Source organism: Vibrio sp. 2-2(8) (genome assembly GCF_963888495.1).
GTDB lineage: Bacteria > Pseudomonadota > Gammaproteobacteria > Enterobacterales > Vibrionaceae > Vibrio > Vibrio anguillarum.
In genome coordinates this window covers 1-114,357 of sequence record NZ_CAWPJM010000052.1, presented here as the reverse complement: position 1 = coordinate 114,357, position 114,357 = coordinate 1, and the positions used below count along the sequence as shown (strand labels likewise).

The window sequence follows — 114,357 nt, the reverse complement described above, 5'->3', positions numbered from 1 at the left end:
TGCATCAAGGAACGCTGTGGTGTTTACTGCGTTTCAATATCGAAGACGCTAACGAGGCACAGTTGATGCGTGAGGTAAAAGCCACTCTACAAACAGAGCAGTTTGGCCTGACGTTAGAGTCACACCATGGATGCTCACTGACCGCGCTACCGCAGGCTCAAGTGAGCCAATTAGTAAGGGCGTTCTCTGCTGTCTGTTTAAAAGGCTTTAGCCCGTTGCCTCAAGCTTCATTTTGGTCTTCGTGGTTTACCGGAAATCATGCTCTGCTTCCGGAAGAATATGTTCGGAGTAGTACATTAGCAGAGCCCAGTTGGTACGGGCTCAAAACACCGTCAACGAGCATAGCGCGTCGCTATTCTTATACTGACATGACTCCTGATGAATGGGCGATTTACTGTTCATCTGCTCCGCTGAAGGTTAACTTACTCGATGCCTCACTGGCTGCGTTGTGTCTTAATGGTCAAGCAAGTGGTTGGCTGAAAAATACCATTGTGCAGTACGATGATATGGCTGCTTATCCTGTGATTATGTCGGGGGATTGGGGAATGAATTTACGCTGGAGCCCATCATTGGCGAAGCATATATCGTCGTCGACTGAAATTGACAATATCAATCAAGTAGCCAATGTTTTAACTCCTATTCTTGAACGTTCACAAGTACAGCATGTGTTTGATTTACAACTTGGCGATATATTACTGGTGAATAACCACACCGTACTTCGTTATGGCGTGTTATCCGAAACAGAATTAGCGGTGCGTCAGCCTTATTCGGTAAATTCCCCTTGGCAGCCTCATAACAAACAACCAAGTAGTGAGCATTTACAAGAAAGCCCTGCTTAAATAAACGACATTTTTAGGAAATAAGCATTAAGAGCCAAGTAAGCGGGTTACTTGGCTTTATTTTTATGGAACATTAACTATGGGATAGATTTATTTTATCGTTGTTTCCGTTCTCTTATTCGACCATACGATGAGAAGTGTTACTTTCAAATGAGAGCAAGTAAAATAATGATCACAACCGAACTGGCTACATAATGAACGAATGTGCAAATCGTGTATTTAGCACAGAATCGATAACTTCTTGCCTTTCCAAACCAGTATTGCACAATAGCGCCTCTCGCTGACTTTTACCCAGAGCGTTTTAATTCACATGCTACTTATCATCGATAACTACGATTCGTTTACCTACAACTTGTACCAATACTTCTGTGAGTTGGGAGTTCAAGTGACGGTGGTGCGTAATGATGAAATCGATATCGCTGGCATTGAAGCGCTCAGCCCAACGCATCTGGTGATTTCCCCTGGGCCTTGCACGCCGAATGAGGCGGGAATTTCACTGGCCGCGATTGAACATTTTGCGGGTAAACTTCCTATCTTAGGAGTCTGCCTTGGGCATCAAGCCATTGCGCAAGTGTTTGGCGGGCAAGTGGTGCGAGCCAAAAAGGTGATGCATGGTAAAACCTCACCGATCCAACACACCAACCGTGGCCTCTTTCTAGGGCTCAATAACCCGTTAACCGTTACTCGCTACCACTCGTTGGTGGTCAAAGCCGATTCTCTTGCGGACTGTTTTGAGCTCACCGCTTGGACTCAACAGGCTGATGGTTCGATGGACGAAATCATGGGTTACCAACATAAAACACTGCCAATTGATGCCGTGCAGTTTCATCCTGAATCAATTAAAACAGAACAGGGCCATCAACTGCTCGCAAATTTTTTGCGCCGTTGAACCATTCTCAACCGGACTGCGATCACCTTTCTTAACATTTTCTTCATCATTTCTGCTGTTTTTTATCTTTGCAATATTATGCACCATACATCCTGTTGGAATGAGGGATGGCTTGTCGTCTCAAGGCCTTGTTGTGCTTATTCATATTATTTATAAAAAAGTGCTTCATAAAAGAGGTGACTTAATGCATAAATAATCATAAGTAGTGACGATTGTCGGTGGTTCTGCCGATCTAAAAGAATAAATCACTATTGAAATGGTTAATAATTTGTAAATACAATGCTGCATTAGCTAAAAAGCAAAACAATATCTTCCACTCAAGCGTTTAATAGGAAGATCGCAATCTGCTTGGCATGCGGTATCAAGAGGGAATGTGTAATGACAGTGGAAAATAGTGTAGAGCGCAGTCTGTTTGATGAGGTGATGGTCCCTTGTTATAACCCGATGGAAATGATTCCAGTTAAAGGGCAGGGCTCTCGAGTGTGGGATCAACAAGGTCATGAATACATCGACTTTGCTGGCGGTATTGCGGTGAGTTGTTTGGGCCATTGTCATCCGGCGATGGTTGATGCGATTACCAAGCAAGCCAATAAGTTGTGGCATCTCAGTAACGTGATGACTAATGAGCCTGCTTTGCGCTTGGCGAAAAAATTAACGCAAGTCAGTTTTGCTGAAAAGGTGTTTTTTGCTAACTCCGGCGCGGAAGCTAATGAAGCGGCGCTCAAACTGGCGCGTCGCTGGGCCGCTGATGTCCATGGCGAACAGAAATCAGAAATTATCGCCTTTAACCAAGGCTTCCACGGCCGTACTTTCTTTACAGTGACGGTCGGGGGACAAGCGACTTATTCCGATGGATTTGGTCCTAAACCTGCGGATGTTACCCACCTACCGTATAACGATATTGAAGCGTTGCAAGCACACATCTCTGATCGCACTTGTGCGGTAATGATGGAACCCTTGCAAGGCGAGGGTGGCATTGTGTCGCCTTCGGCTGAGTTTGTCCAAGCCGTGCGTGAATTATGCAATAAGCACAACGCCCTGTTGATCTTTGATGAAGTGCAAACCGGTAATGGCCGCACTGGTGAGTTCTATGCTTATCAAGGATTGGGCGTCACGCCGGATATTTTAAGTACCGCGAAATCACTCGGTGGCGGCTTCCCTATTGGCGCTATGCTCACCACAAACGAATTAGCCGCGCATTTTAAAGTGGGCACTCACGGTTCGACTTATGGTGGCAACCCACTGGCTTGCGCGGTAGCAGAAGCGGTAGTTAATGTGGTTAGCCAGCCAGAAACCTTGGCTGGCGTGAAAGAGCGTGAAGCGCTCTTTCGTGAAGGATTGGCTAACATTAATGAGAAGTACCACATTTTTAGTGAAATCCGTGGTAAAGGTCTACTGCTTGGCGCGGCATTAAATGAGCAGTGGCAAGGTCGCGCTCGCGATATCCTACAAGCCGCGGGCAAGCAAGGTTTACTGGTGTTGGTTGCGGGTATGAACGTGGTTCGTATGACGCCTTCATTAGTGATCACCAAACAAGAAATAGAAGAAGGCTTAGCAAGATTAGATAAAGCTATTGCATCACTCATGTAGTGAAAAAGCCTAGCAGCCCAAGGTAGGATGCCTTGGGCCACTTCAAGCATCTGGAGGGAAGTATTGATGCTAGTTGTTCGCCCTATCGCAATGTCGGACTACGATGCGCTACACACATGCGCTATTGAATCCGGTCACGGGTTTACATCACTACCCGTGAATGAAAAGCTCTTAACCAACCGTATTACTCATTCTGAATACAGCTTCGCTAAACCCGACGTCTCAGAGCCAGGAGATGAAGGTTACCTGATGGTCGGTTTTGATTCTGAAACCGGTGAGGTAGCAGGGACGACTGGCGTTGAAGCATCGATTGGCCATGACGTACCATTTTATTCTTATCACATCAGCACGATAGTGCATTCGTCGCCTAAGCTGAAGGTCAACAATACCGTCAAGTTGCTTACTTTTGGCAATAACTACACTGGATGCAGTGAAATTTGTACGCTTTTTTTACGTCCAGATTTTCGTCAAGGGTTGAATGGGCGTTTGATGTCGAAATGCCGTTTTCTGATGATGGCGGAACACCCACATCGTTTTTCTAAAACCATCTTTGCTGAAATGCGTGGTGTGTCTGATGCCGAAGGCAACTCGCCCTTTTGGCAATGGCTGCAAGAGCATTTTTTCTCGATTGATTTCACTATGGCTGATTATTTAACCGGCATTGGTAAAAAAGGGTTTATTGCTGATCTGATGCCCAAACTGCCGATTTACGTCAACTTATTGAGTAAAGAGGCACAGGCGGTGATTGGTCAAGTGCATGACAATACCCGTCCAGCGTTAACGCTACTCGAGCGCGAAGGATTCACCTGCCGTAACTATGTAGACATTTTTGATGCAGGTCCAACGGTTGAGTGCGATTTGCGCAATATCGAATCCGTACGTCACTCGGTGCGAGCTAAAGTGGAAGTGGCCGAGCATTCAAGCTCGCAAGATTATCTTATCTGCAATAGCTCGTTTGAAAACTTTCGTGCTACTGCTGCAAAAGGTGCTTATAACCGCGAAACGGAAACGGTGATCATCTCACCTAAAGTGGCGCAAGCTCTATTGGTTGATAGTGGTGATTTTGTTCGAATTTTGGTGCAGTAAAATAGGTACATTGGAAGGTAAGGATTAACAGATGACTCAGTGGATTGCAGGTGAATGGTTAGCTGGACAAGGCGAGGCAATGCTTTCGCTTAGTCCCTATAACAATGAGACGATTTGGCAGGGCGATAGCGCCACACCCGCGCAAGTAGAAGCTGCGGTAACGGCGGCAAGAGTCGCATTTATAGAATGGAAAAAACGTCCTTTTGTTGAGCGTGAGCAATATGTATTAGCCTTCGCTGAAAAAGTGAAACAGCGCAGTGAAGAGCTTGCGCAGATCATCGCCAAAGAGACAGGAAAGCCACTCTGGGAAACGCGTACTGAAGCGGCAGCGGTGGCGGGTAAAATCGCTATATCCATTCGAGCTTATCATGATCGCACTGGTGAAAACACACGCGAAGCAGCGGGTAATCAACTGGTATTGCGTCATCGTCCATTGGGCGTTCTTGCGGTTTTTGGTCCGTATAATTTCCCTGCCCACCTGCCGAATGGTCATATTGTGCCTGCACTTTTAGCGGGTAATACGGTTGTGTTTAAACCTTCAGAGCAGACTCCGTGGACGGGTGAGTTTGTGATGAAATTGTGGCAAGAAGCCGGCCTACCTGCGGGTGTACTTAACCTAGTGCAGGGCGCGAAGGAAACGGGTATTGCGCTTGCTCAGGCCAAAGGCATTGATGGCCTTCTTTTTACTGGCAGCGCCAATACAGGTCATTTACTCCATCGCCAGTTTGCTGGGCAGCCGGGGAAAATGCTGGCTTTAGAAATGGGCGGCAACAACCCAATGGTTATCTCTAAGCAGTATGGCGAGCTTGATGCGGCAGTGTATACCATTATTCAATCCGCATTTTTAAGTGCAGGCCAGCGCTGTACCTGTGCGCGGCGTCTTTATGTTCCAGAGGGAAATGAAGGCGATCGATTGCTTGAAAAGCTGGTCAGTGCCACTCAAAAATTGCGTATTGATCACCCCTTTGCTGAGCCAGCACCTTTTATGGGGCCACAAATATCACAAGCGGCGGCGCAGTTCATTCTTGCTGCTCAGGACAATTTACGCGCCTTGGGTGGCGTCAGCTTGCTGGCCGCGACACCTTTGCAGGCGGCGTTTGTCACTCCGGGCATTATTGATGTCACCGCAGTTAGCCAATTGCCTGATGAAGAGTATTTCGGACCATTGTTACAAGTCGTGCGTTACCAAAGCTTAGAGCAAGCGGTACAACTGGCTAATGAAACTCGCTTTGGTTTATCGGCAGGCTTAGTGTCGACCAATGATGCCGAATGGGACTACTTTGTCGATCATATCCGCGCTGGCATTGTAAATCGTAATCGACAATTAACCGGAGCCAGTGGTGATGCACCGTTTGGGGGGCCGGGAGCATCGGGAAATTTAAGACCAAGCGCCTATTACGCGGCCGATTACTGCGCATACCCAATGGCATCAATGGAAGGTCGTTCGACTGAACTGCCTGCCACGCTCAGCCCTGGGGTTGAGCTATAGCAGTAAACTTTATCTAAAACCCCATGCCTACTAGCATGGTTTAAACCGAGCACAGACAAGGAGGCGTTATGACGCCAACCGTTTTATTTCAATCATTATGGAATGACTACATTCAGCGCCTTTGCCCTTCTGCCGACAAAGTCCATCACTTGCTTCAAGAAGAGGAAGCGTTGATTAATGACCATATTGCGTTGCGAACCTTCAATGTTGCGCCATTAGGTATTGAAACGCTGGCTAAGCCTTTTCTTGCCTTAGGCTACGTTGCCTGTGGTGATTATGTGTTTGAAAGTAAGAAGCTGGTAGCGAAGCACTATGAACACCCTGATCCGACTCAGCCTAAAGTATTCATAAGCGAGCTGAAAGTGGAAGAGTGCTCACCTGCACTCCAAGCCATTGTGGAGAAGCTGGTACATCAAGTCGATAGCAATAAATTAAACAGCAGTGACTTTTTATATGGCGGTCGTCTATGGCAACTAAGCTACAGCGATTATTTGCAGCTTGCCAACGAAAGTGAATACGCCGCTTGGTTGGCGGCGCATGGCTATGGCGCAAACCATTTCACTGTTAGTGTTAATCAACTGCAGGCGTTTAATGAAGTGAAAGCGGTCAATGATCATCTACGCCAAGCGGGTTTTACCATCAATGAAAATGGTGGAGAAGTGAAAGGTACGCCTGATGTGCTGCTTGAGCAGTCGTCGACCATGGCCGATAAAGTACCAGTGCAATTTACGGAAGGAGTGGAGGTGATTCCCGGTGGATTCTATGAATTTGCCAAACGCTATCCAATGGCCAACGGTGAACTCTATAGCGGTTTTGTGGCGGCCTCTGCAGATAAGATATTTGAAAGCACTGACATGCAATAGCCTCTCATCTTTTTTACTTTCGTATCGAAATATCGCCAAAGAAAAAGCCACCTGAGTTCCCCAAGGTGGCTTTATGCATTCAATCTCAATCATTTTGATTGAAATTAACGAGTTCCGTACACCACGATAGTTTTACCGTGGGCAGAAATTAAATTCTGCTCTTCGAGCATCTTCAAAATACGTCCCACAGTTTCACGAGAACAGCCTACAATTTGGCCGATCTCTTGGCGGGTGATTTTGATTTGCATGCCATCTGGGTGCGTCATTGCATCAGGTTGTTTCGCTAGGTTGAGTAGCGTTTGTGCAATACGACCCGTCACGTCTAGGAAGGCTAAATCACCCACTTTTTGACTGGTGACTTGTAGACGTCGAGAAATTTGTGCAGACAGACGCATTAAGATGTCTGGGTTCACTTGGATAAGCTGACGGAATTTCTTAAAAGAGATTTCCGCAACTTCACAAGGTGATTTTGCACGGACCCAAGCAGTACGCTCTTGGTCTTCTTCAAATAGACCAAGCTCACCGATAAAGTCACCTTGGTTGAGGTAAGAGAGGATCATCTCTTTACCTTCTTCGTCTTTAATCAATACCGCTACCGAGCCTTTGACGATGTAGTACAGCGTCTCTGCTTTTTCGCCCGCATGAATCAACGTGCTTTTCGATGGGTATTTATGAATATGACAGTGTGAAAGAAACCACTCTAGTGTTGGATCGGTTTGAGGTTTACCTAGAACCATAATATCTCACTTCCTCTGCAGGGTACGCTTGCCGCTTTCCATATTGTAGCTAAGCCTAAAATAAGCTTACTAGGATAAGAGCACTTTCCAAATGCTGCAAGCTAACTTGTGTTTCGGTTAAGGATAGTATCCTTTTTCAGAAACGATTTCTTGATTTTAATCGTGTCAGTGGCATGATTTTTTACGCAAAACTGTGCACATGATCACGGTATGAAAAGTAACCGTCAACTTGTCCGATCACTTAGCCAATTTTACCTGTTTCAATCAATTGCTGCAGGATCGGTCTGACGATCAATTCCATCGCAAAACTCATCTTGCCACCCGGTACCACAATGGTGTTGTGGCGCGACATAAAAGAGCCATCAATCATGGCGAGCAGATAGGGGAAATCAACATTCTTTATGCCGCGCAGGCGTATCACGACGAAGCTTTCATCCAAACTAGGGATGCCCTTGGCGTTAAGTGGGTTTGAAGTATCAACCGTCGGTACCCGTTGGAAGTTGATGTGAGTTCGTGAGAATTGGGGGGTGATGTAATTGAGGTAATCATCCATCGAACGGACGATGGAATCCATCACCGCTTCACGTGAATGGCCTCGATCACGAGTATCACGCACGTACTTTTGTATCCACTCAAGGTTAACGATTGGCACCATGCCTATCAAAAAATCGACATGCTGCGCGACGTTTACATCGCCATCGACTACACCGCCATGCAGACCTTCGTAAAACATCACATCCGAGTTGTCTGGTAAATCTTGCCAAGGTGTAAAGGTGCCGGGCATTTGATTGTAGGGCACAGCTTCGTCAAAAGAGTGTAGATAGCGGCGAACTTGGCCTGTGCCTAATTTCCCATATTGGCGGAAAAATTCTTCCAATGCAGGAAAATCATTGGCTTGTGGACCAAAGTAACTGATGTGCTTCCCTTGTTCGCGCGCTTTACGAATTTCCACATCCATTTCTGGCCGTGTAAAACGATGGAAGCTATCCCCTTCAACCCATGCTGGTTTAATGTTCATCATATTGAACATTTTGCGAAAGGCTTCTGAGGTCGTAGTTGTACCGGCACCGGACGAGCCGGTGACAGCGATAATTGGATGTTTTGCTGACATGACAAACCCTGTCTGTATGTAACGTACTTGTTATCGATGGCTGCAATATAGCACGAAAAGAGTAGATTGTTTTGAGCTGAAATTATTTACGCAATTGAATATCCACACTTTCATGCAACTCAGAATAGACGATGATCGCCTCCCCTGTTGCGAGCTGTTTCTTTATTTGCTCGATTTTTTGCTGCAATGGTACTTCCTGCTCTCCGTAATCAGTACCTTCGCGTAATACAAACGTTTCAATCAAATTATCCAGTGTTTCAGGCGCAATGTGCTGCCAAGGAATAAGCATGACGACCTCTTAAACTGTCATGGAGAAAAGGGTATCGATTTAAAGCGATATGTGATTAATCATGCGTTGCATTGATGGTCAATAGGGTTGCCGTGACGCAGGTTTTCGTAATAGGTTGGAAGTGCTTCTTCGAGCCAAAATTTAGGCTTAAGCGCGCTACCGCTGAGAAAACCGACATGGCCACCTTGGGTAAATAAGCGGTAATTGATGTTCTCTGGTAAGGAAAATTTGGGGATCACGGCATCCGTCATAAAGGGATCATCTTGCGCTTGAATGATTTGTAGCGGCACGCGAATTTGTGTCAACTTTGAAAGGCCTGAGCACTGCTGGTAGTAATCCTGCGCATCTTGAAAACCATGCAAAGGCGCGGTGATGAGATCGTCAAATTCGTAAAGTTTTTTGATGTGTTTAATTTGATGGTTAGAAATACCTAACTCATTATGTAAAAGATGCTGTTTCTTTAGTGCATTTTTTTTCAATGATGTCAGTAAGTAAGCGCGATAAACCTTTGAAAATCCCTGTTCAATGCGTGTGGAACACGCTGCCAGATCGAGCGGAGCGGAGACAACGGTTGCTGCGCTAACGATCGGGTCGTGATTATATTGTGCTAAGTAATTAACCAACATATTGCCGCCAAGAGAAATGCCCACTGCCACGATAGGTCGATTCGGGCATTGCTTGCGTATGTATTCGAGCACAAAGCGTGCATCTTCAACTTCACCAGAATGGTAAGCACGTGCCAGATGGTTCGGTTTGCCGCTACAGCCGCGAAAATGCATCATGACCGATAACCACCCCTGCTGTGCGAAGGCGTACATTAAGCCATTGGCATACGGGCTATGAAAACTGCCTTCTAAGCCATGAAACAAGATAAATAGGGGTTTATTTTGTACTCGCTCTGAGCGCCAATCATCACTCCAAGCAAGGTCTAAAAAATCACCATCAGGTGTAAACAGCGTTTGCCACAGCGGCTCAAAACGTGCGCGTTTGCGCAACAAACGAGGAAGCAGAGTCTGAAGGTGTGGATTTGTTAGTCCAGTAGCAGCGATAAATGAAGTCATAACCATAGCGTATTATTTTTATGAATTGCGACCAGTATACACCGAGCGAGCAATTGATGTAGTTACGGTTTTTGAGAATGAGGCGCCGGGGTTTTAAAAGCGAGATGCAAATGCTCACAGCCAAGCTGGCGACAGTAACGCAGCGTTAATTGTTCATCATGGTTATTCTGCAATGCCAATGCGTTGATACATTCCACGAGGTCAGCTTGCTGCTGCTTTTCAAGCTGCAGCTCAAATTGCAGCGCCTCGCGGTACAGCGTATCTGGCACCATGCTTTTCAAACGTCGTCTTAACTCTCGGTAACTGTGCAGCAGCGCTTCTGAACGGCCGATACATTGAGTGACATTTTGCCAGTCAGCATCGGCAACCGTCACTTGTTGCTCATCAAGCCATTTGAGTAGCAGCAATAAGTTGACGTTGCCGTGGAAGTTATTTTGTAAACTTAAGCACGCCTCTTTCACTTCTCGCACGCTGTAGTATTGCAAACTGAATTGCCATAAGCGTTCTAAGGTCAGTGATAATCGTACGTGCTCTTGGCTCATCTTAGCGACTGAATTCCTGCTCTAGTTGTTCGAGTGTCTCTTGTTCCGACATCCATTCCATTTCGATCGCTTCAAGTGCCGATTTACTGCGAGCTTGAAGCGCAATCACTTCGGTAAGTTTAGCTTTGTTTTCGGCTTCATACAGCGAAGTATCAGACAATTGCGCTTCAGTTTGCGCCAGTGCCGCGTTCAATGTGTCCATTTTCGCTTCGAGTTGTGTCAGTTTTTTGCGAATTGGTGCGGTTTGGATACGAAATTCCGCTTCTCGGCGCTTTTGATCTTTTTTGGCAGCGGCACTGTTGCTGCTGTCTTTGGCGGGTTGCTGAGATTGAACTTCTCTACGTTCCGCTTTCTGTTGTTCTGTCAGCCACTTGTAGTAGTCGGTCAAATCCCCATCGAAAGGCGCGACTTGACGATCGTGCACCAAGTACAAGTCATCGGTGGTTGCGCGCAGTAGATAGCGATCATGGCTGACGATGACCATCGCGCCTTCAAAGGTTTGCAGGGCAAACGTTAGGGCTTGACGCATATCCAAGTCTAAGTGGTTGGTGGGTTCATCAAGCAGCAGCAAGTTCGGTTTTTGCCACACAATTAGCGCAAGCACTAAGCGAGCCTTTTCACCCCCGGAAAACGGAGCGATTTTCTCTAGCGCTTTGTCGCCTTGGAAACCAAAACTACCCAGATAATTACGCAGCTCAAGTTCGTTTTTATCTGGGGCGATTTGCATCATGTGCTGCAGAGGGGTCTCTTCTGGATGCAGTGTTTCTAACTGATGCTGGGCAAAGTAACCAATCTTTACACCTTGCGAATAAGTGAGATCGCCACCTTGCGGTTTTAACTCACCGGAGAGCAATTTAATTAATGTTGATTTACCTGCACCGTTACGCCCGAGTAATCCAATACGGCTTCCTGGTACAAGGTTGAGGCGAATTTTTTCTAAAATTAAACGTTCACCATACCCGGCGTAGACTTCGTCCATCATCATGATTGGGTTAGGCAGTGCTGAAGGCTCTCGAAATTCGAAATTAAATGGGTTATCAAATTGAGCTGGCAGCACTTTTTCCATTCGTTCCAACGCTTTGATACGACTTTGTGCTTGGCGAGCTTTGGAGGCCTTGTAGCGGAAACGGTCGATGTAGCTTTGCATGTGCACCATCTGCTTTTGCTGCTTCTGGTACATGGCTTGCTGCAAGATCAGTTTTTGCGCTCGTTGATTTTCAAACGATGAGTAGTTTCCGGTGTATTCATTCATGGTTTGATTTTCGATATGGATGATGCGTCCGACGATCGGATCAAGAAAATCGCGGTCATGGGAAATCAAGATCAAGGTGCCGGGATAGTTTTGTAACCAACGTTCAAGCCACATGACGGCGTCCAAATCCAAGTGGTTGGTCGGTTCATCAAGCAGCAGTAAATCCGAGCGGCACAACAGCGCTTGCGCTAAGTTTAAGCGCATCCGCCAACCACCCGAAAATTGCGTTAAACTCCATCCCATCTGTTCTTGGCTAAACCCCAAACCATCAAGCAGTTCAGAAGCACGGGCGCGAATACTGTATCCGCCGATGGTTTCAATTTTTCCATGCAGCTCTGCAACCAAGGTTCCTTGGTCTGCCTCTTCAGCAACGCTGAGGCGTCGTTCTAATTCACGATATTCACGATCGCCATCGATGACATATTCAATCGCATCGCGATCAAGAGCCGGAGTTTCTTGGGCAACCCAAGCCAGTTCCCAGTGAGCTGGTTTACTGAAGGAGCCAGCGTCAATAGATAGCTCATCTTTGAGTAGGGCAAAGAGCGTTGATTTGCCACAGCCATTTTTGCCTACTAGGCCAACTTTATCGCCCGGCTGGATAGTTGCAGAGGCCTTTTCAAGGAGCGGTTTACCGCCGCGCAGTAATTGAATATCAGAGAAGGTAATCATAAAAATCTATTTTTCATATCGAGACGTTATCGCGTGGAATAGTAGGGGCAATAAGGATAAATGTCGATCATTATGCAAATTGCGTTATTATGCTTAATAACATATTGATAACTATTGGGAGCGCAGACAAAAATGTCCACCACCGTCATGCCTGACCAAATTACACCTAAAATATTGGTGATTTATGCGCATCCTGAGCCATTAAACTCCATCGCCAATCAAACCATGCTGCTCAATATTGCGTCACTTTCCCACGTCACAGTGCATGACTTGTATGCAACCTATCCCGATTTTTTTATCGATGTGCACGCAGAGCAGCAAAAACTACTTGAGCATGATGTGATTGTGTTTCAACACCCTCTTTATATGTATTCCTGCCCTGCGCTGCTCAAAGAGTGGTTTGATCGCGTGCTTGCCAAAGGGTTTGCCTTCGGCGGACAGACGGCGTTGCATGGTAAATACTGGCGTAGCGTCATCACCACGGGCGGAAAAAAAGAAGCGTTTGATGAGCGGGGCTACAACAAATACCCACTGGATCAAATTCTCCAACCATTTGAATTAACCGCGGCTCTGTGTTGTATGAACTGGATGGAACCGTTAGTTCTCTACTGGTCACGTAATGTGAGTGATATGGAGCGCTATCAACACGCTGAGCATTATCGACACTGGTTGCAACACCCACTGGCCACACAAGGAGAGCTTGATGGCGTTAAGCGGTGATTTTTTACAAAGCAGCGTGGTGTTTTTAACCGCGGCTGTGGTGGCCGTACCGATTGCTCAGCGTGCAGGGCTGGGTTCGGTGCTCGGCTATTTGTTAGCTGGTGTAGCCATAGGCCCTTGGGGGCTGGGTTTAATCAGTGATGTGCAAGCCATATTACACTTTGCTGAATTTGGCGTGGTGCTGCTGCTGTTTCTGATTGGGCTGGAATTAAATCCCAAAAAATTGTGGCAGATGCGTGGGCCGATCCTTGGTTTGGGTGGCGCGCAGGTAGTGGTAAGTACCTTAGTCATCGCTAGTATTGCTTATCTATTAGGCGTTAACTGGCAAAGTAGTTTAGTGATTGGTATGGGCCTTGCGCTCTCTTCGACAGCAATCGCATTACGCGTAATTGAAGAACAAGGGCTAACACGCAGTGAAGCTGGCCAGTCTGGTTTTGCGGTACTGCTTTTTCAAGATATCGCTGTCATCCCGATGTTGGCCTTTTTGCCTTTACTGGCAGGCAACGCCGGTGGAAGCTGGTTAGATGTGACTTGGATGTTGGGTGGCATTACCGCTTTGCTGGTGGGGGGGCATTTTCTATTGAGCCCGCTGTTTCGTTATATTGTGACCAGTGGTGTGCGTGAACTTTTTACCGTTGCTGCCTTATTGTTGGTTATTGGGATTGCACTGTTAATGCAGCAGCTTGGCTTGTCAATGGCGCTCGGTACTTTCCTTGCTGGCGTGTTGCTGGCAGAAAGTGAATTTCGCCATGAACTTGAGATCGCGATTGAACCGTTTAAAGGGTTATTGCTCGGGCTATTTTTTATTGCCGTTGGAATGGCGGTTAATTTGGGCTTATTGGCGCAAGCGCCGCTGCAAGTGTTGGCGGCTGTATTAGGTCTAGTGGTGCTGAAAGGAGGAATCCTTTATCTCCTCGCACGTTTATCGGGTACGCGTTCTAAAGCACGCAGCAAAATGGCGGCGATCCTCAGCCAAGGCGGCGAGTTCGCGTTCGTGATTTTCACAGCGGCAAGCGCACAGGGTGTGCTATCACAGGATCAAGTGGCCTTTTTGCTCGTTGTGGTCAGTCTGTCGATGGTCACCACACCTTTATTACTGACGATTCAGGACAAATGGTTTGCGCGAAAATTGAACCTCAGCAGTGACGATGAGATGCATTCCGATGTCGTCAATAAACAGCCGCAAATCATCATTGCGGGTTTTGGCCGTTTTGGGCAAATTGTAGGGCGTTTGATGTACGCTAATAAGATTAAAATTACCGTATTAGAAAGCGATGCCAGTCAAATTAAATTATTGAGAGAGTACGGTTATAACGTTTTTTATGGTGATGCAACTCAACTTGAACTGTTGCGCGCCGCGGGTGCAGAAGAAGCTGAGGCGATTGTCATCTGTACTGATGCGCCCGATGAAGTGATGAAAATTGTCGAGCTTTGTCAGCACCATTTCCCGCAGTTAAAGATCTTAGCTCGCGCTCGTAGCCGGGTAGAGGCGTATCAGTTACTCAGCCATGGGGTCGATAAATACTCGCGGGAAACTTTCTTAGGCGCTTTGGACCTCGGCCGACAAGTACTGGTCGAATTGGGCATGCACCCTTACCAAGCCAAGCGCGCCGAAGCACATTTTAGAAAACTCGATAATGCGATGCTCAAAGAGCTGCTACCGCAACATAACCAAGACAAACAACTCGCACTGCGCGCCAAAGAGGCACGTAAAGAGCTGGAAGAAATATTTGGGCGTGAAATGGATAATGATCGCCAATCTCGTCATTATTGGGAAAAATAACGCCAATCAATATTCAGTTGTAGGATGTAACGTGAAACAGAAAAAACGCTTTATTGCCGGTGCAAAGTGCCCAAGTTGTCAGTCACAAGATACTCTGCGCTGGTGGGTTGAAAACAACATAGAGCTCGTTGAGTGTGTCGAGTGCGACTACCATGAGCAGCGAAAGCCCAAATCTGTAGAAAAAAGTGAACATGCTCGGCAAGAGATGATCGGGATTTTTAAACCAGAATAATTGAGTTTCTGGAATAGATCTTCATAATACGCCTCATACCGATCGATTTCTTAGGTTTGAAGATGACAACCTAGGAACAAACCTCCTTGGAGTTGTTATGAAAATTGAAAAGAACGTGGTTGTAAGCCTAGCCTACCAATTAGTATTGGAAGATGGTGCAGTCGTAGACCAATCAACAGTTGATGCACCACTAGATTACCTTCACGGTCACAACAATCTAATTACTGGCCTTGAAAATGAGTTGGAAGGAAAAGTTGTGGGCGATAAGTTCACAGCAACTATCGCTCCTGAAGAAGCGTACGGTGAATACAACGATGAGCTTGTACAACGTGTACCTGCTGAAGTTTTCCAAGGCGTTGATGAAATTGAAGTGGGGATGCGTTTTCTAGCGGATACTGACCAAGGCCAAATTCCAGTTGAAATCACGGAAGTGGATGGTGACGAAGTGGTAGTTGATGGTAACCACATGTTGGCTGGCCAAACATTAACGTTTGATGTAGAAGTCGTTGCGATTCGCGCTGCAACTGAAGAAGAGATCCAACATGGTCACATTCACCAAGCTGGTGGCTGTGGACATGGCCACGACCATGACCACGATCATGATCATGAAGGTGGTTGCTGTGGTGGTGAAGGCCATGACCATGGTGAGAAAAAAGAAGGTTGTTGCGGTGGCGGCAGCTGCGGTTCACATTAATCATTTTTTGGTTGGTAGTGCCAAAGTAGGCAGTAATAACCGACTGATACAATGAAATGGAAAGCGTTAATCGTCATGCGATTAGCGCTTTTTTGTTGCTTGTTAATTATTACAGTACTCACTTGCCGCCTACCTGCAACTTCAAGTTATTTGGGTATAGTTAATGTGTAGAACAGAAGTGTATTGCCTCTCAATTTATTAAGTTAAGGAATTCTCATGTCACAACCTTTTGCTATAGCAATTCATGGCGGCGCTGGAACCATCATTCGTCAACAAATGAGCGAATCATTAAAGCGCGATATTTTGAACACGCTAGAAAGTGCTGTCCGAGCGGGGCATAAAGTACTGGCACAAGGTGGTGATGCACTGGATGCGGTGGTTGAGGCTGTGAAAATACTTGAGGACTCTCCGTTGTTTAACGCAGGAAAAGGTTCGGTGTTAACGCATCAAGAGATGGTGGAGATGGACGCCTCTGTCATGCATGGCAAAATGATGGACGCAGGCGCGGTCGCTGGGGTTCGGCACATTAAAAACCCAGTGCAGCTCGCGCGTGATGTAATGAAGCACAGTGATCATGTGTTGTTGATTGGTGAGGGCGCAGAAGCGTTTGCTTTTACTCAAGGGCATCAATATACAGAACAAGATTACTTTTTTACTGAGCGTCGTTATGAACAGTTGCTAGCGATGAAAAGCAGCAATCAATTTGCTTTGTCGGAAGCAAAATTCCCAGATGACAAGAAATTTGGCACTGTTGGCGCAGTTGCATTGGATAAACAAGGCAACCTTGCGTCTGCTACTAGTACCGGTGGCATCACGAATAAAAAATTTGGTCGCGTCGGCGATTCTCCCATCATAGGTGCAGGAACGGTGGCTGAAAATGGCAATGTGGCGGTATCGACAACGGGCATGGGGGAATATTTCATTCGTAAAATGGTTGCCAGTGACGTTGCCGCTCGCATGCGTTATTTAAAAGAAGATGTTCATACCGCATGTGAAACCATTATTCAGGGTGAACTTAAAACGCTCGGTGGTGAGGGTGGATTGATCGCCATTGATGCGCAAGGCGACATTCATTTTGCAATGAACAGTTCCGGTATGTACCGTGCATGTGTTGATCGTCAAGGAGAGCTAATCGTAAAAATATATTCGGATGAGTAACTTACGTGCCTAATAACTGAATCATTTATTAAGTTATATTTTTATGACATTTTCGTGTTTAAAAAAGGACTGCAAGGAAAAGGATTCGGTGCTAGAATCCTTTTTTAACTAGCAATCAGACTTGGAAAGATGGGAAATAACGTAGTCGTTCTAGGCACCCAATGGGGTGACGAAGGCAAAGGTAAAATCGTAGACCTTTTAACTGAAGATGCAAAATACGTGGTTCGCTACCAAGGCGGCCATAATGCAGGCCACACTTTGGTCATTGACGGTGAAAAAACCGTTCTTCATTTAATTCCATCCGGCATTCTTCGCAATAAAGTGAAATGCATCATCGGTAACGGTGTTGTGCTTTCACCTGACGCACTAATCAATGAAATGAAGCCTCTAGAAGAGCGTGGTATTCCAGTCCGCGAACGTCTTTTCATTTCTGAAGCTTGCCCACTTATTCTTCCTTACCACATTGCGCTTGACCAAGCTCGTGAAACGGCTCGTGGTAAAAAAGCAATTGGTACGACAGGTCGTGGTATCGGTCCTGCTTATGAAGACAAAGTGGCTCGTCGTGGTTTACGCGTTGGTGACTTGTTCGATATGGCTTCATTTGCAGAAAAGCTAAAAGAAGTGATGGAGTTCCATAACTTCCAACTTGAGCATTTCTACAAAGCTGAACCAGTAAGCTACGAATCTGTACTTGAGCAAGCACAAGGCTATGCTGATTTGTTGACTTCGATGGTGATCGACGTGACCGATGAACTTGATGCAGCGCGTAAGCGTGGCGACAAAATCATGTTCGAAGGTGCACAAGGTACTATGCTTGATATCGACCACGGTACATACCCATACGTAACGTCTTCTAACACGACTGCTGGTGGTGTTGCTGCAGGTTCTGGTTTCGGCCCTCGTCATCTAGGTTATATTCTAGGTATCGCGAAAGCTTACTGTACTCGCGTTGGTGCAGGTCCATTCCCAACCGAATTGGATGATGAAATCGGTAATCACCTAGGCACGAAAGGCCATGAGTTTGGTGCAACAACAGGCCGTAAGCGCCGTTGTGGTTGGTTTGATGCGGTAGCGATGCGTCGCGCCATTCAAATTAACTCAGTCACAGGCTTCTGCTTGACTAAACTTGACGTACTTGATGGTCTAGAAGAGCTAAAAATCTGTACGGGTTACCAAATGCCAGATGGCTCAGTTGCTCAAGTATCACCAATGGCAGCTGACGCTTTTGAAGCGGTAACACCTATTTACGAAACTATGCCTGGTTGGTCTGAAAATACTTTCGGTGCTAAATCAATTGATGCCCTGCCACAAGCGGCGCTTGATTACATCAAACGTATTGAAGAGTTGACAGGTGTACCTGTTGACATCGTTTCTACAGGTCCAGATCGTAACGAAACCATTATCAAGGTTCACCCATTTTCAGTTTAATGGTTGATTGATAAACGTTTTTAAAACCGGCTTTCAGAGCCGGTTTTTTTATACCTGTATTGATGATATTTTGTCCTTGGTGTGGCAATAAATGGCCGAATAACGGCAAATTTTGTCTAAAGAGTTTGCCGCACTGGTCGATAAAGTTATCAAGCCCAGCCCTAGATGAAACTGAGGCTATAATTTTAAGGCTATCGATAGACATAAAGAGTGCAGGTATGAAGCTACGAACGGTAGCAGCTTCATTGTTTTTAGCGCTGACCTCATCCTTGAGTCATGCCAACGTGGCGGAAGTGGGTGAGCCAGTCCCTATTTACACCGAAGCTGAACTAATCAAGTTAATTGAGCAAAATAAACATTTAGAGCAAGTCAAGGCCGACAACTGCCAATTGGTAGAAGATATTGTTGCGCGTGCTACTCGCATCAGCCTGCCTTCCTACGAGTTTTTGTATGGAGATATGCTAGCGTGGGGGGTCTGTGTAGATCAAGATGTCGAACTTGGCTTGTACTATATGGAGAATGCAGCTCATCAAGGTTTACCCGCTGCGTTAGAGCAGCTTGGGCGTTATTATTCGCGTGGTACTTTAGTACAGCAGGATAAAGAGCGAGCTATTCCCTATCTGCGTGAAGCCGCTGCGATGGGCAATATTAATGCTCGTATCCATCTAGCTGAGCTTTTGCTGCGTGATTATGGCAGCCCGCTTGATTATGAAGATGCTTATCGCTGGCTCTATAATTCGGTGACTATCGATCAAAGAATACATTCTCGGATCTCTATGCTCCGGCAGGGGTTAGAGCAGCGAATGCCACAAAATGTGGTTGCGCGAGCCAAGCGCAGAGACACGTTTTGGTAGCCTTCATTATTGCTTTTTTATTTCGCCCACACGGTTGGGCGAAGTAATTTCTACGCTTTTCCTCTAACGCATTAGCCTATAATAATCAATACGCTGCTGTAGCTTCTGCCGTGAGTCAGTTATACTCTGGCTATCTCTCCTTGCTTTAGCAGGTCTGCCTATGTCTGAAATTATCAATAACGATCCTTTTGCGGATCGAGAATCTAGCAATTACGAAAATCCAATTCCAAGCCGAGAATTCATCCTCGAATTTCTAACCGAAGCCAATGTACCGATGAATCGTAATGATCTTTTTGAGGCATTGGGTTTGTCTGGTGAAGAGCAATACGAAGGGCTACGCCGTCGTTTGCGTGCGATGGAGCGAGATGGCCAATTGGTATTTACTCGTCGCCAATGCTATGCATTGCCAGAAAAACTGGAAATGATCAAAGGTCACGTAATCGGACATAAAGATGGTCATGGGTGGGTTCGTCCAGATGGCAGCGTTGGCAAAGATAACGATGTTTTGCTACCTCATCACCAAATGCGTACCATTATTCATGGCGACTACGTGCTGGTACAACCGACAGGCACGGATAAAAGAGGCCGTAAAGAAGGGCGTTTGGTCCGAGTTTTGGAAGAACGTAAAACCCAACTTGTTGGGCGTTTCTTCCTCGAAAATGGCTACTCTTATGTCGTGCCCGATGATTCACGCATCACTCAAGACATCTTGATCCCTAATGAGCACAAAGGCGGAGCTCGCATGGGGAACGTGGTGGTGATTGAAATTACCGATCGCGGTGCAAGAGCAAGAGGAATGACAGGCAGGGTTGTTGAAGTTCTTGGGGAAAATATGGCTCCCGGTATGGAGACTCAAATAGCGATTCGCACTCACCAGATCCCTCATGAGTGGCCGCAAGAAGTATTAAAGCAAGTCGAAAACCTGAGAGAAGAAGTTCCAGAAGAGGCGAAACAAGGGCGCGTGGATTTGCGTCAATTACCTTTAGTGACTATTGATGGTGAAGACGCGCGTGACTTTGATGACGCGGTGTATTGCGAAGCCAAAAAAGGTGGTGGCTGGCGTCTCTGGGTTGCGATTGCTGACGTAAGTTATTATGTGCGCCCCGATACGGCTCTTGATAAAGAAGCGATCAACCGTGGTAACTCAGTTTACTTCCCATCGCAAGTCGTTCCTATGCTACCGGAAGTGCTGTCGAACGGTCTTTGTTCACTCAATCCACAAGTCGACCGTCTATGCATGGTGTGCGAGATGACAGTCTCTGCAACGGGCAAAATTTCGGGTTACAAACATTACGAAGCCGTGATGAACTCTCATGCCCGTTTAACTTACAACAAAGTACACGCCATTCTTGAAGGGGATGAAGAGCTACGCGAACGTTATCAAGCCGTGGTTCCTCATCTTGAAGAACTCTATTCGATGTATAAGGTGCTAAAAGCAGCGCGTGATGAGCGTGGCGGTATCGAATTTGAAACGATTGAAACTAAGTTTATTTTTAATGCTGAGCGTAAAATCGACAGCATTGAACCTGTTGTACGTAATGATGCGCATAAAATAATCGAAGAGTGCATGATCCTCGCTAATATTGCTTCAGCCTCGCTGGTGGAAAAAGCGAAAGAGCCCGCTCTGTACCGTATCCATGAATCACCGGGAGAAGAGCGTTTGACCGGTTTTAGGGATTTCTTAGGCGAGCTTGGTTTGAACTTAGCGGGTGGGCTAGAGCCTTCGCCAACCGATTACGCTAACTTAATGAAACAGATTGGTGAGCGCCAAGACAAAGAGTTGATCCAAACCATGTTACTGCGTTCCATGAAGCAGGCTGTGTATAACGCGGATAACTGTGGTCACTTTGGTTTAGCGCTCAAACGCTATGCGCACTTTACTTCACCTATTCGTCGCTACCCTGATCTCCTATTGCACCGCGCAATTAAATATTTGATTGCCAAAGAATCGGGCAATCACACCGACCGTTGGACAACCACAGGTGGTTATCACTACTCTTTTGATGACATGGACTTCTATGGTCAGCAATGTTCAATGACAGAACGCCGTGCTGATGATGCGACGCGTGAAGTATCTGATTGGCTCAAGTGTGAATACATGCAAGATCATGTAGGCGAAGAGCTTGATGGAGTCATAGCCAACGTGACAGGTTTCGGTTTCTTCGTTCGTTTAACTGAGTTGCACATTGATGGATTGGTCCATATTTCAACGCTAGCGAACGACTACTATCAATTTGATCCCGTGGGACAACGATTGATCGGCGAAAGTTTTGGCAACATCTATCGCTTAGGTGACGCCGTTAAAGTCAAAGTGTTATCCGTCAACTTGGATGATCGTCAAATTGACTTTGAAATCGTGGGCACTAGCCGTAAGCTGCGCGGAGAAGGCAAGACAGCGAAGAAACGTGCAACGGATGCACGAGAGAAAGCACGTGGCAAGAAGGTGACGTCAAGTAAAGGAAAGGCAACTCCTTTAGTTGAAGCGACTAAACGCCCAGATGAAAAAAGTAGTGAAGGCTCAAAACCTGAACGAAAAAAAAGCAAAACAACAAAAGCACGCAAAAAGAAACCCGCGGCCAAAGCAAATAAAGCGCGTGCTAGTAAATAACGATCAATGGGTAAATCATGAGTAACGAATGTATTTATGGTATTCACGCGGTCAGCGCTGTACTTGAAAAAGATCCAGCGCGATTGATAGAAGCGTTTGTACTGAAAGGGCGACAAGATGATCGCCTGCTTCCACTGTTAAATGAACTGCAACATTGCGGTGTCTCTATTCAACAGATGGGACGTAAAACATTGGATGACAAGGCTCAAGGGGCGAATCATCAGGGCATCATTGCTCGTGTAAAACCAGCAAAACAGCTTAATGAGCATGATTTAGAAGCAATCATCGCACAGCATGAACAACCGCTATTACTTGTTTTGGATGGTGTTACCGATCCGCATAATCTCGGCGCATGCTTACGTAACGCCGATGCTGCCGGGGTCGCTGCAGTGATCGTACCGAAAGATAAGTCAGCACCAATGACGGCAACGGTCAGCAAAGTCGCTTGTGGCGCTGCTGAAACTGTGCCTTTAGTACGAGTGACGAATCTTGCACGTACCATGCGCGCCCTTCAAGAACAAGGCGTATGGTTTGTTGGCACTGCCGGTGAGGCGACGCATGACATTTACCAAGCCAAACTGACAGGGCCCCTTGCGATTGTTATGGGCGCTGAAGGGGATGGTATGCGCCGCTTAACGCGCGAAACCTGCGATGATCTGATTAAAATACCGATGGCGGGCACCGTTTCTAGCCTAAACGTATCAGTAGCGGCTGGGATCTGTCTGTTTGAAGCAGTGAGACAGCGCAAAGCTGTATAATTGTGCAACAGGGATAAAAGGATAGGGTAGTGAGTGCTCACCTCATCTTTCTATCCCTTCTATTACTTCCTCAGTGAAAGAAGAAATAGATAGTTTATAAGTTTAATTTCTACACAGCGCTTGCATGTGTAATGGTGATCTGTATAATGCACCGCACTGGTTAAATCCAGTTGTGAACCAATGAGCAGTGAGGAGTAAACTGACCTAGCTGTTAGTTTAGTAACGTATACTCAGCTTATGTTCGCAGTTAATACAATTAGCTCTGTTGCGTTTAGTAATAGATTAAAGTTAATCGAAAATTAACTGACAATGTGCCTAATTTTGGCACTACGGTTTCACATAAATCAATCGGCATTCTCTCGTTTTAACGAGTTTGAGTGGCGATATTGTTTGTGTAATTTTTAATTATTGGAGCTCTGTCTCATGCAGAACCAACGTATCCGTATCCGCCTAAAAGCGTTCGATTACAAACTAATCGATGCTTCTACAGCGGAAATCGTTGAAACAGCTAAGCGTACCGGCGCACAGGTTCGTGGTCCTATTCCACTTCCTACTCGTAAAGAGCGTTTCACTGTTCTTATCTCTCCACACGTCAACAAAGATGCTCGTGATCAGTACGAAATTCGTACTCACAAACGTCTAATCGACATCGTTGAGCCAACAGATAAAACTGTTGATGCACTGATGCGCCTAGATCTAGCTGCTGGCGTTGACGTACAAATCAGCCTAGGTTAAGGGAGATTAGAAGAATGATTGGTCTAGTCGGACGTAAAGTGGGTATGACCCGCGTATTTACTGAAGAAGGCGTTTCTATCCCAGTAACTGTTGTTGAGGTTGAAGCAAACCGTATTTCCCAAGTGAAAACTCTTGAGACTGACGGCTATGCAGCAATCCAGGTAACTACTGGTACTAAGAAAGCCAACCGTGTAACTAAACCAGAAGCTGGTCACTTTGCGAAAGCAGGTGTAGAAGCTGGTCGCGGTCTTTGGGAATTCCGTTTAGAAAACGGCGAAGAGTTTGAAGTTGGCACTGAGCTAAATGTAGAACTTTTCAACGAAGTTAAAAAAGTAGACGTTACTGGTACATCTAAAGGTAAAGGTTTCCAAGGTGCTGTTAAGCGCTGGAATTTCCGTACCCAAGATATGACTCACGGTAACTCTTTGTCTCACCGTGCACCGGGTTCAATTGGCCAATGTCAAACTCCAGGTCGCGTGTTCAAAGGCAAAAAAATGGCAGGTCACATGGGTGCTGAGCGTGTAACGACTCAAAACCTAGAGATCGTACGTGTTGACGCTGAGCGCAATCTGCTTCTTATTAAAGGTGCAGTACCAGGTGCAACTGGCGCTAACGTGATCGTCAAACCAGCTATTAAAGCATAACGTCTAGGAGTAAGTAATGGAATTGATGGTTAAAGGTGCTAACGCACTAACTGTTTCCGAAACTACTTTCGGACGTGAGTTCAACGAAGCCCTTGTACATCAAGTAGTTGTTGCGTATGCAGCAGGTGCTCGTCAAGGTACTCGTGCTCAAAAGACACGTTCAGAAGTTTCTGGCGGTGGCGCTAAGCCATGGCGTCAAAAAGGTACTGGCCGTGCACGTGCTGGTACAATTCGTAGCCCAATCTGGCGTACAGGTGGTGTTACTTTTGCTGCGAAACCACAAGATCACAGCCAAAAAGTAAACAAAAAAATGTACCGCGGTGCTATGAAGAGCATTCTTTCTGAACTAGTTCGTCAAGAGCGTTTAATCGTTGTTGATAACTTCTCAGTAGAAGCACCAAAAACTAAAGAGCTATTAGCTAAGCTTAAAGAACTTGAGCTTAACGATGTACTCATCGTTACTGGCGAAGTAGACGAGAATCTATTCTTAGCTGCTCGCAACCTATATAAAGTTGACGCACGTGATGTAGCGGGTCTTGACCCAGTTAGCCTAATTGCGTTTGACAAGGTTCTAATGACTGCAGAAGCAGTTAAGCAAGTTGAGGAGATGCTGGCATGATCAGTGAAGAGCGTCTACTAAAAGTTCTACGTGCACCGCACATCTCTGAAAAAGCAACTATGACTGCTGAGAAAGCGAACACTATCGTTTTCAAAGTAGCAAAAGATGCAACTAAGAAAGAGATCAAAGCAGCTGTAGAAAAGCTATTTGAAGTTGAAGTTAAGTCTGTAAATACTCTTATCACTAAGGGTAAGACCAAACGTCAAGGTCTACGCCAAGGTCGCCGCAGCGACGTTAAAAAAGCGTATGTGACTTTGAAAGAAGGTCAAGATCTTGACTTTGTTGGCGGCGCGGAATAACAGGAGTAGTTGAATAATGGCTATTGTTAAATGTAAGCCGACTTCCCCTGGTCGTCGTCACGTCGTTAAAGTTGTTAACGCTGACCTACACAAGGGTAAGCCATACGCACCTCTTCTAGAGAAAAACTCTAAGAATGGTGGTCGTAACAACAACGGTCGTATCACAGTACGTCATATCGGTGGTGGTCATAAGCAACACTATCGTTTGGTTGACTTCAAACGTACTAAAGATGGCATCCCAGCGAAAGTTGAGCGTCTAGAATACGATCCAAACCGTAGCGCAAATATCGCTCTAGTTCTGTACGCAGACGGCGAGCGTCGTTACATTATCGCACCTAAAGGTGTTCAAGCTGGTGATACAATCCAGTCTGGTGTTGATGCGCCAATTAAAGCAGGTAACACTCTGCCAATGCGCAACATCCCAGTGGGTTCTACTATTCACTGTGTTGAACTTAAGCCTGGTAAAGGTGCACAGCTAGCTCGTTCGGCTGGTGCATATGCTCAACTTGTCGCTCGCGACGGTACTTATGCAACTATCCGCCTACGTTCTGGTGAAATGCGCAAAGTACTTTCTGAAGGCCGTGCAACAATCGGTGAAGTTGGTAACTCTGAGCACATGCTACGTGAACTAGGTAAAGCTGGTGCTTCACGCTGGCGCGGCGTACGTCCAACTGTACGTGGTGTAGTAATGAACCCGGTTGACCACCCACACGGTGGTGGTGAAGGCCGCACATCTGGTGGTCGTCACCCAGTATCTCCTTGGGGTATGCCTACTAAGGGCTTCAAGACTCGTAGCAACAAACGCACCGACAAGTACATCGTACGTCGTCGTAATAAGTAATCTATATAAGAGGATAAGCCATGCCACGTTCTCTCAAGAAAGGTCCATTTATTGACCTACACTTGCTGAAGAAGGTAGAGAAAGCGGTGGAAAGCGGAGACAAAAAGCCTATTAAGACTTGGTCCCGTCGTTCAATGATCATTCCATCAATGATTGGTTTGACCATCGCTGTCCATAATGGTCGTCAGCACGTTCCAGTATTTGTCACTGATGAAATGATCGGTCACAAACTGGGCGAATTCGCACCAACTCGTACTTACCGTGGTCACGCTGCGGATAAGAAAGCTAAGAAGCGCTAAGGAGTAAATGATGGAAGCTATTGCTAAACATAACTTTGCTCGCATTTCTCCTCAGAAAGCTCGCTTAGTTGCAGATCTAATCCGTGGTAAATCTGTGGATCAGGCTCTTGAAATCCTAACTTTCAGCAACAAAAAAGCGGCTGTATTAGTTAAGAAAGTTCTAGAGTCAGCTATCGCTAACGCAGAACACAACGAAGGTGCAGATATCGACGATCTTAATGTCGCTAAAATCTTCGTAGATGAGGGCCCGGTCATGAAGCGTATTATGCCTCGTGCAAAAGGCCGTGCGGATCGTATCTTGAAGCGTTCAAGCCACATCACTGTTGTTGTAGCAGACCGCTAAGAGACTAGGAGAGTAAGCAATGGGTCAGAAAGTACATCCTAATGGTATTCGTCTTGGCATCGTTAAGCCTTGGAATGCTACATGGTTTGCTAACACCAAAGATTTCGCTGACAACCTAGACGGCGACTTCAAGGTACGTCAGTTCCTTACTAAGGAACTTTCAAAAGCGTCTCTATCACGCATCGTTATCGAGCGTCCTGCTAAGAGCATTCGTGTGACTATCCACACTGCTCGCCCAGGCGTTGTTATCGGTAAGAAAGGTGAAGACGTTGAGAAGCTACGCGCAGCTGTAGCTAAAATTGCAGGTGTACCAGCGCAAATTAACATCGCTGAAGTACGTAAGCCTGAGCTAGACGGCCAATTAGTGGCTGATAGCATCGCGTCTCAACTAGAGCGTCGCGTTATGTTCCGTCGTGCTATGAAGCGTGCGGTACAAAATGCTATGCGTCTAGGCGCTAAAGGTATCAAAGTGGAAGTAAGCGGTCGTCTTGGCGGCGCTGAAATTGCACGTTCTGAGTGGTACCGTGAAGGCCGTGTGCCTCTACACACTCTACGTGCTGACATTGATTATGCAACTTCTTCGGCTCACACTCAATACGGTGTGATCGGCGTTAAAGTTTGGATCTTCAAGGGTGAAATCCTTGGTGGTATGCCAGCTGCAAACGCTGTTGAGCCAAAGGCTGACAAGCCTAAGAAGCAGCGTAAAGGCCGTAAGTAAGGAGTCGACTGATGCTACAACCTAAACGCACTAAGTTCCGTAAGGTTCATACTGGTCGCAACCGCGGTCTAGCTAAAGGTACTGACGTAAGCTTCGGTACATTTGGTCTTAAAGCCGTTGGACGTGGTCGTCTAACTGCTCGTCAGATCGAAGCGGCACGTCGTGCAATGACACGTCACGTTAAGCGTCAAGGTAAAATCTGGATCCGTGTGTTCCCAGATAAGCCAATCACTGAAAAACCACTAGAAGTTCGTCAAGGTAAGGGTAAAGGTAACGTTGAGTACTGGGTAGCCCAAATCCAACCTGGTAAGGTTATGTACGAAATGGACGGTGTACCTGAAGAATTGGCACGTGAAGCGTTCCGCCTAGCGGCTCGTAAACTGCCATTCAAAACTACATTCGTAATTAAACAGGTGATGTGATGAAAGCACTAGATCTACGCGCAAAAAGCGCTGAAGAGCTTAACGCTGAGCTACTGAATTTGCTACGTGAACAGTTCAACTTGCGCATGCAAGCTGCAACTGGTCAACTACAGCAAACTCATACTTTGAAAGCTGTACGCCGTGATATCGCACGCGTTAAAACTGTTTTGACTGAGAAGGCAGGCGAATAATGAGCGACAAAATTCGTACTCAACTAGGTCGTGTTATTAGTGACAAGATGGATAAATCTATCACTGTTGCTATCGAGCGCATGGTGAAACACCCAATTTACGGTAAATTCGTAAAGCGTACGACTAAAGTACACGCACATGACGAAAACAACGAGTGTGGCCTAGGCGATACCGTTGAGATTCGTGAGTGTCGTCCTCTGTCTAAGACTAAGTCTTGGACATTGGTTAAAGTTATAGAAAAAGCGAAGATGTAATCATCGTTATTCTATGATTTTAAACGGCTCCAAAGTTTTTTTGGAGCCGTTTATTTTTTGTCTACCCAATCTTAGGAAAGGGTGGTACAATTCGCGTCCCTTTTAAAGAGGCAGCCCGACCCGAGAGGGTCTAGTTTTAATATTTAGCGGAGCACTAACAATGATCCAAATGCAAAGTACACTTGATGCAGCTGATAACTCAGGCGCGCGCAAGGTAATGTGTATTAAGGTTCTGGGTGGCTCTCACCGCCGTTATGCACATATCGGTGACATCATCAAAGTTACAGTGAAGGAAGCAATTCCTCGCGGTAAAGTTAAAAAAGGTGATGTACTGAAGGCGGTGGTAGTTCGCACCCGTAAAGGCGTACGTCGTCCAGACGGTTCTGTCATTCGCTTCGACCGTAATGCTTGCGTATTGTTGAACAATAATACAGAGCAACCTATCGGTACACGTATCTTTGGTCCAGTGACTCGTGAACTTCGCAATGCGAAATTTATGAAAATCGTGTCACTAGCACCTGAAGTTCTGTAAGGAGCGGCACACATGGCAGCTAAAATCCGTCGTAATGACGAAGTAATCGTTCTTGCTGGTAAAGATAAAGGCAAGAAAGGTAAAGTAACTAAGGTTCTCGTAACTGGTAAAGTTATCGTTGAAGGTATCAACCTTGTTAAGAAACACCAAAAGCCGGTTCCGGCTCTAGGTCAACAAGGTGGCATCGTTGAACAAGAAGCAGCTATTGATGCTTCTAACGTTGCAATCTTTAACGCAGCAACTGGTAAAGCGGACCGTATCGGTTTCCGTTTTGAAGACGGCAAAAAAGTTCGTTTCTTCAAATCTAACGGTGAAATCGTTTCTAACTAATTAGAAGTAATTTGGAGTTCTACTATGGCGAAACTGCATGATTACTACAAGTCGTCTGTAGTGACTGAACTGACCAAACAGTTCGGTTACACAAGCGTCATGCAAGTCCCTAGGATTGATAAAATCACCCTAAACATGGGCGTTGGTGAAGCTATCAACGATAAGAAACTATTAGAAAATGCAGCAGCTGATATGGCTACGATCTCTGGTCAAAAACCACTGATCACTAAAGCTCGTAAATCTGTTGCAGGTTTCAAAATTCGTGAAGGCTACCCAATTGGTTGTAAAGTAACCTTGCGTGGCGAACGTATGTGGGATTTTTTAGAGCGTTTAATCTCTATTGCACTTCCACGTGTACGTGACTTCCGTGGTGTTAGCGCTAAGTCTTTTGACGGACGCGGTAACTACAGCATGGGCGTTCGCGAGCAAATCATCTTCCCAGAAATCGACTACGATAAAGTCGATCGTGTACGCGGTCTTGATATCACTATCACGACTTCTGCTGGTACCGATGAGGAAGGCCGTGCTCTGCTGGCTGCCTTTAACTTCCCATTCCGTAAGTAAGGTGAAGGGTTACTGTTATGGCTAAACAATCAATGAAAGCACGTGAAGTAAAACGTGCAAAGCTAGTAGCTAAGTTCGCAGAAAAGCGTGCAATGCTAAAAGCTACCATCAGCGATGTAAACGCATCTGAAGAAGATCGTTGGAACGCAGTTCTTAAACTGCAAGCTCTTCCACGTGATTCAAGTGCTTCACGTCAGCGCAACCGTTGCAACCAAACTGGTCGTCCACACGGTTTCCTACGTAAGTTCGGTCTAAGCCGCATCAAAGTTCGCGAAGCTTGCATGAAAGGCGAGATTCCTGGACTTCGTAAGGCTAGCTGGTAATTGCCACTTAATCATTTGGAGTAAATCTTATGAGCATGCAAGATCCGATTTCGGATATGCTGACCCGCATTCGTAACGGTCAGGCAGCAAATAAAGTTGCTGTAAAAATGCCTTCTTCAAAGCTTAAAGTTGCAATTGCTGCACTGCTAAAAGCTGAAGGTTATATCGCAGATTTCGCTGTTGAAGGCGAAGTAAAACCTGAGCTAGAAGTTACTCTTAAGTACTTCCAAGCTAAACCAGTAATCGAGCAAATCCAACGTGTTTCACGTCCTGGTCTACGCGTTTATAAGAAAAAAGACGCGTTACCAACAGTGATGGGCGGTATGGGTGTTGCTGTGGTGTCCACTTCCAAGGGTCTGATGTCTGACCGTGCTGCTCGCAAAGCAGGTCTTGGCGGTGAAATCATTTGCTACGTAGCGTAAGGAGTAGGATATGTCTCGTGTTGCTAAAGCACCTGTCGCTATTCCAGCTGGCGTAGAGGTGAAACTAAACGGCCAAGAAATCACTGTAAAAGGTGGTAAAGGTGAGCTGACTCGCGTCCTGAATAAAGGCGTAGTTATTGCACAGGAAGAAAACAACCTTACTTTCGGTCCTCGTGAAGGTGTTGCTAACGCTTGGGCACAAGCAGGTACTGCTCGTGCACTAGTAAACAACATGGTTGTTGGTGTTACTGCAGGCTTTACTAAGAAGCTTGTTCTTAAAGGTGTTGGTTACCGTGCTGCTATTAAAGGCAACTCAGTAAGTCTTACTTTAGGCTTCTCACACCCTGTAGAGCATGAACTACCAGCGGGTATCAATGCTGAATGTCCTAGCCAAACTGAAATTGTCCTAACTGGTTGCGATAAGCAAGTAGTGGGTCAAGTTGCGGCTGACATCCGTTCTTACCGTGAGCCAGAACCTTATAAAGGTAAAGGCGTCCGTTACGCAGATGAAAATGTGCGTAGTAAAGAAGCTAAGAAGAAGTAAGGTAACACTATGGATAAGAAAGCATCTCGCATCCGTCGTGCTACACGCGCACGTCGTAAGATTGCTGAACTGGGTGCAACTCGCCTAGTAGTACACCGTACTCCTCGTCACGTGTACGCTCAGGTTATCGCATCAAACGGCTCTGAGGTTATCGCAGCAGCTTCTACTGTAGAAAAAGCGATCCGTGAGCTAGTTAAGAACACCGGTAACGTAGACGCAGCTAAAGCGGTAGGTAAAGCTATTGCAGAACGCGCTCTTGAAAAAGGCGTATCAGCTGTTGCGTTTGATCGTTCTGGTTTCCAATACCACGGTCGAGTAGCGGCGCTAGCAGAATCTGCTCGCGAAGCTGGTCTGAAATTCTAAGGTAGGGTTGGAAGATGGCTAAAGAACAACAACAAGCTAGTGATTTGCAAGAAAAATTAATCGCAGTTAACCGTGTTTCTAAAACGGTTAAAGGTGGTCGAATCATGAGCTTTACTGCACTAACTGTAGTTGGTGACGGTAATGGTCGCGTAGGTTTCGGATACGGCAAAGCTCGTGAAGTACCTGCAGCGATTCAAAAAGCAATGGAAAAAGCGCGTCGTAACATGGTTACTATCGCTCTTAACGAAGGCACTCTTCACCACGCGGTGAAAGGTCGTCACTCGGGCTCTAAAGTTTACATGCAGCCAGCTGCAGAAGGTACAGGTGTTATCGCCGGTGGTGCGATGCGTGCTGTACTAGAAGTTGCCGGTGTACATAACGTACTTGCGAAAGCGTACGGTTCTACTAACCCAATCAACGTTGTTCGTGCAACAGTTGCTGGTCTAGTAGATGTGAAGTCACCAGAAATGGTTGCAGCTAAACGTGGTCTCACTGTTGAAGCGATTTCGGAGTAAGCACCATGGCAACTATTAAAGTAACTCAAACTAAAAGCTCAATTGGTCGTCTACCAAAGCACAAAGCTACTTTGCGTGGTCTAGGCCTTCGTCGTATCAACCATACAGTAGAACTTGAAGATACACCGTGTGTACGCGGTATGATCAACAAGGTTTACTACATGGTTAAAGTTGAGGAGTAATCAGAATGCGTTTGAATACTCTATCACCGGCTGCTGGTTCTAAGCACGCTCCTAAGCGTCTAGGCCGTGGTATCGGTTCTGGCCTTGGTAAAACAGGTGGCCGCGGTCACAAAGGTCAAAAGTCACGTTCTGGCGGTACAGTTCGTCCAGGTTTTGAAGGCGGTCAAATGCCTCTAAAACAACGTCTACCTAAATTCGGTTTCACTTCTCGTAAGAGCCTAGTGTCTGCTGAAATTCGTCTAGCTGAGCTAGCGAAAGTTACGGGTGACGTGGTCGATCTAAACAGCTTGAAAGCAGCTAACCTAATCACTAAGAACATCGAAAATGTTAAAGTTGTTCTTTCTGGTGAGATTAGCAAAGCAGTGACTGTGAAAGGTCTTCGCGTGACTAAAGGCGCTAAAGCTGCAATCGAAGCTGCAGGCGGTAAAATCGAGGAATAATCTCGAGGAACGAGGTACAGATGGCTAAGAAACCAGGACAAGATTTTCGTAGTGCTCAGAGCGGCTTAAGTGAGCTAAAGTCGCGCTTATTATTCGTAATTGGTGCACTTTTAGTATTCCGAGCCGGTTCTTTTGTGCCGATTCCTGGTATTGACGCAGCTGTACTTGCCGATTTGTTCGAACAGCAAAAAGGTACCATCGTTGAAATGTTTAACATGTTCTCCGGTGGTGCTCTTTCGCGTGCATCTATCTTAGCATTGGGCATCATGCCGTATATTTCGGCGTCAATTGTTGTCCAATTGCTAACTGTAGTTCATCCAGCGTTAGCCGAACTCAAGAAAGAGGGTGAGGCAGGGCGTCGTAAGATTAGCCAATATACGCGTTATGGCACGCTTGTACTTGCAATATTCCAAGCTATTGGTATCGCAACAGGCTTACCAAACATGGTCAACAATCTGGTTGTTATCGACCAAACCATGTTTACCCTGATTGCTACCGTGAGTTTAGTAACTGGCACCATGTTCTTAATGTGGTTAGGTGAACAAATTACTGAGCGTGGAATAGGAAATGGTATTTCCATTTTGATTTTTGCAGGTATTGTTGCTGGATTGCCTTCGGCAATCGGACAAACGATTGAGCAAGCGCGTCAAGGTGAATTGCATGTGCTTCTTCTGTTGTTAATTGCGGTACTTTCTTTTGCTGTGATTTATTTCGTTGTTTTCATGGAACGTGGTCAGCGTCGTATTGTCGTTAACTATGCAAAGCGTCAACAAGGTCGTAAAGTGTTTGCAGCGCAAAGTACTCACTTGCCATTGAAAATTAATATGGCGGGTGTAATACCTGCAATTTTTGCATCGAGTATTATTTTGTTCCCAGGAACATTAGCTCAGTGGTTTGGTCAAAATGGTGAGAGCAGCACATTCGGTTGGTTAACTGATGTGTCTTTGGCTCTTAGCCCTGGTCAACCTCTGTACGTTATGCTTTATGCAGCAGCGATTATTTTCTTCTGTTTCTTTTACACAGCGTTGGTGTTTAACCCTCGTGAAACAGCGGATAACTTGAAGAAGTCCGGTGCGTTCGTACCCGGCATCCGCCCAGGTGAGCAGACAGCGAGATACATTGATAAAGTAATGACCAGACTAACCTTAGCGGGTGCTCTCTACATTACCTTTATCTGTCTGATTCCCGAGTTCATGATGGTCGCGTGGAACGTACGTTTCTACTTCGGCGGCACATCACTACTTATCGTAGTGGTTGTGATTATGGACTTTATGGCACAGGTACAGACTCATATGATGTCCCAACAGTATGATTCTGTGTTGAAAAAAGCAAATCTGAAGGGCTACGGCCGTTAATTCAGATTTCACTTACGGAGTTTAGCAATGAAAGTTCGTGCTTCCGTTAAAAAAATCTGTCGTAACTGTAAAGTAATCAAGCGTAACGGCGTCGTTCGCGTGATTTGCAGTGAGCCAAAGCACAAGCAGCGCCAAGGCTAATTAGCAGAAATTTTTACTTGAAATATAAAGGTCGGTCGAGTATATTCCTCGGCCTACCTTTTGTGTGCAAAAGAAGTAGTATGCCGCAGCGTATCCTCGACGGGCTTTGCTGCGGATAATTTCTTATATAAGTACTAGGAGTGAATAGTGGCCCGTATAGCAGGCATTAACATTCCTGATCAGAAGCATGCTGTAATTGCATTAACTGCAATCTACGGCATCGGTAAGACCCGTTCGAAAGCTATCTTAGCTGATTTGGGTATTGCTGAAAGTGTTAAGATCAGTGAACTAACTGAAGAGCAGATCGATCTACTGCGTGATGGTGTAGCTAAATACACTGTAGAGGGTGATCTTCGTCGTGAAGTTTCCATGAACATCAAGCGTCTTATGGACCTTGGCTGTTACCGTGGTCTTCGTCATCGTCGCAGTCTACCACTACGTGGACAGCGTACTAAAACCAACGCTCGTACCCGTAAGGGTCCGCGTAAACCGATCAAGAAATAGTCGGAAGGGTATAGAGTACAATGGCAAAACAACCAACTCGCGCACGTAAGCGTGTACGCAAGCAAGTTGCTGATGGCGTAGCGCACATCCATGCATCTTTCAATAACACAATCGTAACTATCACAGACCGTCAAGGTAATGCTCTAGCTTGGGCAACTGCTGGTGGTTCTGGTTTCCGCGGTTCTCGTAAGTCTACTCCGTTCGCTGCACAGGTTGCTGCTGAGCGTTGTGCTGAAATGGCTAAAGAATACGGCCTTAAGAACCTAGAGGTTATGGTTAAGGGTCCAGGTCCAGGTCGTGAATCAACTGTTCGCGCACTGAACGCTGCTGGTTTCCGTATCACTAACATTGTTGATGCGACACCAATCCCTCATAACGGTTGTCGTCCACCTAAGAAACGCCGCGTATAACGTTTCTAGGAAGATTGGAGAAAGATCATGGCAAGATATTTGGGTCCTAAGCTGAAGCTTAGCCGCCGCGAAGGTACTGACTTGTTCCTTAAGTCAGGCATTCGTGCGATTGATACCAAGTGTAAAATTGACAACGCACCAGGTGTACACGGCGCTCGTCGCGGTCGTCTATCTGAGTACGGTGTTCAGCTTCGTGAGAAGCAAAAAGTTCGTCGTATTTATGGCGTTCTAGAAAAACAATTCCGTAACTACTATAAAGAAGCTGCACGTCTTAAAGGCAATACTGGTGAAAACCTACTTCAGCTTCTTGAAGGTCGTCTTGATAACGTAGTTTACCGCATGGGCTTTGGCGCTACTCGCGCAGAAGCACGTCAGCTAGTAAGCCACAAAGCTATCCTAGTTAACGGTAAAGTTGTAAACGTTCCTTCTTTCAATGTTGCGGTTAACGACGTTGTTGCAATCCGTGAGAAAGCTAAAAAGCAATCTCGCATTAAAGCAGCTCTAGAAGTTGCTGAACAACGCGAAAAACCAACTTGGATTGAAGTAGATGGCGGCCAAATGGAAGGTACATTCAAGCGTATGCCTGAGCGTTCTGACCTGTCAGCTGACATCAACGAACAATTGATCGTCGAGCTTTACTCTAAGTAAGGTTAAACTAAAGAGAGGACACAATGCAGGGTTCTGTAACAGAATTTCTTAAGCCACGTCTTGTTGATATCGAACAGATTAGCACGACACACGCAAAAGTAACTCTTGAGCCGTTAGAGCGTGGTTTCGGCCATACTCTGGGTAATGCACTTCGCCGTATTCTTCTATCTTCAATGCCAGGTTGTGCTGTAACTGAAGTGGAGATTGAAGGCGTACTACACGAGTACAGCACCAAAGAAGGCATTCAAGAAGATATCCTTGAGATCCTTCTGAACCTAAAAGGTTTGGCTGTTCGCGTTGCCGAAGGCAAAGATGAAGTGTTCATTACGCTGAACAAATCAGGCTCGGGCCCTGTTGTTGCAGGTGACATCACCCATGATGGTGATGTAGAGATCACTAACCCTGAGCACGTGATTTGTCATCTAACGGATGACAACGCTGAGATCGCTATGCGTATCAAAGTAGAACGTGGTCGTGGTTATGTTCCAGCTTCAGCTCGTATCCATACTGAAGAAGATGAGCGTCCAATCGGTCGTCTACTTGTAGATGCTACTTACAGCCCAGTAGACAAAATTGCCTACTCTGTGGAAGCCGCTCGCGTAGAACAACGTACTGATTTAGATAAGCTCGTTATCGATATGGAAACGAACGGTACTCTAGAACCTGAGGAAGCAATCCGTCGTGCAGCAACTATTCTTGCTGAACAATTGGATGCGTTCGTAGATCTTCGTGATGTACGTGTACCTGAGGAGAAGGAAGAGAAGCCAGAATTCGATCCAATCCTACTGCGTCCTGTAGACGATCTTGAACTAACAGTTCGCTCTGCTAACTGTTTGAAAGCAGAAGCGATTCACTACATCGGTGATCTAGTACAGCGCACTGAGGTTGAGCTACTTAAAACGCCAAACCTTGGTAAGAAATCTCTTACAGAGATTAAAGACGTGCTTGCATCACGTGGTCTATCTTTGGGCATGCGCCTAGAGAACTGGCCGCCAGCGTCTATCGCTGAAGATTAATCGATACTAGTTAGAAGGATTAGGTCATGCGCCATCGTAAGAGTGGTCGTCAACTCAACCGCAACAGCAGTCATCGCAAAGCGATGTTCAGCAACATGGCTAGCTCTCTAGTACGTCATGAAGTTATCAAGACTACTTTGCCAAAAGCAAAAGAGCTACGTCGCGTCGTTGAGCCTTTGATTACACTAGCTAAGACTGACAGTGTTGCAAACCGTCGTCTAGCATTTGCTCGCACTCGTGATAACGAAGTTGTGGCAAAACTATTTAACGAACTAGGTCCACGTTTTGCAGCTCGCCAAGGCGGCTACACACGTATCCTAAAGTGCGGTTTCCGTACTGGTGATAAAGCTCCAATGGCATACATTGAGCTTGTCGATCGCCCAGAAGTAGCTGTAGAAGCTGCTGCTGAGTAATCAGTTCGTATAATTAAAAAAGCCGAGTAGTAATACTCGGCTTTTTTGTATGCGTAGATTTTATCTTTGAACACGGGCTAACCAGATAAGTATGCGTAGTGTCGTTTTTAATAGATGCTAAGTAAGAAATACTAATAAAAAAAGGTCAGCGAATGCCAACCTTCTCATTATCAATTCTATATCAATTCTATTTATAGAATGTCGAGTAGCTCTACTTCAAATACTAGAGCTGCAAAAGGAGGAATTGCAGCGCCAGCGCCACGCTCACCGTAGGCAAGATCTTGTGGAATATAGAGTTTCCATTTTGAACCCACAGGCATCAGTTGTAGTGCTTCTACCCAACCTTTGATTACACCTGTTACTGGGAATTCAGCTGGTTGACCGCGAGATACAGAGCTATCAAATACTGTACCGTCAGTCAATTCACCGTGGTAATGAACACGTACTTGCTTGTCAGATGTCGGGATATCCCCCGTACCTTCTGTAAGAATTTCGTACTGTAGACCAGATTCAAGAACGGTCACTTCAGGGCGTAGTGCGTTATCTGTTAAGAATACTTCACCGTCGGCTGCGGCTGCTTTGGCAGCTTCTTGGCGTAGAGATTCTGCACGCATGTGCAACTCTTGCAGTGCATTATTGATTTCATCAATTTCAATTGATGGCATGTCGCCTACTAATGCGGTTGCGATACCTGCGGCGATGGCGTCAACGTTAAGTCCTTCTAGACCACTACCCGCAAGTTGTTGGCCCATTTGTAGACCGATACCGTAGCTTGCTTTTTGCTCTACAGTGTCAAATTTTACTTCAGACATAAACAGTCACTCTTTTTATGTAAATAAACAAGTGCCAAAGGATATCAGTTTCAAGCATGGGATGAAATGCTAATGGGAAATATCCAATATTGAACCTTCAGGTTGTGACAAATCGCAGATCCCAAAGAAAAATGTTCAAGATTGTGTCAACGTTTACGTTATCGCCACCTTGGCTCTATACTGATCCCTCTTGAGTTTTTATACTGTAGCTCGACAGAAAAGGAGACGGGTTAAGATGAATCGTCGTCACAAGAAGAAACCGCAAACTGATTATTTAGCGTTTATCCAACAGAAGTGGCATGCATTCGATTGGCGTGGCCTTATTTTACGTGTTCGCACAGTTTGGCTGGCGCTGCCTAAGCTTCACCAGCGCGCTTTATTAGCGATCGTTCCAGTAGTGTGTTTGCTCATTATTATTCCTTTTCCTGAGCGAACAGAGCAGGCCGCTCTACCGAAAAGTAGTGAGCGTGTGGAAATCAGCATTAATACGGTTGGGTTGAGTGAACAAAAAACGCCTCAACAAACCGATCGTAAATCTGAGTTCTGGCGAGAGTACACGGTTAAAAACGGGGACACTTTGTCGCAGGTTTTTCGGGCAAATGATTTACCGATGTCTGATCTTAATGCCTTAGTCAAAATTGAAGGCAGTGACAAACCGCTCAGCCAAATTACCCAAGGCCAATTAGTTCGCTTCAAACTCGCGGCTGATGGGCAACTCGATATCCTGCAACTTGAGAAAAACGATCAATCAGTGATGTTTTTCAGGCGCTCAGATGGCGGATTTGGCCGTAGTAAATAACACGCTTTGATCAAGAGGGTTATTTACTTGCTGAGCTGCATGTCGATATGCGGGATATCATCTTCTAGATACATCGCCGACGTTTGTTGAAAACCATAACTTTGATAGAAGCTAGCAAGATAGTGCTGTGCACCAATTTCAATATCTTGATTGGGCCACAGCTTCTGGCATTCGGCTAATGCTTGCTGCATTAATTGGTGTCCAAGGCCATTTCCTCTCGCTTCTTTTTGGGTTGCAATGCGACCAATACTGACACTTGGGTAGCTAATCCCCGCAGGGAGTAAGCGCGCGCAGGCAACAATCTGCTGATCCTGTTCACCAATTAAATGAAAAACACCCGGCTGAATATCCTTATTATCCAATTCAGGGTAAGGACAGGTTTGTTCGACCACAAAGACATCGACGCGCAGTTTAAGTAGCGCATAAAGTTGATGAGTGGTTAATTGTGAGAATGAAAGACAGTGCCAAGTAATCATCGTAGTGCCCCTTTAAAAATGGATGTCGTTACTCTATCAAGCTTAAGTGCATGATTCATTAACAAAGGTTAAGAGTGAGCTACAAACTTGATGAATGATAAATAAAGATTCACTAGCCACACGAGGTTAAATAACGATAATATGCGTTTAATTTTCGTCTAACGAAAGGACGGTCTCTTGAGTAATCTCTCTTTTTCAACGGTAAATCTACAACCAGAACTTCTTTCTAACCTCGATACTTTGGGATACACCAAGATGACGCCGATTCAGGCGTTAAGCTTGCCAACCATTTTGGCGGGTAAGGATGTGATTGGCCAAGGAAAAACAGGCTCAGGAAAAACAGCAGCGTTTGGTTTAGGCGTATTATCTAACCTCAACGTTAAGCGTTTTCGCGTTCAAGCTTTGGTGCTATGCCCAACGCGGGAGTTAGCCGATCAAGTCGCAACGGATATTCGTACACTCGGCCGCGCCATTCATAATATTAAAGTGCTCACCTTGTGTGGCGGCATGCCAATGGGTCCACAAATTGGTTCGTTAGAGCACGGTGCACATATTTTGGTTGGTACTCCGGGGCGTATTCTTGACCATTTAGACAAAGGTCGTATCGATCTCTCTGAACTCAATACGTTAGTGCTTGATGAAGCGGACCGAATGCTCGAAATGGGTTTCCAAGAAGCGCTGGATGCGATCATCAATGAAACGCCAACCAGCCGTCAAACATTGCTGTTTAGTGCTACGTTCCCAAATCAAATCAAACAAATTGCGCAGCGGATTATGCGTGAGCCTGAAATGGTCAAAGTTGAATCCACCCATGATACGTCCAGCATTCAGCAATATTTTTATAAAGTAGAGGGTACAGAGGCGCGTGATCGCGCGTTAGAACTGCTGCTTTTACACCATCAGCCTGAATCTGCCGTGGTGTTCTGTAATACAAAGAAAGAAGTACAAAGTGTTGCTGAAGATCTACATCACAAGGGCTTTAGTGTGGTGGAACTGCATGGTGATTTAGAGCAGCGTGACCGTGACCAAGCTTTGGTGCAGTTTGCTAATAAAAGTGTCTCCATTTTAGTTGCAACCGATGTGGCGGCACGTGGCCTTGATGTGGATAACTTAGATGCGGTATTTAACTTTGAGTTATCACGTGATCCTGAAGTGCACGTGCACCGCATTGGGCGTACTGGCCGAGCGGGCAGTAAAGGTTTAGCTTTTAGCTTCTTCAGTGACAGTGAAATGCACCGAGTGGCGATGATTGATGAATATATGGATATGCCCATCGAACCTGCTAAATTGCCTGATGCCAGTGCGCTAAACAACGCGCCTTATCAAGCCAATATGGTCACTATCCAGATTGATGGCGGTAAAAAGCAGAAAGTGCGCCCGGGAGATATTCTAGGGGCGTTGACCAGTAACGACGGTATTGACGGTCAATATGTCGGTAAAATTAACATGTTACCGATGCGCAGCTACGTTGCAGTCCATAAATCGGTGGCGAAAAAAGCACTGAAGAAAATGGAAAGCGGTAAGATGAAAGGACGCCAATTTAGAGCACGCCTTCTAAAATAAGCCCCTTCATTTAGAATTAAAGCCAGCGAACAACTCGCTGGCTTTTGCGTTTATGAGGGCTTTGAACTGAAAGGTGTCGAATTCAAATAAGCGCTGGCCTGCTCCTTACCCATGTATTTTGCCAGTGTATGCAGCGGAACTTGTTTCAAGTTCACTACAATTAAGCCATCTAACGCATTGTTAAACGCGGGGTCGACATTAAAACAGACGAGCTTGCCATTCATCCCTAAATATTGGCGCAGCAATACAGGAAGGCCCTTGCCATTTTCCATTTTTGCTAACACTTTCGACAGCAGAGAAATGCTTGCCAAAGAGGAGAGCAAGTTGGTTTGCCAAAATGTGTTCCCATTGCACCGTAGTGGAGTGGAAGGTGAAACCAAGGTTGCCTTTTCATGATCATAATGATGAATAGAGAGTGTGGCGGCCATTAATTGTCGCGCGGTGTGGCTGTAATCGTTGCTAATGCTTACTGGGCCAAACAAGTGCGTATATTGTGGATGACGCGCGACAAACGCAGCAATACCTTTCCACAGCATTAACAGTGAGTTGAGGTTGCGCTGGTATTTCGAGGAAACCACCGAGCGGCCTAGCTCAATACTGGTATCTAGTGTGTTGATGAAGGCTTCATCATACTGAAATAAGCTACGGGAATATAGCCCTGCTAACCCTTGCTTCGCTATCAGTTTATCCACTAACCCCAATCGATAAGCTCCAACAATTTGACGGTCTTTCTTGTGCCAAACAAAGAGTTGGTAGTAATGGCGATCATACTCATCAAGATCACAAGCTAAGCCGCTTCCTTCACCTACGGCGCGAAAACTCTCTTCACGAATTCGACCAATCTCTTGCAGTATGTGGGGTAACTGCTCGCTTGCGGCGCAATAGACAATCCAATCACCTTGCTCTAAGAGCTTGCTTTCGCTTGGCAGCGCGGCGAGATCTTGCTCAAGCTTCTCTACAATAAGCGCATCAATAATAGGAAGGGGCGATGTCACTAATTCTGGTGAGGATGGCGTTGCGGAAGGTGTTGCACTCATTAAATAGGTATTGAGACGCAGATAATGAACAATGTCTCGTTCTTGTTCAAATGCTTTTACTTCGGAATAGGGGATGGGATTGCCGATGGAAATTTCAATGTTGTGCGCCTGCTTATTCAGTAGCTCGCGGCCGAGCAATGCCGTTCGCAGTAGTGGATGAATTCGCCCCGCTTGATAAAACAGAGTGCTATTTTTACCATTAATAAAGATCGGGACGGTGGTGGCTTGGGCGCGTTTAACAAATTTGGCGACGGATTGACTCCATTCGATATCCGACAGTGTTTGCGATCCTTTGGGGTAAGTAGATACCTCACCAGCAGGGAAGATAATCAATAAGCCACCTTGAGCCAAATGAAGATTCGCATCTCGAATGGCTTGCGCATTGGTGCTGCGAGCACTTTTGCTATTGAACACATCGACACCGATAAAGAGTTCACTAATTTCAGGCAGGCGCTTTAGCAACTGATTCGCCAGCACTTTAATATCGGTGCGTACTGAACCAATTAAATCGGCTAATATCACCCCTTCAATTGCGCCCAGCGGGTGGTTAGCGACGATCACCACCGGCCCTGTTTGTGGAATGTTATCGATGCTGCCTAAAGCAAGGCGATATTCGATATTGAGTGCCGCTAGCGTGTAGCGCATAAACTCAAAGCAAGAGGGTTTGGCAGGACGCTGCTGATACAGTTTATCCAGTGTTGCAAGCCCAGAGGCCCATTCAACAATCGATTCTGCGACGCCAAATGGAGTGTGTCGTGGTAAACGAAAAGGACTGGCTAGCATAATTACACTCCTTTATTCAGCCACTGGTGCAATAAACCATCACCGTTTTTGAGATCTCGTCGCACCAAAAAAGCCGCACACAACCAAACAAGACAAGCCATCGCAAATAGCAGGCCGCTATCATTGCCGACCACTTCTCCTACTTGGTTAAACTCTGGCATCACAATGCCAAGAGGCGTAAATAAATGAAAGAAAATCGCACCACTCATAATGCCGACGCTCATCAGTGCACCAAGGCCATGCCAGCGGCTAAACAGCAAAATAGAGGCTATCAGTTCAGCCGTTCCGATTAAATACCCGCCATACACAGCAAACCAACCGAGGCCAGACCACGCACCTAAGGTGCCAAAAATATAGTTGGTTTCGTAAGAGCCGGAAAACTTAAAGACAAGCGATTGAATAAAAACAAACGCAATCAAGATTGAGGGGAGATGCTGGCTAGCTTTAAACGTCATGGTGTAGCTCCTACTTAATTAAATTGGGCCAATTTTTATCGGCTTGTTGGATGTGCACCGCTTGGTTGGCATCCCATAATGTTTTGATCTTTTTGTCGTAATTGAGATAGAGCTTGCCGTCGACAATCGCCCATTGATTGGGATCTCCCGGAGCAAAATCATTCTTTTCAGAGACGGCCCAAGCGCAGTAGCCGCCATATTGCGGCGCATATTGGTTAGGGTTATTCAGAAACAGTTCAAGGTTCTCTTTTGAAGAAAAATACCACTGCGCATTTTTATAAAGGGTCGAAAAATCGGAGGAGCCTTTTATCGGCTCTCCTCTGGTGAAGTAGGCGACGGTGTCATAGCCACTCAGCGCTTTATTGCTCAGAAAGCTGGTGTAAATTTCATCCTCAGCGAGGCTCACGTTGCTGACAAACAGCAGTAATAGTCCTAGTAAACGTTTCATTGTTGATTCCTAATAAATTGGCGACCCAAGGAGTGGTTTTGTCGATCTCATCGCGCTGCTGGTGGAGTGATGTCTCACTGAGCTGTAAGCAAGGTGAACCTGAGATATAGGTCATATACTGCTGCTGTTGTGTGACGCGTAAATAGGTAAAGCTAACGGTGTGCGCATCTTGACGATGCATACAGGGTGCCCAATGTGGATGGGCGACATGGTGGTGGGCGTGAAACTTTAGTCGCTGTTGCACGCTATCTTCCTCGGCGATTAAAGCTTGATAGAGTTGCGAGCGGTAGTGCTGCACCTGTTCTAAATCGACACTGGATGAAAATAGAGGCGATTGCGTCACCGCAATTTGGCTCTGTTCACCATCCCACGCCAGGGCCATCACATTGCCTTGTGCATCGGTTAAATTAGGGTCAAAAGCGAGCAAAGTGAATGGCGCAAATTGCTGAAGATTAAGCTGTGTAAACGCTTGGATAACCTTCTCGACACTGACTTGACTGGATAAATGCTTCAGCAATTGACCGCGGCTGACTAAGCGTTCGGCATCGGCTCCTTGGGGGATTTTACCTTGGTAATTATTGAGCAAGCACAAAGCCAAACCGCATTCATTAAGACTGATCCAACTGCCTCCACCAGCAGGATCAATCGGCATCAACACTTCAACACCAGCTTGCGTGTATTGTTTAGGTGGCAACGCTAATGGGCGGTTTTTTTGTTCATCACGGTTAAAAAATAGATGATAGCCGTGTTTGTCGAGTAACCAAGAAACAGAGCACATGTTATTGCCCCCGAATGAAGGAGGCCGTGGCTGGCGCTAAGCCGAAAGCGGCATCAGTTTCTACATGCAGCAAATGAGCAACCACTTTAGCCATCGCAAAATGGTGCTGTGCATGCAAAGTGGCGAAGCTTAACTCTCGCTCCCATGTTGATGATAAAGAGCACACTTGCGTTTCCTGCAATGAGGTTTCAACAAGTACCGTAACGGATTTTTGGAGTGAGGCCGAGCACTGCGTTAACCATTGAATTAAATACTCAATTTCGGCCAAGGCCGCAGCGCGGGACGTCTCAACGAGGTGGCCCCGACGGCGTTGGTTGTAATCAATAGTGCTAGTTGAGTTAGCCAGCGCATGAAACAGATCCAACCAATGACGAAAATGTTGCCCCACTGAACTGGCGACAATTGGCGTGGCTAAGTGGGTGTAGTGCCTATCTTCTAACTGTTCGAGAAACTGGTGCGCTTGTTCCAGTGTTTCAATGCCGCCTTGGATCACGGGGGCATGATTAGGCTGCGATGCGCTTTGTTGTGAACTTGTGGTGATTGCAAACATATTTCTATCCCTATGATTGTTCTTATGGATAAGGTTAATCCGTGCTTGGGTAATGTTCGGTTAAGGCCTTTTCTTTGCGCCAAGCGTTCAGCAGTTCAGCCATTTTGGGTGTTTGATGGCCTAACTTTCGCTGCTGCGCGCCAATGTCGAATAAGATTCGGTACTGTCTGAGTAAGGTTGAGAAGATCTCACGCAGCGGTGTTTCTCTATCCCAAATATGAGCGGCTTCACTGCTTGCGCCATTGATTTCCAAAATCGTGAACTGTTCTCCAGCCATCAATTGGTGAATATTGGCAAACTTGATATCGAGCCGCCCATAGTGAAACCCGTCAACGTTGTTAAAAATCTCATCCAGCTTGTTGGTGAGAGCGCGAGTAATGTAACGGTTACCATTGCGGAAAATCGATCCGCGACTATGGCTGCCCGCAAAGGCGAGTTGAAACTCCTGCCCTGCTGCAAGAACCCAATCGAGCTTCTCAAGGTGGCGAGGAAAATAGAGGTGAGGGAGTTGCCCTGCGCGTGGGCAGCGTTCAATTAACTGCTTTAAAGTGTGAATGCCATCCCCAGTGACAAACGGGGCATACTTAAGTGTGATGGAAATAATGTTGCCTTGAGCCTCACCGGGATAGCGCACATAAAATACGCCAGCTTCAGCTTGATACGGCGCTTTTTGTTGCAGTAAAAAACGGGCATTAATCGGGAATGATTGGATGTAGTCACTCAGTTGTTGTTCATTTTGCAGCAGTTTGACGCCAACGCCGCGGCAGCCTAAATCTGGTTTAGCGACAAGAGGGAAATCCAACGATGCTTGTTGCATTGCAGACAGAGCCTGTGCTGTTTGCTGCTGAGCGGTTTGATGGCTTTTCGTTCGGGTGATAAAGGGCGATATCCACTGCTGAGCGTATTCACCGGCTAGATTAAGAATGTCGTGTTTTGACTCTCCAACCATGCCGCTGAGCTTGATGCCGGGGTTTGCAATTAAAGGTAAGCCCCAGTTGCCATAACGCAGCCCTTGCAGCAGGCTTTGAATCACCACCGGAGTGTAGAAAAACCAACTGGGCAGAAATTCATAAGGAGAAATGCTGCGTTTGGTGTCTTGCTCTAAAAGCGGCATACCCGCGTTGATTTTGCCATGTGCAATGCAAGGTATTTCTAATTTGGCGTTCATGACAATCCTTTAGAAAATGATTTGTTGAGAAGACGATTAGTGAGCATTAATAGCCCAACCGCGATAGGAATAATGATCCATTGATAATGAGAGGACTGTTGCCAAACCTGACTCCCTAGGTAATAAAGCGTTGAAAAAACGATCAGTGTCCACAGTGCTGTGGCCGTCAGTACGGAGCACAGAAATAGCGCCAACGGAATAGAAAAAAAGCCGCTCAAAGTAAAGCCCACCGTTCTTAGGCCGGGGACAAAGCGAATAATAAACAGATTTAAAAAAGTATGATGGTGCAGTTTGCGACGGACGGTTCGAAAATGTTTATTGGTCAGCGCTTGATAACGAAGCGGACGAACGCGTTGTGCCACTTGGCCTAAGTAATACAAACCGAGATCGCCACTAACAATGCCGACAAAAATAGCCAACAACGCCAAGCCGGGGGGCATGAGATTTTGCAAAGCCAGTGTGGCGGCGGTGACAATAGCGACATCCTCTAACAAATAGGAAAGCAAAATTACGCCGATGAATAGTAAAGTCAGTGAATGACTTTCGGTTGTTAGAAAGGTTTGAATGTCGATAGCAAGCCCCACACTTCCTCCTTAGCAAATTATGATCAAGTATAGAATAAGGCGCTGATTGCGCTTTTATTCTCATTACGAGGACAAAGACCTGCCAAAGAATAGAAAAATTGCATATTTGATGATTTTTTATAATTAAATTTAATCAAACTAATGTTTGAAAATTAAACAGAGGTTGTAACGAGCCTTAAATGAAGCGTGGATAGTCAAGAACCATCAAGATCAGAGTTAGGGTTGTCGAGAGGGAAATAAAAAACGCAGCGAAAGGCTGCGTTTGTGAGGTGAAAGCGCCTTAATTCATTGGCCTCTTTCAATCGATTTGAGTGGGGGTTTATTGGGTAAGGTCAATCTTGTAAACCGCAAAACCAACTTCATCGTTTTCCACCAAAGCCATTGGGTATTGGCCTTTCTCTTTGATGAACTGTGCTGCTTTCTCACTTGGAGAGGTTTCAAAACGAATATCTAATGCAGTATTGGTTTTAATCGGAGCAAACGACCAGTTGTTATCAGCACTTGGCGTAACTTGACCTTTTTCTTTACTCACGCGCGAAATGTAGTTGGCAACGGCCGTGCGGTTTTCGTCGGGTGAGTCAAAGGCAACAAATTGTGCGCCCGTGCCTGCAAATTTATTGCTGTAAGCGCGGTAGTTATTGGTGGCGACAATAAAGGTCTGTTTTACATCGATAGGTTTACCTTGATAAGTTAAGCCTACAATGCGCTCTGCATCTTTATTCGCCACTTTGCAATCACCATCGTATTTGGCGGGTTGAGTCACATCGATTTGGTAATTCACCCCATCCATCACATCAAAGTTATACGTGCGGAAATCAGCCCAATTGATCAAGGATTGTGGTTGAGTGCTGTGCGGATCAATCTGATTAAACTGCCCCGCGCTGCATTCCAACCATTCCTTCACTTCTTTACCCGTCATTTTCAGCGCGACTAATGTATTAGGGTAAAGATAGAGATCTGCTGCGTTACGAAATGTCAGTTGGCCAGCTTCGACTTCAGTGAAACCAGCAGGATCATCTTTACGGCCACCAACTTTGAAAGGGGCTGCGGCCGATAACACCGGCAAACCATCAAGATCAGGGTCGCCTTGAATAAAGCGTTCCACATAATCTTTTTGTGCAAGGTTAACGATTTGCACGGTTGGGTCATCTTGTACCAAGGCTAAAAAGCTGTACATCACATCATTTGCTTGGCCAATCGGTTGATTCACGAAATCTCGCGTGCCTTTGTGGTCTGACTCTAAGGCTTTCACTATGCCTGTATCGGCTGCTGCCAATGATTTCTTATTGGCTTTATCGAAGATTGGGCGAGCTTGGGATTGACCATTCACGACTGACCATTGGCCATCTTTGCTTTGCAAAGTCAGATCCATCACACCAACATGGCTACCCCAGCGCCCCGGCATGACAGCGGTTACGCCATTAATGGTGCCTTTAGTCACATCTGCTCCTGGCAGTTTGGCAAAATCTTGGCTAGGGAATACCGCGTGAGAGTGACCAAAAGCAATCGCGTCAATGCCTTCTACTTGGGTGAGGTAGTAAACCGAGTTTTCTGCACCAACGGAATATGGGTTAGCTGAGACACCAGAGTGCGGGATTGCGACGATCACATCGGCACCCTCTTTTTTCATCTGCGGGATCAGCTCCTCGGCTGTTTGCTTGATGTCTTTGGCAAACACTTTGCCATCCAGATTTTTCTTATCCCACACCATGATTTGTGGTGGGACAAAACCAATGTAACCCACTTTAATTTGGTGCTCTTTGCCATCGGTATCTTTGAACGTGTGCGTTTTAATGAGATAGGGATTGAAGAGGTGTTTGCCCGTTTGTTGGTCATAGACGTTGGCATTGACATACGGGAATGCGGCGTCGTTAATACTCTCCTTTAAAAAGGACAAACCGTAGTTAAATTCATGGTTACCAATGTTACCCACATCGTAGCCGAGCTGATTCATCGCTTTGTAAACTGGGTGAACCTCACCAACCTTGATGCCTTTGGCGGCCATATAGTCGCCCATTGGGCTACCTTGGAGTAAATCACCGTTATCGACCAAAATGCTGTTTTCGACTTCGCTGCGCGCTTGCTTCACTAACGTCGCCGCACGGGATAAACCAATCTGGTTCGATGGCTTGTCTTTGTAGTAATCGTAATCCATCACATTGGTGTGAATATCGGTCGTTTCGACGATACGCAGTTTAATGGTGTCCGCCATTGCTGGGCCAGCCATTGCTAACATACCGCTCAAAATCGCGATGGAGAGAGGTTTCACTGCCACTTTCATTGTGTACTCCAGTTAGGGGTAGGGAACAAATAACTCGTCTAATGTAACAAAATCTTATGAAACGATGATTTCAATGAATATCAATTTGTGATGTTACGCGTTAACTCACCGGCATTCTGTCGACAAGATCTCATCATTGATTGGCTTTTAATCAGAGAGATAGTCACTTCTTATTCGGAATTATCCATTCCCTTATCAGCTTTTGATATAAAAAATGAAATTTTAGAATTTCAGGTAATATGAAGAGCCCGCCATAATGCATCCATGAATTAAGTTATGGATAACAACAATGAGTACGACGGAAACCATTTCTCAGTTGCCAATCAAAGGGCCGCGCTTAGTTGCGGTCAACAATAATGCTTTGGCAAGTAGCGCTCCATCGTACGTCAAAAGCCAATTGACCTGCGGTGAAGTGGCTTTGATTGGTGCAGGGCCGGGCGACCCAGAACTGCTGACGCTCAAAGCGTTGAGCTTTCTACAACAAGCCGACGTGGTGTTGTACGACTACCTAGTGTCTGATGAAATTATGGCGCTGGTGCCGAGCGATACCATCTTAGTCTGCGTGGGTAAGCGCGCTGGACACCACAGTGTTCCTCAAGAAAAAACCAATCAATTGCTGATCGATTTTGCGCAGCAAGGTTACAAAGTCGTGCGTATTAAAGGCGGCGATCCGTTTATGTTTGGCCGCGGTGGTGAAGAGTTGGAAGTGCTGTTTGATGCGGGGGTGAAATTTCAGGTGATCCCCGGTATTACAGCGGCGGCAGGCGCAACGGCCTATGCGGGCATTCCACTGACTCATCGCGATTATGCGCAATCCGCTCTGTTTGTCACCGGTCACCTTAAAGCGGAAAACGATGACATGGATTGGTCAACACTGGCACGTGGTAATCAAACCTTAGTCATTTACATGGGCTTGATGAAGTCGAGTTATATCCAGCAGCAGTTGATTGAACATGGACGCCAAGCCAACACACCAATCGCGATTATTGAACGCGGTACTCAGCGTTCGCAAAAAGTCTTCAAAGGGCAGCTCAGTGACTTATCACAACTGGCGGCGCAGGCACAGGCTCCGGCCTTGATTGTGGTGGGCGAAGTGGTGGCGCTGTCGGAAAAACTGCATTGGTTTGGTGAACAACCCGCGCAGCAAAACCAAGTGAATTACGCCTGATTGCAAGGCAAGTCAGTTAGTTCCAACTCAATACTCAAACCAATTTCTCATTGCACAAGGCTCGCAATGCGAGCGAAAAGGAAGCATGCAGATGGATCAACAACGCTTAACCCATTTACAACAGCTCGAAGCCGAAAGTATTCATATTTTACGTGAAGTGGCCGCTGAATTTGATAACCCAGTAATGATGTATTCGATTGGTAAAGACTCTTCGGTGATGCTGCATTTAGCGCGCAAGGCTTTTTATCCGGGGAAAATTCCCTTCCCACTGCTGCATGTGGACACCGATTGGAAATTTCGTGAAATGATCGAATTTCGTGATCGTATGGCGCACAAGTATGGTTTTGAGCTTTTGGTACATAAAAACCCAGAAGGGATCGCGATGGGGATCAGCCCTTTTGAGCATGGATCTTCAAAGCATACTGACATCATGAAAACCCAAGGTTTAAAACAAGCGTTGAACCAATATGGTTTTGATGCTGCTTTTGGTGGTGCGCGTCGTGATGAAGAGAAATCACGCGCGAAAGAGCGTGTTTATTCTTTTCGTGACAAGAACCACACGTGGGATCCGAAGAACCAGCGTCCGGAGCTATGGAAAACCTACAACGGCCAAATCAATAAAGGTGAGAGCATTCGTGTTTTCCCATTGTCGAACTGGACTGAATTGGATATTTGGCAATACATCTATTTGGAAAACATCGAGATCGTACCGCTGTATTTATCGGACATTCGCCCAGTTGTCGAACGCGATGGGATGCTGATCATGGTTGATGATGAGCGGATGAAGCTGCAACCTGGAGAAGAAGTTCAGCACAAGAGTGTGCGTTTTCGCACGTTAGGTTGTTATCCACTTACTGGCGCAATTGAATCAGAGGCCAATACGCTAACGGGCATCATTGAAGAGATGCTGGTGGCCACTTCCAGTGAACGACAAGGCCGCGCGATCGACCACGATCAATCAGGATCGATGGAATTGAAAAAACGCCAAGGTTATTTCTAAGCCTCTAAGGAAAGATTATGAATAGTGCAGTTCAGGCTCAGCTTTCTGAGATCGGTATTGAAGCTTATCTCACGCAACACCAGCACAAATCGTTACTGAGATTTCTGACTTGTGGCTCAGTTGATGATGGAAAAAGTACCTTGATTGGTCGTTTGCTTCATGACACAAAACAGATTTATGAAGATCAACTGGCCGCCGTCCATTCCGATAGCCAGCGTGTTGGCACGACGGGCGAGCGCCCCGATTTAGCTCTGTTAGTTGATGGCCTGCAAGCGGAACGTGAGCAAGGGATCACCATTGACGTGGCGTATCGCTATTTCTCTACTCAAAAGCGCAAATTCATCATTGCCGATACTCCGGGGCATGAGCAGTACACGCGCAATATGGCGACGGGCGCATCCACTTGCGATCTCGCGGTGATTTTGATCGATGCCCGTAAAGGCATTTTGGATCAAACGCGTCGCCACTCATTCATTGCCAATCTGTTAGGTTTGAAGCATTTTGTGGTGGCGGTGAATAAGATGGATCTGGTCGATTACTCACAAGATCGTTTTGAGCAGATCCGTCAAGACTACGTGGAATTTTCAAAGCATCTGCAAGGTGATACTGATATTCAGATCATCCCGCTTTCTGCTCTGGAAGGGGACAACGTGGTCGAAGCAAGCCAACATATGCGTTGGTATCAAGGCCCATCACTGCTGGAGCTGCTTGAAACGGTGGACGTTGATCAGCAAAAAGGAGCCAGTGAGTTTCGTTTTCCTGTGCAGTATGTGAACCGACCGAATCTCGATTTTCGCGGTTTTGCAGGCACGATTGCAGCAGGCAGTATCAGCGTTGGAGATGCAATCACTGCACTTCCGTCTGGAAAAACATCCACCGTGGCACGTATTGTTACTTTCGATGGAGATTTGCCGCAAGCGCAAGCAGGCCAAGCGGTGACGTTAACGCTCAGCGATGAAATTGACATCAGCCGTGGTGATCTTATTGTGCTGCAAGGAGCGCAGGTTGAATCAACTAACCATCTATTAGCCGATGTGGTCTGGATGACAGAACAACCACTCAAAGCCGGGCGTGAATACAACATCAAAATTGCAGGTAAGAAAACCGTCGGCCAGTTGCAAGCAGTACGTCACCAGTACGATATTAATAATTTATCGACTTATCACAGTGAAGAGTTGCCGCTCAATGGCATTGGCTTGTGTGAATGGTCGCTAACAGAGTCGATCGCGCTGGATAAATACTTAGACAGTGCCAATACTGGTGGATTTATCATCATCGATCGCCTGACGAATGTGACGGTGGGGGCGGGCTTAGTTCGAGATAGTTTGCAAAACATCGCTCATGCTCAAAGCACCCACTCTGCATTTGAAGTGGAATTGAATGCCTTGATCCGCAAGCACTTTCCACACTGGGAAGCCAAAGATCTTCGTCAGTTACTCAAGGCTTAACTGTGGTGATTCGGTGGGAGGGATTGCCGCTTACAGCGTCCCTCTATTGGCTAGTTTGAGACAAAAAAGGATTGAGTAATGAGTACGAATTTGGCCAATAAAGATGAAAATGTTGTCTGGCATCAGCATACGGTGGATAAGTCGTTCCGCGCCAATTTAAAACAACAACAGCCAGCAGTATTGTGGTTTACGGGGTTGTCAGGGGCGGGAAAATCAACCATTGCTGGTGCGTTGGAACAGCGTTTAGCTCAACTCGGGTATCACACCTATTTACTCGATGGGGATAATGTACGCCACGGCTTGTGCAGCGACCTTGGGTTCTCAGAGCAAGATCGGCGAGAAAATATTCGCCGTATTGGTGAACTCGCGAAGCTGATGGCCGATGCTGGGTTAATCGTGTTATCAGCATTCATTTCACCGCATCGCGCTGAGCGTCAATTAGTGCGCGATATGCTGCCACAAGGTGAATTCATCGAAGTGTTTGTCAATACCAAGTTGGACGTGTGCGAGCAGCGTGACCCGAAGGGGCTGTATAAAAAAGCGCGCGCTGGTGAAATCAGTAATTTTACGGGCATTGACTCTGAGTATGAGTCGCCGCAAAGCCCTGAGATCGATCTTGCGGCTGGCGAAAAAAGCATTGATGAGCTGGTGGAAATTTGCCTAACAGCGCTGCAAGTGCGAGCGATTATCGCCTAATGTAGAAGAGGGCTCATCAGCTTGAGCCCTTTATTTTTTGAGGCTAGACGGCGTGATGAAAAGAGCTGCTGGCAACTTCGGTGTGGACAGTGAATTTCTGGCTAAGCACCGCCAACATCTGATCGTAGTACTGCATATTCGGTTTATTACCCAGTAGCTTACACAGCTCATTGCCAGTGGGACTGAAACGGTAATAGAGCAGCCTTACCCCTTTACTCATCGATTGCAGTGACAGATTCTTGCCTTGATAGGTCAACAGCAGTGCCGGTTCAAGTTCAATTTCTCCAGATTCCAGTTCAGTGGCATGCAGTAAGCCAAGCTCGATCAGTACCAACAGGCTCGAATAGGGTAATTGGAAACTACCCATATTGATGACAAATGTGCTGATGCGCTTTCCTAAACTAAAAATACCGTTAGTAGCACGAATGCCGACCAACAGCTTGCGGCTGTTATCGCTACCAAAACAGCAGGCTAACGCTGAGGCTTTTTGGAGTATCTGCGCTTCTTTTGGTGTCATGTCTTGTAATACTTGCAGTGCTTTCATTGAGGTTGAACCGGGGTTGGTCACCTCGCGTTTGAGTACTTGCGCCCAAAGTCGCTGCATCGAAGAGTTGTGGATGTCTTGCGCCATATCGAAAAAACGGTGTAACCAATCTTGATCAGGCTCTCCCGCGGTCTCATTTTTACAAGAGATATGCGCCAGTTTGACGATCTGCTCTAGGTTTTTTTGTCGCTGCTCTTTACGTTGCTGTTCTCTAAATAAGGCGCGATCAAGCGAGGTTTTTTCTGGCGGATCCGTTTGTAGCAGCGCATCTAAGCCGTGATATTGAGCAATATTCAAAATGCGACTACCACTGTCTTTGATGTAGCTCGATTTTTTTTCGTGGCTTTGACCTGAGTTGGCTTGATGTTCAATCACTACAGGGTTGTTGGTATCTGCCATTTTATGTCCGCTTCAATCACCCATTTCATTCATGGATTAAAATGTAACGTGTAACGCATTTTCCATCTAGGAAAAACATTCGTTCTAGATCATAAATTTGCGCTATCCCTAATGATAATAACTTGTTAAAATTGTTATAGGAATTTGTGGGGCGCTTATGAAGTGTTGGAAAGAAAATAGACTGAAAAAGCACCTATCGATTACTTTACTATTGTTGATATATGTCGCTTTGCTAGCGTATTTATCTAAATATATCGTTTAGTTTAGATGAATCAATAGGTTGCTATTTTGTTAACTACATGTCGTCGTATTCTTCGATCGCAGTGCCTTCGATCACATACGCTGTTTCGGCCAGATCGTGGCTAACACTTTCGGTTTTCAGTGTCCCAATCAGATAAATTACATCCCAGAGCTGCTGGATTGGAGCACCTTGCGGATATTTCACATAAATAATTTGGTTTGGTGGCGGTGGCGGCACGTGAATGCATGCGCCAAAGTAGGGCACTAGTAGAAACTCAGTAACGTTATTGGCGTCGCCTTCCAGTGGGATCACAAAGCCGGGTATTTTGACCACGCTGCCATTGAGCTCTTTTCTAACTCCGCCGATTTTTGATTGTGCAGCCGTCATTTCGCCATCATGGTTCAATGCAGGCATACCATCGGCGTTGAATTGGTTACGTTCGTTCTCGGGGATCAGATCGATCCAATCGAGCGTCAGTACTTGTTCATTACTCTGTGCGTACATCGGTAACAAGCCTGATAGCAGCAGCGTGCTGATAAGCAGTAGTTTTTTCATCGTTAAGTCCTAAATTCGAATGGTCATTCCATCGCTAAGTGATTGTCTATAGGCGCGTAGAGCCGGGATAACACCAATAATAATGCCAGCCAGCTGTACATAAGCTAATAATTGCCACTCATAGCCGCTTAAGGTGCTGAGTGTGATTTGAATTCCATAATGCTGCGCAATAAAAGGTTGCGCCAGTGCGAGCAGTGAATATAACCCCGCTAATCCAACGCAGATGCCAATAAAGGTCAGCGTCGTCGCTTCGCTGATAAGCAGAGCAAAAATATGTTTAGGTTGTGCACCCATGGCGCGCAGAATCGCCATTTCACGGCGTCTTTCCTGCAAGCTTGTCAGTAAGCTGCTGAGCATACCAAGTAACCCTGCCGCCACCACAAAGACCGACACCGCCATTAAAGCTTGTTCTGCTATTGACATCATACCCCACAGTTCTTGCAGAGCGACGCCGGGCATAATGGCGCTCAAGGGTTCTTGGCGATAGTTATTGATTTCACGTTGCAGTGCAAAGGTTTGAATTCTCGATTTTAAACCGATCAACATGGCGGTGATCTGCTTGGGTTGAAAGTTGTGTTGTTCAAGTTGCTCTTTGGATGGTGAATTGCCTAAATGCGCACCCGATTCCCAACCCACGTGAATGGCTTCAATCGCTTCTAATGAGACATGCACCGTTTTGTCTACGGGCGTTCCCGTTGGCGCTAAAATGCCCACCACTTTAAAGGGGAGGTTGTCGTGGCGGCTAAAACCCACATCGCTGATCCCATGCGCAATAATGATGTCACTGCCAATATGGTAACCTAAGGTTTCGGCGACATCTGAACCCAATACCGTTTCAAATAAACCATGAAACTCAGTGCCTTGAGAGAAGGTGAGTGGTTGCTTACTTCCATATTTGAAATGCTCGAAATAATGGTGATTAGTGCCCATAACGCGAAACCCTTGGTGTGAATCACCCAATGAAATGGGGATCGCCCACTTGACGCTGCGATGCTCACTGAAGGCTTGGTAGCTTTTCCAGTCGATATTATTGGTGGCATTGCCAATTCTAAATACCGAATAGAGCAGCAAGTTGACTTGTCCAGAGCGGCCGCCGACGATTAGATCCGTCCCTGAAATGGTGTTGGCGAAGCTCTCTTTGGCTTGAGTTCGAATGCGTTCAACCCCCATTAACAGAATGACTGAAATGGCAACCGTCAGAATGGAGAGTAGTGCTGTGGTTTTGCGGTTAAGTACGCTTTTCCACGCCAGATTGGTAATTACATTCATGCTGTCACTCCTGCCTGATTCAATTGAGGGAGGTAAACTGCGCGGTCAAATAAAGCTTCTAAGGTGGGATCGTGGCTCACAAACACCAGCGTTGAACCTGCCCGATTCGCCTCTTCCAATAACAGTTCGATAAACGCGAGTCGATTGTCGTGATCCAGCGCAGAGGTTGGCTCATCGGCGATGATCAGCTTGGGTTCTCCAATCAGTGCTCTCGCCGCCGCGACACGCTGCTGCTGGCCAATACTCAGTTCGATAACCGGTTTAGTCAGTAGTTCAGGTGCAAGATGTAAGCGAGTGAGTAACTGTTTTGCTTTCTCAATCAGATCGCCTGCAACATTCTGCTTGCGAGTGCTGGAAAAATGGCAAGGTAGCGTAACGTTTTCAATCACTGAGAGATAAGGCAATAAATTAAATTGTTGGAAAATGTAGCCAATGTGATCGGCTCGAAAACGATCCCGTTGACGGGAAGTTAACGTCGACAGGTTGGTGCCTAAAATAGAGACCTCCCCTCGTTGTGCTTGGTTGATCCCAGTCAGTAAGCTCAGTAAGGTCGATTTGCCACAACCACTTGGCCCTTTAATAAAAAGGTGCTCTCCACGTTTTACACAAAGATCCTGGATAGATAAGGCTGGTTGTGAGCTATTCGGCCAACGAAATTCGACCTCTTTCAATTCAATGACAGACGTCAGCGATAGAATATGCAAATCACTCATTGTGAATTCCTTTAACGACAATGAACCTAGAGTAAGTGTGTGCTTACTCTAGGTTGTTGCTTATACGCCTTAAAACGTAATGCGAGTGCTGTTTGTTTTCAACTCAGAGGCAGATTGTGCTTTGTCTGTCAGTACATTGGCAGAGATTGTTTGGGTATTTGGGAACAAGTTAAACCATTGCGTGTCGAGGTACTGCAATTGCGGCATGTTATCGCAGTGATATTGGTACTGAATCGTGAATTCACCGTGACCACTATGCTCGCCTTCATCATGCACATCTTTTTTATGGTCATGGTGTGCGTGTTGAGCATCTTTATCTTGATGTTTATCATCATGTTTTTCATGATGGTCGTGGTCGTGGTCGTGGTCGTGGTCGTGGTCGTGGTCGTGGTCGTGGTCGTGGTGCTCACCATTTAACGTATGCGCGATACGACTTTCTTCTAAATGACACTTGGCCGGAGCGGGCAGTTGGAAAATGCCATCGGCGTGGCTGAACTGCTCAAGGACTTTATTTAAGCGCTGTTGTTGTTCATCATTTTGTGGTGCATGTTCAAAGCCGACTACATCAGCGCCGGGGGCGGTGATTTCAATCAGTAAATCTTGCCCATCTTGAGCAATATTGAACTCGACGTGGCCATGTACATGAGCCTCATGTTGGCGAAACTCTTCATTTGCCAGTGCTGGCATGCTTAAAATTAGGCCGATAGAGAGAGCGAGTTTACGTTGGATAAACATTGGGTGATTCCTTTTAAACATCAAAATAGCCCTTAGCGCTTTGGCTTTGGGTAACAAATCATAAATAACTAGATAAGACGTCTAAAAGTGAGGAGGTGAGCGAGCAAGATAAGCGTAATGAACTGAGGGGCGACGCTGAGTTTTCTCTACTGATGATCGAATTTCGCAGCCACTAACGGCAGGAAGGATAGGCAGCGCACTGCTTAGACCATTTTGAAAGCCAGAAAAAAGTTGGCAATGATGCTGCGCGTGATGCGCAGGATTAGTATCGAGGTGATGATCTACATAAGCGACATTCAACCATAGCATCAGCAGCATGGCACATAATGCAATGCTTTGAGCTCGGTAATGGGGGCAACGTAGACGGGTAAACATCAAACCAATACAGTAGTAAAATGATAATTGTTATAATATAACAATATTGTGAGAATAAAGCGTACTCTTATTTTTATAAAAGCACCTTTCACCACGATATGTTTAGCAAAGGCAGCCGTGTTATCGGCCACCTAAGGTTATTATAAATTCTGTTTGATCAAGCCTAAAACCGTTTGAATTTCCTCATCACTCAATGCACCTTCCTTAACAAACAGTACCTTACCTTGCTTATCTTGAACGATGATCGCTGATGATTCCTCTTTTAAATCCCACGCTTTGGCTACATTTCCCGCTTCATCTAGCACCATGGAAGACCACGGAAACTCTTTCTTGCTGTCTTGAGCGGAAGATTTGACAAACGATCCTGTGCCCCAAATCGCATCATCTTGGTTGATGATCGAGGTGGTTTGATAACTTTCTGCGGGAAATTGTGCGGCCGTAATGGCGGCCATCAATGGTGCATTTAACGCTTTAGCACTGCTACGACCAGCAATGGCTTGAATGACGCGCACTTTGCCTAGCAGTTGGCTGGTATCCCAAGTTTGAAAGGCCGTTTTATCATCTTGTAGGATGATTTCACCATATTTTTCCACTGAAACATCAGCAACTTGCTGACCTTGGGTAATGTTGTGTGCCATGGCAAGCGCTGGACAGCAGGCCATTAGAATGGCGATCACTCGTTTACTTTTCATTGTAGGGGTCCCTTTTAGTTGAGCAACAAAGGTATAGCATAGAATCAATAAAACCACGAAAAGAGGCCATTAAGCGGTTAACAAAATGCTAACAAAGCCTCAATTCTACACGCTTTATTCGCTGAGCTGGGGTGGGAAGCAGATGCCTGTTCCTCCTAACCCACAATAACCATTCGGATTTTTAGCTAAATATTGTTGATGATAGCTTTCGGCGTAGTAGTAAGGACCAGCGGGTGCAATTTCGGTGGTAATTAAGGCTCGTTGACTGGCTGACAACGCCTGCTGGTATCGCTGCTTTGAGGCTTGTGCTATTTGCTGTTGCTGCTCTGAATAGGTATAGATGGCGGAGCGATACTGAGTGCCTTTATCGTTACCTTGACGCATGCCTTGGGTCGGATCGTGCTTTTCCCAAAAATGACTTAATAGATTTTCTAATGGCAAGCGCTGTGGATCAAAGATTACGCGTACCACTTCAGTATGGCCAGTTTCACCACTGCATACTTCTTCGTAAGTTGGGTTTGGGGTAAAGCCGCCAGCATAGCCTACTGAAGTCGACACCACACCATCGAGTTGCCAAAATAAGCGTTCAGCGCCCCAAAAACAGCCCATACCAATCACTATTTGTTGCTGATGCTCATTAGGCTGCTCAGTGATGTTGCTGTGGTTAACGTAATGAATTTCCTCCACTGACATAGGGGTTTCTCGTCCTTTCAGTGCTGTTTGTGCGCTGACCATTGTTTGTTTATTGAGCATGAGCTTTCCTTTTGTGTACCGATTTTTGGCTTTATTTATTGTTGTTGAGCCACTGTTTCACATTCAGCCCGAATAATTGACTGATTTCATACAGACGGAGCTTGCTATTGGCGGTATGATTTCCATCCATTAACGATCTGTTTACTCAACTGTTCCTTTAATTAAGCATGAGACGAAAATCATTACCAGTTCTATTCACGATGCTACTTATTTCCACTTCGGCGTATGCCAAGGTGGCGTTAACCATTAATGGTTTAGAGGGTGAATTAGAAAACAACGTTGAAGCCTATTTATCGTCGATTCCAGAGAGCGACTATTCAACGCATCTTCGTTTTCAATCTCGTTTAGAGAAAAGCATGACGGAAGCGCTTGTCGCGCTGGGTTACTACCATCCTCAATTTGAGTTTGTGGTGGTGAGCGATGAGCAAGAGCTGATGGTCAATATCAATCCTGGACCGCTAACAACCATTAAAGAGATGGATGTGGTGATCAGCGGGGAAGCTGAATCTGATGCTGATTTTGCCAATCTCATTAACCGCAATGCCCTTAAAGTGGGCGCGGCGGTTAACCATGGCCAGTACGATGCTTTGAAATCGGGTATCCGTAACTTAGCGTTGCAAAAAGGTTATTTTAACGGGAATTTTGAATTAAGCCGTTTGGAAGTTGCGCCAGAGTTGAATGAAGCTTTCGTACGCCTTCATTTTAACAGTGGTATTCGTTACCATTTTGGTCCCTCGCTCATTACTGGCAGCCAAATTGAAGATCAGCGAGTTCGCTCACTTCAGCCCTATAAAACCAATGATCCTTACCTTGTTTCCAAGGTAGGGGAATATAACCAAAACTTATCCAATACCGATTGGTTTTCCTCTGTTTTTGTCGAACCCGATCTTAGCCAACTGGAGAACGGTCGCGAACTGCCAATGAAGGTTTCCCTTGCACCACAAGCTCGAAATCAGCTTGAAACCGGTTTAGGTTACTCAACGGATGTGGGAGTGCGTGGTTCATTCAAGTGGAAGAAACCTTGGGTTAACAGCCTCGGCCACAGTTTTGATAGCAGCTTCTCCCTTTCTGCCCCAGAGCAGACCATTACCGCTGGCTACAAAATACCGCTAGAAGATGTGCGGCGTGAATATTATCGAATTCAGTATGGAATGAAGAATGTCGATAACCGTGATACGAAGAGTTTGGAGTCTAACTTATCGTTTGAACGCCACTGGCTGCGTGATGGTGGTTGGCATCGAACCCTATTCGTTCGTTATTTGATAGAAAACTACGAACAAGGTTTGCAAAGCGATGTCGGCCAGTTTGTATTACCGGGAGCGACCTATTCTCGTACGCGTGTTCGTGGTGGTTCAATGCCGATGTGGGGCGATAAACAGAGCATCACACTTGAGTATGGCGATCCAAATTTCGTCTCTGAAACGCGTGTGGTGCGGTTGTTGGCGGGCACGGCTTGGATACGCAGCGCTGGGCAAAACCACCGTGGTTTATTGCGTTTAGACGGCGGCGCAAACTTCAGTGAAGAGTTTGACAAACTCTCGCCTTCTCTGCGCTTCTTTGCTGGTGGCGATAACAATTTACGAGGGTATAGCTATCAATCTATCTCACCTAAAGATGCCAGTGGCGCACTGACTGGGGCCAAATACATCGCCACCAGTTCGTTGGAGTATCAATATCGTTTGGTTGGAAATTGGTGGGGTGCACTGTTTGTCGATTACGGCGATGCCTTTAATGACTCGCCGGATTGGAAAACTGGTGTGGGAGCCGGGATTCGCTGGGCTTCTCCGGTTGGACCGATCCGCTTAGATTTTGCATGGGGGCTTGACGCCAATCCCGGCGATGAATTTCAGCTGCATTTCACCTTGGGGCCTGAACTATGACCAAAGTGATGTTGAAGATAACCAAATGGGCATCGGCGATTTTATTCACCTTGTTGGGCGCGGTATTTATTGCACTCGCAGCCTTGTTGTTTACCAATACAGGGCTTAACGGTCTGTTGTGGGGAGCACAAAAAGCGCTGCCACAACTGCAGGTTGCCAGCGCTCAAGGTGCAATTTTTCCACGTTTCACGCTCAACCAAGTCACCTTTTCCGATGAAGCATTAAAGCTCGATCTCGATGTGCAGCGCGTGACATTAGCCATAAGTGCTAGCTGCTTATTGGAGCCTTCAATTTGCTTAAATGAACTTGCGCTCAGTGGATTAAGGCTGGCACTGCCAGAGCTTCCCCCTTCGACGCAAGGTGAGCCTTCGTCTGCCTCTGATCCCATTACGTCAATCTCTACACCGGTGCCAATTAAGGTTGGCCGTGTGGAGCTCAATGATATTCAGCTGGATATTTTGGGTAATACGCTGGCATGGAAGCAATTTTCTACTCATGCCTCATTTCAAGGTAATCGCTTACGGATTGGCAAAACCAGTTGGAGCGATATTCAACTGAAGCTTGCGACCAATGACGAGGCAGATTCAGCCTCAAGCGCACAATCCAAATCCACTCCATCCACAACCGTATTATCGACGGCGGCACCTGCGGTGAAAACGCCCATCACCTTGCCAGAAGTGATCATTCCGCTGCAATTGGAAGTGGAGCGTTTTGATATCAATCAGTTTACTCTTGAGCAAGCTGAGCCTTTGGTTGTCAAGCATCTTGGTTTGGTCGCCAATGCTTATCAGAGCAGTGTTTCATTAAAATCACTTGAGCTTGAGCTGCCACAATTGATTGCCAACCTAAAAGCTGATGCGCAGTTGAAGGGAGACTATCCGCTCAATCTCTCTTTAAAAAGCACGCTCAAAATGGCCGAAGCTCAGGGGCAAACACTGGCACTAGAGGCTTCGGGTAGCTTGGGTGATTTAACGCTCAACGCGAAACTGGGCGGGCTTGCGCAAGCAAACTTAAATGCGCAATTGGCGCTACTGCAACCTGAGATCCCGTTTGATATTTCGTTAGATGATGTTCAAGCACAGTGGCCATTGATTGGGCAAGGAGACTATTTTGTTCGCGTACCGAGTTTAAAAACTCAAGGTTCACTCGACGGATATAGCGTGGCGCTCAATGGCCAACTGCAAGGTAAAGATCTGCCCGATGTGACGCTGGATGTTGCTGGTAAAGGTACTTTACAGCAAATCAACTTAGATTCTTTGCTCATCGATACCTTAGGGGGGCAAATTGCTGGCCAAGTGATGGCCAACTGGCAAGCCCCAATTCACTGGCAAGCGGCGCTGAATTTAGAACAGATTCAGCCGGGATTACAGTGGCCGCAAGCCGAAGGCGTGATCAGCGGTAAGCTCGAAACTACGGGTGAGCTGACCGAGCAGGGCGGTTGGAACGTTGCGCTGCCTATTTTGGATATTGAGGGTGTGTTGCGTGGCTACCCACTGAATATTGAAGGTCAATTAAACGCATCAGATATGACAGGGAAAGGCGCTTTTACTGTGTCGACCAGCGGCTTAACGTTAGCCCATGGACCCAACCAGATTACGGCCAAAGGTGAGCTGGATAAAGAGTGGCGTATGGGCTTATCGGTTGATTTTGCGGATCTGGTGAAAAGTGTTCCTGATTTGCACGGCAAAGTGATTGGCGATATTTATCTGCGTGGTGATTTACAGCAGCCACAAATCAAGCTGCGCCTCAATGCAAATGATCTTGCTTGGCAGCAACAAGCGACCTTAAAGCAGGTGACTTTAACTGGTGATGTTACGCCACTTCCTGTGCCACAAGCCGAAGTGAAATTGCAGGCGAGCCAGTTGAGCTACCAGCAGCAGTTAGTTGATAGTGTGGACTTGCGTTTTTCAGGCACGCAGGCGCAGCATCAACTGAGCTTAGACGTCATTTCAAATCTGATTTCAACCAGCTTGGCGATCAGCGGATCTTTTGAAGATAAGCCGACGATGCAGTGGCAAGGTGCGCTGGAACGAGTGCAACTGTCCACAGAACAAGGGCCGTGGCTATTAAACCAAGCGACACCTGTTGCGGTTAATATCGAGAAACAACAAGCTACGATTGCCGCACATTGTTGGCAGCAAGAGGGAGCATCGCTCTGCTTAGATAAAGACGCGACTGTGGGGCAAAGTGGCGCGGCCGAGCTCTCTCTCAACCATTTTGATTTTCAGCAAATCGCAATGTTTTTACCGCAAGAGACTCAACTTAAAGGCCAAGCCGATGTCAGTCTCACAGCTCAATGGGCGCCCAATACTGCGCCTCAAGCGAAAGTGTCACTCAGCTTAAGCCAAGGTGCAGTCACGCAGCACATCGACCAAGCCATTACTTTAGGTTGGGATAGCGTCACTATTGAAAGTACGCTTGAACAGAACAAGCTGTTTGCTCGTTGGCTAGTGGATGTGACCGATAATGGCGATCTGTCGGGGAAAATAACCATTGCGGATCTAATGGCAAAAGAAAAAATGATGGATGGCGCATTAACGCTTTCCACCTTTAATATTGATTTTTTACAGCCGCTGCTTGGGGATTATAGCCAAGCGAAATCGAAGATTAGCAGTCAACTTGCCTTCAGTGGGCCGATGTTGCACCCGAAAGTGATGGGCAGCGTGGTGGTGGATGACATTGTCGTCAAAGGCGATATTTCGCCGCTGGATGTTACCTCGGGCCGAGTGGCGATGGACTTTAATGGTTACCAAGCCTTGCTCAATGCAGCGATTCAAACTGCGGATGGCGAGTTGAGTATCAAGGGGGATGCCGACTGGCAGAAAATGGAGCAGTGGCGTGCCAACCTGCGCGTGTTGGCCGATGAGCTATTGGTGGATCTGCCGCCTATCGTCAAGATTAAAGTTATCCCAGACATGAGCATCACACTAGAACCTCAACTGGCCACTGTGACAGGGAATATTAACCTGCCTTGGGGACGTATCGTGGTAGAAGAGTTGCCTCCGAGCGCGATTGGTGTCTCCAAAGATCAAGTGATATTGGACGCTGCTTTACAGCCTGTGAGCGAGCAAAGCGCCATGCCATTTAACGTTGAAACGAATGTAAACATCTCGATTGGTGATGATTTCCGGCTCAGTGCCTTTGGTTTGCAAGGCGGCTTAATTGGCCGCCTCAATGTGGCGCAAAAGGATAAAGGCCCTTTTATTACTGGAGAAGTAAATATCCAAAATGGTTCGTATCGATCCTTTGGACAAGATTTGCTGATCCAAGAAGGCAAAATTTTAATGAATGGACCGGTTGATCAACCTTATGTTTCGATTAAAGCGGTGCGCAACCCGGATAACACACAAGATGGCGTGATTGCAGGGGTAAAAGTGACCGGCTCTGCCGATGAACCCGCAGTCTCCATTTTTTCAGAACCCGCAATGCCACAAGCCAATGCACTTTCTTACCTACTTCGTGGTCAGAATATTGATGGCGAGGCGGGTGGCAATGCGATGACCACTGCACTGATTGGTTTGAGCTTGGCACAAAGCGGTAAGGTGGTGGGCGAAATTGGTCAAGCCTTCGGCGTGCAAGATCTGCAATTGGATACGGCTGGTTCCGGTGATGATTCACAAGTGACGGTAAGCGGCTATATTTTACCGGGGCTACAAGTGAAATATGGTGTTGGTATTTTCAGCTCGGTGGGCGAATTTACCGTGCGTTACCGCTTGATGAGGGATTTGTACGTTGAAGCGGTATCCGGCTTAGATAGCGCGGTGGATCTTTTGTATCAGTTTGAATTTAACTAGGGACAGTCATATGCAACATCTGGTTTTTGTCTACGGCACATTACGCCGTGGTGAAAGTAATGCGCATCTGCTTGAGACAAGCGAAATGTTAGGATCGTTCTACACGCCGGCTGACTATGCGCTGTATGATCTAGGTCCATATCCTGGCTTGGCTCAGGGACAGCAATCGATAGTCGGTGAGGTATATCGAGTGGATGAGCAGACACTAGCAAAACTCGATCTTTTAGAAGATATTCCCATCGAATATCGCCGTGAAACGATCGAAACCCCATTTGGCCGTGCGTGGATTTATCTCTATCAAGATCACAGCCGTCTTACTGCTGTGATTAATTCTGGAGACTGGTGCCAACGGGTGTAACGAACGGCGTTGAAAATGGAAATAAAAAAGCCACACCGCATATTAGCAGGATGTGGCTTTTTATTTATAACGACACTTATCCCCTTCCTACTTGAAGCTGCAGCGGTGTTGGCTACGTTCGTTCACCCCAATCACATAGTTTGCCTATGCTCATGGGGACTCACTCACTTGCCGCCTACCTGCAACTCCAAGTTGTTTGGGTATATAACTATCGTGACTGTTTAATTATGGTGGCTATTTTTGGGCGCGTTCAAATGAAGTCAGGATTTCAGCTCGCGCGGCAGCGGCATCTTCCCATCCATCGACTTTGACCCATTTGCCCGCTTCAAGCTCTTTATAGCGTTCAAAGAACTGTGTAATTTGCGCTTTCAGTAGTGCTGGCAGGTCATTTACGTCTTGAATGTGGTCGTACTCTTTGGTGAGCTTGGAGTGAGGAACCGCCACCACTTTGGCATCTTCACCAGACTCATCGGTCATCTTCAATACGCCAACTGGGCGGCAACGAATCACCGAGCCTGGCATGAGCGGATAAGGCGTGGGCACCAACACATCGACAGGATCGCCATCGAGCGATAAGGTGTGATTCACATAACCGTAGTTGCATGGGTAGAACATAGGTGAAGACATGAAACGGTCCACAAATACCGCGCCAGATTCTTTGTCGACTTCGTATTTGATTGGGTCGGCGTTGGCTGGAATTTCAATCACCACGTAAATATCATCAGGCAGTGATTTTCCTGCCGGAACGTTGTTTAAGCTCATTTAGTATTTCCTTTTTCGTCGCTGGACTTGAATTGTTTTGGGTTGATTAACAGAACGTAAACGCTTGTGTTGCAACTTTAGCGGTAAATAGGAAACGGTGTAAACCGTAAAAAGAGAGTCTTGCCTCATATTTATCGATAAAAAAAGCGCCTAGAGTTAGGCGCTCATTGAGCTGATTTAATCGCGATTGAGTTCCAAGAACTCTTCCAATTTATGGACCATATTTTTTGAACCGCAGAAGAATGGCACACGTTGATGCAGTTCTGTCGGCTTAATATCCAACACGCGATTGACACCGTCAGAAGCAATACCGCCTGCTTGTTCAATCAAAAACGCCATTGGATTGCATTCATACAATAGACGCAGCTTGCCGTTTGGATGGCTTTGCGTGCTTGGGTATAGATAGATCCCACCTTTGAGCAGGTTACGGTGAAAATCCGCCACTAGCGAACCAATGTAACGTGAGGTGTAAGGGCGATTATCTTCAGGCACATTCTCTTGGCAGTATTTAATGTATTTTTTGACGCCGGTTGGGAAGCGGATGTAGTTACCTTCATTGATGGAGTAAATTTTACCATCATCGAAGGTCATCATATTGGGGTGTGAAAGATAGAAGGTGCCGAGTGACGGATCATAAGTAAAGCCATTTACGCCGTTGCCGGTGGTATACACCAACATGGTTGAAGAGCCGTAAATAACATAACCAGCCGCAACCTGTTTATTACCGGGTTGTAAGAAGTCTTCTTGTGTTGGTGGCGTGCCGACTGGCGATACGCGGCGATAAATAGAAAAAATCGTGCCGACAGAGACATTGACATCGATGTTGGATGAGCCGTCCAGCGGGTCCATCAACACCACGTATTTTGCGTTTTTGTTGAGCTCTTTGCTAAATGCAACCGCTTCATCTTCTTCTTCACTGGCGACACCACACACTTGATCGCGCGCTTCAAGCGCCGCTTTAAATTTTTCGTTGGCGTACACATCGAGTTTTTGTTGTTCTTCGCCTTGAATATTATCCGTACCAACTGCACCGGTAATATCAGCAAGGCCTGCTTTGTTGATTTCTCTATTAACAATTTTTGCCGCAAGACGAATAGAGGACAACAGAGATGAAAGATCACCGCTTGCGTGGGGGAAGTCATGTTGTTTCTCAACAATAAACTCGCCAAGAGTGCGAATCTCAGACATGTTATTTCCTTAACATAGCTATATAGGGGGGAGTGATTGTTTCACAACGCATCCTCTTGTTGGGATGTCGGCCGAAACGAGTGACCCATTTGATAACGTTTGGGTAACACTGCGATTCTAGGGCTTAGATCTTTTTAATGGTAATGAAGTAACAGATTGAGATCTCAATTTGTTTGTCGACTTTTTAGAAGTTGCAAACATGCTCGCTTTTCTTAAATGGATGGTGATAATGGAGGCAATCACTCACAACGCCATGTGCGAGGCTAGGATTTATGCATATTCACATTCTTGGGATTTGCGGTACGTTTATGGGCGGTGTTGCCGTTTTAGCGCGACAATTAGGTCATAAAGTTACCGGCAGCGACGCCAACGTTTACCCACCGATGAGTACGTTATTGGAGTCTCAAGGGATCGAGATTATCGAAGGCTTTGACCCTGCTCAATTAGAGCCCAAGCCTGATTTGGTGGTGATTGGCAACGCCATGAGTCGCGGCAATCCGTGTGTTGAATATGTGCTGAACCACAACTTGCGTTACACCTCTGGCCCGCAATGGTTGCAAGAGTTCCTGTTGCATGACCGCTGGGTTCTTGCGGTGGCTGGTACACACGGTAAAACCACCACGTCGAGCATGTTGGCGTGGATCTTGGAAGATTGTGGTTACCAACCAGGCTTTTTGGTGGGAGGCGTACTTGGCAACTTTGGTATTTCTGCGCGTTTGGGCGAAAGCATGTTTTTTGTGGTTGAAGCCGATGAATATGACAGCGCTTTTTTCGATAAGCGTTCTAAGTTTGTCCATTATCACCCACGCACTTTAGTGTTGAACAACTTAGAGTTTGATCATGCGGACATTTTTGACGATCTTGAAGCGATTAAGCGCCAATTTCATCATCTAGTGCGTACTGTTCCGGGCAATGGTCGTATTTTTGCTCCGCAAAAAGAGCGCGCATTAGCGGATGTTCTCGCACGTGGCTGCTGGAGCGAAACCGAGTTTACCGGCGAGCAAGTGCAGTGGAAAGCTGAAAAAATCACGCGTGATGGTTCGCAATTTGATGTGTTCTTTGACAATGAACGCGTGGGGCGCGTGACTTGGGATTTGGTTGGCGATCATAATGTCGATAACGCCTTAATGGCGATTGGCGCGGCGCGTCACGTGGGGGTCACTCCGGATTTAGCCTGTCAAGCTTTGGGTAAATTTATCAATACCAAACGTCGTTTAGAGCTCAAAGGCGAAGTGAACGGTATTACGTTGTATGACGATTTTGCTCATCATCCAACGGCCATTGAACTTACTTTGGGTGGTTTACGTAACAAGGTAGGCGATCAGAAAATTATCGCGGTTTTAGAGCCTCGTTCGGCTACGATGAAGTTGGGCGTACATAAGCAAACTTTAGCGGCGTCATTACAGCAAGCCGATTCAGTTTATCTCTATCAGCCGAACAATCTTGCTTGGTCGGTGCAGGATGTGGCTGACCAATGCTCACAACCAGCGCAAGTGAATGATGATATTGATGCTTTCGTCGTGCAAATTGCGCAGGAAGCCCAGCCGGGCGATCACATTTTGGTGATGAGCAATGGTGGCTTTGAAGGTATTCATAACAAGCTCCTACTTGCATTAAATCAAGCCATGTAATGCCAGCGACACAAACGAAATAGAGAGTTATGACAACAAAACAGAAAGCCATCACTTTAGCCTTTACTGGCGCTTCAGGTGCTCCTTACGGACTTCGTCTGTTGGAGTGTTTATTGGCTGCAGATTACCGAGTGTATCTTTTGATCTCTTCGGCCGCGCGCGTTGTGCTTGCAACCGAGCACGGTTTGAAGTTGCCCAGTGGGACTGAGGCAGCCAAAGCAGCGTTGGTGGAACATTTACACTGCGATGCCTCACAGCTTGTCGTGTGCGGCAAAGAAGAGTGGTTTTCACCAGTGGCTTCGGGCTCTGCCGCGCCAAAACAGATGGTGGTGTGCCCATGTTCGGCAGGCAGCGTTGCGGCGATTGCCCATGGCATGTCCGATAATTTGATCGAACGTGCTGCCGATGTAGTGATGAAAGAGCGTGGCCAATTGGTGTTAGTGGTGCGCGAAACTCCGTTTTCCACCTTACATTTAGAAAACATGCTCAAGTTGTCGCAAATGGGCGTCACCATTATGCCCGCTGCCCCCGGTTTTTATCATCAGCCGCAGTCAATTGAAGACTTGGTCGATTTTATGGTGGCGCGTATTTTGGACCATTTAGGCGTTGAACAAGGGCTTGTGCCGCGTTGGGGATATGACTCACGCCCAACGGTATAGCTTATTGCGTTAATTCCAATTACAATCCACCTCACTCAACGGGGAGCAAATCATTCATCTCAATGAATGCTGCTGAGATCAAGCGTGAGCTTGGGACCCGTAAACCTGAACCAGATAATGCTGGCGTAGGAATTGGGTTAGGATCTCAGAATAGGAATAATGGAATATTCTCATCCTCCTCAAGCCTGTGCCGCTCAACCAAGGAGAGCGACCAGTTGAACACCACTCTTAATACCATTGCACTTGCCACCATCACCTCTTTTTCAGCGCATGCCGCTGACAATATCCTTACCGTTTATACCTATGACTCGTTCGCATCAGAATGGGGCCCGGGACCGGCGATTGAAAAAGCATTCGAAGCACAATGCGCTTGCGATCTTCAGTTTGTGGCACTCGATGATGGGGTATCGATCCTAAACCGTTTGCGTCTTGAAGGTAATAACAGTAAAGCAGACATCGTACTCGGTTTAGATAACAACTTAATGGCCGAGGCCAAACAGACTGGCTTATTGGCAGATCATAATGTCGAGACGAGCCAAGTCACGCTACCTGGTGGTTGGAGTGATGAAACGTTTGTTCCTTATGATTACGGCTATTTTGCCTTTGTTTACAATAAAGAGAAATTAGCAAACCCACCGAAAAGCTTAAAAGAGTTGGTAGAAAAGCGCGATGATCTTAAAGTGATTTATCAAGATCCGCGCACTTCAACACCCGGTCAAGGCTTACTGCTGTGGATGAAATCTGTCTATGGTGAGAAAGCCAATTTAGCATGGCAACAGCTCGCCAATAAGACGGTGACAGTCACCAAAGGTTGGTCAGAAGCCTATGCGATGTTTTTAAAAGGTGAGTCCGATCTGGTGCTCTCTTACACTACCTCTCCAGCCTATCATTTGATTGCGGAAAATGACGCTAAGTACGCGGCTGCCGATTTTGCCGAAGGACACTACATGCAAGTGGAAGTGGCTGCGAAAGTAAAACACAGTGATAACGGCAAATTGGCCGATGAGTTCATGCACTTTATTTTAAGTGATCAATTTCAGTCGGTGATGCCAACCGGAAACTGGATGTATCCTGTGACGTCTGTGGCGCTACCGAAAGGTTTTGAAACGCTGGCTGTGCCACCAAAGGCGCTTACCTTTAGCGCACAAGAGGTGTCTGAGATGCGTAAAGCGTGGATCCGTGAGTGGCAAACCGCCTTAACGTTTTAAGGTTCGATAAAGTTTGAATGCTATTCCTAAAATAGGCATTGGGGTCGCGATGCTTGTCGCGACCTTTGTCATCAGTGCGTTAGCGGCGTTGCTGTTACAAGCACCCAGCTTAAATGTGATGCACGTATGGCAAGACCCGTATTATCGCCATGTTACTCAATTTAGTTTTTACCAAGCCAGCTTGTCGATGCTGCTCAGTGTTGGTTTCGCGGTTCCTGTTGCTCACGCACTTTACCGTCGTCGATTTTGGGGACGTGCGCTGCTGATCAAATTGTTTGCAACTACCTTAGTGCTTCCAGTGCTGGTGGGCGTATTTGGTTTGTTGGCCATTTATGGTAATAGCGGCCTGCTCGCCTCGCTGCTTGCGTGGTTTGATAGCAAACTGCCGTTTTCCATTTACGGATTAAACGGTATTTTACTGGCGCATCTGTTTTTTAATCTCCCGTATGCCAGCCGTTTATTGCTGCAAGCGTTAGAGTCGATCCCGGCTGAACAACATAAGTTATGCGCGCATCTTGGCATGAGTCATTGGCACAAATTTCGTTGGGTTGAATGGCCACGTTTGCGTCAGCAGCTTCCTCATGTCTGTGGTTTGGTGTCCATGCTCTGTTTTACCAGTTTTGCCACTGTGATGGCACTTGGCGGCGGGCCTAAATCAACCACGATTGAGCTGGCGATTTATCAGGCGATCAAATTTGATTTTGATTTACAAGCCGGTGCGCTGCTTGCGCTGTGGCAGATGCTGTTATGTGGGCTGTTGTCTCTATCCATTTCACGTCTAGCGAAGCCGTTAGCCATCACCACAGGGCGTCAAGCGAGTGATTATGTGGTTAGTCGAGACAATCGAAAAGCACAATACTGGGACGGCGCATGGATCTTCCTTGCGTTGCTGTTAGTACTTCCGCCGCTGGTGATGGTCATCTTGAGCGGTTTAAATTCGCAGCTTTTTCACGTATTGAGCGATGAGCAATTCTGGCGTGCGCTTTGGGCTTCACTGCAAGTGGCGTTATTGGCAAGCGTGGTTGCTGTTTCGGCTGGGGTTGCCATACTCATCACGACTCGCGCTTTGCGCCTGCAGCAGCACAACCGTAAGGCGGACCAACTAGAGTTGATTGGCGCGATTATTTTGGTCACGCCAGGGCTTGTTATCAGCACCGGGCTTTTTCTGTTGCTACGTATCTGGACCGATGCATTTAGCTTAGCGTATTGGGTGGTTTTTTTCGTCAATGGCTTAATGGCATTGCCGTATGTGTTGAAAACATTGGCGCAACCTATGCTGCATATCGCGCAGCAATATCAATGGTTATGTGCCAGCCTTGGTATTAAAGGGTGGCAGCGTTTGCAAGTGATTGAGCTGCGTGCGTTGCGCAAACCCTTAGCGCATGCCTTTGCGATCAGCTTTTTGCTCTCAATGGGGGATTTAAGTGCGATTGCTCTATTTGGTAGCCAAGAGTTTAGAACCTTACCGCTTTACCTGTTCCAACTGCTGGGCAGTTACCAAATGCAAGCGGCGGCGGTGGTTTCCCTTACGCTGTTGCTACTCAGTGTGGGTTGTTTTGCCCTCATTGAGTGGTTATTTCACTCACATTCAAAGGTAAAGCAATGTTAGAACTCAAGGCCGTACATTATGAGTATCAACAGGAGTGGTTTGAATTTTCGCTCTCTGTACCGCGAGGGGCGATTCTCTCTTTGATGGGGCCAAGTGGGGCGGGCAAGTCGACTTTACTGAGCTTAGTTGCGGGCTTTATTGCACCGAAAAGCGGCGATATCCAAGTGCAAGGGCAATCCTTACTTGGGCAAGAGCCACACTTGCGTCCTTTTTCGATGCTGTTTCAAGAGCACAATCTTTTTGCCCATCTCACTGTGCGTGAAAATATTAGCCTTGGGTTACATCCGGGGCTGAAATTAACCACTTCGCAAAAGGCGTTAGTTGAGTGCGCCGCGCAGCAAGTGGGTTTGGTAGCGCTACTTGATCGCTTGCCTGAGCAGCTCTCAGGGGGGCAGCGTCAACGAGTTGCTCTGGCGCGCTGTTTTGTACAACCACATCCTATCTGGCTGCTGGATGAGCCCTTTTCCGCCTTGGATCCGCTACTCAGAGAAGAGATGCTGCTTTTGGTTAAGCAGTTAGCCGCAGAAAGAGCGATCACTGTTGTGATGGTGACGCACCATATTAGTGATGCCAAAGCGATTGCGAGCCATTTTGCGTTTATGGCTCAAGGACATGTGTTAGTAAATGATCGCATTGAGGCACTTTCCGCGCAACACGCAGACGCGCAGCTCAGTGATTTTGTGCGTGCAGGGGAATAAAAAAAACCTCACACGTTTAGGTGAGGTTTTTGCGTCTAATCAGCACTATGACAGGTTACACTGACTTATCGTTATGCTCTCTGAGCACTTGGAAAATCTCTCGTGATGCTCTTGGTGGTTTGCTGTTGGCTTTCTCTTTATTTGCTTGACGCGCTAATTGGCGCAGACGTTGACGATCCATCTCTGGATAGAGTGCCATCGCATCTTCAATCGCGCTGTCACCTTTCTCCACAATACGATCACGCATCTGTTCGAGCTTATGCAGCATGGCGGTATTTTGTGAGTGCTTGTTACGCAGTTTATCCAATGCCGCTTGAATCGGTTCAGCATCGATGGTACGCATCATTTTACCAATGTATTGCAGTTGGCGGCGTCTGGCTTCCATGCTAAAACGCTGAGCATCTTTGATGGCATCCATCAAATCTTCAGACATCGGAATTTTTGCTAACTGAGATGGCTTCAGAGCAACCAGCTCTTCACCCAGTTTTTGTAGCTCAGTCATGTCGTTTTTCATTTCGGTTTTGCTAACCCAAATGATCTCCTCTTCTTCTTCCCAAGGAGCTTTTTGATTCTTACGCGCCATTTTCTTCATCTATTGAGTTATGTATGTCAGCTATTTTAGCAAGAATCGTGGGGAGAAAGCGAAATTCTTGTTATCCTAATGACATTGTTTGCTAATAATTGATGAGATATGGACGTAAAACAACAAGTTGCTCAGCAGCGCATCGAACTTGAAGCGGCGGTTGCTAAGGCATTAGAGATGGCTGCGCTCAGTTCTGATGCTGCCGAAGTGGCGATCACCAAAAGTACCGGCCTGAGTGTTTCGACGCGAATGTGTGAAGTTGAAAACGTAGAATTTAACAGTGATGGGGCATTAGGCATCACTGTGTATCGTGGGCAACGTAAAGGCAGTGCGTCGACGTCAGATCTCAGTGAAAAAGCAATTGCGCAGACGGTCGCTGCAGCGCTTGATATTGCGCTTTACACTTCTGAAGATCCTTATGCAGGCCCTGCACCTAAAGAGTTAATGGTGCGAAATATTCCTGATTTAGATCTCTTCCATCCCGATGAACCTAACCCGGACATGGCCGCTAAAATTGCCATTGCTGCAGAAGAGAAAGCGTTAGCTTACAGCAACAAGATCAAACAAAGTGATGGCGCAAGTTATGACAGCCATTACGGTGTGAAAGTGTATGGTAATAGCCATGGTTTGCTCGCGAGTTATGCCTCTAGCCGTCATAGCATTAGCTGCTGCGTGATTGGTGAGGGTAAAAATGGTGAGATGGAGCGTGATTATAGCTATACCGTTGCACGTCACCGCGACGATTTATGGTCGCCAGAGCTGGTCGGGCAACAAGCTGCAGAAAAAACCATCAGCCGTTTAGATGCAAAAAAACTGAAGACGGGCAAAGTTCCGGTGATGTTTGCCGCAGATGTAGCGACAGGTTTGATTGGCCATTTGGTGATGGCGATCAGTGGTGGCAGCTTGTATCGTAAATCTTCCTTTTTACTTGATAAGTTAGGCGAGAAAATCTTACCCGATTGGTTCAATATTGCCGAAAAACCCCATGTATTACGTGCGTTGGCATCAAGCCCATTTGATAGTGAAGGGGTATTTACTCAAGACCGCCAAATCATTACTGATGGCGTGCTCTCGACTTATCTTCTGAGCAGCTATGCCGCTCGTAAAATGAATATGACTCCAACTGGTCATGCGGGTGGCATCCATAACTGGTATGTTCAATCCACAGGGCAAAATTTTGAGCAGATGCTCAAAGCGTTGGGTACAGGCTTGTTAGTCACTGAAGTGATGGGCCAAGGTGTTAATGCAGTGACAGGTGATTATTCGCGTGGCGCCGCTGGTTTCTGGGTTGAAAACGGTGTGATTCAATACCCTGTATCTGAGATTACTATCGCGGGTAATTTGAAAGATATGTTCCAGCAAATGGTGGCGGTAGGGAGTGATGTCGAAACACGCTCGCAAATCCAAACTGGGTCTATTTTACTTGAATCGATGAAAATTGCGGGCGAATAATCGCTTAAGCTGAATATGAAAAAGCTTGGTATAACAACCAAGCTTTTTTTATGGGTGGTTTGGATATGTATCACTATAGGGTTACATCAAAATAGGGCTACATCAAAATGGTCGCCAAGCCGAGAAAGACCGAAAGCCCAACCACATCGGTGACGGTTGTTAACGCCATTCCGCCAGCAAGAGCCGGGTCGATTTTCATTTTTTTCAGTAAAATTGGGATGGTGACGCCGGCGATCCCGGCAATGAGTAGGTTGGCCATCATTGCTGCGGAAATGATGCCGCCAAGCATCCAATTGCCTTTCCATACCACCACAATGCCGCCAATAATGGTAGCCCACATGATGCCATTTAAAAAACCGATTGCCGCTTCTTTGAATAGCAATTCGCGTTGGTTACTGTCACCGATATGTCCCAATGCTAAACCACGAATGACCAAGGCCACGGTTTGGTTACCTGCGACACCACCCATTGAGGGCACTATGGTCATTAGCACGGCAATGGCGGCCATTTGATCCAGTGTTGCTTCAAACATGTTAGAAACAGAGGCTGCGGCGAGGGCGGCCAAAACATTTGCCCCAAGCCAGATGGTCCGTTTACGTGCGGATTTGACTACTGGAGCAAAGGTATCTTCGTCATCGTTCATACCAGCCATACTCATCATTGAGTGTTCGGCATCTTCACGAATGATGTCAACGACGTCATCAATGGTGATCCGACCGACCAAGTGCTGGTTTTCATCTACCACAGGCGCGGACACCCAGTTGCGACGTTCAAACAGGCTGGCAACATCTGAGTCGCTGGTGGTGACCAAAATCGCCTCATCGGCATCATCCATGACTTCACTTACTGGAATATCCGGTTGCGTGGTCAGCAAGGTGGTGAGTGAGAGATGCCCAATCAGCTTACTTTCATCGTCAATCACGTAAAGTGCATCGGTTGCTTCGGGCAGATCGCCGCGCATGCGTAAATAGCGTAAAACCACGTCAATATCAACGTCACCACGAATGGTGATCACGTCGGTATTCATGATCCCGCCGGCTGTTTCCTCTGAATAGGAGAGCGCGGTTTCAACGCGCTGGCGATCAGCGCTGTCCATCTGCGAAAGCACTTCGCGTGACACGTCATCTGGCAAGCTACGCAGTACATAGGCCACGTCATCGGTGTCCATGCCTTCGGTCGCTTCCGCCAGTTTTTCGGGTGCCATTTTGGAAACTAGGGCATCTTTGACGTCTTCGTTGAGCTCATCAAGGATTTCACCGTAGTCTTCTGGGTCGGTGAGTTGCCATAACACCTCCCGGCTTTTACGTGGAGAGGCTTCTAAGAGGTGAGCAATATCTTCTGGCTCCATGTCCTGCAATTGGCGACGGACATGGACAAAACGACCATTTTCTAAAGCTTCGCTGACTTCTTGGAGGGTTAGGTGAGCTTGATCAAATTCAATTTGCTCGGCCATGGTTTCCCCCTACTTAGGATTCTTACAATGTGTTGAATAGTAACTTAATTCTAGGCCTTATTTAATAAGTTCTTATTAAGCACTGAATTTATTTTGACTATCAGGGGCGCGCATGCGCTGTCTGTGGGAGAGTGGAGTGTAAGCCTTGTGCTTACTCGTCTTCATCGAATTTATGTTCAATCAGCGAACTAACCGCTTGCAAAGCAGGCTCTGCTTGTGAGCCTTCAGCATTGATGGTGATGTATTGACCTTGTGCGGATTCGAGCATCAATAAACCCATTACACTGTCTGCAGTGGCTTCTTTTCCTTCTTCACTTTGAATGGTGACCACCGCATCAAAAGATTGCGACAGTTCAACCAGCTTAACGGCTGCACGAGCATGAAGGCCCAAGCGATTTTGGATTAAAACCGTTTTACTTAATAGTGGCATACCATCGCTCCTATTGCTGTTTTTCTAATGATGTATGGCGTATCTGTACTTGGTGACCCAATTGAGCAAAGTACTCGCCAAGCTGTTGAGTCAGGTAAACGGAGCGGTGCTTACCACCGGTGCAACCAATCGCAATTGTGAGATAACTGCGGTTGTTTTTTTCGAGCATCGGCAGCCAGTATTCAACAAACTTTTGAATTTGTTGTTTAAGTTCAATTACTTCACTATGGCGTTCAAGAAACGACTTAATTGGCGCATCCAGGCCAGTTAATGGGCGAAGATCGGGTTCCCAATGTGGGTTGGGTAAAAAACGCACATCAAACACGTAGTCTGCATCGCTGGGTAGTCCATATTTGAAGCCAAAAGACTGAAACACCATCACCAGATCTTTGCGCTCACGTCCTTCAATTCGCATGCGTACGGTTTCGCTCAACTCATGCAACGATTGATTACTGCTATCGAGCACTAAATCGGCTTGCTCTTTGAGCGGCGCAAGCAGCGACTTTTCCAATTCAATCGCTTGCGCAAGTGAAGGTTTATCGGCGTTTAATGAGAGAGGATGGATACGACGCGTTTCGCTGTAGCGCTTGAGTAGTGTCTCTTTACTGGCATCGAGAAACAGCACACTAACATCGTTATTCTGTTTTAGTTGCTCTAAAACATCCGCAACCAAACTAGGCTCTTGGGGCAAGTTACGGATATCAATACTCACCGCGACATTTTGTTTACTGCCTTGGACAGATTGAATAAACGCATCCAACAAGTTGACGGGAAGGTTATCGACACAATAGTAGCCGAGATCCTCCAGTACTCGTAAAGCAACGCTTTTCCCTGCGCCTGATTGACCACTCACAACGATTAAACGCATAGTTTCGGCTCGGTGGTTATTGGTTAGTCATGATGTCGTACAGCTCTTGATCGCTTTGTGCACTTCGAAGCTGTTTTAAAACTTGTTTGTCATTGAGGCGCTCGGCCATACAAGCGAGCGTTTTTAAATGCTCTTTGCACTGCTCTTCAGGAACGAGCAACGCAAACAGTAGATCGACAGGTCGATTATCAATGGCATCAAACTCAATCGGTTCTTCACACTGCAGCAAAACGGCAATGGCACGATCACTGTTGGTCATTCTTGCATGAGGAATGGCGATGCCATTACCAATACCAGTACTGCCCATTTTTTCTCGGCTGAGCATGCATTCAAACAGCTCGGTGGAATTTTGACCTGAATACTCAGCAGCGATTTCGCTAATGATTTCTAGGGCTCTTTTTTTACTGGTGCATTGGACCGCACTTTTCGTGCAGTCCAATGAGAGTACTTCGCTTAATTGCATGATTAATGACTACTTAGCTTTTCTTTATGCTTGTTGAGTTGTCTTACGAGTTTATCCACTAAACTATCAATGGCAGCATACATATTTTCATTGTCGGCCACGGCGTGGATATCACCTTGATTTATGTGGAGCGTAGCTTCAGCGATCTGTTGTACTTTTTCAACACGTAAAACAACCTGTACGTTATTGATATGGTCAAAAAATCGCTCAAGTTTTTGAAACTTCGAGTTTACATAGTCTTGCATTGAATCGGTCAGATCAATGTGATGGGCATTAATGTTGATTTGCATAGACTTTCCTTCTCTGTTTTGTGCCTTACAGTAGGCGTTTGCGCTGACTCGATGGAGCAATGCCCAACGATTCACGGTATTTAGCTATCGTCCGTCTAGCTACCTGAATCCCTTGGTCAGCCAGTAGATCTGCAATTTTACTGTCACTTAATGGTTTGGCTGTATTTTCAGCGGCCACCAGTTTTTTAATCAGTGCTCGTATTGCAGTCGATGAACACTCTCCCCCGCTGTCGGTACTGACATGGCTGGAGAAGAAGTATTTCAATTCGAAAATACCACGCGGAGTATGCATGTACTTCTGCGTTGTCACCCTTGATATGGTGGATTCATGCATTTCTACCGCTAAAGCAACGTCATTGAGTACCATTGGCTTCATCGCCTCTTCACCATACTCAAAGAAATCACGTTGATGTTCAACAATACACTTGGCAACTTTGAGCAGTGTCTCGTTTCTACTTTCTAAACTCTTAATTAGCCATTTTGCTTCTTGCAAATTGCTGCGAATGTAGTTGCTATCGGCACTGTTACCTTTGCCTAATGCTGCATATTGTTGATTTATCTTAAGTTTTGGTACGCTATCTGGGTTTATTGTGACCACCCATTTGCCGTGATCTTTGTAAACAGACACGTCAGGCACAACGTATTCGGCGTGCTCGGTTGAAATATTATTTCCCGGTCTTGGGTCAAGTTGTTGAATGAGCTGCAATACCTCTCGCAGATCTTCTTCTTTTAACTTGGTTTCTTTGATGATCAACTTGTAGTCACGGTTGCCGAGCAGATCAATATGTTGGATCAGCAGCTGTTTAGCTTCTTCTAACCAAGGGGTACTGGCAGGGTAGGTCGCTAATTGTAAAAGCAGGCAGTCTTGAAGGTTGACTGAAGCCACACCGAGGGGATCAAACTGCTGAACACGTTTACGAACGGCTTCAATTTCATCAAGCTCAATATTTTCATCGGCAAAGCTTTCTAAAATATCATCCAAAGAAACGGTGAGATAACCGTAGTCATCGATGGCGTCAATCAAGGCAAGAGCAATGCTGCGGTCGGTGTCGCTAAACGGTGTGAGATCTAATTGCCACAGTAGATAATCTTGCAGGGTTTGCGTTGTTTCACCTTGGTACACGGGCATGTCATCATCAAGGGCGATCCCTGTGCTGCCTGTGTTCGCGCTGTAGACATCATCCCATGTGGTGTCGATCTCAAGCTCGCTGCTGATTTCGGATTTTTCAATTAAGTCAGAGCTGTCTTGTGGCTCAATATCTAACACCTCAGCACTGGCTTCTTTCTCCTCATTGATGCTATGAACATCAGCGGTGGCATTCTCTTCATAGGCCTCTTCAACATCCAATAATGGATTAGACTCTAGAGCCTCTTGGATCTCTTGCTGGAGTTCCAATGTGGAGAGTTGCAACAAACGAATGGCTTGTTGTAACTGCGGTGTCATCGCTAATTGTTGGCCGAGCTTCAGTTGTAATGAGGGTTTCATTCAGTGCCAGTTACCTTATTATTTTTAGAATTGATGTCACTCTCTACTTAATCATAGACGGAATTGTTCACCGAGATAAACTTGTTTTACCTCTTCATTATTGAGCACGTCATGTGGTGTACCTTCTGCGATCAAACGACCCTGGCTTACAATATAGGCTTTTTCACAGACGTCCAATGTTTCTCGAACGTTGTGGTCTGTGATTAAAACGCCTAAGCCACGATCTCGCAGGTGTTGGATGATCTTTTTAATGTCGATAACGGAAATGGGGTCGACCCCTGCAAAGGGTTCATCAAGCAAAATAAATTGTGGGTTTGCGGCAAGAGCGCGGGCAATTTCAACTCGGCGACGTTCACCACCCGATAGCGCCATTCCCGCACTATGGCGGATATGTTGAATGTGAAATTCTTCTAGTAGATCTTCGAGTTTATCTTGGCGCTCTTCACGGGTCATCGATTCACGGGTTTCAAGTACCGCCATGATGTTATCTTCGACCGACAATTTTCGAAAAATAGACGCTTCTTGAGGTAAGTAGCCGATCCCTAAGCGTGAGCGACTGTGCATAGGTAAAATGCTGATGTCGTGATCATCAATACTGATCTTACCTTCATCACGAGCGACAAGGCCGACGATCATGTAAAACGATGTGGTTTTTCCTGCGCCGTTAGGGCCGAGTAAGCCAACAATCTGCCCCGATTCTACTTGCAAGCTGACGTCAGAGACGACTTTGCGTTTTTTATAGCTTTTCGCTAAATGTTCTGCTTTAAGTATGGCCATAATTATTCTTGTGTCGTAGTGGCTTGCGGTTGAAGCACGGTCGATACTCGCTCGTTAGAGTTACCATCAGCCATCAGCTTCTGTGACGAAATTTTGTAGCGAATTTTCGTACCACGGATGATGCTATCATCTTGTGACAACATGGCTTGATCGATCATCGTCAACTGATCATCGGCCAATTTGTAATAGAGCTCTTTCGCCTCACCATACAAGGTTTTGCCATCGTCGGTTAATTGCGAAAAAGTGGCGAGGTTGCCATATCCTTCAATTTCTTGAATGGAGCCATCTTTTGCATCACGGGTTACAATCACTTTGTCGGCGTTGATACTGATACTGCCTTGTTTGAGTTTGACATCACCAAGGAAAGTCACTTTGTTGCTTTTCATGTCGAGCTGTTGGCTGTCAGAATCGATGTAAACCGGTTGAGCATTATCGGTGGACAATGCCAATGCGTGACCAGAAATCGCTAAACAAGCAATAAGACTAAGGTGTGAGAGTTTCATATCTACCTTGTACATGGTTATAAAGAATAGCGGTATTGTCGGCAAAATTGCCTTTCATCGCTTGTCCTTGTGTTTCGAATTGTGGCCCAACCAAATCGACCTGATTATCGGCCCAAAAATCGCGATTATTGAGTTGAATGCTCATCTTAATGGTTGAAAGCGTATCAAAACCAGAATCTGCTAATAGGTTTTTTGCCAGTACGTCGTCATACAGTGTGAGTACTTGCTCTTCATCGAGTACGCCGCGTTTGGCGGTAATCTCCCACTCTTGCAAAATACCATCACGGAAGACTTTGAGTATCGGGTACTCGAAAATGGTGTCGCCACTTTTTGCGTAATGATCCAGATGCGTCGATTGAATGATGTAGCTGCGGATACCTTGCTCGTTATAGGTGGTGTTGTCGAGATTTTTTCCACTAAACGACGGTAACTCCAAGTTTGGAGCAACTTGTATATCGGTATTTTGTTCTTTATCGAACAAGTAATAGGCTGACCACGATGCGATAAAAATCAGTATCACATAGAGGACACGAGATAAACTCATACACTTAAGCCTTTGTGCACATCTAACTCACCGCGAGCTTGCAAAATCAAATCACACACTTCGCGTACAGCGCCATGCCCACCTTTTATATGGGTCACGTAGTTTGCGCGTTTAACTAATAGCGGGTGACCATCCGCGACACAGACTCTCAGCGCGACTTTTTCCATTACCGGCCAATCAATCAAGTCATCACCGATATACCCCGTGTGTTCTGGGGCAATATTGAGCTGGCGACAAATGTCGTTATAGGCTTTGACCTTGTCATCCTGACCTTGATAAACCAGTGTAATGCCTAATACGGCCATACGGTTTTCGACAATTTTTGACTGCCTACCTGTAATGATCGCCACTTCAATGCCAGCATTCATCAATGATTTTATGCCGTAGCCATCTCGAGTGTGGAAGGTTTTTAGCTCTTCGCCTTGATTGCCCATATAAACTAAGCCATCAGAGAAGACGCCATCCACATCGCAGATCAGCAGTTTTATCTGCTTGGCTATATCGAGAATAGGCGGTGAGACCGGGCCGTAGAGTGTATCAATCATGGTCATCACATCACTCCTGCTTTGAGCAAATCGTGCATGTTTAATGCACCGACCAATGTGCCATTTTCGCACAGCATCAAGCCATTGATTCGTTTATCTTGCATTAGGTTTAACCCTTCGACCGCGAGCATGTTAGGGTTTGCTACCGTTGGGTTTTGCGTCATCACTTCGCTGATTGCCGCGCTGTGAATATCGATTCGTTTGTCTAAGATGCGGCGTAAATCGCCATCAGTAAAGATGCCAATAAGCTGCATGTTACTGTCTACTACCGCGGTCATCCCCAAGCCTTTTTGGCTGATCTCAAGTAAGGCATCGCGGATCAATGCGTTTGGTTGCACTGTTGGTAGTGCATCGCCAATGTGCATGATATCAGAGAGCTTGAGCAACAATTTTCGACCTAAAGCCCCACCGGGATGAGACAGCGCAAAATCTTCAGCGGTAAAGCCGCGTGCTTGCAAGAGTGCGACGGCTAACGCATCGCCCATCACTAGCGTTGCGGTGGTGCTGGAGGTTGGCGCAAGGCCAAGCGGGCATGCCTCTTGTGGGACTGTGATTTGCAAATGAAGATCGGCCAACTTTGCCATATTCGATGACGGGTTGCCTGTCATGCTAATGATGCGAATATTGAGCCGTTTTAGCACAGTAAACAGTGATAAAATTTCCGAGGATTCGCCAGAATTTGAAATAGCAATTACGATGTCGCCACGCTCGATCATACCAAGATCACCGTGCGCCGCTTCTCCTGGATGTACGAAAAATGCCGAAGTGCCAGTACTGGCTAAGGTCGCGGCAATTTTTTTACCGATATGGCCTGATTTACCCATACCCATCACCACCACTTTGCCGTGATCATTGGCAATGATCATTTCACACGCTTGGCAAAATGAGTCGTCAAAGTATTGCTCTAGCTGCTGTAAAGCCGCCATTTCGGTGGCGAGAACTTGCTGTGCAACACTGCGATAATCAAACTGATTCGACATTCGATACTCCGAGTTTGGGTTAAGCGGTCATATTCATAAGTAGATAAGCTTGGTATCCGATAAAAGCGAGGAAGAGCACGCCTCCCTCAATGCGGTTAATACTACGCGATTTCCCTAAAGCCATTGCAACCAGTAGCAGAGATACGCCAAGCATTACCCAAAAATCGCGTCCCATCGCATGCTCACTGAGTATCGATGGATTAAGAATGCCGGGTAAGCCCATCACGGCAAGAATATTGAATACGTTCGAGCCAATAATGTTGCCCACAGCCATATCATCTTCGCCTTTCAACACACTTGTGAGTGAGGCGGCCAACTCTGGCAAGCTGGTCCCAACAGCGATGATCGTCAGGCCAATTACCAAGTCGCTCATGCCAAAAAACTTAGCGATAATGACGGCGTTATCGACTAACACGCTGGCAGCAATCGGCAGAATGATAAGCCCAATCACTACCCAAATAGCCGCTTTTGCGTTGCTCACGCCCTGCGGTATTTCAGATTCCTGCTCGGTAAGCAGCGCGTCACCATGTTTTTGCTCGTTACGGCTAATGCGGAGCATCGCGATGATAAACACGGCGAAAAGTGCAAACAGCAACACACCTTCATAGAATCCTAAGTGGTTATCCCACAATAACGCACCAGCAAGTAGTGTGACCGCAATCATCAGCGGCAGTTCACGGCGGAGTACCGCAGAACTGACGGAAAGCGGTTTGATGAGTGCTGTAATACCCAAGATCAAAGCAATGTTAGCGATGTTAGAACCGAGCACGTTACCGACGGCAGTATCGGTTTTCCCATCCAAAGCGGCCGTTGCCGATACCATCATCTCTGGTGCTGATGATCCCATTGCTAAAATAGTCATGCCGATCACTAATGGCGAGATGCCAAAGTTGCGAGCAAGCGCGGCAGAACCAAAGACTAACTTGTCAGCGCTCCAGACTAAAAACACCAAACCTACAATGAGAAACGCTACCGCTTCGATCATGATGATACCTAATTAATGAAATGAGTGAAAAAATGATGCAATTAACCGCTAATTTTGACGTGTTGGTTGCGAAAAGGGAAGCTGAAGATCCAATTAATTACGTTCAATTCATGGTTTAGTTAGCTATCCATCAATAAATGACCGGAAGATTGTTTTGGCGAAAGATGATGCTTTACTTTAGGATGTAATTGAACAGTGCTTTTAATTTTAGAACGTTATGCTTATGATTGCCCATCATTTTGGGGCGGACAACAATAGTGAAACACTCATGATGCCAATCAACGATCTTGTCACAATCAAGAATTTAACCTTCTCCCGTTCAGGACGGAAGATTTTCGATGACGTGAGTCTCAGCGTTCCGCAAGGAAAAATTACCGCCATTATGGGGCCATCGGGTATTGGTAAAACCACTTTGCTACGTCTTATTGGCGGACAACTGTTTCCTGAACAAGGTGAGATTTGGTTCGACAAACAAAACATCCCGATGCTCAGTCGCAAAAAGCTGTATCAAGCTCGTAAAAAAATGAGCATGTTGTTTCAGTCGGGCGCGTTATTCACCGATTTAAATGTGTTCGATAATGTGGCTTTCCCTTTACGTGAACACACTCAATTAGATGAATCGCTGATTAAGACATTAGTTTTATTAAAATTAGAAGCGGTTGGTCTGCGCGGTGCCGCCTTGCTCATGCCGAGCGAATTATCCGGTGGTATGGCAAGAAGGGCTGCATTAGCGCGCGCGATTGCGCTGGATCCGGAACTGATCATGTATGATGAGCCGTTTGTGGGGCAAGACCCGATCACCATGGGCGTGCTGGTGGAATTGATCCGCAATTTGAATCAAGCTTTGGGGGTGACCTCGATAGTGGTCTCTCATGATGTTCCTGAAGTGATGAGCATTGCCGATTGGGTTTATTTGCTGGCTGACGGCAAAGTGATTGCCAAAGGAACGCCAAACGATCTTTATCAAAATAGCGATCCTCGCGTACAACAATTTTTACAAGGCGAGGCTGATGGCCCAGTACCATTTCGCTTTCCAGCGCAAAGCCTAGAAAAGGATTTATTCTCATGATGTCTACATTGACTGACTGGATTGAAGGGCTCGGTCGCCGTACGCTCGAATTTTGCCAAGCCTTTGGCAAAGCTAGCTTGATGCTGTTTGGCGCATTAGTGAGCCGCCCACGGCCTATTCAGAATTTTCCATTGTTAGTGAAGCAGCTCTACAGTGTTGGTGTTCAGTCGCTGGCGATTATTGTCGTTTCTGGCTTGTTCATTGGCATGGTGTTGAGCCTGCAAGGCTATGTGATTTTGGTCGATTACGGCGCGGAAGGTAGCCTTGGGCAGATGGTTGCGCTCTCTTTATTGCGTGAACTTGGGCCCGTGGTGACTGCGCTGCTGTTTGCTGGGCGTGCTGGTTCTGCACTTACCGCTGAGATCGGCCTGATGAAAGCCACCGAGCAGCTTTCCAGTTTAGAGATGATGGCGGTTGATCCGCTCAAACGTATTATCGCTCCTCGCTTTTGGGCTGGGCTAATATCAATGCCGTTGCTAGCGATGATTTTTATGGCGGTCGGCATTTGGGGAGGCCAGCTTGTTGGCGTGGATTGGAAAGGGATTGATCACGGCAGTTTTTGGTCTGCGATGCAGTCATCGGTAGAGCTAGGACAAGATATTGGCAACAGTATGATCAAGTGCGTGATGTTTGCCATCACAGTGACTTGGATTGCACTGTTTAACGGTTACGATGCTATTCCAACCTCGGAAGGTATTAGCCGTGCCACCACAAGAACCGTAGTGCATTCGTCTTTAGCTGTATTAGGGCTAGACTTTGTACTCACCGCATTGATGTTTGGGAATTAATCATGCAGCAAACACGAAAAATAGAACTTTGGGTCGGTAGCTTTGTCCTTGCTGGAATTTGCGCAATTCTGGTGATGATTTTTCAGGTCGCTGACGTAAAAGGGTTGGGTTCCAACCATACTTACCAATTGAAAGCTGAATTTGACAATATCGGTAGTTTAAAAGTGCGCTCGCCAGTCAAAGTGGGTGGTGTAGTCGTTGGGCGAGTGGCCGAGATTAAACTCGATAGAGAGAGCTTGCTGCCTGTGGTTACTATGGCTATTAACAGTCAATATGATCAATTTCCAGAAACGTCGAGTGTGCAAATTCTAACTTCTGGATTGATTGGCGAGCAGTACATTGGGCTTGTGCCCGGTTTTGTCTTTGAAGATGAACGGATGTTAAAAGAGGGCGACTTAATTGAAGACACAAAATCCGCCCTCGTATTAGAAGATTTGATTGGTCAAGTGCTGTATAGCGTCGGTGGTGGCTCACAAGAAAAAGGTAAGGAGTAACAACAGTGTTTATAAAAACAGTGTTTAAACGGACGTTGATTTTTGTATTTACCCTCTTTGCCGCTATGTTTGTGCAAGCGGCCAATGTGGATAAAACCCAGCCCTATACCATGATGAAGCAGGTGTCTGAAACGGCATTTACTCGTTTGAAAGCCGAACAAGAAGCGATTCACCACCATCCTGAATATTTGAAAGAAATCGTGGAACAAGAGCTGATGCCTTACGTCAATGAGCAGTATGCGGCACTGAAGTTATTGGGCCCAAACTTAAAAGGGGCCAAGCGTGAAGATGTCGCCACTTTCATCACCGCATTTCGTGCCTATCTTGTCAGTGCATACGCGCAAGTATTGACTCAATACAGTAACCAAATTATTGAGTTCGAGCCTGAACAGGCGGTGTCGGATGATAAACGCATTACCAGCGTGAAGGTGGATATTATTGATACGCCACGACCGAACATCAAACTTGAGTTTAAATTGCGCAAAGAGAAAAATGGCGAATGGCAAGTCTTTGATATGATTGCAGAAGGAGTGAGTTTGCTCTCCAGTAAGCAATCTGAATGGAGCGGTAAAATTCGCCAAGATGGCATCTTAGCGGTTGCCAATGAACTGCAACAATTGGCGGATCAGCCGATCCGTTTTGAAGGTAAAGCGCAATGATTCATCCGCAGTGGCATCAAACTGATATGCCGATTGCGGCTTTGTCGGGCGCATTAGACAGAGAGCATGTGCCTGATTTATGGGCGTTTATCCAAAAATGGAACCCGGTGAGTACACAGTTTGAGATTGAACTGAAAAACGTTGAACGCATAGACTCTGCCGGAATGGTGATGTTAATCCACCTAATAGAGCATGCAAAAAAACGAAACTGTCATATAATGCTCAGTTTCGTGCCAGAGCAACTGCGCACACTATTCCAACTGAGCAACATTGATCGTTTAATGGCTCAACATATAAAGAATTAAGCAGGGGAACATTGTGGATAGCGCAAAAGTACAACAGTTATTAGAACAAGCACTAAACCTTGAAGAGATCCACGTCAAAGGTGAAGGTAGCCACTATGAAGTTATCGCTGTTGATGCTTGTTTTGCAGGGATGAGTCGCGTTAAAAAACAACAACTTATTTATGCTCCACTGATGGAGTACATTCAAAGAAACGACATTCATGCCCTTTCTATTAAAGCGTTCACACCAACAGAGTGGGCTCGTGATAAAAAGTTGATGTCGCTGTAAGGTTTATTGATGGAAAAGTTTCGAGTTATTGGGTCAACACAACCTCTTCAAGGTGAAGTGACCATTTCAGGTGCCAAAAACGCTGCACTGCCTATTTTATTTGCGTCTATTTTGGCCTCTGAGCCAGTAGAAGTGGCCAATGTGCCACACCTTCGCGATATTGATACCACAATGGAACTGCTCAAACGTTTAGGCGCTAAAGTCGAACGTAATGGCTCAGTTCATGTCGATCCTAGTCAAATTGATGAATATTGCGCGCCGTATGATTTAGTCAAAACCATGCGTGCTTCTATTTGGGCTCTCGGTCCATTAGTGGCTCGTTTTGGTTATGGCCAAGTTTCGCTACCTGGAGGCTGTGCCATTGGCGCTCGTCCTGTCGATCTGCATATTCACGGTTTAGAGCAGCTTGGTGCCACCATCACCTTAGAAGATGGCTACGTGAAAGCCAGTGTCGAAGGTCGTCTACAAGGTGCACACATCGTCATGGATAAAGTGAGCGTGGGTGCCACCATTACCATTATGTGCGCCGCAACCCTTGCCGAAGGCACAACCGTGCTCGACAACGCTGCGCGTGAGCCTGAAATTGTCGATACCGCACTGTTTTTGAATAAGCTGGGTGCAAAAGTGTCCGGTGCAGGCACCGATACCATTACCATTGAAGGTGTTGAACGTTTGGGTGGTGGTAAACACGCTGTTGTGGCTGATCGCATTGAAACGGGCACGTTTTTAGTCGCGGCGGCTGTTTCTCGCGGAAAAATTGTTTGCCACAACACTCACTCGCATTTGTTAGAGGCCGTGTTAGCAAAACTGGAAGAAGCGGGCGCTGAGATTGAAACAGGTGAGGGCTGGATAAGCCTTGATATGACCGGAAAAGAGCTTAAGGCGGTTTCGATTCGCACTGCGCCTCATCCTGGCTTTCCAACCGATATGCAAGCACAATTTACCCTACTCAATATGATGGCAAAAGGTGGTGGCAAGATCACTGAAACCATCTTTGAAAACCGTTTTATGCACGTTCCTGAACTGATGCGTATGGGAGCAAAAGCGGAGATTGAAGGGAATACAGTGATTTGTGGTGATGTGGAATCGTTGAGTGGCGCGCAGGTGATGGCGACCGATCTACGTGCCTCAGCCAGCCTAGTGATTGCCGGTTGTATCGCAAAAGGTGAAACCATCGTCGATCGCATCTACCATATCGATCGCGGTTACGAAAGAATTGAAGATAAACTGTCGGCTCTTGGCGCTAATATTGAGCGCATTCAAGTCAGCAGTTAAACTCTCGCTCATGCAATGGAGCCGAAATCTCTGGGTTTCGGCTTTTTTATCCTTGCTCATTTTTTATCTTTGTTCCATGGAGAACTGAAATGATTGCTCTTTTGCGTCTATTGGCAGTCGCACTGTTTGCCATTGTGATGTTTGTTTTTGGATGTGGCTACTGTTTACTTAGCCCACGTAATCCCAAACATGTATTTACGTTTGGGCGTTTATTTGCCCGCATGTCAAAATTGATGGGTATTAAATTAGAACTGCGTATCCCAGAAGATGCTTATCAACGCGGCCAGCACATCTACATTGCGAATCATCAAAATAACTGGGATCTGTGTACTGTTGCTGCGGCGGTAACGCCGAAAGTCGTGACAGTAGGGAAAAAAAGTTTAGTTTGGACACCTGTGTTTGGTCAGTTGTATTGGTTAGCAGGGAATATTTTAATTGATAGATCCAATCGCAACAAAGCCAAAGGCACCATTGATCAAGTTGTCGATAGCATAAAAACCAGTGATGTGTCTGTGTGGATGTTTCCAGAAGGTACTCGCTCGCGTGGCCGTGGCATGCTGCCCTTTAAAATGGGTGCATTTCATGCGGCAATTGGCGCAGGTGTACCGATTATCCCCATCGTTTGCAGCTCAACTAATGATATTAAGCTTAACCGTTGGGACAATGGTCATGTGATTGTTGAGATGCTGCCACCGATCGGTATTGAAGGATATGGAAAAGAAAATTTACGGGAATTAGCGACATTATGCCGTGAGCAGATGATGGCCAAATTAGCGCAGCTGGATGAAGAGGTCGCGATGCTTGATGGTAAGAAAGTCACATCACGCAGTCAGTAACCGCTTTACTAAATGGTGGGAAAAAGAAGTATGAAGGTGGTGCCTTGTCCCACTTCAGATTCGACCTGCATTTTCCCACCATGCTTTTCAACAATACTGTATGAAATCGATAAACCCAAACCCGTCCCTACGCCGACAGGTTTGGTGGTGAAGAAAGGATCAAACACCTTGTTGATGATGTCTTGATTCATGCCATGCCCATTATCTGCCACTGTCACCCTCACCCAGCGTTTCCCTTTTTCGACCACAGAATCTGTGCTAATCGTTAACTTTCCTTGTGCTTCGCAAGCGTGAGAGGCGTTAATAAATAGGTTCATAAAAACTTGTTGTAGCTCTGCTGATATCCCATTGATTTTCGGCAAAGCCTCATCCAATCGCTGCTCGACCTCCATCGTATATTTAAATTGGTTCCAGACCATGTGTAGTGTTGATTCAATACACGAATTTAACTCACACTCGACAAATCGGCCATCACTGGAGTGAGAAACGCTTTGTAGGCTAGTGACAATGTCTTTTACGCGGAGCAATCCACCCGAAGTCTCTTGAAGCATGTCAGTTAAATCACTTTCGACAAAACCAATATCATGGCGTTGATAATAATCTTGATAATTGCGGTAGAAATCCGTGTTAGCAATTTCGGCTTTGTGCTGTGCTACCAAAGCGACAATTCCTATATAGGCGTGAGAGTAATCACGCAGCGTATTTAAATTACTCAGACAAAAACCGATTGGGTTATTGATCTCGTGAGCAACGCCAGCCGCCAGTAGACCGACGGAGGCCATTTTTTCTGATTGTACAAGCTGTGCTTGCGCGCTATGAAGTTGATCTAGAGTCTCTTGCAACTCTAAAATTTTATCGTAGAGCTCGCGGCTTTTTTCTTGCAGTAACCGCTCTGCCAGCAAACGAGCCTGACGCTCACGCTCATAAATGCGTTGGTATTGCTCTATTTCACTCATGTTTGCCCTTAAAGGTGACAACAATTTCACAAAATGAAGCACCATGATGCATGCATTGGGGCTGCTCGATTTCGACTTCTTCACCAAATTGTTCTGAAGCGCCGATGATGAGTCCTTCCGCCGCAGCGCACAATTTTCTTTTCGAGGTGTAATACATGGTTAATCGATCGCCCTCGCTTTTACATTGAAATTGCGGCAAATAGGCATCGGGGTAGAGCCGCTTCACTTCTTTATGGATCACTTGATCGACCGAAATCAAAAACTCTAATAAATTGTTTTTATTTGGATAATTTTCAGGAAGGCTGTTGTACAGGCGAGAAAATAGGTATTGCCCATAAAGCCGGACTAAATCATCGGTGGGGATGTTTTTCTGCTCGCTCAAATAAGCCACCATTGCAAGCAGTTCGTCATCGGAGTATTGCTCTCCAGCGGTGTAGATGCCTTGAGAGCTAGGTTTTAAATCCTCGAGCATTTGATCCCAAAACAGTGCGCCAAATTTTTCGATGACTAAATCAGAAAGAACGGTATAGATAATCCCTTGCATCTCACTACCTCGAACGGTTCAAAAGTACGATAAGTGTTGGTGACTAACCCTAAAGTAGCAAGTATGAGGTGTAAAAATTGATTTTTTTGGATTAAACAAAAACCTCGAACGGGGTTCGAGGTTTGAAAAAGCACATTCACGTCAGAGTGGCATGCTGGTGGTGCTTACACTGTGCTGATTATGAGCAATGCTTACTTACGTACCGCAATCGCTTCAATTTCAATACCCACATCTTTAGGTAAGCGAGCGACTTCTACGCATGAACGCGCAGGGTAGTTTGCCACGTTATGTTCATCAAAAAACTTACCGTAGACTTCATTCACCGTGCCAAAATCATTCAGATCTTTAACAAATACAGTCATTTTTACGATGTCAGAAACCGTTAAGCCAGAAGACTCCACCACGGCTTTTACGTTGTCGAGAGATTGACGAGCCTGCACTGCGATATCTGCTGACACTTCGCCGGTGACTGGGTTGACTGGAATTTGCCCTGAAGTTAGCACCATATTGCCAAGATCGACACCTTGTACATAAGGGCCAATTGCGGCAGGAGCGGATTCGGTATGAAGTACTTTAGTCATGATTGTGTTCCATCTGTTTTTATGGGAAGGGTAGGCGTCAGTTTGCCTTTAAAGAAACGGCAGGTAAAGTGCAAAATGCCCCACTAAAGTGAGGCATCGATAGACTTAAACGGGGTTAATTATGACTCGCGTTCGGTCACAATCTCACGTGAGTAAACTTTCTCACAATACTTACATTTCAAACGAATATCGTTTTTCTTTTCGAAAACCTTAAAGCTGCTTTCGACCGGTTCATTGTGGGAAATACAGTTGCTGTTTGGGCAGGCAAAAACATCATTGATCTGCTCAGGCAGTGTCAACGCTAGCTTTTTCACCACTTGGTAGTTTTCGATTTGGTTGACAGTCGCATGCGGTGCATAAAGTGCTAATTTATTGGCTTGGGCTTCATTAATGAACACATTTTCAATCTTCAGCAGATCTTTTGCGCCCAGCGCGGAAGAGGGTAAATTTAAGCCAATCGTGACACGTTGATGAGAATTGTGCATATCGAATAACTTTAATACTTTAATACCGATTTGCGCAGGAATGTGGTCGATAACCGTGCCATTTTTAATGGCTTCAACCTGCAATTGAGTCTCTTTAGTCATGGTTGGGGCTCCTTTATTACAGGGTTTCGTTTAACACAAGCGCCAGCAAAGCTTCACGGGCGTAGACCCCGTTTTCTGCTTGTTGGAAGAAGTAAGCGTGCTTCGTTTTGTCCACATCAACGGTGATTTCATCCACACGCGGAAGCGGATGTAGCACTTTTAAGTTATCGCGCGCACCTTCAAGCATGGCGGCTGTCAAAATGTACGCCGATTTAATGTGCGCGTACTCTGATTCATCAAAGCGCTCTTTTTGGACGCGCGTCATATACAGAATATCTAACTGTGGAATAACGCTTTCCATATCGGTGTGCAGGCTGTACTCAATGCTTGCATCATCTAACTCTTCGCAAATATAGTCAGGCATAGCCAGCGCATCCGGCGCAACAAAGAAGAAGCGAATGTGGTTAAATTTAGCCAAAGCTTGAGTTAAAGAATGGACGGTACGGCCATATTTCAAGTCGCCAACAAAGGCAATATTAATGTTATCTAAACGGCCTTGTGTTTCGGCAATGGTGAACAAATCAAGCAGTGTTTGGGTTGGGTGCTGGTTAGCGCCGTCGCCAGCGTTAATCACAGGAACGCCGTTTGAAAATTCAGAGGCTAAACGCGCTGCGCCTTCTTGGGGGTGGCGCATCACAAACGCATCCACATAAGAGGAGATCACTTGTACAGAATCGGCCAGTGTTTCGCCTTTTTTCGCCAGTGACGTATTGCCACCATTATCAAAGCCAATCACGCTGCCGCCGATGCGTTGAATAGCGGTTTCAAAAGACAAACGAGTACGAGTCGACGGCTCAAAAAAGCAGCTTGCCACCACTTTGTGCTTAATCAGCTCTGGTTTTGGTTCCGCTTTGAGTTGGCCTGCGGTTTTCACAATCAATTCCAGCTCGTCACGAGAGAGCTCCGGAATCGAAATAATGTGCTTTTGATAAAGCGAATTCACCATGGTCGTCTTCCCTATAATTTTCTAGTAGCCATAAAAAAGCCCCCCAATAGGGAGGCTTTAAAAATCAAGAGAGGGGAAAAATAACGCGCCCAGTAAGTCAGCACGCTGACCTACATTGAATCGAATTGCGTTGTAGATGTGAATAACAACGTCCGTTTTCATGGCTACCCCTCAGACAAATTGCTGGGAATTATACGCTTTCATTGTGTGAGCGCAAGCGATTACCTCACAATCCTCTTCATCATTGGCACTGTCGCGGCGTTAGCTGCTTTCACTCACCCGAATCACTTACTCATGTAAGTGATTCGGGCTTCGATCCATTGTTGCCTTGTTTTTTAAGCGCCGAGAGTCGCGACCATCACAGCTTTGATGGTGTGCATGCGGTTTTCAGCTTCATCAAACACAATCGAATATTCAGACTCAAACACCTCTTCGGTGACTTCCAAACCTTTCATACCATATTTTTCCGCCACCTCTTTGCCTACGGTGGTTTCGTCGTTATGAAACGCAGGCAAGCAGTGCATAAATTTTACCTGTGGATTACCAGTTTGCTTAATCACATTCATATTGATTTGGTAAGGCGTCATTAAGGCCACGCGTTCATCCCATGCATCGGCTGATTCGCCCATAGAAACCCAAACGTCGGTATAGAGAAAATCGCATCCTTGCACGCCTTCTTGTACATTTTCAGTGAGCGTGATTTTGGCTCCCGTCTGCTTGGCAATTTCTTGGCAAGTGGTGACAAGTGACGCTTCTGGCCAAAACTGTTTGGGTGCGACGAGGCGAATATCCATGCCCATTTTTGCTGCGCCCACCATCAGTGAATTGCCCATGTTATTGCGTGCATCGCCTAGATAAGCTAGTGACACTTGGTGCAACTGTTTACCACGGCCATGCTCAATCATGGTTAAAAAGTCAGCTAAAATCTGTGTTGGGTGGAACTCGTTGGTGAGCCCGTTCCATACAGGAACGCCAGCATGTGCGCCAAGCTCTTCGACAATTTCTTGTCCAAAACCGCGATATTGGATGCCATCGTACATTCTTCCGAGTACGCGCGCGGTGTCTTTCATCGACTCTTTATGACCAATTTGCGACCCTGATGGCCCGATGTAAGAGACTTGAGCGCCTTGATCAAACGCGGCCACTTCAAATGCACATCGCGTCCGTGTTGAGGCTTTCTCAAAAATCAGCGCAATATTTTTACCCGCTAATCTTTTCTGTTCTGATCCGGCGTATTTCGCTTTTTTGAGATCAGCAGAGAGATCGAGCAGAAATTGGATCTCTTTCGGCGTGAAATCGAGCAGTTTGAGAAAGTTGCGGTTGCGTAAATTGAAAGCCATATCCCAGTCCTAAACGGTGAATGATGAATGGCCTTAGTAAAACATATAAATGCTAAATTTGTGAATAATTATTTTAAAATAAAGGCGAGATATTAATAATATCTCGCCTAATGTGACTATAAATTCTCTTCAGCGAATTCGGCCAAGCGGCTGCGAACGACGCCGTTTAAGTGAATGTTGGCGCTGCCTTCAAAGTTTTTAAAGCGCTCAACCATGTAGGTCAAACCTGAGGTCACCGGGGTTAAGTAGTGGGAGTCAATCTGCGCTAAGTTACCAGAACAGACAATTTTAGTGCCCTCACCACAGCGCGTGATGATAGTTTTGATTTGAGAAGCGGTTAAATTTTGACACTCATCGAGTAGCACAAAGGCATTTTGGATTGAGCGCCCACGCATAAAGTTGATCGATTTAAACTGGATATTGGCTTTATCGCAGATGTATTTGAGTGAACCTTCGGTGCAGTGATCGTTTTTGTGCAAGGCTTCCAATGTATCCGTAACCGCCGCCAGCCACGGCATCATTTTCTCTTCCTCTGTTCCGGGTAAGAAGCCGATCGATTCTCCGATATCTGGCGTGTTACGGGTGACGATAATCTTATCGAACATCTTCTTCTCAATGGTTTGTTCAAGAGCGGCGGCCATCGCGAGCAGCGTTTTCCCGCTACCAGCGGCTCCGGTTAAAATCACCAAATCAATGCTTGGATCAAGCAAGGCATCAAGTGCCATCGCTTGGTAGATATTTTTCGGGGTGATGTCCCACGCTTTGCGGTGCATCATTCTCTCGCGGCCAATATCAAGCAGCGTAATTTTTTCTGCGTTGATTTCATGCACGCGCGCCGCAAAATCGCTCTCTTCATCAATGACATATTGATTAATAAAGGTCGGATCAAACGGCGCTTTATCTAACGTATGGAAGGCTTTTCCGCCGACGGTTCTACTCTCAACTTCATCGACGTTGTTCCAAAAATTTCCTTCACGAACTTGGAAGCCTTTGGTCAGGTACTGCACATCATCAATCAATTGGTCAGTGCGGTAATCCTCAACATAGCGCACGCCTGCACCTTTAGCGCGCAATCGCATGTTGATGTCTTTGGTGATGAGAACCACAGCGCGTGGCGCTCGTTTCGCTTGCAGGTAAAGTACAGCGTTGAGGATACGGTTGTCGCCGGCTTTGTCAGCAAAGGCTTTGACGGTTTCTTGCAACTCAAAGTCGGCAAGGATCGAGATAGTTCCCGTCTTGCTGGCCTCTTTAGAAAATGGAATACCTTCGGTAATTTCGTCTGGGGTGGCATCGTGGAATAAGTGCTCTAAAGCACGAATCGCGACCCGCGCATCTCGTGCAACATCGCGTTTGCTGTCTTTGATCCGGTCAAGTTCTTCAAGAACGGTCATCGGAATGACCACGTCATGCTCTTGGAAGGAGTAAATGGCTAAAGGTTCATGAAGCAGGATGTTGGTATCAAGTACAAACAGTTTCCGATCGGTATCGCCCATAAGCGTCTCCTTGCTGCTGTGCAGCGTGCTTAACAAAAGGTGCTAGCAAGTAGAGGTTATCGATCAATGGATGCCGGTAGTGACTCGATTGCTCGATGACTTACTGCAAGCCTGTGTTGATACTCATTGTCTGTTTGGTCCGCATGCTTCGTGCCAGAGTCATCCTTTTGACTGGCAAAGCAAGCATCGTTACAACAAGTATAGCAACCTTGTTTACTACAAATGCCACCGATTTCTTACAGTTTGATGTCAACCAAAAGTTGAAGAAAAAAATCTTGGTTATCCTTCGCTTTACACGTGACCTGTATCACGCCATCAAGTAAGATTAGCGACCTTTTTCTGCACCACACTCCAACAACAATCATAATTAGGAGTTGCCTTCACGTGGTAGCAGATCGATACAATCCATTCCAAATAAATAAGGTAGTCGATTCATGAGTTTTGCTTTGGGGCAACGCTGGATAAGCGATACAGAAAGTGATCTTGGTTTAGGTACTGTGGTAGCGCTTGATGCGCGTACTGTGACCTTGATGTTTGCTGCATCAGAAGAAAACCGCGTTTATGCACGCAGTGACGCCCCGGTAACACGAGTGACGTTCAATAGCGGTGATGTGGTTGAAAGCCAAGAAGGCTGGTCGCTACGCGTTGAGCAAGTTGTTGAAGAACAAGGACTACTCACTTATCTCGGTACGCGCGAAGACAACGATGAAAGCGGCGTGGCGCTACGTGAAATTTTCTTAAGCCACCAAATCCGTTTCAACAAACCGCAAGATAAATTGTTCGCAGGTCAAATTGATCGCATGGATAATTTTGTGTTGCGTTATCGCGCCCTCACTAATCAATATCAACAACACAAAAGCCCAATGCGTGGTTTATGTGGCATGCGCGCGGGCCTGATTCCTCATCAGCTTTATATCGCACATGAGGTTGGTCGTCGCCATGCGCCCCGCGTGTTATTAGCCGATGAAGTGGGGTTAGGTAAAACCATTGAAGCGGGGATGATCATTCATCAACAAGTGCTTTCTGGTCGCGCGGAACGTATTTTGATTGTGGTGCCGGAAACCTTGCAGCACCAATGGTTGGTGGAGATGATGCGTCGCTTTAATCTTCATTTCTCCATTTTTGATGAAGAGCGCTGTGTTGAAGCGTTCGCTGAAGCACACAACCCTTTTGATACTCAGCAATATGTGCTTTGTTCGCTCGATTTTCTGCGTAAAAGTCGTCAACGTTTTGAACAAGCACTTGAGGCGGAGTGGGATCTATTGGTGGTGGATGAAGCGCACCATCTAGAATGGAGCCAAGATAAACCAAGCCGCGAATACCAAGTGGTCGAAGGGCTAGCGCAAAACACCCCAGCGGTACTGCTGCTAACGGCAACGCCGGAGCAATTGGGCCGTGAAAGCCACTTTGCGCGTTTGCGTTTGCTCGATCCCGATCGTTTTTACGATTACGAGGCGTTCGTTGAAGAAGAAGAGCAATATGCGCCCGTAGCCGATTCCGTCAGTGCCCTGTTTTCGGGTGAGAAGTTGCAAAACGAAGCCAAAAACCAAATAACTGAGCTACTTTCAGAACAAGATGTTGAGCCGCTGTTTCGCATTATTGAAAGCGATGCCGATGAAGAGAGCAAAGCCTCTGCTCGCCAAGAGCTGATTGATAATCTGATGGATCGCCATGGCACAGGTCGCGTGCTGTTTAGAAACACCCGCGCTGCGATTAAAGGATTCCCTGTGCGTAATGTGCACTTGATGCCGATGGAAATCCCCGCGCAATACACTACCTCGATGCGAGTGGCTGGCATGATCGGCGGTAAGCTCAGTGCTCAGGCTCGCGCGATGAAAATGCTCTACCCCGAAGAGATTTTCCAAGAGTTTGAAGGCGATGATGCAAGTTGGTGGCAGTTCGATTCTCGCGTGAATTGGCTGCTTGAAAAAGTGAAAGAAAAACGCAGCGAAAAGATTTTAGTGATCGCTTCTCGCGCTAGCACCGCGTTACAACTGGAGCAAGCACTGCGTGAGCGTGAAGGCATTCGCGCCACCGTTTTTCATGAAGGTATGTCGATTTTAGAACGTGATAAAGCCGCCGCTTATTTCGCACAAGAAGAGGGTGGCGCGCAAGTGCTTATCTGTAGTGAAATCGGCTCTGAAGGGCGTAACTTCCAATTTGCTAACCAGTTGGTGATGTTTGATCTGCCGTTTAACCCAGATCTTTTAGAGCAACGCATTGGCCGTTTGGATCGTATTGGTCAACACCGTGATATCGATATCCATGTGCCGTACCTTAAAGGCACATCGCAAGCGATTTTGGCGCGTTGGTTTGATGAAGGCTTGAATGCATTTGCTGAAACCTGCCCAACAGGCCGCGCTGTGTATGATAAATATGCCGATGATCTGATTGACATGCTGGCTTCGGGAAATATCGATACGTTGGATGAGATCATTGAACAGTCGGCAACGCTCAACAAAACGTTGAAGGCTCAGCTTGAACAAGGGCGTGACCGATTGCTTGAAATGCATTCAAACGGTGGCGAAAAAGCATTGAAAATCGTCGAAAGTATAGCATCAACGGATGGCGATACTAACTTGGTTACTTTCGCTTTGAGCTTATTTGATGCGATCGGTTTAAACCAAGATGATCGGGGTGAAAACGCGTTGGTGGTCACACCATCAGAGCACATGATGGTGCCAAGCTACCCCGGTTTGCCGTATGAAGGAGCGACCATCACGTTTGATCGTGATACGGCATTATCGCGTGAAGATATGAATTTCATCAGTTGGGAACACCCGATGATTCAAGGCGGGATCGACCTACTGATGAGCGAAGGCGTGGGAACATCGGCGGTTTCTTTGTTGAAGAATAAAGCTTTGCCTGTTGGGACTTTGCTGCTTGAGTTGATCTATGTGGTGGATGCACAAGCGCCAAAACGCAGTGGTATCAGCCGCTTCCTTCCTCAAACACCAATCCGTTTGATGATGGATGCGCGTGGTAATGATCTCTCCGCGCAAGTTGAGTTTGAAAGCTTCAACCGCCAATTAAGCCCAGTGAATCGTCATTTGGCCAGCAAGCTCGTTACGTCGGTACAAAATGATGTGCATAGCTTAATTGCTGCCAGTGAAAGCCAAGTTGTGAGCCGTGTTGAAGCGATTCGTGAACAAGCGCAGAAAGAGATGCAGTCGAGCTTAAACGGTGAACTGGAGCGCTTATTGGCGCTTAAAGCAGTCAACCCGAACATTCGTGATGAAGAGATCAGCGCGATTGAAGAGCAGATCAACGAGTTAAGCGGTTACATCGGTAAAGCGCAATTCCAACTGGATTCGTTGCGTTTAATCGTTGTGACGCATAACTGATCCCTTTACTTGGCCCTTGTGGCGGACATTAAAAACAACAAAGGCCTTTTTCATAAGGCCTTTGTTTTATCTGCTGTTACATAAGCCACTTCCACCAAATAAACAGCGCTAAAAAGCCAAACAGATAAACAAGCCCTACGATAGACAGCGCTTTGAGTTTTTTTCCTACTGCGAGTTCAGCCGGTAAAGGTGTTTTAGTCACCAGAATATAGTTGAGCAGCGCAAAAATTGGCGTGGTCATAAATGCCATGATCATCGCAAAATTCAGCATTGGCATCAGTGCTGAAGCCCAAAAGGCAATGATGGCTAGCGCTAAAGCCGATACCACTAGGACCCAAGCTTGGTAGCAACGTGGGCTTTGGCTCTCTTTGTTTTGCAAAAGACGTTGTGATTCTGCAATCACCCGTGAATAGCCATCAATGACGGTGATGGTGCTGCCAAAAATACAGAAAAAGGCGATCACTGCAATTAAATAACGTGACCACTCACCTATGGTTGAAGCGTACAATCCGACCAATTGATGCGAAAAGCCGACGCCGGATTTCGAGAGCTCAACGCCTGTTCCGTGTAGTACTAAGGCACCAAGCGCCAAAAATACAATCGCCAAGATTGCAGTACCGATATAGCCCACATTGAAATCAAATAGTGCGGATTGCGGCGTCACTTGCTGTTCTTGGCATTGACGCTTGAGCCACACCGAAGTGATGCTCGAAATCTCAATGGGTGCGGGCATCCAGCCCATTGTCACCACCAAAAAACCGATCGCGGCGAGTGTCCAAGGTGAAGGCGAAATGGTTTCTACCACTATCTGCGCTGGTGTTGCGACGGCAATCACCACGGCGAGTAAGGTGGCGATTGTCAGTACTGCCATAATCATTTTAGAAAGTGAGTCGAGCGCGCGAAAGTGGCCTGCAAAAAGGATCAGCAAACAAGTGGTCAGCACAATCACGGAAAGAACAATATTGCCCAGCTCAAAAGGGACAAAATAGGCCAGTAAACTGGCGCTAAACAGCAGTAACGCGGCGGTGTTTATAATGGCCGATACCACGCTTAAGAGGGCAAAAACCCATAAGTAAGCGCGCCCGAGATGAGCATAGCCTTGTACTAAACTTTTGCCTGTCCCCATGGTGTATTGAATGCCAGCCTTAAAAAAGGGGTATTTTAATAAGTTGACTAGCAAAATGAGGCCTGCGAGTTGCCAGCCATAAATTGCACCTGCTTGAGTTGATGCGACGAGATGAGAGCCGCCGACGGCTGCTGCTGCCATCATAATGCCCGGCCCGAGTGAACGAAGCAGTTGTGGCAGGGTTAAACGTTTGGCCGATTGATAAGGGACGCTGTGTTCCATTCTTGTTCCTTAGACTTGATGTTGTGTTATTTATAATTCTTGCTTTTGAAGCTGACTTTAATGTCAAGCTCATCAATCAATATCACACCCAGTTAATCTGTCAATTTTAAGTTACATTTCAAGTGATATTTCTAAGCAAGGCTAACTTACTGACGATTTCGTGATTTAACGAAACTAAGATGACTCTTCTCTATTGGCTTGGCGGAGAGGTTGTTATAATGCGCCGATTTTTTTAGGAGAAACCTTCGATGGCTATGCTTGAATACACGCCGCCCACAGATCCTTGGATTGATATTGTCTATGAAGATGATCAGATTCTCGCGGTGAATAAACCTTCAGGTCTGCTGTCGGTTCCAGGACGCTTGCCTGAGCATCACGACAGTATGTGGAGTCGTTTGGCTGAGCAATATCCAGAGATCCAAGTTGTGCATCGTTTGGATATGTCGACTTCTGGCTTGATGGTGCTGGCAAAAAATAAATACGCGGAAGGGGCATTGAAAAAGCAGTTTCAATACCGTTTAACGCATAAAATTTATTACGCTCGCGTGTGGGGCGTAATGGAACTTGACGAGGGGGCGGTTGAATTACCCCTGATTTGCGATTGGCCAAATCGGCCTAAACAGAAAGTCTGCTTTGAAGATGGAAAACCATCAAAAACTTTATATCAAGTAGCGAAAAGAGAAGAAAAAACGACAATTGTACGTCTTCTTCCTGTAACTGGCCGTTCGCATCAATTACGTGTGCACATGCAAGCTTTGGGGTATCCGATTGTGGGTGATGAGTTTTATGCCCCGCAAGAAGCGCAAGATTTTTCCGATCGCTTAGCGCTGCATGCCGCAGAGCTCAGTTTTTATCATCCAAAGAGTCATTGGCTGCGCAATATTTTTGTCGGCTGTGATTTTTATCCCGAAGCACAAGAGCAAATTTTGCAACACTTTGATCCTGAGCGAAAATTACCAGATTACAAAACGTTGCCCCGACCTTAGTGTGATGTGGGTGGCGACAAGGAGCTGATATGTCACTACCCACGGTTGTCTTTCTCGATAGGGCTACAATCCCTGCTTATATTCGATTGCCAAGCTTACCTTTTGCTCATCATTGGCTTGAGTTTGACTTTACTTCTGCCGAACAAGCGCTCGATCGCCTATCTCAAGCCGATATCGTAATCACCAATAAAGTGGTGCTGGATAGGGCGCTACTCTCACAATGTCCGAAACTGCGCTTGATTGCTGTGTCGGCCACAGGCGTCAATAATGTCGATATCGATTACTGTCGTGAAGCAGGCATCGCACTGGTGAATGTTCAAGGCTACGCCACCCGTTCTGTTCCGGAACATGTCGTTGGGATGATTTATGCCTTAAGGCGTCACCTGTTTGCTTATCATCAAGATATTGCCAATGGTGAGTGGCAGCGCAATCAACAATTTTGCTTTTTTACTCATCCGATAGGGGATGTTGCAGGTTCAACGCTTGGTATTGTGGGGAGTGGCGCGCTCGGACAGGCAACTGCAACGTTAGCACGAGCGATAGGCATGCAGGTGATATTTTCTGAACGAAAGGGGGCCAAGTTATGCCGACAAGGTTTTATGCCCTTTGAACAAATGTTAGCGGAGGCGGATGTTGTGAGTTTACATTGCCCATTGAGCGAGCAAACCCGAAACCTGATAGGTGAGAACGAATTAAAGATGATGAAGCCTAATGCATTGTTGATTAACGCAGGCCGTGGTGGTTTGGTTGATGAGCAAGCACTTGTGACAGCATTGAAATCTGGGCAAATTGCTGGCGCTGGAGTGGATGTATTCAGTCGTGAACCAGCGGACAAAACAAATCCCTTACTAGCCAATATGGATTTGCCAAATTTGTTGCTCACACCACACGTGGCATGGGGTAGTGACTCAGCTATTTCACAATTGGCAACGATTTTGATGGATAACATTGCCGCGTTTGAGCGTGGAGAGCACAAAAATCGCGTCTGCTGATGGCGTGAATAAATAAAAAAGGTCGGTATTTTCACACCGACCTTTTTAATGGTAACGCAATCGCGATTATAGCGCGGCTATTGTCGCTTTCTGTTCTTCCAGTTTAACCAAGGTATCTTGATAGCCATTCAGCTTTTGACGCTCGATAGCGACAACGGCTTCGGGTGCTTTAGCGACGAACCCTTGGTTATTGAGTTTGCCTTCAATGCGTTTGATTTCACCTTGAGTTTTAGCAATCTCTTTTGCTAAGCGCTCTAGCTCCGCATCTTTATCAATCAAACCAGCCATTGGGATCATCAACTCAGATTGACCAACCAGCGCCGTTGCACAAGCGGGAGTCTCTTCACCCTCTTCAAGAACGCGTAGTGCCTCCAGTTTAGCCAGTGACAACAGTACCGCTTTGTTCGCTTCTAAACGTGCCACTTCTTGCTTGTTGGCGGCTTTTAGCATCACGTTAAGAGGTTTGCCTGGGTTGATATCGTACTCGGCACGTAGGTTGCGAATGCTAGTAATAAAGGCTTTCACCCATTCGATATCATCTAGCGCCGCTTGGTTGAAGTTCGCTTCATCGTACTGAGGCAGAGCTTGCAGCATGATGGTGTCGCCTTCAACGCCGTCCACTAATGGCTTAATGCTTTGCCAAATGGTTTCAGTGATATACGGGATCACTGGGTGCGCGAGGCGTAATGTTTTCTCTAATACCGTAATTAATGTACGGCGCGTTGCACGTTGCTGCGCTTCACTGCCTTTCCATAATACGGGTTTAGTCAGCTCTAAGTACCAGTCGCAGAATTGGTTCCAGATGAATTCGTAAAGGGTATTTGCCGCCATATCTAAACGGAAGTTGTTGATATGGTTGTTGAACTCTTTAGCCGTCAATTCAAATTGAGACTCGATCCATTTATCGGCTAACGAATACTCAAGCTCGCTACCTGCGTTAAAGCCACAATCGAGATCTTCGGTATTCATCAACACGTAACGGCTCGCGTTCCAGAGTTTGTTACAGAAGTTGCGGTAACCTTCTAGGCGTTTCATGTCCCAGTTGATATCACGACCGGTTGAAGCCATCGCTGCTAGCGTGAAACGCAGTGCGTCGGTTCCATAAGGTTCGATACCATTTTCAAAGGTTTTACGTGTATTTTTCTCGATCTTGGCTGCAAGCTGTGGCTGCATCATGTTGCCACAACGTTTTTCAACCAGAGACTCAAGATCAATACCATCGATCATGTCGATAGGATCAAGCACGTTGCCTTTAGATTTTGACATTTTGTCGCCGTTTTCATCACGGATAAGGCCTGTGACATAAACAGTTTTAAATGGCACTTGTGGTTTACCATTCTCATCTTTACAGAAGTGCATGGTCATCATGATCATGCGTGCAACCCAGAAGAAGATGATGTCGAAACCAGTAACAAGAACGTCAGACGGGTGGAATGTTTTTAGTGCCTCAGTGTTTTCTGGCCAGCCTTGTGTACCAAAAGTCCAAAGAGCGGATGAGAACCAAGTGTCCAATACATCATCATCTTGGCGCAGTACCACCACTGGGGCTAGGTTGTTTTGTTCGCGCACTTCTTCTTCGCTACGGCCGACATAAACGTTGCCGTCGTTGTCATACCAAGCAGGAATACGATGACCCCACCAAAGTTGGCGTGAGATACACCAATCTTGCACGTCACGCATCCATGAGAAGTACATGTTTTCGTACTGCTTAGGCACAAATTGAATCTCGCCATCTTCAACGGCTTTGGTTGCGACTTCCGCTAGTGGCGCTGTGCGTACGTACCATTGGTCGGTCAGCATTGGTTCGATAACCACACCACCACGGTCACCGTAAGGAATGGTGAGGTCGTGATCTTTGATTTCTTCAAGCAGACCGAGAGCTTCAAATTCAGCTACGATGGCTTTACGTGCCGCAAAGCGCTCCATGCCTTGATATTTAGCAGGTAGATCGCTGCTGTAAGCGTCACTTGGTTCACCATTGGTGTTGAACACTTCGGCGGCGTCACGAATATTGGCATCAAAGGTGAAAATGTTGATCATCGGCAGTTGGTGGCGCTTACCGACTTCATAGTCATTGAAATCGTGAGCAGGGGTGATCTTCACACAGCCTGTGCCTTTTTCCATGTCTGCGTGCTCATCGCCCACGATAGAAATGCGGCGATTGACGATTGGCAGCATGATCTCTTTACCGATCAGAGCTTGGTAGCGTGGATCTTCAGGGTTAACCGCTACACCTGTGTCACCCAGCATGGTTTCAGGACGAGTGGTCGCAACAACAATGTAGTCTTTACCGTCTGCTGTTTTTACGCCGTCAGCCAGTGGGTAACGGAAGTGCCACATGTGACCTTTGACGTCTTTGTTTTCTACTTCTAGATCAGAAATTGCAGTGTGCAGTTTTGGATCCCAGTTCACAAGACGTTTACCACGGTAGAGTAAATCTTCTTGGTAAAGGCGAACAAACACTTCTTGAACGGCATTGGATAAGCCCGCATCCATAGTGAATCGTTCACGATCCCAGTCTACCGATGCGCCAAGGCGGCGAAGCTGTTTAGTGATGGTACCACCTGATTCGCCTTTCCATTCCCAAATTTTGTCGATGAAGGCATCACGACCGTAATCGTGTTTGGTTTTGCCTTCTTCTGCGGCAATTTTACGTTCAACCACCATTTGGGTAGCAATACCGGCGTGGTCTGTACCCACTTGCCATAAGGTATTTTTGCCTTTCATGCGTTCGCAGCGGATCAAAGTATCCATAATGGTGTCTTGGAATGCGTGACCCATATGAAGGCTACCAGTGACGTTCGGCGGTGGGATCATGATGCTGTACGCTTCTTTTGATGTATCACCGTGAGGCTTAAAGTAGCCGTTCTCTTCCCAAGTCTGATACAGAGCTTGTTCGATTGCTGTTGGGTTATATGTCTTTTCCATAGTGCTCTTAAATGGATACTGTGAATGGTTAATCTTAGTCAAACTTCATAAGTGAAGGATCTTGTTAAAGATCGCCTTAACTATAAGGTTTGACCTATGGATGTTGGATCTCGATTGTTTGCAATTGGTAGCCAGCTTGACGGTAGATTTTATACCTTTCGCGTGCTCGTTGCTTTGCTTTTTCTTCGCAGGGGACGAAGTCTACCACCTCAGCAAAGGCGTTCGCAAAGGTTGTATGATTATCCGCCACATTTATTACCAGTTGACGATTCCAATTGGGTTTGACGTTGGGGTAGCCAATCTCGATATGAGTAGAGTATTTCGGGCCTTCACCCACCAGATTGTGCGCGACAAACTGTTCTGCAGGCACTTGCCATAAATGTTCGGCAAACTGTTCAGCGTGAGTTTTATCATCACAATGCAGATAAATTTTTGCCCCTTGTTTGGCGAAGTGATGAGCCAGAAATAGGATATATTGCTCAAAGCCTGCCTGCGTTGCTTGAGGGCTTTCTTCGTTCACAATGTAAAAGGTGGCTCGCTGCATGTTGTCACCTACTATCTAATCGCTCATCAACAAAAAAGGGCCTTGCGGCCCTTTTCACATTTTGAGGTTATTCCTCAGACTCTTGGCCGCTGCGGTTCAATAAGAACTGGACGAGCAATGAGACGGGACGACCTGTTGATCCTTTTGCTGCTCCTGACTTCCATGCCGTGCCAGCAATATCCAAATGCGCCCAGTTATATTTCTTAGCAAATTTAGATAAGAAGCAGCCAGCGGTAATCGTACCACCAGGGCGACCACCGATGTTTGCCATATCAGCAAATGGGCTCTTTAGCTGCTCATGGTACTCGTCGGCCATTGGTAGACGCCATGCGCGATCGCTTGCTTGTTCTGAAGCATTAACCAATTCATGCGCCAATGGGTTGTGGTTTGAAACCACGCCACTGATGTGGTGACCTAATGCAATCACACAAGCGCCAGTTAGTGTCGCCACATCTACCACGCAATCGGGTTCAAAACGCTCAACGTAAGTGAGTGCATCACATAGAACTAAGCGACCTTCGGCATCGGTATTGAGTACTTCAACCGTTTGGCCAGACATAGTCGTGAGAATGTCACCAGGGCGATAGGCATTGCTGCCTGGCATGTTTTCACAGCCGGCTAATATACCCACGACATTTAATGGCAATTTCAATTTAGCCAATGCTTTCATTGCGCCAAAGACTGACGCCGCACCGCACATGTCATACTTCATTTCATCCATGCCTTCGCCTGGTTTTAATGAAATACCGCCGGAATCAAACGTTAGGCCTTTACCCACCAACACAATTGGTTTTGCATCTGGATCTGGGTTGCCTTTGTACTCAATGACCGACATCATCGACTCATTTTTTGAGCCACGACCGACAGCGAGGTAAGAGGTCATGCCCAACTTTTCCATCTCTTCTTCACCAATGATTTTGGTGGTGACGCTCTCGTAGTCGTCCGCTAAGCGGCGCGCTTGAGATGCAAGATAAGCTGGGTTGGCAATGTTTGGTGGCATATTGCCAAGATCTTTCGACGCTTTCACACCGGATGCAATCGCAAGGCCGTGTGTAATCGCGCGCTCACCTAAGTTAAGCTCACGGCGAGTCGGTACGTTAAAGACAAGTTTGCGCAGTGGGCGGCGAGTCTCAGGTTTCACGCTCTTGAATTGATCAAAGGTGTATAAGCCATCTTTCGTTGCTTCAACCGCTTGGCGTACTTTCCAATAAGTATCGCGGCCTTTAACGTGTAGTTCAGTCAGAAAACATACGGCTTCCATTGAACCCGTTTCGTTCAGTGTGCTGATGGTTTTTTGAATGATTTCTTTGTACTGACGTTCGCCTAATTCGCGCTCTTTACCACAACCTACCAGTAAAACGCGTTCAGACAGAACACCAGGGACTTGATGCAGCAGTAGCATCTGGCCGGGTTTACCCTCGAGATCACCACGGCGAAGTAGTGAACTAATATAGCCGTCGCTGATTTTATCAAGCTGCTCTGCTACTGGAGAAAGGCGGCGTGGTTCGAACACTCCAACAACGATACATGCGCTACGTTGTTTCTCTGGACTGCCACTTTTTACACTGAACTCCATGCGTACTCCTACATCCTGAAGACAAATAGAACTAAATGTTAGATAATGCGCTCTTAGTGGTTGAATCCGAGTTTGGATCTACTTTTAATTGAACGCCCAACAGTTAGTGAAAATTTTAAAAATAAAAGGTTCAACGGGAAATTATAGTGATTCAATCAAAAAAACAAGTTTTGTATAGGTAATTTCAGCGTGATTATTGTTAGATATTTGATCCGCGAGACACTCAAGAGCCAATTTGCGATCTTTTTCGTACTGTTTCTCGTGTTTCTTAGCCAACGATTTATTCGCGTTTTGGCTGAAGCTTCCGATGGTGACATTCCGGCACGAATGATCTTATCTATTGTGAGTTTAAATATGCCCGCAATGGGGTTATTAATGCTGCCTTTGAGTTTGTATATCGGCATCTTACTGACTTTTGGGCGTTTGTACGCAGAAAGCGAAATTACGGTGATGAATGCTACTGGTATCGGCAATAAATTTTTGATCCGTGCTGCGCTCTATTTGGCTTTGATCACTTCAGGTGCTGCAGCATTTAACGCATTCTGGTTGGCACCTTGGAGCCAAGACAAAGAAGCACAATTAATGGAGCAGCTCGCAGCAGAAAATAGTGTTGATTTGCTACAGAAAGGACAATTTCAACGCACACCAGATGGTTCCTCAGTAGTTTTCATCGAAAATATTGAAAACAAAAAACTGCATAATGTGTTTGTTGCGCAGCTTGCACCAAAGGATTCGATACTCCCAAGTGTGATGTTCTCTAATTCTGGTGATGTTAAAGAGCTCAGTGATGGCCGTCAGATGATCACCATGTATGACGGGATTCGCTATGAAGGCGTGCCAACACGCGTTGATTATATGATCACAAAATTTGACGAATACGAAGGTTTAATTGGGCAGCGTGAAGTTAAACCCAAAGGACGCGATTGGGAGGCGTTACCGACATCCAATCTGCTTTCCAACCCGGATCGAAGAGCGAAAGCTGAGTTGCAATGGCGAATTTCTCTGGTGATTTGTATTCCGTTACTCACCATGCTGGTGGTCCCTTTGTCGGCGGTTAACCCTCGGCAAGGACGCTTTGCGAAAATGGGACCTGCAATCTTAATTTATTTGGCCTATTTTATGGCCATCAGCGCAACCAAGTCCGCCATTGAAGATGGCTCACTTGCTACGGTGATCGGTATGTGGCCAATCAATGCTGCGTTACTTTTGGCGGCGATTTCAGTGAATATCATGGACAGTGTGCCAGTGCGGCGCTTCAAAGATAAACTAAGACTAAAGAAGGCAGCATAACGCGTGTTTAAGATTTTAGATTTATACGTCGGCCGTACTATTGTTGCGACAACCTCGTTAGTGCTGGCGACCTTTGTTGGTTTGTCCGGCATTATCAAATATGTTGAGCAATTGAGAAAAGTCGGGGAAGGAAGCTACGATTTACTGCAAGCTTTACTGTTTGTGGTGTTGAGCATTCCTCGTGATATCGAGATGTTTTTTCCTATGGCCGCCTTACTCGGTGCGTTGATTGGGTTAGGTATGTTGGCATCAAGTTCTGAGCTCGTTGTCATGCAAGCTGCGGGGTTTTCTAAGCTTAATATCGGTATGTCGGTATTAAAAACCGCAGTGCCATTAATGATCATTGTCACCTTACTTGGCCAATGGGGAGCACCCCAAGCGCAGAAGATGGCGCGAGATCTGCGAGCTTTTTCTCTCTCTGGCGGTAGTATTGTTTCAGTGCGCAGCGGTGTGTGGGCGCGCGATGTGAATGATTTTATCTTTATTGGTAAAATTGATGACAACAAACTCTATGGCTTAAATATGTGGCGCTTTGATAACAATAAGAGTTTGCAAAACATCCTTTTTGCCGAAGAGGTGGATTACGATAAAGACAATCAATGGGTAATGAAAAATGTTCAAATCACCGACATGCGCGATGATGTATTGATAACAAAGCAAACATTACCTGAATACCTTTGGACGACCTCATTAGCTCCAGACAAACTGGCGGTTGTCACGGTCAAGCCTGAAGAGTTGTCACTGAGTGGCTTGTATGATTATGTCAGCTATTTAAAAACGTCGGAGCAAGATGCTTCACGGTACGATCTGGCGTTGTGGCGTAAAATTACTCAACCTTTTTCTATTGCTGTGATGATGCTAATGGCACTGTCGTTTATTTTTGGGCCATTGCGCAGCGTTACTATGGGCGCAAGGATTTTGTCAGGCGTGATTGCAGGCTTTACATTTTATATTTCCAGTGAGTTTTTCGGCCCACTGAGTCTTGTTTATGGTATCCCACCAGTGTTTGGTGCCGTCGCACCAAGTTTGGTGTTTCTCAGCGTTGCCGTAATGTTGTTAAGACGAAAACTCTAAAAATGACAGGTAAGAACTATCAACAAAAAGGAAGGTTTGTCCTTCCTTTTTGTTATTCCGACTCAATTAACTTTAGGAAGTACCACTACTTTCGTTTTGGCCCAAATATCTTGGAACCCTCTTTTTTGTTGATCAAAGGGTACGGTGAGGTTTGCCAAGCCAAAGCCTGAGGTGAACAAACGTATTAAAGCTTGCGTGGCGCTGATTGAATTTCCATCTTGTTCGTTAATTATCAAAAGTCGCCAAGCACGCATCCCTAATGTCTGGCCTGCTCTTGTCCAGAAAAAGACGAAGAAGTAGACCCAGACAGCGGCAAGGTAAAATGTGTAAACATAGCTCCAAATGGGATGACGAGTGAGAAGGTCGCTGACATCTGCATACGAGCCATAGCCCATCACATTCAACGCAACGAGAGCTTCTAATATAGCAACGACAACACCAGCAGCCATCATCTCAAGAGCAATGATGATTAATGCATCGTAAATGAGCGCACCAAATCGGCGTAGTAATCCGGCAGGCGGTAGAGAAATAGAGTTACTCATCATATCTAAACATCTTTTGTATTCGCGAAATTGCAGCAGCATATAGCCTCGGAGAGGATCTGAAAAGAGAAGAGACGCACAGCTTGAAGGTTTGTGGCGAAAATATCGGCAAACGATTTGTATTTCAATATTTTGTTATTGCGCCAATAACTTTCTTACGTATAATGCCAACCATCAAAGGGCAATGCCCAAGATGCCGGTGTGGTGAAATTGGTAGACACGACGGATTCAAAATCCGTTTCCTTCGGGAGTGGCGGTTCAAGTCCGCCCACCGGTACCATAATTTAAACAACAAAGCCTCGACGAAAGTCGGGGCTTTGTTGTTTTTGTCCTCGAAATAATAGTCCACTATCTTAGATGAATGGGACTCTTTTGATAGCCTTCACATACTTCTATATTGAACAGCGCACATTTCTTGCTTCTAGCCATACACATTTATATCAACACTACTAATATGTAGTTGATGAACTTTTGAGTGACTTCTTTTAAACTCATTAACTACTTAGTACTTAAGGTGTTATATAAATTGTGGCAAGCATAAAAATCACAGTAGATAGATTGCAGCCTGGCCTGCACATTAAGTTGCCCGTAAAGTGGAACGAACACCCCTTTCTTTTTAATAGCTTTAAGATTAAATCCCAAGAACAGATTCAATTGATAAAACACTTGGGGATTCAACATGTTTATATCAATCCTGCGCAAAGCGATACTCAACCCTTACCTGTCAATACGCAGCCGGAAGCCATAGAAGAATCTTCAGAGATGGAGAGTGAGGCTGAAAAATTGTGGGAAGAGAAGCAGAAACGGATTGAAAAGTTGAACGCATATCGTCGGCGAGTTCTAAACTGTGAAAAAGAGTTTGAGCGTTCTCTATCCCGTATGCGTGCGGTAATGAACAAGATACGCAATCGGCCAGAGGATGCGATAGATGAAGCTTCAATTTTGGTTGAAGATATCGTCGATAAGCTACTGAGTGAAGATAGCGTTACGCTGCATTTAATGAATGGCAAAAGTGAGTTTGAAGACATCTACTTTCATTCACTCAACGTTTCGGTCATTGCAATGATGATAGGAAAAGCGAAAGGGTATGATGCTCAAAAAATCAAAGAACTTGCTTTTGCTGCGCTGTTTCATGATATAGGCAAAATTAAGGTTCCCACCGCGATTGTTAGAAAGAAAACAACACTGACAGAGCCCGAACAAAATTATCTCAAATTACATACTAAGTATGGTTTGGATATTGCGAGTCATATCGATAGCTTTCCAGAAAGTGCAAAGAGAGTAATAGAACAGCATCATGAACTCAATGACGGCAGTGGGTATCCGCTTGGTTTAAAGGAAGCGGCTATTGATGAGCTTTCACAGGTCATTACGGTCGCGAATGTATTTGATAATTTGTGTCATCCCAATATCGTTGCAGAGCAGAAGATTCCTTATATTGCACTTTCCTATATGTATAAGCATTGTAATCATTTATATAGTAACGAAAACTTAAACGTATTAGTTAAATTTATGGGCGTTTTCCCTCCGGGAACCGTTGTTCAGCTTTCTAACAATATGGTTGGGTTAGTCATCTCCGTAAACGCCAGTCACTTACTATATCCTAATGTATTGATTTACGACCCTTCGGTTCCGCGAACCCAAGCGCCCATTATTGATTTAGCTGATCGAGATTTGAAAATTGTTAATGCCATTCTTCCGCATAAACTTCCGGATAAAATCCGAGACTATCTTAACCCACGCTCTAGAATCTCTTATTTCTTCGATAGTGATGAGTAATATGCTTCTTTGTACTGCCTCAGTGCGAGCTTTCATTGACGAAGAAAAGCACGCAATATGAAGTGTGTCACCTCAATGCTCTGGTGATAGCAAGGAGATTTAGAGAGGGAAATAGGTCGCTAATTAATCGATATTTAACGCTTTGGTGTCTTTTTGTTCACTTGAGCTATCAGAAGGTACTTTTTTCTAAAAACTGCTTGCACTCATCTTCGTTCTCCCTATAATGCCGCCTCACTGACACGGCACAGCCAGTAAGGCTTCAAGCCCAACCAGCCAGCCAATCAGTAGGTCAAATCAGTAAGACGAAATAATTTAATAAAGTGTTTGACACTTTTCATTATCTCGCTAGAATGGCCGCCTCTTCAAAGGAAGCCTCGGCAAGCCAGAGAAGAACGCTCTTTAACAATATAAACCTATCAATCTGTGTGGGCACTCGTTGATGATAATCAAAAAAGATTTATCAATGAACTGAGTGACCAATCAGAATCAAGTTTACTTGATTTTGGCACAGTCAATTCATTGTTGTTCTGTTGGAACAACAATAGCTTTAAAATTACTTTTTTACTTTCGAGTAAGAGCAGTTTTGAAGTCAGTATTCATTGAGCCGGTCTTAGGACCAACAAAACTTTAATTGAAGAGTTTGATCATGGCTCAGATTGAACGCTGGCGGCAGGCCTAACACATGCAAGTCGAGCGGCAGCACAGAGGAACTTGTTCCTTGGGTGGCGAGCGGCGGACGGGTGAGTAATGCCTAGGAAATTGCCCTGATGTGGGGGATAACCATTGGAAACGATGGCTAATACCGCATGATGCCTACGGGCCAAAGAGGGGGACCTTCGGGCCTCTCGCGTCAGGATATGCCTAGGTGGGATTAGCTAGTTGGTGAGGTAATGGCTCACCAAGGCGACGATCCCTAGCTGGTCTGAGAGGATGATCAGCCACACTGGAACTGAGACACGGTCCAGACTCCTACGGGAGGCAGCAGTGGGGAATATTGCACAATGGGCGCAAGCCTGATGCAGCCATGCCGCGTGTATGAAGAAGGCCTTCGGGTTGTAAAGTACTTTCAGTCGTGAGGAAGGTGGTGTTGTTAATAGCAGCATCATTTGACGTTAGCGACAGAAGAAGCACCGGCTAACTCCGTGCCAGCAGCCGCGGTAATACGGAGGGTGCGAGCGTTAATCGGAATTACTGGGCGTAAAGCGCATGCAGGTGGTGGATTAAGTCAGATGTGAAAGCCCGGGGCTCAACCTCGGAACCGCATTTGAAACTGGTTCACTAGAGTACTGTAGAGGGGGGTAGAATTTCAGGTGTAGCGGTGAAATGCGTAGAGATCTGAAGGAATACCGGTGGCGAAGGCGGCCCCCTGGACAGATACTGACACTCAGATGCGAAAGCGTGGGGAGCAAACAGGATTAGATACCCTGGTAGTCCACGCCGTAAACGATGTCTACTTGGAGGTTGTGGCCTTGAGCCGTGGCTTTCGGAGCTAACGCGTTAAGTAGACCGCCTGGGGAGTACGGTCGCAAGATTAAAACTCAAATGAATTGACGGGGGCCCGCACAAGCGGTGGAGCATGTGGTTTAATTCGATGCAACGCGAAGAACCTTACCTACTCTTGACATC

General features: G+C 46.2%; 122 protein-coding genes, 1 tRNA gene, 1 rRNA gene, 1 pseudogene and 1 riboswitch (1 of these 126 only partly in view). Of the genes and pseudogenes, 74 read left to right on the top strand and 51 right to left on the bottom strand.

Translation table 11 applies throughout. The features are described 5' to 3' along the window. From AACV12_RS14705 to AACV12_RS14680, 6 genes are all read left to right on the top strand, one after another. Positions 1–839 carry the final stretch of an L-tyrosine/L-tryptophan isonitrile synthase family protein gene (locus tag AACV12_RS14705; RefSeq protein ID WP_170900617.1) on the top strand. Its footprint begins 904 nt before the window's first position, so the window shows 839 of its 1,743 coding nt (coding positions 905–1,743); its start codon lies beyond the left edge, outside the window; the stop codon is at positions 837–839. 310 nt (positions 840–1,149) lie between these two features. After that, positions 1,150–1,728, top strand: a complete 579-nt coding sequence (locus tag AACV12_RS14700; RefSeq protein ID WP_010318736.1) for an aminodeoxychorismate/anthranilate synthase component II — start codon at positions 1,150–1,152, stop codon at positions 1,726–1,728. A 378-nt stretch (positions 1,729–2,106) separates the two neighbouring features. Further along, complete coding sequence (locus AACV12_RS14695; protein ID WP_026029182.1) at positions 2,107–3,318, top strand: aspartate aminotransferase family protein; 1,212 nt, start codon at positions 2,107–2,109, stop codon at positions 3,316–3,318. 66 nt (positions 3,319–3,384) lie between these two features. Beyond that, positions 3,385–4,404: an arginine N-succinyltransferase gene (gene astA / locus AACV12_RS14690; protein WP_170900615.1), complete on the top strand. Its 1,020-nt coding sequence runs from the start codon at positions 3,385–3,387 to the stop codon at positions 4,402–4,404. Between the two features lie 31 nt (positions 4,405–4,435). Further along, the gene (astD, locus tag AACV12_RS14685) at positions 4,436–5,893 is read left to right on the top strand and encodes a succinylglutamate-semialdehyde dehydrogenase (protein ID WP_017046749.1); all 1,458 of its coding nucleotides are present in this window, start codon (positions 4,436–4,438) and stop codon (positions 5,891–5,893) included. A gap of 68 nt (positions 5,894–5,961) precedes the next feature. After that, positions 5,962–6,756 (top strand): DUF1338 domain-containing protein, encoded by a 795-nt coding sequence (locus AACV12_RS14680; protein ID WP_013855906.1) that lies wholly within the window; start codon positions 5,962–5,964, stop codon positions 6,754–6,756. Positions 6,757–6,860: 104 nt separating this feature from the next. Here the strand turns inward: AACV12_RS14680 and crp are convergent, their stop codons facing one another. The 6 genes from crp to AACV12_RS14650 form a co-directional block, all read right to left on the bottom strand. After that, the gene (gene crp, locus AACV12_RS14675; RefSeq protein WP_010318741.1) at positions 6,861–7,493 is read right to left on the bottom strand and encodes a cAMP-activated global transcriptional regulator CRP; all 633 of its coding nucleotides are present in this window, start codon (positions 7,491–7,493) and stop codon (positions 6,861–6,863) included. A 241-nt stretch (positions 7,494–7,734) separates the two neighbouring features. Further along, positions 7,735–8,604, bottom strand: a complete 870-nt coding sequence (locus AACV12_RS14670; RefSeq protein WP_017046747.1) for a phosphoribulokinase — start codon at positions 8,602–8,604, stop codon at positions 7,735–7,737. 82 nt (positions 8,605–8,686) lie between these two features. Beyond that, entirely contained in the window at positions 8,687–8,893 is a 207-nt protein-coding gene (locus AACV12_RS14665) for a YheU family protein (protein WP_010318743.1), read from the bottom strand. Between the two features lie 59 nt (positions 8,894–8,952). Continuing rightward, a complete protein-coding gene (locus AACV12_RS14660; protein WP_017046746.1) occupies positions 8,953–9,960 on the bottom strand; it encodes a hydrolase in 1,008 nt (335 codons plus the stop codon). Positions 9,961–10,016: 56 nt separating this feature from the next. Further along, on the bottom strand, positions 10,017–10,496 hold the full coding sequence (locus tag AACV12_RS14655) for a TIGR02444 family protein (protein WP_013855908.1): 480 nt from the start codon (positions 10,494–10,496) through the stop codon (positions 10,017–10,019). Between the two features lies 1 nt (position 10,497). Continuing rightward, the gene (locus tag AACV12_RS14650) at positions 10,498–12,417 is read right to left on the bottom strand and encodes an ABC transporter ATP-binding protein (RefSeq protein ID WP_170900613.1); all 1,920 of its coding nucleotides are present in this window, start codon (positions 12,415–12,417) and stop codon (positions 10,498–10,500) included. A gap of 132 nt (positions 12,418–12,549) precedes the next feature. On the opposite strand from AACV12_RS14650, the gene kefG reads away from it, so the two are divergent. From kefG to rplQ, 37 genes are all read left to right on the top strand, one after another. Continuing rightward, positions 12,550–13,137: a glutathione-regulated potassium-efflux system ancillary protein KefG gene (kefG, locus tag AACV12_RS14645; RefSeq protein WP_026029181.1), complete on the top strand. Its 588-nt coding sequence runs from the start codon at positions 12,550–12,552 to the stop codon at positions 13,135–13,137. Continuing rightward, entirely contained in the window at positions 13,121–14,920 is a 1,800-nt protein-coding gene (gene kefB / locus AACV12_RS14640) for a glutathione-regulated potassium-efflux system protein KefB (RefSeq protein WP_088732893.1), read from the top strand. The genes kefG and kefB overlap by 17 nt, the downstream gene beginning before the upstream one ends. 31 nt (positions 14,921–14,951) lie before the next feature. Then, positions 14,952–15,152: a YheV family putative zinc ribbon protein gene (locus AACV12_RS14635; protein ID WP_010318749.1), complete on the top strand. Its 201-nt coding sequence runs from the start codon at positions 14,952–14,954 to the stop codon at positions 15,150–15,152. A 97-nt stretch (positions 15,153–15,249) separates the two neighbouring features. Further along, positions 15,250–15,846: a peptidylprolyl isomerase gene (gene slyD, locus AACV12_RS14630; protein ID WP_013855912.1), complete on the top strand. Its 597-nt coding sequence runs from the start codon at positions 15,250–15,252 to the stop codon at positions 15,844–15,846. A 216-nt stretch (positions 15,847–16,062) separates the two neighbouring features. Beyond that, positions 16,063–17,004, top strand: a complete 942-nt coding sequence (locus AACV12_RS14625; protein ID WP_170900611.1) for an isoaspartyl peptidase/L-asparaginase family protein — start codon at positions 16,063–16,065, stop codon at positions 17,002–17,004. Positions 17,005–17,133: 129 nt separating this feature from the next. Next, a complete protein-coding gene (locus AACV12_RS14620; protein WP_094145368.1) occupies positions 17,134–18,432 on the top strand; it encodes an adenylosuccinate synthase in 1,299 nt (432 codons plus the stop codon). A 218-nt stretch (positions 18,433–18,650) separates the two neighbouring features. Then, the gene (motX, locus tag AACV12_RS14615) at positions 18,651–19,286 is read left to right on the top strand and encodes a flagellar protein MotX (RefSeq protein WP_013855917.1); all 636 of its coding nucleotides are present in this window, start codon (positions 18,651–18,653) and stop codon (positions 19,284–19,286) included. A gap of 160 nt (positions 19,287–19,446) precedes the next feature. Next, positions 19,447–21,894: a ribonuclease R gene (gene rnr / locus AACV12_RS14610; RefSeq protein ID WP_017046740.1), complete on the top strand. Its 2,448-nt coding sequence runs from the start codon at positions 19,447–19,449 to the stop codon at positions 21,892–21,894. Positions 21,895–21,911: 17 nt separating this feature from the next. Continuing rightward, on the top strand, positions 21,912–22,652 hold the full coding sequence (rlmB, locus tag AACV12_RS14605) for a 23S rRNA (guanosine(2251)-2'-O)-methyltransferase RlmB (protein ID WP_064625937.1): 741 nt from the start codon (positions 21,912–21,914) through the stop codon (positions 22,650–22,652). A 423-nt stretch (positions 22,653–23,075) separates the two neighbouring features. Beyond that, complete coding sequence (gene rpsJ / locus AACV12_RS14600) at positions 23,076–23,387, top strand: 30S ribosomal protein S10 (protein WP_001181007.1); 312 nt, start codon at positions 23,076–23,078, stop codon at positions 23,385–23,387. A 14-nt stretch (positions 23,388–23,401) separates the two neighbouring features. Continuing rightward, positions 23,402–24,031: a 50S ribosomal protein L3 gene (gene rplC / locus AACV12_RS14595; protein ID WP_013855921.1), complete on the top strand. Its 630-nt coding sequence runs from the start codon at positions 23,402–23,404 to the stop codon at positions 24,029–24,031. A gap of 16 nt (positions 24,032–24,047) precedes the next feature. Further along, complete coding sequence (gene rplD, locus AACV12_RS14590) at positions 24,048–24,650, top strand: 50S ribosomal protein L4 (RefSeq protein ID WP_010318759.1); 603 nt, start codon at positions 24,048–24,050, stop codon at positions 24,648–24,650. Then, a complete protein-coding gene (rplW, locus tag AACV12_RS14585) occupies positions 24,647–24,949 on the top strand; it encodes a 50S ribosomal protein L23 (protein ID WP_010318760.1) in 303 nt (100 codons plus the stop codon). Before rplD ends, rplW begins: the two co-directional genes overlap by 4 nt. Positions 24,950–24,965: 16 nt before the next feature. Continuing rightward, positions 24,966–25,790, top strand: coding sequence for a 50S ribosomal protein L2 (rplB, locus tag AACV12_RS14580; protein WP_013855922.1), 825 nt, complete (start codon positions 24,966–24,968; stop codon positions 25,788–25,790). Positions 25,791–25,810: 20 nt separating this feature from the next. Then, a complete protein-coding gene (rpsS, locus tag AACV12_RS14575; protein WP_010318762.1) occupies positions 25,811–26,089 on the top strand; it encodes a 30S ribosomal protein S19 in 279 nt (92 codons plus the stop codon). A gap of 10 nt (positions 26,090–26,099) precedes the next feature. Continuing rightward, positions 26,100–26,432 carry a 50S ribosomal protein L22 gene (gene rplV, locus AACV12_RS14570; RefSeq protein WP_026027327.1) on the top strand — a complete coding sequence of 111 codons (333 nt, stop codon included), beginning with the start codon at positions 26,100–26,102 and terminating at the stop codon, positions 26,430–26,432. A 19-nt stretch (positions 26,433–26,451) separates the two neighbouring features. After that, the gene (rpsC, locus tag AACV12_RS14565; protein ID WP_010318764.1) at positions 26,452–27,150 is read left to right on the top strand and encodes a 30S ribosomal protein S3; all 699 of its coding nucleotides are present in this window, start codon (positions 26,452–26,454) and stop codon (positions 27,148–27,150) included. An 11-nt stretch (positions 27,151–27,161) separates the two neighbouring features. Then, complete coding sequence (gene rplP, locus AACV12_RS14560) at positions 27,162–27,572, top strand: 50S ribosomal protein L16 (RefSeq protein WP_010318765.1); 411 nt, start codon at positions 27,162–27,164, stop codon at positions 27,570–27,572. Further along, positions 27,572–27,763, top strand: coding sequence for a 50S ribosomal protein L29 (gene rpmC / locus AACV12_RS14555; RefSeq protein ID WP_010318766.1), 192 nt, complete (start codon positions 27,572–27,574; stop codon positions 27,761–27,763). Before rplP ends, rpmC begins: the two co-directional genes overlap by 1 nt. Beyond that, entirely contained in the window at positions 27,763–28,017 is a 255-nt protein-coding gene (rpsQ, locus tag AACV12_RS14550) for a 30S ribosomal protein S17 (protein ID WP_013855925.1), read from the top strand. Before rpmC ends, rpsQ begins: the two co-directional genes overlap by 1 nt. Before the next feature lie 160 nt (positions 28,018–28,177). Next, positions 28,178–28,549: a 50S ribosomal protein L14 gene (gene rplN / locus AACV12_RS14545; protein WP_010318768.1), complete on the top strand. Its 372-nt coding sequence runs from the start codon at positions 28,178–28,180 to the stop codon at positions 28,547–28,549. Positions 28,550–28,561: 12 nt separating this feature from the next. After that, on the top strand, positions 28,562–28,879 hold the full coding sequence (gene rplX / locus AACV12_RS14540) for a 50S ribosomal protein L24 (RefSeq protein ID WP_010318769.1): 318 nt from the start codon (positions 28,562–28,564) through the stop codon (positions 28,877–28,879). A gap of 24 nt (positions 28,880–28,903) precedes the next feature. Next, positions 28,904–29,443 carry a 50S ribosomal protein L5 gene (gene rplE / locus AACV12_RS14535; RefSeq protein WP_010318770.1) on the top strand — a complete coding sequence of 180 codons (540 nt, stop codon included), beginning with the start codon at positions 28,904–28,906 and terminating at the stop codon, positions 29,441–29,443. Positions 29,444–29,460: 17 nt separating this feature from the next. Further along, the gene (gene rpsN, locus AACV12_RS14530; RefSeq protein WP_010318771.1) at positions 29,461–29,766 is read left to right on the top strand and encodes a 30S ribosomal protein S14; all 306 of its coding nucleotides are present in this window, start codon (positions 29,461–29,463) and stop codon (positions 29,764–29,766) included. Between the two features lie 29 nt (positions 29,767–29,795). Further along, entirely contained in the window at positions 29,796–30,188 is a 393-nt protein-coding gene (gene rpsH / locus AACV12_RS14525) for a 30S ribosomal protein S8 (protein WP_010318772.1), read from the top strand. Between the two features lie 10 nt (positions 30,189–30,198). Beyond that, a complete protein-coding gene (gene rplF, locus AACV12_RS14520; RefSeq protein ID WP_010318773.1) occupies positions 30,199–30,732 on the top strand; it encodes a 50S ribosomal protein L6 in 534 nt (177 codons plus the stop codon). Between the two features lie 9 nt (positions 30,733–30,741). Continuing rightward, positions 30,742–31,095, top strand: coding sequence for a 50S ribosomal protein L18 (rplR, locus tag AACV12_RS14515; RefSeq protein ID WP_013855926.1), 354 nt, complete (start codon positions 30,742–30,744; stop codon positions 31,093–31,095). 14 nt (positions 31,096–31,109) lie between these two features. Further along, a complete protein-coding gene (gene rpsE, locus AACV12_RS14510) occupies positions 31,110–31,610 on the top strand; it encodes a 30S ribosomal protein S5 (protein WP_010318775.1) in 501 nt (166 codons plus the stop codon). A gap of 5 nt (positions 31,611–31,615) precedes the next feature. After that, the gene (rpmD, locus tag AACV12_RS14505) at positions 31,616–31,792 is read left to right on the top strand and encodes a 50S ribosomal protein L30 (protein ID WP_004398455.1); all 177 of its coding nucleotides are present in this window, start codon (positions 31,616–31,618) and stop codon (positions 31,790–31,792) included. A 5-nt stretch (positions 31,793–31,797) separates the two neighbouring features. Further along, positions 31,798–32,232 carry a 50S ribosomal protein L15 gene (rplO, locus tag AACV12_RS14500; protein WP_010318777.1) on the top strand — a complete coding sequence of 145 codons (435 nt, stop codon included), beginning with the start codon at positions 31,798–31,800 and terminating at the stop codon, positions 32,230–32,232. Between the two features lie 20 nt (positions 32,233–32,252). Continuing rightward, the gene (secY, locus tag AACV12_RS14495) at positions 32,253–33,587 is read left to right on the top strand and encodes a preprotein translocase subunit SecY (protein WP_017046739.1); all 1,335 of its coding nucleotides are present in this window, start codon (positions 32,253–32,255) and stop codon (positions 33,585–33,587) included. 27 nt (positions 33,588–33,614) lie between these two features. After that, positions 33,615–33,728 carry a 50S ribosomal protein L36 gene (gene rpmJ, locus AACV12_RS14490; protein WP_000868186.1) on the top strand — a complete coding sequence of 38 codons (114 nt, stop codon included), beginning with the start codon at positions 33,615–33,617 and terminating at the stop codon, positions 33,726–33,728. Positions 33,729–33,875: 147 nt separating this feature from the next. Beyond that, the gene (gene rpsM, locus AACV12_RS14485; protein WP_010318779.1) at positions 33,876–34,232 is read left to right on the top strand and encodes a 30S ribosomal protein S13; all 357 of its coding nucleotides are present in this window, start codon (positions 33,876–33,878) and stop codon (positions 34,230–34,232) included. 20 nt (positions 34,233–34,252) lie between these two features. After that, complete coding sequence (rpsK, locus tag AACV12_RS14480) at positions 34,253–34,642, top strand: 30S ribosomal protein S11 (protein ID WP_001118870.1); 390 nt, start codon at positions 34,253–34,255, stop codon at positions 34,640–34,642. Between the two features lie 27 nt (positions 34,643–34,669). Further along, complete coding sequence (gene rpsD, locus AACV12_RS14475; RefSeq protein WP_013855928.1) at positions 34,670–35,290, top strand: 30S ribosomal protein S4; 621 nt, start codon at positions 34,670–34,672, stop codon at positions 35,288–35,290. 23 nt (positions 35,291–35,313) lie between these two features. Next, the gene (locus tag AACV12_RS14470; protein ID WP_010318781.1) at positions 35,314–36,306 is read left to right on the top strand and encodes a DNA-directed RNA polymerase subunit alpha; all 993 of its coding nucleotides are present in this window, start codon (positions 35,314–35,316) and stop codon (positions 36,304–36,306) included. A gap of 26 nt (positions 36,307–36,332) precedes the next feature. After that, positions 36,333–36,719 carry a 50S ribosomal protein L17 gene (rplQ, locus tag AACV12_RS14465; RefSeq protein WP_017042856.1) on the top strand — a complete coding sequence of 129 codons (387 nt, stop codon included), beginning with the start codon at positions 36,333–36,335 and terminating at the stop codon, positions 36,717–36,719. 191 nt (positions 36,720–36,910) lie between these two features. On the opposite strand, the gene AACV12_RS14460 is transcribed toward rplQ, so the two are convergent. Then, entirely contained in the window at positions 36,911–37,531 is a 621-nt protein-coding gene (locus AACV12_RS14460) for an FKBP-type peptidyl-prolyl cis-trans isomerase (RefSeq protein WP_010318783.1), read from the bottom strand. A 235-nt stretch (positions 37,532–37,766) separates the two neighbouring features. Here AACV12_RS14460 and AACV12_RS14455 point away from each other — a divergent pair, with 235 nt between their 5' ends. Beyond that, a complete protein-coding gene (locus tag AACV12_RS14455; RefSeq protein WP_026027801.1) occupies positions 37,767–38,330 on the top strand; it encodes a LysM-like peptidoglycan-binding domain-containing protein in 564 nt (187 codons plus the stop codon). 23 nt (positions 38,331–38,353) lie between these two features. Here the strand turns inward: AACV12_RS14455 and AACV12_RS14450 are convergent, their stop codons facing one another. Further along, complete coding sequence (locus AACV12_RS14450) at positions 38,354–38,806, bottom strand: GNAT family N-acetyltransferase (RefSeq protein WP_013855931.1); 453 nt, start codon at positions 38,804–38,806, stop codon at positions 38,354–38,356. Between the two features lie 177 nt (positions 38,807–38,983). Between AACV12_RS14450 and dbpA the strand changes: the two genes are divergently transcribed. Beyond that, positions 38,984–40,369, top strand: coding sequence for an ATP-dependent RNA helicase DbpA (gene dbpA, locus AACV12_RS14445; RefSeq protein WP_170900608.1), 1,386 nt, complete (start codon positions 38,984–38,986; stop codon positions 40,367–40,369). Between the two features lie 50 nt (positions 40,370–40,419). On the opposite strand, the gene AACV12_RS14440 is transcribed toward dbpA, so the two are convergent. The 8 genes and pseudogenes from AACV12_RS14440 to cpdB form a co-directional block, all read right to left on the bottom strand. Then, positions 40,420–42,189, bottom strand: a complete 1,770-nt coding sequence (locus tag AACV12_RS14440) for a lysophospholipid acyltransferase family protein (protein WP_170900606.1) — start codon at positions 42,187–42,189, stop codon at positions 40,420–40,422. Between the two features lie 2 nt (positions 42,190–42,191). Then, positions 42,192–42,644 carry a hypothetical protein gene (locus tag AACV12_RS14435; protein WP_094146937.1) on the bottom strand — a complete coding sequence of 151 codons (453 nt, stop codon included), beginning with the start codon at positions 42,642–42,644 and terminating at the stop codon, positions 42,192–42,194. A 10-nt stretch (positions 42,645–42,654) separates the two neighbouring features. After that, positions 42,655–43,092, bottom strand: coding sequence for a YHS domain-containing (seleno)protein (locus AACV12_RS14430; RefSeq protein WP_170900604.1), 438 nt, complete (start codon positions 43,090–43,092; stop codon positions 42,655–42,657). Between the two features lie 40 nt (positions 43,093–43,132). After that, positions 43,133–43,870 (bottom strand): annotated as a pseudogene (locus tag AACV12_RS14425) (NRDE family protein); the annotation flags it as partial. A gap of 1 nt (position 43,871) precedes the next feature. After that, positions 43,872–44,420, bottom strand: a complete 549-nt coding sequence (locus AACV12_RS14420; protein ID WP_013855937.1) for a hypothetical protein — start codon at positions 44,418–44,420, stop codon at positions 43,872–43,874. 34 nt (positions 44,421–44,454) lie between these two features. Continuing rightward, the gene (locus AACV12_RS14415) at positions 44,455–45,588 is read right to left on the bottom strand and encodes a D-alanine--D-alanine ligase (protein ID WP_094124064.1); all 1,134 of its coding nucleotides are present in this window, start codon (positions 45,586–45,588) and stop codon (positions 44,455–44,457) included. Then, a complete protein-coding gene (locus tag AACV12_RS14410) occupies positions 45,585–46,172 on the bottom strand; it encodes a VTT domain-containing protein (RefSeq protein WP_170900602.1) in 588 nt (195 codons plus the stop codon). Before AACV12_RS14410 ends, AACV12_RS14415 begins: the two co-directional genes overlap by 4 nt. Before the next feature lie 319 nt (positions 46,173–46,491). Then, positions 46,492–48,453 (bottom strand): 2',3'-cyclic-nucleotide 2'-phosphodiesterase, encoded by a 1,962-nt coding sequence (gene cpdB, locus AACV12_RS14405; RefSeq protein ID WP_170900599.1) that lies wholly within the window; start codon positions 48,451–48,453, stop codon positions 46,492–46,494. A 289-nt stretch (positions 48,454–48,742) separates the two neighbouring features. Between cpdB and cobA the strand changes: the two genes are divergently transcribed. The 4 genes from cobA (at position 48,743) to cysC (ending at position 52,765) form a co-directional block, all read left to right on the top strand. Beyond that, the gene (gene cobA, locus AACV12_RS14400; RefSeq protein ID WP_170900597.1) at positions 48,743–49,621 is read left to right on the top strand and encodes a uroporphyrinogen-III C-methyltransferase; all 879 of its coding nucleotides are present in this window, start codon (positions 48,743–48,745) and stop codon (positions 49,619–49,621) included. A gap of 91 nt (positions 49,622–49,712) precedes the next feature. Beyond that, positions 49,713–50,621, top strand: a complete 909-nt coding sequence (gene cysD, locus AACV12_RS14395) for a sulfate adenylyltransferase subunit CysD (protein WP_026029179.1) — start codon at positions 49,713–49,715, stop codon at positions 50,619–50,621. A 17-nt stretch (positions 50,622–50,638) separates the two neighbouring features. Beyond that, on the top strand, positions 50,639–52,069 hold the full coding sequence (gene cysN / locus AACV12_RS14390; protein ID WP_170900596.1) for a sulfate adenylyltransferase subunit CysN: 1,431 nt from the start codon (positions 50,639–50,641) through the stop codon (positions 52,067–52,069). A gap of 78 nt (positions 52,070–52,147) precedes the next feature. Beyond that, the gene (cysC, locus tag AACV12_RS14385) at positions 52,148–52,765 is read left to right on the top strand and encodes an adenylyl-sulfate kinase (protein WP_013855944.1); all 618 of its coding nucleotides are present in this window, start codon (positions 52,148–52,150) and stop codon (positions 52,763–52,765) included. Positions 52,766–52,808: 43 nt separating this feature from the next. On the opposite strand, the gene AACV12_RS14380 is transcribed toward cysC, so the two are convergent. From AACV12_RS14380 to msrA, 8 genes are all read right to left on the bottom strand, one after another. Continuing rightward, the gene (locus tag AACV12_RS14380) at positions 52,809–53,708 is read right to left on the bottom strand and encodes a TIGR03899 family protein (RefSeq protein ID WP_013855945.1); all 900 of its coding nucleotides are present in this window, start codon (positions 53,706–53,708) and stop codon (positions 52,809–52,811) included. 295 nt (positions 53,709–54,003) lie between these two features. Beyond that, entirely contained in the window at positions 54,004–54,504 is a 501-nt protein-coding gene (locus AACV12_RS14375; protein WP_013855946.1) for a DUF3299 domain-containing protein, read from the bottom strand. 9 nt (positions 54,505–54,513) lie between these two features. Further along, positions 54,514–55,773, bottom strand: a complete 1,260-nt coding sequence (locus AACV12_RS14370; protein WP_017046979.1) for an ABC transporter permease — start codon at positions 55,771–55,773, stop codon at positions 54,514–54,516. After that, positions 55,770–56,486 (bottom strand): ABC transporter ATP-binding protein, encoded by a 717-nt coding sequence (locus AACV12_RS14365; protein WP_013855948.1) that lies wholly within the window; start codon positions 56,484–56,486, stop codon positions 55,770–55,772. The genes AACV12_RS14370 and AACV12_RS14365 overlap by 4 nt, the downstream gene beginning before the upstream one ends. A gap of 69 nt (positions 56,487–56,555) precedes the next feature. Further along, complete coding sequence (gene zrgA, locus AACV12_RS14360; RefSeq protein WP_170900595.1) at positions 56,556–57,221, bottom strand: zinc uptake protein ZrgA; 666 nt, start codon at positions 57,219–57,221, stop codon at positions 56,556–56,558. 81 nt (positions 57,222–57,302) lie between these two features. Next, on the bottom strand, positions 57,303–57,596 hold the full coding sequence (locus tag AACV12_RS14355; protein WP_081989810.1) for a DUF2607 family protein: 294 nt from the start codon (positions 57,594–57,596) through the stop codon (positions 57,303–57,305). A gap of 140 nt (positions 57,597–57,736) precedes the next feature. Continuing rightward, entirely contained in the window at positions 57,737–58,288 is a 552-nt protein-coding gene (locus AACV12_RS14350; protein ID WP_026027808.1) for a YtfJ family protein, read from the bottom strand. Positions 58,289–58,402: 114 nt separating this feature from the next. Then, entirely contained in the window at positions 58,403–59,041 is a 639-nt protein-coding gene (msrA, locus tag AACV12_RS14345) for a peptide-methionine (S)-S-oxide reductase MsrA (RefSeq protein ID WP_094147502.1), read from the bottom strand. A gap of 167 nt (positions 59,042–59,208) precedes the next feature. Between msrA and tamA the strand changes: the two genes are divergently transcribed. The 3 genes from tamA to AACV12_RS14330 are packed head-to-tail and all read left to right on the top strand — an operon-like array spanning position 59,209 to position 65,073. Then, positions 59,209–60,921 (top strand): autotransporter assembly complex protein TamA, encoded by a 1,713-nt coding sequence (gene tamA / locus AACV12_RS14340; protein WP_013855954.1) that lies wholly within the window; start codon positions 59,209–59,211, stop codon positions 60,919–60,921. Further along, positions 60,918–64,715: an autotransporter assembly complex protein TamB gene (tamB, locus tag AACV12_RS14335; RefSeq protein WP_170900594.1), complete on the top strand. Its 3,798-nt coding sequence runs from the start codon at positions 60,918–60,920 to the stop codon at positions 64,713–64,715. The genes tamA and tamB overlap by 4 nt, the downstream gene beginning before the upstream one ends. 10 nt (positions 64,716–64,725) lie before the next feature. Further along, positions 64,726–65,073 (top strand): gamma-glutamylcyclotransferase family protein, encoded by a 348-nt coding sequence (locus tag AACV12_RS14330; protein WP_170899297.1) that lies wholly within the window; start codon positions 64,726–64,728, stop codon positions 65,071–65,073. A 234-nt stretch (positions 65,074–65,307) separates the two neighbouring features. Here AACV12_RS14330 and ppa read toward each other — a convergent pair whose 3' ends face one another. Both ppa and fbp read right to left on the bottom strand, forming a co-directional pair. Continuing rightward, positions 65,308–65,835, bottom strand: coding sequence for an inorganic diphosphatase (ppa, locus tag AACV12_RS14325; protein ID WP_010318803.1), 528 nt, complete (start codon positions 65,833–65,835; stop codon positions 65,308–65,310). A gap of 177 nt (positions 65,836–66,012) precedes the next feature. Then, entirely contained in the window at positions 66,013–67,023 is a 1,011-nt protein-coding gene (gene fbp, locus AACV12_RS14320) for a class 1 fructose-bisphosphatase (protein ID WP_013855958.1), read from the bottom strand. Between the two features lie 272 nt (positions 67,024–67,295). Between fbp and mpl the strand changes: the two genes are divergently transcribed. The 5 genes from mpl (at position 67,296) to thiQ (ending at position 72,828) form a co-directional block, all read left to right on the top strand. Then, the gene (gene mpl, locus AACV12_RS14315) at positions 67,296–68,654 is read left to right on the top strand and encodes a UDP-N-acetylmuramate:L-alanyl-gamma-D-glutamyl-meso-diaminopimelate ligase (protein ID WP_170900593.1); all 1,359 of its coding nucleotides are present in this window, start codon (positions 67,296–67,298) and stop codon (positions 68,652–68,654) included. A gap of 29 nt (positions 68,655–68,683) precedes the next feature. Continuing rightward, complete coding sequence (locus AACV12_RS14310; protein WP_017047027.1) at positions 68,684–69,313, top strand: flavin prenyltransferase UbiX; 630 nt, start codon at positions 68,684–68,686, stop codon at positions 69,311–69,313. 29 nt (positions 69,314–69,342) lie between these two features. Further along, a riboswitch (TPP riboswitch) is annotated at positions 69,343–69,462 on the top strand. 66 nt (positions 69,463–69,528) lie between these two features. Beyond that, complete coding sequence (gene thiB, locus AACV12_RS14305) at positions 69,529–70,521, top strand: thiamine ABC transporter substrate binding subunit (RefSeq protein WP_170900592.1); 993 nt, start codon at positions 69,529–69,531, stop codon at positions 70,519–70,521. A 13-nt stretch (positions 70,522–70,534) separates the two neighbouring features. Then, positions 70,535–72,130: a thiamine/thiamine pyrophosphate ABC transporter permease ThiP gene (thiP, locus tag AACV12_RS14300; protein ID WP_170900591.1), complete on the top strand. Its 1,596-nt coding sequence runs from the start codon at positions 70,535–70,537 to the stop codon at positions 72,128–72,130. Next, positions 72,124–72,828 (top strand): thiamine ABC transporter ATP-binding protein, encoded by a 705-nt coding sequence (thiQ, locus tag AACV12_RS14295; RefSeq protein WP_170900590.1) that lies wholly within the window; start codon positions 72,124–72,126, stop codon positions 72,826–72,828. The genes thiP and thiQ overlap by 7 nt, the downstream gene beginning before the upstream one ends. Before the next feature lie 55 nt (positions 72,829–72,883). Here thiQ and yjgA read toward each other — a convergent pair whose 3' ends face one another. Beyond that, positions 72,884–73,411, bottom strand: a complete 528-nt coding sequence (yjgA, locus tag AACV12_RS14290; protein ID WP_010318810.1) for a ribosome biogenesis factor YjgA — start codon at positions 73,409–73,411, stop codon at positions 72,884–72,886. A gap of 108 nt (positions 73,412–73,519) precedes the next feature. Here yjgA and pmbA point away from each other — a divergent pair, with 108 nt between their 5' ends. Further along, positions 73,520–74,863, top strand: a complete 1,344-nt coding sequence (gene pmbA / locus AACV12_RS14285) for a metalloprotease PmbA (protein ID WP_170900589.1) — start codon at positions 73,520–73,522, stop codon at positions 74,861–74,863. A 97-nt stretch (positions 74,864–74,960) separates the two neighbouring features. On the opposite strand, the gene mgtE is transcribed toward pmbA, so the two are convergent. From mgtE to AACV12_RS14225, 12 genes are all read right to left on the bottom strand, one after another. Beyond that, positions 74,961–76,316 carry a magnesium transporter gene (gene mgtE, locus AACV12_RS14280; RefSeq protein ID WP_017043402.1) on the bottom strand — a complete coding sequence of 452 codons (1,356 nt, stop codon included), beginning with the start codon at positions 76,314–76,316 and terminating at the stop codon, positions 74,961–74,963. Positions 76,317–76,467: 151 nt separating this feature from the next. Continuing rightward, positions 76,468–76,746 carry an HPr family phosphocarrier protein gene (locus AACV12_RS14275; RefSeq protein ID WP_013855967.1) on the bottom strand — a complete coding sequence of 93 codons (279 nt, stop codon included), beginning with the start codon at positions 76,744–76,746 and terminating at the stop codon, positions 76,468–76,470. A 10-nt stretch (positions 76,747–76,756) separates the two neighbouring features. Continuing rightward, positions 76,757–77,614, bottom strand: a complete 858-nt coding sequence (gene rapZ, locus AACV12_RS14270; protein ID WP_010318814.1) for an RNase adapter RapZ — start codon at positions 77,612–77,614, stop codon at positions 76,757–76,759. Between the two features lie 16 nt (positions 77,615–77,630). Further along, positions 77,631–78,077 carry a PTS IIA-like nitrogen regulatory protein PtsN gene (gene ptsN, locus AACV12_RS14265; protein WP_013855968.1) on the bottom strand — a complete coding sequence of 149 codons (447 nt, stop codon included), beginning with the start codon at positions 78,075–78,077 and terminating at the stop codon, positions 77,631–77,633. A gap of 2 nt (positions 78,078–78,079) precedes the next feature. After that, the gene (gene hpf, locus AACV12_RS14260; protein WP_013855969.1) at positions 78,080–78,367 is read right to left on the bottom strand and encodes a ribosome hibernation promoting factor; all 288 of its coding nucleotides are present in this window, start codon (positions 78,365–78,367) and stop codon (positions 78,080–78,082) included. Between the two features lie 25 nt (positions 78,368–78,392). After that, positions 78,393–79,853 (bottom strand): RNA polymerase factor sigma-54, encoded by a 1,461-nt coding sequence (locus AACV12_RS14255; protein WP_013855970.1) that lies wholly within the window; start codon positions 79,851–79,853, stop codon positions 78,393–78,395. A 51-nt stretch (positions 79,854–79,904) separates the two neighbouring features. Continuing rightward, positions 79,905–80,630, bottom strand: a complete 726-nt coding sequence (gene lptB / locus AACV12_RS14250) for an LPS export ABC transporter ATP-binding protein (RefSeq protein ID WP_013855971.1) — start codon at positions 80,628–80,630, stop codon at positions 79,905–79,907. Positions 80,631–80,632: 2 nt separating this feature from the next. After that, positions 80,633–81,133, bottom strand: a complete 501-nt coding sequence (gene lptA / locus AACV12_RS14245; RefSeq protein ID WP_013855972.1) for a lipopolysaccharide transport periplasmic protein LptA — start codon at positions 81,131–81,133, stop codon at positions 80,633–80,635. Further along, positions 81,114–81,677 carry an LPS export ABC transporter periplasmic protein LptC gene (lptC, locus tag AACV12_RS14240; RefSeq protein ID WP_013855973.1) on the bottom strand — a complete coding sequence of 188 codons (564 nt, stop codon included), beginning with the start codon at positions 81,675–81,677 and terminating at the stop codon, positions 81,114–81,116. The genes lptA and lptC overlap by 20 nt, the downstream gene beginning before the upstream one ends. Then, positions 81,674–82,228, bottom strand: a complete 555-nt coding sequence (gene kdsC / locus AACV12_RS14235; RefSeq protein WP_202599533.1) for a 3-deoxy-manno-octulosonate-8-phosphatase KdsC — start codon at positions 82,226–82,228, stop codon at positions 81,674–81,676. Before kdsC ends, lptC begins: the two co-directional genes overlap by 4 nt. Continuing rightward, on the bottom strand, positions 82,228–83,202 hold the full coding sequence (gene kdsD / locus AACV12_RS14230) for an arabinose-5-phosphate isomerase KdsD (RefSeq protein ID WP_013855975.1): 975 nt from the start codon (positions 83,200–83,202) through the stop codon (positions 82,228–82,230). The genes kdsC and kdsD overlap by 1 nt, the downstream gene beginning before the upstream one ends. A 19-nt stretch (positions 83,203–83,221) precedes the next feature. Continuing rightward, complete coding sequence (locus AACV12_RS14225) at positions 83,222–84,187, bottom strand: calcium/sodium antiporter (RefSeq protein ID WP_017043395.1); 966 nt, start codon at positions 84,185–84,187, stop codon at positions 83,222–83,224. Positions 84,188–84,458: 271 nt separating this feature from the next. Between AACV12_RS14225 and mlaF the strand changes: the two genes are divergently transcribed. The 8 genes from mlaF (at position 84,459) to AACV12_RS14185 (ending at position 89,881) form a co-directional block, all read left to right on the top strand. Then, a complete protein-coding gene (gene mlaF, locus AACV12_RS14220; protein WP_026029128.1) occupies positions 84,459–85,256 on the top strand; it encodes a phospholipid ABC transporter ATP-binding protein MlaF in 798 nt (265 codons plus the stop codon). Continuing rightward, positions 85,253–86,044 (top strand): lipid asymmetry maintenance ABC transporter permease subunit MlaE, encoded by a 792-nt coding sequence (gene mlaE / locus AACV12_RS14215; RefSeq protein ID WP_013855979.1) that lies wholly within the window; start codon positions 85,253–85,255, stop codon positions 86,042–86,044. The genes mlaF and mlaE overlap by 4 nt, the downstream gene beginning before the upstream one ends. Before the next feature lie 2 nt (positions 86,045–86,046). Next, on the top strand, positions 86,047–86,538 hold the full coding sequence (mlaD, locus tag AACV12_RS14210; protein ID WP_064625913.1) for an outer membrane lipid asymmetry maintenance protein MlaD: 492 nt from the start codon (positions 86,047–86,049) through the stop codon (positions 86,536–86,538). A gap of 20 nt (positions 86,539–86,558) precedes the next feature. Then, a complete protein-coding gene (mlaC, locus tag AACV12_RS14205; RefSeq protein ID WP_026029129.1) occupies positions 86,559–87,197 on the top strand; it encodes a phospholipid-binding protein MlaC in 639 nt (212 codons plus the stop codon). Continuing rightward, positions 87,194–87,502, top strand: coding sequence for an STAS domain-containing protein (locus tag AACV12_RS14200; protein WP_010318828.1), 309 nt, complete (start codon positions 87,194–87,196; stop codon positions 87,500–87,502). The genes mlaC and AACV12_RS14200 overlap by 4 nt, the downstream gene beginning before the upstream one ends. Positions 87,503–87,515: 13 nt before the next feature. Beyond that, entirely contained in the window at positions 87,516–87,770 is a 255-nt protein-coding gene (ibaG, locus tag AACV12_RS14195) for a BolA family iron metabolism protein IbaG (RefSeq protein ID WP_013855981.1), read from the top strand. A 9-nt stretch (positions 87,771–87,779) separates the two neighbouring features. Continuing rightward, on the top strand, positions 87,780–89,045 hold the full coding sequence (gene murA, locus AACV12_RS14190; protein WP_026029130.1) for a UDP-N-acetylglucosamine 1-carboxyvinyltransferase: 1,266 nt from the start codon (positions 87,780–87,782) through the stop codon (positions 89,043–89,045). A gap of 89 nt (positions 89,046–89,134) precedes the next feature. Beyond that, entirely contained in the window at positions 89,135–89,881 is a 747-nt protein-coding gene (locus AACV12_RS14185; protein WP_047690462.1) for a 1-acylglycerol-3-phosphate O-acyltransferase, read from the top strand. A gap of 8 nt (positions 89,882–89,889) precedes the next feature. Here the strand turns inward: AACV12_RS14185 and AACV12_RS14180 are convergent, their stop codons facing one another. The 7 genes from AACV12_RS14180 to AACV12_RS14150 all read right to left on the bottom strand — a co-directional run bounded on the left by AACV12_RS14180 (position 89,890) and on the right by AACV12_RS14150 (position 96,328). Beyond that, positions 89,890–90,837 carry a sensor histidine kinase gene (locus AACV12_RS14180; protein WP_017047037.1) on the bottom strand — a complete coding sequence of 316 codons (948 nt, stop codon included), beginning with the start codon at positions 90,835–90,837 and terminating at the stop codon, positions 89,890–89,892. Further along, positions 90,830–91,381: a heme NO-binding domain-containing protein gene (locus tag AACV12_RS14175; protein ID WP_013855985.1), complete on the bottom strand. Its 552-nt coding sequence runs from the start codon at positions 91,379–91,381 to the stop codon at positions 90,830–90,832. Before AACV12_RS14175 ends, AACV12_RS14180 begins: the two co-directional genes overlap by 8 nt. A 191-nt stretch (positions 91,382–91,572) precedes the next feature. Next, positions 91,573–91,962 (bottom strand): RidA family protein, encoded by a 390-nt coding sequence (locus AACV12_RS14170; RefSeq protein WP_013855986.1) that lies wholly within the window; start codon positions 91,960–91,962, stop codon positions 91,573–91,575. A gap of 119 nt (positions 91,963–92,081) precedes the next feature. Next, positions 92,082–92,549: an aspartate carbamoyltransferase regulatory subunit gene (gene pyrI / locus AACV12_RS14165; RefSeq protein WP_010318833.1), complete on the bottom strand. Its 468-nt coding sequence runs from the start codon at positions 92,547–92,549 to the stop codon at positions 92,082–92,084. A 16-nt stretch (positions 92,550–92,565) separates the two neighbouring features. Then, positions 92,566–93,495, bottom strand: coding sequence for an aspartate carbamoyltransferase (gene pyrB / locus AACV12_RS14160; RefSeq protein ID WP_094124233.1), 930 nt, complete (start codon positions 93,493–93,495; stop codon positions 92,566–92,568). Positions 93,496–93,830: 335 nt separating this feature from the next. Continuing rightward, positions 93,831–94,835, bottom strand: a complete 1,005-nt coding sequence (argF, locus tag AACV12_RS14155; RefSeq protein ID WP_013855990.1) for an ornithine carbamoyltransferase — start codon at positions 94,833–94,835, stop codon at positions 93,831–93,833. Between the two features lie 116 nt (positions 94,836–94,951). Then, positions 94,952–96,328, bottom strand: coding sequence for a PhoH family protein (locus AACV12_RS14150; RefSeq protein WP_041769059.1), 1,377 nt, complete (start codon positions 96,326–96,328; stop codon positions 94,952–94,954). A gap of 434 nt (positions 96,329–96,762) precedes the next feature. Between AACV12_RS14150 and rapA the strand changes: the two genes are divergently transcribed. After that, positions 96,763–99,672, top strand: a complete 2,910-nt coding sequence (gene rapA / locus AACV12_RS14145; RefSeq protein WP_013855992.1) for an RNA polymerase-associated protein RapA — start codon at positions 96,763–96,765, stop codon at positions 99,670–99,672. Between the two features lie 76 nt (positions 99,673–99,748). Here rapA and AACV12_RS14140 read toward each other — a convergent pair whose 3' ends face one another. Further along, positions 99,749–101,020, bottom strand: coding sequence for an NRAMP family divalent metal transporter (locus AACV12_RS14140; RefSeq protein WP_017047041.1), 1,272 nt, complete (start codon positions 101,018–101,020; stop codon positions 99,749–99,751). 248 nt (positions 101,021–101,268) lie between these two features. On the opposite strand from AACV12_RS14140, the gene AACV12_RS14135 reads away from it, so the two are divergent. Further along, on the top strand, positions 101,269–102,006 hold the full coding sequence (locus AACV12_RS14135) for an RluA family pseudouridine synthase (RefSeq protein ID WP_094125738.1): 738 nt from the start codon (positions 101,269–101,271) through the stop codon (positions 102,004–102,006). Positions 102,007–102,035: 29 nt separating this feature from the next. After that, complete coding sequence (locus tag AACV12_RS14130; RefSeq protein ID WP_115339314.1) at positions 102,036–102,998, top strand: D-2-hydroxyacid dehydrogenase; 963 nt, start codon at positions 102,036–102,038, stop codon at positions 102,996–102,998. Positions 102,999–103,064: 66 nt separating this feature from the next. Here the strand turns inward: AACV12_RS14130 and AACV12_RS14125 are convergent, their stop codons facing one another. From AACV12_RS14125 to pepA, 3 genes are all read right to left on the bottom strand, one after another. After that, positions 103,065–105,926, bottom strand: coding sequence for a valine--tRNA ligase (locus tag AACV12_RS14125; protein WP_026028556.1), 2,862 nt, complete (start codon positions 105,924–105,926; stop codon positions 103,065–103,067). A gap of 94 nt (positions 105,927–106,020) precedes the next feature. Beyond that, the gene (locus tag AACV12_RS14120; protein ID WP_013855996.1) at positions 106,021–106,470 is read right to left on the bottom strand and encodes a DNA polymerase III subunit chi; all 450 of its coding nucleotides are present in this window, start codon (positions 106,468–106,470) and stop codon (positions 106,021–106,023) included. A 67-nt stretch (positions 106,471–106,537) separates the two neighbouring features. Continuing rightward, positions 106,538–108,046, bottom strand: coding sequence for a leucyl aminopeptidase (pepA, locus tag AACV12_RS14115; protein ID WP_010318842.1), 1,509 nt, complete (start codon positions 108,044–108,046; stop codon positions 106,538–106,540). Between the two features lie 189 nt (positions 108,047–108,235). Here pepA and lptF point away from each other — a divergent pair, with 189 nt between their 5' ends. After that, positions 108,236–109,336 carry an LPS export ABC transporter permease LptF gene (lptF, locus tag AACV12_RS14110; RefSeq protein WP_013855997.1) on the top strand — a complete coding sequence of 367 codons (1,101 nt, stop codon included), beginning with the start codon at positions 108,236–108,238 and terminating at the stop codon, positions 109,334–109,336. 3 nt (positions 109,337–109,339) lie between these two features. Next, positions 109,340–110,410 (top strand): LPS export ABC transporter permease LptG, encoded by a 1,071-nt coding sequence (lptG, locus tag AACV12_RS14105; RefSeq protein WP_017049807.1) that lies wholly within the window; start codon positions 109,340–109,342, stop codon positions 110,408–110,410. Positions 110,411–110,472: 62 nt separating this feature from the next. Here lptG and AACV12_RS14100 read toward each other — a convergent pair whose 3' ends face one another. Next, a complete protein-coding gene (locus AACV12_RS14100) occupies positions 110,473–110,994 on the bottom strand; it encodes an RDD family protein (RefSeq protein ID WP_081265531.1) in 522 nt (173 codons plus the stop codon). A gap of 153 nt (positions 110,995–111,147) precedes the next feature. On the opposite strand from AACV12_RS14100, the gene AACV12_RS14095 reads away from it, so the two are divergent. The 3 genes from AACV12_RS14095 to AACV12_RS14085 all read left to right on the top strand — a co-directional run. Next, positions 111,148–111,232 (top strand) — tRNA-Leu (locus AACV12_RS14095). Between the two features lie 248 nt (positions 111,233–111,480). After that, a complete protein-coding gene (locus AACV12_RS14090; protein WP_017045406.1) occupies positions 111,481–112,731 on the top strand; it encodes an HD-GYP domain-containing protein in 1,251 nt (416 codons plus the stop codon). Between the two features lie 628 nt (positions 112,732–113,359). After that, positions 113,360–114,357 (top strand): 16S ribosomal RNA (locus AACV12_RS14085); the annotation flags it as partial.

Coding starts and splice junctions, on each gene's coding strand:
- AACV12_RS14700 (WP_010318736.1), top strand. CDS start 1,150: ATGCTACTTATCATCGATAACTACGATTCGTTTACCTACAACTTGTAC.
- AACV12_RS14695 (WP_026029182.1), top strand. CDS start 2,107: ATGACAGTGGAAAATAGTGTAGAGCGCAGTCTGTTTGATGAGGTGATG.
- astA (WP_170900615.1), top strand. CDS start 3,385: ATGCTAGTTGTTCGCCCTATCGCAATGTCGGACTACGATGCGCTACAC.
- astD (WP_017046749.1), top strand. CDS start 4,436: ATGACTCAGTGGATTGCAGGTGAATGGTTAGCTGGACAAGGCGAGGCA.
- AACV12_RS14680 (WP_013855906.1), top strand. CDS start 5,962: ATGACGCCAACCGTTTTATTTCAATCATTATGGAATGACTACATTCAG.
- crp (WP_010318741.1), bottom strand. CDS start 7,493: ATGGTTCTAGGTAAACCTCAAACCGATCCAACACTAGAGTGGTTTCTT.
- AACV12_RS14670 (WP_017046747.1), bottom strand. CDS start 8,604: ATGTCAGCAAAACATCCAATTATCGCTGTCACCGGCTCGTCCGGTGCC.
- AACV12_RS14665 (WP_010318743.1), bottom strand. CDS start 8,893: ATGCTTATTCCTTGGCAGCACATTGCGCCTGAAACACTGGATAATTTG.
- AACV12_RS14660 (WP_017046746.1), bottom strand. CDS start 9,960: ATGGTTATGACTTCATTTATCGCTGCTACTGGACTAACAAATCCACAC.
- AACV12_RS14655 (WP_013855908.1), bottom strand. CDS start 10,496: ATGAGCCAAGAGCACGTACGATTATCACTGACCTTAGAACGCTTATGG.
- AACV12_RS14650 (WP_170900613.1), bottom strand. CDS start 12,417: ATGATTACCTTCTCTGATATTCAATTACTGCGCGGCGGTAAACCGCTC.
- kefG (WP_026029181.1), top strand. CDS start 12,550: ATGTCCACCACCGTCATGCCTGACCAAATTACACCTAAAATATTGGTG.
- kefB (WP_088732893.1), top strand. CDS start 13,121: ATGGCGTTAAGCGGTGATTTTTTACAAAGCAGCGTGGTGTTTTTAACC.
- slyD (WP_013855912.1), top strand. CDS start 15,250: ATGAAAATTGAAAAGAACGTGGTTGTAAGCCTAGCCTACCAATTAGTA.
- AACV12_RS14625 (WP_170900611.1), top strand. CDS start 16,063: ATGTCACAACCTTTTGCTATAGCAATTCATGGCGGCGCTGGAACCATC.
- AACV12_RS14620 (WP_094145368.1), top strand. CDS start 17,134: ATGGGAAATAACGTAGTCGTTCTAGGCACCCAATGGGGTGACGAAGGC.
- motX (WP_013855917.1), top strand. CDS start 18,651: ATGAAGCTACGAACGGTAGCAGCTTCATTGTTTTTAGCGCTGACCTCA.
- rnr (WP_017046740.1), top strand. CDS start 19,447: ATGTCTGAAATTATCAATAACGATCCTTTTGCGGATCGAGAATCTAGC.
- rlmB (WP_064625937.1), top strand. CDS start 21,912: ATGAGTAACGAATGTATTTATGGTATTCACGCGGTCAGCGCTGTACTT.
- rpsJ (WP_001181007.1), top strand. CDS start 23,076: ATGCAGAACCAACGTATCCGTATCCGCCTAAAAGCGTTCGATTACAAA.
- rplC (WP_013855921.1), top strand. CDS start 23,402: ATGATTGGTCTAGTCGGACGTAAAGTGGGTATGACCCGCGTATTTACT.
- rplD (WP_010318759.1), top strand. CDS start 24,048: ATGGAATTGATGGTTAAAGGTGCTAACGCACTAACTGTTTCCGAAACT.
- rplW (WP_010318760.1), top strand. CDS start 24,647: ATGATCAGTGAAGAGCGTCTACTAAAAGTTCTACGTGCACCGCACATC.
- rplB (WP_013855922.1), top strand. CDS start 24,966: ATGGCTATTGTTAAATGTAAGCCGACTTCCCCTGGTCGTCGTCACGTC.
- rpsS (WP_010318762.1), top strand. CDS start 25,811: ATGCCACGTTCTCTCAAGAAAGGTCCATTTATTGACCTACACTTGCTG.
- rplV (WP_026027327.1), top strand. CDS start 26,100: ATGGAAGCTATTGCTAAACATAACTTTGCTCGCATTTCTCCTCAGAAA.
- rpsC (WP_010318764.1), top strand. CDS start 26,452: ATGGGTCAGAAAGTACATCCTAATGGTATTCGTCTTGGCATCGTTAAG.
- rplP (WP_010318765.1), top strand. CDS start 27,162: ATGCTACAACCTAAACGCACTAAGTTCCGTAAGGTTCATACTGGTCGC.
- rpmC (WP_010318766.1), top strand. CDS start 27,572: ATGAAAGCACTAGATCTACGCGCAAAAAGCGCTGAAGAGCTTAACGCT.
- rpsQ (WP_013855925.1), top strand. CDS start 27,763: ATGAGCGACAAAATTCGTACTCAACTAGGTCGTGTTATTAGTGACAAG.
- rplN (WP_010318768.1), top strand. CDS start 28,178: ATGATCCAAATGCAAAGTACACTTGATGCAGCTGATAACTCAGGCGCG.
- rplX (WP_010318769.1), top strand. CDS start 28,562: ATGGCAGCTAAAATCCGTCGTAATGACGAAGTAATCGTTCTTGCTGGT.
- rplE (WP_010318770.1), top strand. CDS start 28,904: ATGGCGAAACTGCATGATTACTACAAGTCGTCTGTAGTGACTGAACTG.
- rpsN (WP_010318771.1), top strand. CDS start 29,461: ATGGCTAAACAATCAATGAAAGCACGTGAAGTAAAACGTGCAAAGCTA.
- rpsH (WP_010318772.1), top strand. CDS start 29,796: ATGAGCATGCAAGATCCGATTTCGGATATGCTGACCCGCATTCGTAAC.
- rplF (WP_010318773.1), top strand. CDS start 30,199: ATGTCTCGTGTTGCTAAAGCACCTGTCGCTATTCCAGCTGGCGTAGAG.
- rplR (WP_013855926.1), top strand. CDS start 30,742: ATGGATAAGAAAGCATCTCGCATCCGTCGTGCTACACGCGCACGTCGT.
- rpsE (WP_010318775.1), top strand. CDS start 31,110: ATGGCTAAAGAACAACAACAAGCTAGTGATTTGCAAGAAAAATTAATC.
- rpmD (WP_004398455.1), top strand. CDS start 31,616: ATGGCAACTATTAAAGTAACTCAAACTAAAAGCTCAATTGGTCGTCTA.
- rplO (WP_010318777.1), top strand. CDS start 31,798: ATGCGTTTGAATACTCTATCACCGGCTGCTGGTTCTAAGCACGCTCCT.
- secY (WP_017046739.1), top strand. CDS start 32,253: ATGGCTAAGAAACCAGGACAAGATTTTCGTAGTGCTCAGAGCGGCTTA.
- rpmJ (WP_000868186.1), top strand. CDS start 33,615: ATGAAAGTTCGTGCTTCCGTTAAAAAAATCTGTCGTAACTGTAAAGTA.
- rpsK (WP_001118870.1), top strand. CDS start 34,253: ATGGCAAAACAACCAACTCGCGCACGTAAGCGTGTACGCAAGCAAGTT.
- rpsD (WP_013855928.1), top strand. CDS start 34,670: ATGGCAAGATATTTGGGTCCTAAGCTGAAGCTTAGCCGCCGCGAAGGT.
- AACV12_RS14470 (WP_010318781.1), top strand. CDS start 35,314: ATGCAGGGTTCTGTAACAGAATTTCTTAAGCCACGTCTTGTTGATATC.
- rplQ (WP_017042856.1), top strand. CDS start 36,333: ATGCGCCATCGTAAGAGTGGTCGTCAACTCAACCGCAACAGCAGTCAT.
- AACV12_RS14460 (WP_010318783.1), bottom strand. CDS start 37,531: ATGTCTGAAGTAAAATTTGACACTGTAGAGCAAAAAGCAAGCTACGGT.
- AACV12_RS14455 (WP_026027801.1), top strand. CDS start 37,767: ATGAATCGTCGTCACAAGAAGAAACCGCAAACTGATTATTTAGCGTTT.
- AACV12_RS14450 (WP_013855931.1), bottom strand. CDS start 38,806: ATGATTACTTGGCACTGTCTTTCATTCTCACAATTAACCACTCATCAA.
- AACV12_RS14440 (WP_170900606.1), bottom strand. CDS start 42,189: ATGCTAGCCAGTCCTTTTCGTTTACCACGACACACTCCATTTGGCGTC.
- AACV12_RS14435 (WP_094146937.1), bottom strand. CDS start 42,644: ATGACGTTTAAAGCTAGCCAGCATCTCCCCTCAATCTTGATTGCGTTT.
- AACV12_RS14430 (WP_170900604.1), bottom strand. CDS start 43,092: ATGAAACGTTTACTAGGACTATTACTGCTGTTTGTCAGCAACGTGAGC.
- AACV12_RS14420 (WP_013855937.1), bottom strand. CDS start 44,420: ATGTTTGCAATCACCACAAGTTCACAACAAAGCGCATCGCAGCCTAAT.
- AACV12_RS14415 (WP_094124064.1), bottom strand. CDS start 45,588: ATGAACGCCAAATTAGAAATACCTTGCATTGCACATGGCAAAATCAAC.
- cpdB (WP_170900599.1), bottom strand. CDS start 48,453: ATGAAAGTGGCAGTGAAACCTCTCTCCATCGCGATTTTGAGCGGTATG.
- cobA (WP_170900597.1), top strand. CDS start 48,743: ATGAGTACGACGGAAACCATTTCTCAGTTGCCAATCAAAGGGCCGCGC.
- cysD (WP_026029179.1), top strand. CDS start 49,713: ATGGATCAACAACGCTTAACCCATTTACAACAGCTCGAAGCCGAAAGT.
- cysN (WP_170900596.1), top strand. CDS start 50,639: ATGAATAGTGCAGTTCAGGCTCAGCTTTCTGAGATCGGTATTGAAGCT.
- cysC (WP_013855944.1), top strand. CDS start 52,148: ATGAGTACGAATTTGGCCAATAAAGATGAAAATGTTGTCTGGCATCAG.
- AACV12_RS14380 (WP_013855945.1), bottom strand. CDS start 53,708: ATGGCAGATACCAACAACCCTGTAGTGATTGAACATCAAGCCAACTCA.
- AACV12_RS14375 (WP_013855946.1), bottom strand. CDS start 54,504: ATGAAAAAACTACTGCTTATCAGCACGCTGCTGCTATCAGGCTTGTTA.
- AACV12_RS14370 (WP_017046979.1), bottom strand. CDS start 55,773: ATGAATGTAATTACCAATCTGGCGTGGAAAAGCGTACTTAACCGCAAA.
- AACV12_RS14365 (WP_013855948.1), bottom strand. CDS start 56,486: ATGAGTGATTTGCATATTCTATCGCTGACGTCTGTCATTGAATTGAAA.
- zrgA (WP_170900595.1), bottom strand. CDS start 57,221: ATGTTTATCCAACGTAAACTCGCTCTCTCTATCGGCCTAATTTTAAGC.
- AACV12_RS14355 (WP_081989810.1), bottom strand. CDS start 57,596: ATGTTTACCCGTCTACGTTGCCCCCATTACCGAGCTCAAAGCATTGCA.
- AACV12_RS14350 (WP_026027808.1), bottom strand. CDS start 58,288: ATGAAAAGTAAACGAGTGATCGCCATTCTAATGGCCTGCTGTCCAGCG.
- msrA (WP_094147502.1), bottom strand. CDS start 59,041: ATGCTCAATAAACAAACAATGGTCAGCGCACAAACAGCACTGAAAGGA.
- tamA (WP_013855954.1), top strand. CDS start 59,209: ATGAGACGAAAATCATTACCAGTTCTATTCACGATGCTACTTATTTCC.
- tamB (WP_170900594.1), top strand. CDS start 60,918: ATGACCAAAGTGATGTTGAAGATAACCAAATGGGCATCGGCGATTTTA.
- AACV12_RS14330 (WP_170899297.1), top strand. CDS start 64,726: ATGCAACATCTGGTTTTTGTCTACGGCACATTACGCCGTGGTGAAAGT.
- ppa (WP_010318803.1), bottom strand. CDS start 65,835: ATGAGCTTAAACAACGTTCCGGCAGGAAAATCACTGCCTGATGATATT.
- fbp (WP_013855958.1), bottom strand. CDS start 67,023: ATGTCTGAGATTCGCACTCTTGGCGAGTTTATTGTTGAGAAACAACAT.
- mpl (WP_170900593.1), top strand. CDS start 67,296: ATGCATATTCACATTCTTGGGATTTGCGGTACGTTTATGGGCGGTGTT.
- AACV12_RS14310 (WP_017047027.1), top strand. CDS start 68,684: ATGACAACAAAACAGAAAGCCATCACTTTAGCCTTTACTGGCGCTTCA.
- thiQ (WP_170900590.1), top strand. CDS start 72,124: ATGTTAGAACTCAAGGCCGTACATTATGAGTATCAACAGGAGTGGTTT.
- yjgA (WP_010318810.1), bottom strand. CDS start 73,411: ATGGCGCGTAAGAATCAAAAAGCTCCTTGGGAAGAAGAAGAGGAGATC.
- pmbA (WP_170900589.1), top strand. CDS start 73,520: ATGGACGTAAAACAACAAGTTGCTCAGCAGCGCATCGAACTTGAAGCG.
- mgtE (WP_017043402.1), bottom strand. CDS start 76,316: ATGGCCGAGCAAATTGAATTTGATCAAGCTCACCTAACCCTCCAAGAA.
- AACV12_RS14275 (WP_013855967.1), bottom strand. CDS start 76,746: ATGCCACTATTAAGTAAAACGGTTTTAATCCAAAATCGCTTGGGCCTT.
- rapZ (WP_010318814.1), bottom strand. CDS start 77,614: ATGCGTTTAATCGTTGTGAGTGGTCAATCAGGCGCAGGGAAAAGCGTT.
- ptsN (WP_013855968.1), bottom strand. CDS start 78,077: ATGCAATTAAGCGAAGTACTCTCATTGGACTGCACGAAAAGTGCGGTC.
- hpf (WP_013855969.1), bottom strand. CDS start 78,367: ATGCAAATCAACATTAATGCCCATCACATTGATCTGACCGATTCAATG.
- AACV12_RS14255 (WP_013855970.1), bottom strand. CDS start 79,853: ATGAAACCCTCATTACAACTGAAGCTCGGCCAACAATTAGCGATGACA.
- lptB (WP_013855971.1), bottom strand. CDS start 80,630: ATGGCCATACTTAAAGCAGAACATTTAGCGAAAAGCTATAAAAAACGC.
- lptA (WP_013855972.1), bottom strand. CDS start 81,133: ATGAAACTCTCACACCTTAGTCTTATTGCTTGTTTAGCGATTTCTGGT.
- lptC (WP_013855973.1), bottom strand. CDS start 81,677: ATGAGTTTATCTCGTGTCCTCTATGTGATACTGATTTTTATCGCATCG.
- kdsC (WP_202599533.1), bottom strand. CDS start 82,228: ATGACCATGATTGATACACTCTACGGCCCGGTCTCACCGCCTATTCTC.
- kdsD (WP_013855975.1), bottom strand. CDS start 83,202: ATGTCGAATCAGTTTGATTATCGCAGTGTTGCACAGCAAGTTCTCGCC.
- AACV12_RS14225 (WP_017043395.1), bottom strand. CDS start 84,187: ATGATCGAAGCGGTAGCGTTTCTCATTGTAGGTTTGGTGTTTTTAGTC.
- mlaF (WP_026029128.1), top strand. CDS start 84,459: ATGCCAATCAACGATCTTGTCACAATCAAGAATTTAACCTTCTCCCGT.
- mlaE (WP_013855979.1), top strand. CDS start 85,253: ATGATGTCTACATTGACTGACTGGATTGAAGGGCTCGGTCGCCGTACG.
- mlaD (WP_064625913.1), top strand. CDS start 86,047: ATGCAGCAAACACGAAAAATAGAACTTTGGGTCGGTAGCTTTGTCCTT.
- AACV12_RS14200 (WP_010318828.1), top strand. CDS start 87,194: ATGATTCATCCGCAGTGGCATCAAACTGATATGCCGATTGCGGCTTTG.
- murA (WP_026029130.1), top strand. CDS start 87,780: ATGGAAAAGTTTCGAGTTATTGGGTCAACACAACCTCTTCAAGGTGAA.
- AACV12_RS14185 (WP_047690462.1), top strand. CDS start 89,135: ATGATTGCTCTTTTGCGTCTATTGGCAGTCGCACTGTTTGCCATTGTG.
- AACV12_RS14180 (WP_017047037.1), bottom strand. CDS start 90,837: ATGAGTGAAATAGAGCAATACCAACGCATTTATGAGCGTGAGCGTCAG.
- AACV12_RS14175 (WP_013855985.1), bottom strand. CDS start 91,381: ATGCAAGGGATTATCTATACCGTTCTTTCTGATTTAGTCATCGAAAAA.
- AACV12_RS14170 (WP_013855986.1), bottom strand. CDS start 91,962: ATGACTAAAGTACTTCATACCGAATCCGCTCCTGCCGCAATTGGCCCT.
- pyrI (WP_010318833.1), bottom strand. CDS start 92,549: ATGACTAAAGAGACTCAATTGCAGGTTGAAGCCATTAAAAATGGCACG.
- pyrB (WP_094124233.1), bottom strand. CDS start 93,495: ATGGTGAATTCGCTTTATCAAAAGCACATTATTTCGATTCCGGAGCTC.
- argF (WP_013855990.1), bottom strand. CDS start 94,835: ATGGCTTTCAATTTACGCAACCGCAACTTTCTCAAACTGCTCGATTTC.
- AACV12_RS14150 (WP_041769059.1), bottom strand. CDS start 96,328: ATGGGCGATACCGATCGGAAACTGTTTGTACTTGATACCAACATCCTG.
- rapA (WP_013855992.1), top strand. CDS start 96,763: ATGAGTTTTGCTTTGGGGCAACGCTGGATAAGCGATACAGAAAGTGAT.
- AACV12_RS14140 (WP_017047041.1), bottom strand. CDS start 101,020: ATGGAACACAGCGTCCCTTATCAATCGGCCAAACGTTTAACCCTGCCA.
- AACV12_RS14135 (WP_094125738.1), top strand. CDS start 101,269: ATGGCTATGCTTGAATACACGCCGCCCACAGATCCTTGGATTGATATT.
- AACV12_RS14130 (WP_115339314.1), top strand. CDS start 102,036: ATGTCACTACCCACGGTTGTCTTTCTCGATAGGGCTACAATCCCTGCT.
- AACV12_RS14125 (WP_026028556.1), bottom strand. CDS start 105,926: ATGGAAAAGACATATAACCCAACAGCAATCGAACAAGCTCTGTATCAG.
- AACV12_RS14120 (WP_013855996.1), bottom strand. CDS start 106,470: ATGCAGCGAGCCACCTTTTACATTGTGAACGAAGAAAGCCCTCAAGCA.
- pepA (WP_010318842.1), bottom strand. CDS start 108,046: ATGGAGTTCAGTGTAAAAAGTGGCAGTCCAGAGAAACAACGTAGCGCA.
- AACV12_RS14100 (WP_081265531.1), bottom strand. CDS start 110,994: ATGCTGCTGCAATTTCGCGAATACAAAAGATGTTTAGATATGATGAGT.